Genomic DNA, 115,343 nt, shown 5'->3' on the forward strand with positions numbered 1-115,343 from the left:
TGTTTTTTGGTCAACCGGTGAACGTCGCCCGCTACGATCAGCAAAAATATGACATCTTCGAAAAGCTAATTGAAAAGCAGCTCTCCTTCTTCTGGCGTCCGGAAGAAGTTGACGTTTCCCGCGACCGTATCGACTACCAGGCGCTGCCGGAGCATGAAAAACACATCTTCATCAGCAACCTGAAGTATCAGACGCTGCTCGACTCCATCCAGGGCCGCAGCCCGAACGTCGCTCTGCTGCCGCTGATTTCAATTCCGGAACTGGAAACCTGGGTTGAAACCTGGGCGTTTTCAGAAACGATCCACTCGCGCTCCTACACCCACATCATCCGTAATATCGTCAACGATCCGGCGGTGGTGTTTGACGATATCGTCACCAACGAGCAGATTCAGAAACGTGCTGAAGGGATCTCCAGCTATTACGATGAATTGATCGAGCTAACCAGCTACTGGCATCTGCTGGGTGAAGGTACGCACAGCGTTAATGGTAAAACCATCACCGTTAATCTGCGCGAACTGAAAAAGAAACTCTATATCTGCCTGATGAGCGTTAACGCCCTGGAAGCCATCCGCTTCTACGTCAGCTTCGCCTGCTCATTCGCCTTCGCCGAGCGCAAGCTGATGGAAGGGAATGCCAAGATTATCCGCCTGATTGCCCGTGACGAAGCGCTGCACCTGACCGGCACCCAGCATATGCTCAACCTGCTGCGTTCTGGCGTCGATGACCCGGAAATGGCGGAAATCGCCGAAGAGTGCAAGCAGGAGTGCTATGACCTGTTTGTCCTGGCGGCCCAGCAGGAGAAAGAGTGGGCAGATTATCTGTTCCGCGACGGTTCGATGATCGGCCTGAATAAAGATATTCTGTGTCAGTACGTCGAATACATCACCAACATTCGCATGCAGGCGGTCGGTCTCGATCTGCCGTTCCAGACCCGCTCCAACCCGATCCCGTGGATCAACACCTGGCTGGTGTCCGATAACGTACAGGTTGCACCGCAGGAAGTAGAAGTCAGTTCTTATCTGGTCGGACAAATCGACGCAGAAGTCGATGCTGACGATCTGAGTAACTTCCAGCTCTGATGAAACGCATTTTTTTGAAGATTTCTGACACTCGCCTCGAGTGTCAGGATGAGCACCCTTCGCTGCTCGCAGCGCTGGAATCGCATAATATCGACGTGGAGTATCAGTGCCGCGAAGGTTACTGCGGTTCCTGCCGCACGCGGCTGGTTTCCGGTCAGGTTGACTGGCTAACCGAGCCGCTGGCGTTTATCCAGCCGGGAGAGATTTTGCCCTGCTGCTGCCGGGCGAAAGGGGATATTGAAATCGAGATGTAGTTTTATCAGGTGACACTACGCGTGTTCAACCATCCAAAACGACAGTTCAAAAGCCGGGTCAACCCGGCTTTTGAACGTTTATCTTATGGAAACCGCACGGCCTCACCCGACAAATAACCGTTGGTACTGATGCAGGCAATGACGATGTTCTCCGCGGCTACGACGTCGAAACTCAGCGTCGCACTGGCTATTATTAAACCTGCTTCATCTGTTGATGATGACGCCGCTCACCCAGCATCACGATAATCAGTAATACAACGGCCAGCACGCTGCCGCCAATCATCACCATAAAGCCGCCGTCCCAGCCGAAGAAATCGACGGTATAGCCGACAATGGCGCTCGCGGCCACTGAGCCGCCAAGATAACCGAACAGACCGGTGAAGCCAGCGGCGGTGCCAGCGGCTTTTTTCGGCGCCAGCTCCAGCGCATGCAGACCAATCAGCATCACCGGACCGTAGATCAGGAAGCCAATCACGATCATACAGGCCATATCCACACCCGGATTACCTGGCGGGTTCAGCCAGTAAACAACGGTGGCAATAGTGACCAGGGTCATAAAGAAGACGCCGGTCGCGCCGCGGTTGCCTTTAAACACTTTATCCGACATCCAGCCGCATAGCAGCGTACCCGGGATCCCCGCGTACTCATAGAGGAAATAGGCCCAGGACGATTTATCCAGCGCAAAGTGTTTAACCTCTTTCAGATAGGTCGGCGACCAGTCGAGGATGCCATAGCGCAGGAGATAAACAAACACGTTGGCGACGGCGATGTACCACAACAGCTTGTTCGGCAGAATGTACTGCATAAAGATCTGCTTCGCGGTCAACTCTTCTTCATGCTTCTCGCTATAGTCATCAGGGTAATCGTTTTTATACTCTTCGATCGACGGCAGGCCACAGGATTGCGGGGTATCGCGCATCATGGCGAAGGCGAAAATCGCCAGCAGGATCGCGCCGAATGCTGGCATATACAGCGCTGCGTGCCAGTCGTTAAACCACGCCATCCCCAGCAGGAACAGCAGCGGCGGGATCCCGCCGCCAACGTTATGCGCACAGTTCCATACCGAAACAATACTGCCGCGTTCTTTCTGCGACCACCAGTGCACCATTGTGCGTCCACACGGCGGCCAGCCCATCCCCTGGAACCAACCGCAGAGAAACAGCAGAACGAACATCACCATAATGCTGGAGGTAGCCCACGGCACAAAGCCCATCACCAACATCACTAATGCTGCAAGAATCAAACCTGCTGGTAAGAAAATACGCGGATTCGAGCGATCGGAGACCGACCCCATGATGAATTTCGAAAATCCGTAGGCAATGGAAATACCGGAAAGCGCGAAGCCAAGGTCGCCACGAGAAAAACCTTGTTCAATAAGATAAGGCATTGCCAACGCAAAGTTCTTACGAACCAAATAGTAAGCAGCATAACCAAAGAAGATGCCAATAAAGATCTGCCAGCGTAATCGACGATATAACGGATCGATCTCCTCCGTTGGCAAACGTGCCTTATGCGCTGCGGGTTTGAATACACTTAACATATCAGCCTCCGTGGCTATTGCTGTTCTTCTGACATCGATGCAAAAAATGTAATTTATTCACTAACTTCCGATGAGTCGCGATGGTAGGAAAAGCGTAAACCTAATACTGTGAAATATCGCACACTTTGTTACAGAAATATGACACCACTTTCCAACATGCGCACAAAGTCACATAAAATGTTCGAATTTCGCGCAAATATGCTCGAAATCAAACATCACACACTATTGATATGACTAAATGGAGTAAAACGAAAACAGAGGACAGGGAGATGGCCGATTGTCTTGAGTATGACGTCATTATTATTGGCGGCGGCGCAACGGGAGCCGGAATTGCGCGCGACTGCGCGCTGCGCGGACTGAAGGTGGCGCTGGTTGAGCGTTATGATATCGCCACCGGCGCAACCGGTCGCAACCATGGATTGCTGCATAGCGGCGCGCGCTATGCGGTCACCGATAGCGAATCAGCGCGGGAGTGCATCAGCGAAAACCGCATTTTACGCCGCATCGCCCGCCACTGCATTGAACCGACCAGCGGATTGTTTATCACCCTCCCCGAGGACGACCTGGCCTACCAGCAAACCTTTATTACCGCCTGTCAACAAGCGGGTATCGATGCCAATCCTCTGACGCCTTCCGAGGCGCTGCGCATTGAGCCTGCGGTCAACCCAACGCTGCTCGGCGCGGTGCAGGTTCCTGACGGCACCGTCGACCCGTTCCGCCTCACTGCCGCCAATATGCTGGATGCTCGCGAGCATGGCGCCTTGATTTATACCGGCTGCGAAGTGACAAGTCTGCTGCGCAATGGCGATACCGTCAGTGGCGTACAGCTCTACAACCACTCACAGCGTCAGACGCAGACTCTACGCGCCAGCGTGGTGGTTAACGCTGCCGGGATCTGGGGGCAGCGCATCGCCGAATATGCCGACCTGCGCGTCGCCATGTTCCCGGCTAAGGGCTCGCTGCTCATCCTCGACCATCGCATTAACCAACAGGTTATCAACCGCTGCCGTAAACCTGCCGATGCCGATATCCTGGTCCCCGGCGATACCATCTCGCTGATTGGTACCACCTCAACGCACATCGCTTACGATGAGATTGATGACAATCGGGTCACCGCCGCCGAAGTTGATATTCTGCTGCGCGAAGGCGAAAAGCTGGCCCCGGTACTGGGCCGCACTCGGGTACTGCGCGCCTACTCCGGCGTGCGCCCGCTGGTCGCCAGCGATGACGATCCGAGCGGACGTAGCGTCAGCCGCGGCATCGTTCTGCTCGACCACGCCGAGCGCGACGGTCTGAAAGGCTTTATTACCATTACCGGCGGCAAGCTGATGACCTATCGCCTGATGGCGGAATGGGCCACCGATGCCGTATGCCGCAAGCTCGGTAACGCCGTCGCCTGCACCACCGCCGACACGCCGCTGCCGGGCTCGCAAGAACCGACGGAAACCACCCTGCGCAAAATTATCTCTTTACCCGCGCCGCTACGCGGGTCGGCTATTTACCGCCACGGCGACCGCACCCCGGCATGGCTTGGCGATAGCCGTCAGCACCGCAGCCTGATCTGCGAATGCGAGGCGGTCACCGCCGGAGAAGTTCAGTACGCGGTAGAAAATCTGGCGGTAAATAACCTGCTCGATTTACGCCGCCGTACCCGGATTGGCATGGGAACCTGCCAAGGCGAGCTTTGCGCCTGCCGCGCCGCCGGACTGCTCCAGCGTTTCAACGTCACCACCTCCGCCCGCTCGCTAACGCAGCTGTCCGAATTTCTCAACGAACGCTGGAAAGGTGTGCAGCCCGTCGCCTGGGGCGATGCGCTACGCGAAAGCGAATTCACCCGCTGGGTCTATCTCGGCCTGTGCGGGCTAGAAAAGGAGCATCAGGATGAAGTTTGATTGCGCGATTATCGGCGGCGGACTCGCCGGACTCCTGTGCGGACTGATGCTCAACCAACGCGGCCTGCGCAGCGTGATTATCAGCCGCGGTCAGAGCGCCCTGCACTTCTCTTCCGCCTCGCTGGATTTACTCTCCACGCTACCGAACGGCGAAACCGTCACCGATGTCGCTCACGGTATCGGCCAGTTAACAAAGCAGCTTCCCGAACACCCTTATGCCAGGCTTGGCGTCGAACAGGTCATGGCGTACGCCGCGCAAACCCAGAGTCTGCTAGCTTCTTGCAATATCGCTATGCAGGGAGATGCCAGCCAGCCGCATCTGCGGGTCACACCGTTAGGCACGCTACGCGCGGCCTGGCTTTCACCGCAGGAGATCGCCACCGCGCCGCTGCCTGCCCGTCGGGTTGGCCTGGTCGGCATCAGCGGTTTTGCCGATTTTCAACCGCATCTGGCCGCCGCCTCCCTGAATCAGAACGGCATCAGCGCCACTGCGCAAGAGATTGATTTACCGCTGCTCGACGTCCTGCGCGATAACCCGTCCGAATTTCGCGCCGCCAATATTGCCCGCCTGCTGGATGATGAAACCCACTGGCCCGCGCTGCTGACGGCGCTTCGTCCGCTGGCGCAACAACACGACCTGCTAATCATGCCCGCCTGCTTCGGCCTCGCCGACGACCGGTTGTATCGCTGGCTCCAACAGCGTCTGCCCTGCCCGCTTCGCCTGCTGCCCACTCTGCCGCCGTCGGTGCCAGGCATGCGTCTGCACGCTCAGCTCCAGCGTCATTTTATCCGTAGCGGCGGCACCTGGCTTACCGGCGACGAAGCGGTCAATATCAGCCACCAGGACGGCCTTGTTAACGCAGTCTGGACGCGCAACCACGGCGATATCCCACTGCGCCCGCGCTTCACGGTGCTGGCCAGCGGCAGCTTTTTTAGCAATGGGCTGGTCGCCGAACGAAACGGCGTGCGCGAGCCGATTCTTGGCCTCGACCTTCAGCAGACGCTGCCGCGCGAAAGCTGGTATCAACGGGACTTTTTTGCCTCGCAACCGTGGCAGCGCTTCGGCCTGAAAACGGATGCCACCCTGCGCCCGCAGCTTCAGGGTGAGCCGCTGAAAAACCTGTTCGCCATTGGCTCTGTGCTCGGTGGTTTTGATGCTATCGAGCTGGGATGCGGCGGCGGCGTCTGTGCGGTGACGGCGCTACACGCCGCGAAGCTAATCAGCGAGCTTGCCGGAGGTGAATCATGAACGACACCCGATTCGAACACTGTATTAAATGCACCGTTTGCACCACAACCTGTCCGGTCAGTCGGGTCAATCCGCGCTATCCGGGGCCAAAACAGGCCGGTCCGGACGGCGAACGCCTGCGACTGAAAGACGGGGCGCTTTACGACGAAGCGTTAAAATATTGCATCAACTGCAAACGCTGCGAGGTGGCCTGCCCTTCAGATGTCAAAATCGGCGATATTATCCAGCGGGCACGCATCCAATACAGTCAGCAAAAGCCGACATTACGCGATGCGATCCTCAGTCATACCGATCTCATGGGGACACTCTCCACGCCGTTTGCTCCACTGGTCAACGCCGCCACCGGGCTGATGCCGGTACGCCGGATTCTGGATGCGGCGCTCAAAATTGACCATCGCCGCACGTTGCCCAAATATGGCTTTGGCACCTTCCGCCGCGCTTTTCGTCAACTGGCCGCCCAACAGGCGCAGTACAGCGAGCAGGTGGCGTTCTTTCACGGCTGCTATGTGAACTACAACCATCCTCAGCTCGGCAAAGATCTGGTTCATGTACTGAATGCGATGGGCATCGGCGTTCAATTGCTCAGCAAAGAGAAGTGCTGCGGGGTGCCGCTGATTGCCAACGGTTTTTTTGCTAAAGCGCGTAAACAGGCGCTGAGCAACGTCACCGCGATGCGGGAAAATAGCCTGCCGATTGTCGCCACGTCATCAACCTGCACCTTTACCCTGCGCGATGAATATCCGCACGTACTTGATATCGACAACCACGACATTCGCGATCGGGTCGAGCTGGCAACCCGCTGGATCTGGCGTCAACTGGATGCGGGTCGGCCTCTGAAGTTAAAACCGCTGCCGCTGAAGGTGGTTTACCACACGCCTTGTCATATGGAGAAAATGGGCTGGTCGCTGTATACCCTTGAGCTGCTGCGGCTAATCCCCGGATTGCAGCTTGAAGTGCTCGACTCCCAGTGCTGCGGGATCGCCGGAACCTACGGGTTTAAGTCGGAGAACTACGACTCATCGCAGGCGATTGGCGCACCGTTGTTTCGGCAAATTGAAGAGAGCGGCGCTGACCTGGTGGTAACCGATTGCGAAACCTGCAAGTGGCAAATTGAGATGTCCACCAGCAAACGCTGCGAACATCCCATCACCCTACTGGCGCAGGCGCTGGCCTGAGGTCAGCGCCTGCGGTGGGGAGACTAGTAGCTCCCCTTTCCCTCCGCCTGTTCATATACCGGTTTGAACATCGCCAGGCGCTTATCCAGTGCGCTGGTATAGAGGTTGGTATCGACGCCCACGGCAACAAAATTTGCCCCCCAGGCCAGCGCTTTGTGCGCCATCTCCGGGTCGACGGCCAGGAATCCGGCTGCTTTTCCGGCCTCGCGAATACGCCGGATGCTCTGCTCAATGATCCGCTGCACCTCCGGGTGACCGGCGTTATCCGGATACCCCAGCGAGGCCGATAAATCCGCCGGGCCGATAAACACGCCGTCAATGCCTTCCACTTCGAGGATCGCATCCAGATTATCGAGCGCCGTTTTGCTCTCCACCTGGATCAGCAAACACAGCTCATCGTTAGCCTGCGCCATATAATTTTCCACTCGCCCCCAGCGCGCTGCACGAGCGACTCCGGCCCCTACTCCGCGCGTACCCACCGGCGGATAGCGAGTTGCCGAAACAATATCTCGCGCCTGTTCGGCGGTATCGACCATCGGGATCAATAGCGTTCTGGCACCAATATCCAGTACCTGTTTAATCAGGCTACGATTGCCCTCTACCGGGCGAATCACCGGCTGGCTGGCGTAGGGGGCGACCGCCTGTAGCTGGTGGTAGAGATCCTGAATGGTATTTGGCGCATGTTCACCATCAATCAGCAGCCAGTCGTAACCCGAGGTGGCGGCGATCTCTGCCATATAGGAAGAGGTCGAGCTCAGCCACAGGCCAATTTGCGTTTCTCCCTTCAATAATCCCGCTTTAAATGGGTTCGATAAAATTGCGTTCATAGTTCTCCCTTAAATTAATGCTGTACGCTGCCAGCCTGCGGCACCGTGCGATTAACGCGCAGTGAAAAGATAATAACAACCCCAACAATCGCCACGCAGGCGAGCGTCAATAATCCGGCAGAATTGCTGGCAAAAATCGTTTCGGCCTGGACGCGAATAATCGGCGCCAGGAAACCACCAATCGCACCGAACAGGTTCACGAAGCCGATGCCTGCGGCCAACGCGGTGCCGGACAACAATTGCGTCGGCATGGTCCAGAAAACCGGCTGCACGGCAATCACGCCGACCGCCGCCACGCACAGCGCGATAATCGCCAGTACCGGTGACACCAGCCCGGAGACCGCAATACCGATCGCCGCCGCCAACAGGGTGAATGCCGCGATGTTACGGCGCTCTCCGGTGCGGTCGGAGTAACGCGGGATAAACCAGGTGCCAAACAATGCCGCAACCCACGGAATCGCCGTCACCACCGAGGCAAAGAATCCCACTTTGGTGCCCAGCAGAGCGGCAACCTGAGTCGGCAGAAAGAAAATCAGACCATACACCGCCACCTGAATCGTCAGGTAGATAATGGCGAGCTGCCAGACGCGTCCATTGCGCAGCGCATCGGACAGCCGCGACGTGACCTTTTTCTCCTCTTCGCTGGCAAGCTGGCTAATCAACGCCTGCTTTTCAGCGGCAGTCAGAAAACGTGCGCTTTGCGGCGTATCATCAAGCCAAAAGAAGGTAAAGAACCCGGCGCCAACCGCCAGCAGCCCTTCGATAACAAACATCCAGAACCAGCCGGGGTGCCCCATAAAACCGTGCATTTCCAGCAGCGCGCCGGAGAGCGGTGAGCCCAGCGTTAACGCCAACGGTGCGCCCATATAAAACAGCCCCATAATGCTGGCGCGGTTTTGCTGAGGGAACCATTGCGAAGTCAGATAGATCATGCCAGGGAAGAAGCCCGCCTCGGCGGCACCGAGTAAAGTGCGCACCAGCAGAAATTTAGTTTCCGTATCCGCCCAGGCCATCGCCGCAGACAGAACGCCCCACAGCAGCGTGGTGCAGCCGATCCACTTTTTCGTGCCGAATTTACGCATCAACAGGTTAGCGGGTACCCCAAAAAGGCGTACACCACAAAGAAAATCCCCGCTCCCAGCGCATAGGCTTCGTTGCTTAGCCCGGTATCCAACTGGTAGGTCTCTTTGGCAAAGCCAATATTCGAACGGTCAAGAAATGCGAGCACGTAAAGCGCCAGCATAAAGGGAATCAAACGGGCGCGGCTTTTCTTCACCACGCTCTCAAGCAAGGTGTTGCTCATCGTAATATCCTCAAAAATGGGCCGCACATCAGCGCTGTGCGGCACGGCGGGATCAGTGGCTATAAGGACGTTGCAGATTGCAGTCGCGGTTCAGCTCAACGCCAAAACCCGGTTTATCCAGCACGGATTTATGAATACGTCCATTTTCCGGTACTGGTTCACCCAGCAGAATCGGGTCAAACTGCGGGCGCATCGTTGAGCAATCCGGGCTGGTCATCAGGAATTCGCTGAACGGCGTGTTGGTAAAGGTGATGACCGCATGGTGCGAATAGACCGATGACCCGTGCGGGACCACCAGTTGACCGCGCGCTTTGGCAATGGCGGCAATTTCCACCAGCGTAGTCAGGCCGCCGCACCAGCCCACATCAGGCTGCATAATATCGATGCCGGTTTCCGACAGCGTGCGGAATGATTGCAGCGTGCCGTGGTGCTCGCCGCTGGTGACCATCATCCCGGCTGGCGCATTGCGTTTGAGTTCGCGATAGCCTTCGTACTGCTGCGGCGGCAGACACTCTTCAATCCACTTAAGGTTATGAGGTGCGCAGGCGTGAGCCAGCTTAGTGGCGTAGTTAACGTCCTGGCTCATCCAGCAATCCAACATCAGCCAGAAATCCGGACCGCATTTTTCGCGCATGTCAGCGACCATCGCGGCATCTTTGCGGATCCCCGCGTCACCATCGTGCGGACCCCAGTGAGTTGGCATTTTGCCGCCGATAAAGCCCATCTCTTTCGCCAGGTCCGGACGCGCGCCGGTCGCATAGAACTGAATTTCATCGCGCACCGCGCCACCCAGCAGTTTATACACCGGCAGGCCAACCACTTTGCCGAACAGATCCCACAGCGCCAGATCGATACAGGAGATGGTGTTCATCACCAGGCCGCCGGAACCGGAGTAGTACATGGTCGCGTTGAGCATCTGATCGTGGATCAGTTTGATATCGCTGACGCATTTGCCTTCGATAAAGCGATTCAGGTGCTTTTCAACGATAAAGCAGCCCATTTCACCTGCCGTCGATACAGCAAACCCGGTCTGCCCATTCTCCGCTTCGACCTCGACAATCAGCGTACCCAACACGTTGATGCCAAAAGACTGGCGGGACTGCTCATACTGTTTGTATTTGCTCATCGGGGTCGCGATGTGGTCATCAATCCAGTGGTTCGCTCCCTGGTCGTGATAATCGCCGCCGCCAGCGCCTTTCTCTGCGGTAGCACCGCCGATGAACCAGGCGCGGACGTGTTTAATTTTCGGTAAGGTCATGATGTTCTCCTTGTTATGAAGCTTGTTGTTCGAAGGGGCTCTTCCACCCCAACAGACGGGAAATATCTTTGGCGCAGGCAATCGCCTTACCGGCGAGGTAATCACGATTGTCTTCATTGATTTGCAGGCGCGTGCCGACCACCGAGATAGCGGCGGTCAGTTCGTTATTGGCGTTAAACACCGGCGCGGCCACGCAGCGCACGTCGGGATAGTCTTCGCCGTTATCAAAGCTCCAGCCCCGAGCGCGAATACGCCCCAGTTCATCGCGAAGCTGCTGAGCATCAGTGATAGTGGTTGGCGTGGCTCGTTCCCAGCGCAGTTCGCTGATAATTGACTCCTGAACTCGTTCGGGCTGCCAGGCCAGCAGGCATTTACCAATACCGGAACGATAAAGCGACAGGCTCTTACCTTCGTGCGAACGTACGCTGATGGTGGCCGGGGATTCGACCTTCAGAATGTAGTAGGCGTTACCGTTATCGATGATGCCCAGGTGACAGAGCAGACCGCACTGATCCATCAGCTGCGTCAGGCGCGAACGCGCCAGTTCGCGCAGGTCCATTTTGCTCAGCGCATGTCCGGCCAGCTCAACCAGCTTGGTCCACAGGCAGTAATTGTCCTGATTATCCATGCTAAGAAAGCGCTGTTTTCTCAGTTCACCTAACAGCAGATAGGCAGTGCTTTTCGGAATACTCAGTTCGTCAATAATGGTCGCCGCGCTACAGGGGCCGATACGGGCGATCAAATTGAGAATATCAATGGCGCGGGTCAGCGCCGGGACTTTGCTTGATTCCAACATACTGGACTCCAATCCTGAATACTGGAATCAGTGTTACGGTTGTCGGGGAAGTAAATTGTGAGCAACTTCAAATGACGGGGCGATTCCAGAAGGGTGGACATTCAGAGGTATAAAAATGGGAGATGACGCACAGAATATTTAAAACGAAGTACAGCAGGCTGGACGAATACCGCGCCGGGAAGGGATCCCGACGCGGTGACCTTATTAAACCGTGAGAGATTCGACGACGTTAATCCAGCCATGTTCACCGGCTATCGGCTCACCGTTCAACCAACGACGCAGCATATTCAGAGCCATCATCGCGCAGACTTCCTGACGCACCTGCACGCTGTGACGATTGGTGCTGAATTTCACCCGCAGCGCGTGAGTGCCTTCCGGCGTTGAGAGCGCAAAGTTCAGGTGATCGCTCTCCTGACCGCTGACCGCCAGCGCCAGACCGGCAAAGTGTTTCACCCGCCGCTCCGCCGCCCAGCGCGCCGCCTGCGCTAACGTCTCTTCCTGTGCCGGAATCACTTCGCTCGCCAACAGCGGCGCGTTAACGCGTGAAAGCTGTAGCGCCAGCAGGCCGCCGGTAAACTGCTCGCTTAGCGTCAAGCTCAGCTGGCGCTCTTGCAGGCGTCGGGCAATCTGCGCCGGTAGACCTTCAGTGCCTTCGAAGATCACGCTTTCACCGGCCACTTTCTGCACTTCCGGCCACAGCGCCAGCATCGCTTCGCGCTGCTCAGAAGGCCCGGTCAGCTTGAGTTCAATAATCGGCATTGAGGAGCGATAGCCCATCACCACGCCCGGTGGCAGCTGAAGATGGTCAAGGCTCTGCGCCAACTCGCTCTCCGAGCGACCAAAGGTGGTCAAACGCAGACACAGCGGCGGAGCCGGCAGCGGGAAACGTTCGCGCAAGCGCGGTAAGATTTCCTGCTCAACCATCACTTTGAATTCCGAAGGCACGCCGGGGGTGAAAAACATCAGGCAGCGATTGAGCTGCACGGCGAAACCGCAAGCGGTCCCGACCGGGTTGTTGATCATCTCGGCGCTTTGCGGAATTTCCGCCTGTTTACGGTTGCTGGCGGCCATTGGCCTTCCGCGCTCGGCAAAAAAGCGCGTCATCACATCCAGCCACTCTTCGTGCAAAATCAACCCTTCGCCTTTGGCCGTTGCCGCAGCCAGCGCGCTGAGATCGTCGCTGGTTGGCCCCAGGCCGCCGTTAACGATCAGCACGTCGGCGTGCTCGCTACGTTCGCGTAAAATCGCCACCAGAGCGTCAAGATCGTCGCCCACGGTATTGCGACGCTTTAAGGGTAATCCTTGATTAAAAAAGAAATCCGCCAGCCACGCGGCATTAGTATCGACGATTTGCCCATGCAGCACTTCGTCGCCGGTGGACAGCATTTCCACGTTTAGCATTGTGAACTCCAGCCTGATAAGTCGGAATACTATAGCGCAAAGCGGCTGGGAGAATGACTGAAAATCAGGCGCGGCAGAATACCACGCCTGGGAGAATCAGAAGCTGGCGTTGACGCCGACGTACGGGCCGTCCGCAACGGTGTTATCGCGGTTGCCTTCTTTACCTGCCAGGTTGAGGTAACGATAACCGGCTTCAATGCTCAGAGGACGCATAATGGTAAAGCGCGCGCCAGCATTGGCTTCCTGATAGCTGTCGATACCGCTGGAGAGTGAATCCGGGGAGTAATAATATTCGCCGAACAGGCGGAAACGGTCGCCGATTTTCCACTGCAGGCCGCCGCCTACCGCCGCCGCATAACCTTCATCACCGGCTTTTGGATTGGTGTAAACGCCTTTACCGCCAACGGTCGCCAGGAACGGACCTAAAGGAAGGTTCAGACCCAGGCCTAAGCCCGCCGCATCACCATCATCATCGTTGTGCAGCCAGTTACCGGATATCGCCAGCCCGGTGGATTCGGTACCAAAACCAACCCCAAGGTTGGTGTAGTGCTCACCAGCCTGCCCGCTGACGCTGATCGCATTTGCCGCCGTTGAGACGAACATCATGCCAGCGAGGGCCAAAAATATACTTTTTTTCATTTTTTACTCTATCCAGAAAACAAGAATTTAAAAGTCCCGAAAAACCGCGAAATTGTACTGCTGAATGCTAAGGAATCAATGCGCTAAAGCGACCTTTACCATTGTGATTGTAACCAGTTGCTACCGAATATTTGCCAACGGTCGCGGATATCAAATCGATAGCCAGAGCCAGATTGCCCGCATTGACTATTTATTCTACAAATAGCGCTCAGCTTATTTCGTCCCTTCAGGGAAATGAATAAGTTACATAAAACTTTGTCAGGAGATAAAGATGAGCAAGAAAGGATTAACGACCGGATCCGGCGCGCCGGTTGTCGATAATAATAATGTCGCCACCGCAGGCCCACGCGGCCCCATGCTGCTGCAGGATGTCTGGTTTCTTGAAAAACTGGCCCACTTTGACCGGGAAGTTATCCCGGAACGCCGTATGCACGCAAAAGGTTCCGGCGCCTACGGCAAACTGACCGTCACCCACGATATCACCCGCTATACGCGCGCAAAACTCTTCTCTGAAATCGGCAAAACCACCGACCTGTTTCTGCGCTTCTCGACCGTTGCCGGAGAGCGTGGCGCCGCTGACGCCGAGCGCGATATTCGCGGCTTTTCCATCAAGTTCTATACCGAAGAGGGTAACTGGGATCTGGTGGGCAACAACACGCCGATTTTCTACCTTCGCGACCCGCTAAAATTCCCGGACCTCAATCACGTCGTAAAGCGCGATCCGCGTACTAACCTGCGTAACCCAACATGGAAATGGGATTTTTTCTCCCTGCTACCGGAAACGCTGCATCAGTTAACGATTGATTTCAGCGACCGCGGCATCCCGCGTTCTTATCGTCATATGCACGGTTTTGGCAGCCACGCGTTCAGCTTTATCAATGCCGACAACGAGCGCTTTTGGGTGAAGTTCCACTTCAAATCCCAACAGGGGATCGCCAACCTGATGGATGATGAGGCCAAACGCCTGGTGGCAGAAGACCGCGAAAGCTCTCAGCGCGATCTCTATGAGTCAATTGAAAAAGGCGATTTTCCGAGCTGGACCTTCTACGTGCAGATAATGCCGGAAGCGGAGGCCAGTCAGGTCCCTTATAACCCATTTGACCTGACCAAAATCTGGCCGCATAGCGATTATCCGCTGATTGAAGTCGGGGTGCTGGAGCTAAACCGCAACCCGGACAACTACTTCGCGGAAGTTGAACAGGTAGCCATGAACCCGGCGAACGTGGTGCCCGGGGTCAGTTTCTCTCCGGACCGTATGCTGCAAGGACGACTGTTCTCCTATGGCGACACTCAACGTTATCGTTTAGGGGTTAATCATCATCAGATCCCGGTAAACGCTCCGCGCTGTCCGTTCCATAACTATCACCGCGACGGCGCGATGCGCGTAGATGGCAACAGCGGCAACGGTGCGACCTACGAGCCTAACAGCTTTGGCGTCTTTCAGGAGCAACCGGACTTTAGCGAGCCGCCGTTAAGCCTTGAAGGCGCGGCCGCTCACTGGGATCATCGGGAAGATGGCGACTATTTTAGCCAGCCGCGAAAGCTGTTTGAGCTATTAAGCGAAGATGAGCATCAGCGTATGTTTCAGCGGATAGCCGGTGATATGCGAGATATCCCCGAATTTATTCAGCAACGGCAGATTGGACTATTCAGCGAAGTCCATCCCGACTACGGCGCGGGCGTAGCGGCGGCATTGAAAGCTTTGCAACACGCCAAATAAACGCTTACGGCAGCCAATATAGCTGCCGTTTTCGCTGCAAAGAAGAATTTAGTGCTGGAGTTTATCAAGCTGGCGCAGTGACAAACCGGTCAGCTTTGCGACCTGAGACGGCTCCTGCCCATCCTCCAGCATCGCCCGGGCAATGCGTTCAGCCGCCTCCTGCTGCCCTTCACCCCGGCCTTCTTGCCGACCCTCCTGTCGACCTTCCTGCCAGCCCTTACGACGACCTTTTTCTATTCCCGCCTTCATTCCCTGAAGGACTCCCTGTTTGCGGCCACGCTCTTCCAGAAACTGAGCAATATTCATTAGCGTCTCCTTATGCGGCTTAAGCGGTACCTTTTGCGCTAATTTGCGTAAAAAGGCCACGGGATCGGCGGCGTTACCCGCCTGAATCATATAATTCAGCAACGTTTTAAACTGCCGACGGTTAGTGTATCCCAACGACAATATGCTGACCAGTTGCTCTGAAATTTCCATCATATCCCGCTGCCGGATATGTTTTTGTAGTAGCTCCAGCATGGCGACTCGTCGGTGCTGTATGAGCTGCTCATCCGGGATCGTCGTAATATCCACCAGTTGAAAATTCTGGCTATATAGCCTCTCAGCCACCTCTGGCTGCGAAAAACCGTCCAGCCAACGCATTGAGTGCGGACAGGGGCTGGTCTTGCCGTGATAAAAAAGCAGGGGAATGACCAATGGTAACTGGTGATACCCTTTATCCAGATGACGCTGCATCGCGGCAATGGCATAGCGCATCAGGCGAAACGCCATATGCCGGTCGGGTGAGCTTTGATGCTCAATCAGCACATAAATATATCCTTCGCCGGTCTGTGTTTTGAGCGAATAGAGAATATCCGAATGGCTGGCACGCAGATCTTCTTCGATAAAGCTACCGGATTCCAGTTGAAGCGTTCGCAGATCGCATAGCATCCGCAGATGCTCCGGCAAATGAATAAGTAAAAAATCGCGCGCCGTTGCCCGATGGGACAAAATATGTTTAAAAACCGCATCATGCGGTGAGTGGCTTCCTATCGGTTCCATGATGGCCTCTGATCAATAAACTTGCGGCCACCCTATCACCTCTCGCTTCCGCCGCGCGTTTTCGCTTGCTGTTTGCCGAGTCGACTCGCAAACTGGGCTATCTCAATGTTTCCCCACGTCATCATTAAGGAAAAACCATGCGTCAAAGGACTATCGTTTGCCCGCTCATTCAACATGAAGGCCACTACCTGCTGTGCAAAATGGCCGACGATCGCGGCGTGTTTCCCGGCCAGTGGGCGCTCTCCGGCGGCGGCGTGGAGCCTGGCGAACGTATCGAAGAGGCTCTGCGACGAGAGGTTCGCGAAGAGCTGGGCGAAAAACTACAGCTAACCCAGATTACACCATGGACCTTTAGCGACGATATCCGGGTTAAAACCTATGCTGATGGCCGCCAGGAAGAAATTTATATGATCTACCTGATTTTCGATTGCGTTAGCGCCAATCGCGAAGTGACGATCAACGAAGAGTTTCAGGATTACGCGTGGGTGAAACCGGAAGATCTTGCCCATTATGATCTGAACGTAGCGACCCGTAAGACGCTGAGTCTGAAAGGCTTACTCTGAACGAGCGATCAAAAAGCGCAGCCTGACCTTCAGCCCGCCCGACGTTTCGCTGCGCAGCAGTTGCGGATGGCTGCGGTGCAGGCGTGCAATATCGCTAACCAGCGCCAGCCCGAGCCCAGCGCCGGGATTATCACCAACGTTTTCCAGGCGATGAAACGGCATTAACGCCAGCAGAATCTGCGTATCATCGATCCCCGGGCCGCTATCCTCGACGTCCAGCAGCACCGCGTTCCCCTCTCGATGCAGGCTTAACGTCACGATCCCGCCCTGCGGCGTATAGCGAATTGCGTTATCCAGCAGATTCGCACACAGCTCGCTCAACAGCACGCAATCTCCGGCTATCATCACCGCCGATGGCTCGCCCTCATAACCAAGATCGATAGCTTTGCTCCGCGCCTGCACAAGCCGGGAAAAACAGCTGTTCTGAACAATCTCATGGAGATCAACCGGTGAAAAGGCATGCTCCCCCTGCTCTTTACGTTTGATAGTCGCCAGTTGCAGCAGGCGCTCAGTTAATAGAATCGTGCCGTCCAGGGTGCTGCTCATCGCCGCCAGGCTCTCTCGCCAAAGTTTAGGATCATCACTGGCCAGCGCCACCGAGGCCTGAGTTTTCAACACCGCCAGCGGGGTTTTAAGTTGATGAGAAGCGTCGGCGCTAAAACGTTCCTGGCGTGAAATCATCACCCGCAACCGATCGATATAGCGGTTAAAAGCAACGATTAACAGACGGGTTTCCGACCACGGCAGCAGCTCCGGTAGCGGCGTCAGCAGACCGGGTTCGCGGCGCACCATCAGCGCCGAAAGCTGGCGCATCGGTCGCAGCACGCGGCGCAGCAGCCAGCCGGTGAGCACCAGGGTTAACAACACCAACAGCCCTTGCGATATCCACGACGAGAACAGCAACTGTCCAGCCAACCATCGCCGCGACTCCAGCGTTTCGGCGATGTAGATTTCCGCCATTCCGGCAATACCACCTTCATTCACTGGCTGCAGCAGGCGCGCCACGCGGATGGCCTGACCGCGATATTCGGTATGATAGAACCACGCCAGCGCCGGATAGGGTTGAGTACGAGAAGTCGATGGCGGCATCGCCGGAAGGTCGTCATAACCGGAAATGGAGGTTGCGATGAGCGATCGTATTTTTGCCGGAGTATGGCTGCTGCTCTGCGTGGGTGGAATGTTTATCGCCTGGCAAATCCACAGCGAGTACGCCTATGAACCCGTCGGCCCCCGCCCTTTTCCGGTGGGTATCATCGGCCTGATGCTGCTGTGCTCTGTGCTGCTGCTCCTGCGTCGGCCCGATGTCATCACATGGCCGGGGTGTCTGGTTTTACAACGTTTACTGACGATGGTGGTGGCACTGGTGGTCTATGCGTGGAGCTTTGAGTGGCTGGGTTTTCCCTTGTCAACCGCGCTGCTGACCGCCGTTTTCGGCCTGCTGTTTGGCGCGACCCTATCCGCGGCTGGCGTTGCTGGCATCATCATGGGCATCGCGCTGTGGTACATCTTTGACGCCCTGCTTGATGTCACCCTGCCGCTCGGCATCTGGCTAATTTAACGGAGGAGTTTATGGATATCTGGATTTATCTGTCGCAAGGCTTCGCCGTCGCCATGACGCCGGGCAACCTGATGATTGCGCTGATCGGCTGCTTCGTTGGCACTATCGTCGGCCTGCTGCCGGGCCTGGGGCCAATTAACGGCGTGGCGATTTTACTGCCGCTGGCTTTTGCCCTGCACCTGCCTGCGGAGTCAGCGTTGATCCTGTTGGCGACGGTCTATATTGGTTGTGAATATGGCGGGCGCATTTCGTCGATTCTGCTCAATGTTCCCGGCGATGCCGCCGCCATTATGACCGCCATCGACGGCTACCCTATGGCGCAGCAGGGGCGCGGCGGCGTGGCGTTGTCCATCTCGGCGGTGAGCTCGTTTGTCGGTTCACTTATCGCGATTATCGGGATGATCTTATTTGCCCCACTGCTGGCCCAGTGGTCGCTGGCGTTCGGCCCGGCGGAGTATTTCGCGCTGATGATTTTCGCCATCGCCTGCCTCGGCAGCATGATGGCGCAGAATCCGCTGAAGTCGTTCCTCGCCGCGTTAATCGGTTTGGGGTTGGCGACGGTGGGCGTTGATGCCAACACTGGCGTCTATCGCTTCACCTTCGACAGCGTTCATCTTTCCGATGGCGTGCAGTTTATCGTGGTAGTGATTGGTCTCTTTTCGGTCTCAGAAATTTTGCTGATGCTGGAAAGCACCAGCGGCGGGCAGAAACTGGTACGGAAAACCGGGCGCATGCTGTTTAACGCCAAAGAAGCGGGCCAGTGCGTGGGCGCGACGCTGCGCTCATCGGTGGTCGGTTTCTTTGTTGGTATCCTGCCGGGCGCGGGAGCGACCATTGCCAGCGCCATCACCTATATGACTGAGAAAAAGCTCAGTGGTAACAGCGACTCCTTTGGTAAAGGCGATATTCGCGGAGTGGCGGCGCCGGAAGCGGCAAATAATGCCTCCGCCTGCGGGTCGTTTATTCCGATGCTCACTCTCGGCGTTCCTGGTTCCGGGACCACGGCGGTGATGATGGGCGCGCTGACCTTATACAACATCACCCCAGGACCGGCGATGTTTACCGAGCAACCGGACATTGTTTGGGGCCTGATCGCCGCGCTGTTGATCGCTAACGTGATGCTGCTGATCATGAACATTCCGCTAATCAGCCTCTTTACCCGCATGTTCACCATTCCACTATGGTTTCTGGTTCCGGCGATTGCCGCCGTATCTGCAGTTGGCGTTTACGCAGTACACAGCACCACTTTCGACCTACTGTTGATGGTTGGGCTGGGCGTACTCGGCTACATCTTGCGCAAAATGCACTTCCCGATGTCGCCGCTGATCTTAGGCTTCGTGCTGGGCGAGATGCTGGAGCAGAATCTGCGCCGCGCGTTGTCGATTAGCAACGGCAACATGGCGATTCTGTGGCAAAGCGGGGTGACTAAAACGCTCCTGCTGCTGGCGGTACTGGTCATCGTGGTTCCGCCGCTGGTGAAGTACTGGCGCAAGCGCCAGTTGATGACGAAAGGAGATCTCCCGGGAAGCTGACAGAATGCGCCTCCAGGTACGCCATTGCAGCATCCACTCTCTTCCCGGTGGCGCTGCGCTGACCGGGCTACGGGTCCGGTCTGTTAGCCTGGACAGATGCGCAGCATCGCCTCCGGAAAACAGCGTGTATCGCGGCTTCCGTTGTTCCCCCCGACCGCGCTGCTGGCCGGGGCTACGGGTTCACCGCGCTCAGCACTCTGGCGCGCGCATCGTCCCACTCGCGCCGTTCCTGCTCGCTGAGCAGGGCGGTCGCGCTACAGCTCATCGCGTCCCATCCGGGATACTCCTCGATCTGCGGCGGGTTATTCTGGCGCTGATTATCGTAAAAAGACCAGTGGCTGCCGCGAGACAGGTCTGAACTGACAAGATGCCCCTCTTTTAGCTGCAGATAGATCTGGTTATTGACCACCGTCATCGCCATCTCCTCCTGCGGGCGTTCATCCGCTAATCGCGGCAGGCGAATAGGGGTAAACATCCAGGTTTTACCGTGGTCGGCTGAAACGTTGAAACCATACAGGCGAAAATGGAACTGCCCGTCGGCCATTTTTTGCGGCAAGCCGGTTCTGGGCACCACGACATACTGCTGCACCGCGTGGACATAGCGAAACGATGCCGGTGCGACCTGCCCGTAAGGCACGCTGCCTGAACGCTCCGTCTCTGGGGTCGTCCATTCGTTTGGTGTTAGATCGCCAATCCGCGAGACAATATTCCGTTGCGTGTCCAGATACCACATCACCCCCGAACAATAGCGCGGTGCCTGCCCGTGTCGCCCCAGCTTACCCCTGTCGAGCACGATATAACGCCAGGCGTCAAAACGGTAAATCACCTGCGGCCAAATTTGCTGCCCGCGCCAGTGACGATCATCCTCGCGAATATGGCTGGAGAAAGGGTCGTCAACGCTCCAGACGTTGAAAGGCTGCGCCAACAAAAAGCAGAAAAAGGCGAGAATACGGAACCTGTTTTTCATTACCGTGCGTCCCTGTCGGTTAGTCACTCTCTGTATGCAGCGCCGGTTCTGGCTATAACCATGCTCCTTGTTCAGGGCTAAAAGCTGCGTCCCTTCCCGAAAGACAACTCAGGAGAACCGTGCCGCTAACGTTCAATATTGTATTTTCCCGGTATCCATCTGATAGTAACGTCTTTAAACTTCTGGCGATATATTATGACCACCACGGTTTCCGGCTCGTTAATCAAATTCGCGGCCCTGGCGCTTCTACTTATCCTTGTTTATACCGGCATCAGCGCGGGAGATAAGCTCACCTGGCTGATGGAAGTTACGCCAGTCATCATCCTCGTTCCTTTGCTGCTGGCGACGCACTCACGCTATCCGCTAACGCCGCTGCTCTACGTACTGATCTTCTTCCATGCCATTATTTTAATGGTTGGCGGAATGTACACCTACGCCAAAGTGCCCATCGGCTTTGATGTTCAGGCCTGGCTTGATTTGAGCCGCAATCCCTACGACAAGCTGGGACACTTTTTCCAGGGACTGGTCCCGGCGCTGGCGGCGCGGGAAATTTTGCTGCGCGGCGGCTACGTTCACGGACGCAAAATGCTCGCGTTCGTGGTTTGCTGTATTGCGCTGGCGATCAGCGCCGTCTATGAGCTGATTGAATGGTGGGCAGCGCTGGGTCTGGGACAAGGCGCGGATGAGTTTCTTGGCACTCAGGGCGATCCCTGGGATACCCAGTCGGATATGTTCTGCGCCCTGCTCGGCGCGCTGACCACCGTTTTCGTTCTGGGCCGCTGGCACACGAAGCAGCTACTGAGCATCCAGCAGTCCTGAACTACGGCATTACCTGCTGGTTAACCCACTCACGCAGCGCCCGGCGGGAAATTTTAATGCCGCCGGTTTTTAGCGTTTCGGGCAGTGGCAACCAGCGTACCGGCTGCTGGAAACGCGCCAGCTTATCGGCGCACCAGCTTGCTAAGGTTGCCGGGTCGCAATGTTCGCTGCACTCCACCACCGCCACCGGCCGCTGGCCAAATTCGGCATCATCCAGCGGTACAATAAAGACCTGCTGAATCTGCGGATGAGCGCCAATGACCCGTTCCACCTCTTCCGGTTGAATGCCCTCCCCGCCGCTGAAAAAGAGATTATCCATTCTTCCGAGAATGGTCAGATTGCCGTTATCAAGCCTGCCGCGATCGCGGGTAGCAAACCAGCCGTGTTCATTAACCAGTGGAACTATTTGCTCATCGCGCCAGTAGCCTTCAGCCATGCTGTCGGCCCGCAGCCAGACTTCACCGTCGACAATCCGCAGTTCGCGTCCCGGCAGCGGCTGCCCGACGTCCGCCAGGCCATCGGCCTCTTTGGCGCACACTGTGGAAGCAAACTCGGTCAGTCCGTAGCCACACCAGCAGCGGATACCGCGCGCTTTCGCCTGCTCGGTCAGCGCCACCGGGATCGCCGCGCCGCCCAGCAACACCGCTTTTAACGCTACGTCAGTATCGCCGTTGAGCAGACGCCAGAGCTGAGTCGGCACCAGCGAGGCATGAGTACAGCCCTGCAATGCCTGCTCCAGCGGCTGTTTGTCACGCACCGTCAGGACAGCACCCGCATGCAGCCAGCGCCAGAGAATGCCCTGGCCGGAAACGTGAAACAGCGGCAGCGACAGCAGCCAGTCATCTTCCGGCGCAAGCGGGATCATCGCCAGCACGCCTTCGGCGCTGGCGAGATGGGCGCGAAAAGTATGTACCGCCGCTTTCGGTAAACCTGTCGACCCCGAAGTCAGCGTCATTGAGGCCAGGCGATCTTCGCGCCAGATAACCGCGTGCTCGCCTGACGCAAATTGCAGGGCCAGTGGGTTGTACATCAGCGCAAGAGCGTCGCCGTTTAGCGCCAGCGCATGGCGCAGGCTTAGCGACGGTAGCAGTTCCGCTAACAAAGCGGATGGCAATTGCGGGTTCAGCGGCAGCACACGCGCGCCGCACTGTAATAGTGCCAGCCATGCCAGTAAGGCCTCCGGCTGATTGTAAGCACGAAGCAGCACGCCATCGCCTTCGCTGACGCCCTGGGCGTGAAATCCCGCCGCCAGAGCATCAATTTGCGCGCACAGTTCTCGCCAACTCAGGCGCTGCTCGTTCAGACGCAGCGCCTGCGCCTCTCCCCGCAGCTGACGCCAATGACGCCAGGGCCAGTCGCTAAATGTCACAGCAACGGCTCCAGTTCATCAACGGTCAGGCACGGCAGGTCGCTTTCCGGCCAGCGACGAACCAGCTGGCCGCGCATCAGGCTCAGCGTATCCAGACCGGGAATAGTGTGCGGCGTCAGCCAGGCGGCAATCCGCGCCAATTGCGTCAGGCCCAGGCTCGACTCAATGGATGAGCTGATAACCGCCGTCAGCCCCAGAGCATGAGCGGCTGCCACCTGCTGCTGCACTTTTTGCAGGCTGCCGGTCAACGTCGGTTTAATCACCACGGCCCGCAAACCCGGCTCGGCGGCAAACTCAAAATCCGCCTCGCGCAGGCTCTCATCCCAGGCAATTGCGATACCCGTTTCCTGGGCAAAAGCACGCGAGTCGTCGCGAGTTTTGCAGGGTTCTTCAAGGAAAGCGATACGCTCACGATATTGCGGATCGACGTATTTGGCGAACTGCTGGGCTTTCAGCGGCGTCCAGGCACGGTTGGCGTCAAGACGCAACGTCAAATCAGGGATCGCTTCCAGCAGCAGGTTCACTACCATGCCGTCGCGCACCGCCTCATACAGGCCAACTTTGACCTTCGCCACCTTCTCGCCAGGCATCAGCGAAAGCTTCGCAAACAGCTCGTCCGGGTCGCCGGAACACAGCGGCGCGGCGCGATAATCCGCCGCCTGCGGCAGCTCACCGCACAGTTCCGCCAGCGCGCAGCTCACGCCGAAAGCCGCTGAAGGCGGCACTGGCAGCGCAGCGTCTTCGCCATCACGCCAGGCTTGCGCCCAGGTAAGCAGCACCGCCTGCGCTTCGTCCAGCGTTTCCAGACTGAATCCCGGCAGGGGAGAAATCTCCCCCCAGCCTTCGCGCTCGCCGTCACGCAAGCGCAGGAGCAAGCCATCGCGGTTTTTTAACCGCCGTTCACGCAGCACCACCCCCGCGTCCATCGGTAGCTGCCAGCGGTAAACCTGCGCCTGTCGCATTATGGATTCCGTTTAAATTTGCTGAAGTCCGGCTGGCGCTTCTGGTTGAACGCGTTGCGCCCTTCCTGACCCTCTTCGGTCATATAGAACAGCATAGTGGCATTGCCCGCCAACTCCTGCAGCCCCGCCTGACCGTCGCAGTCAGCGTTCAGCGCCGCCTTCAGGCAGCGCAGCGCCATCGGGCTGTTTTGCAGCATTTCACGACACCAGCGCACGGTCTCTTTTTCCAGGTCCGCCAGCGGAACAACGGTGTTGACCAGGCCCATATCCAGCGCGGCTTTCGCGTCGTATTGACGGCACAGAAACCAGATTTCGCGAGCTTTTTTCTGCCCAACGATGCGCGCCATATAGGCCGCGCCCCAGCCGCCGTCGAAGGAACCGACTTTCGGGCCGGTTTGGCCGAAGATGGCGTTTTCCGCAGCAATGGTCAGGTCACACATCATATGCAGTACGTGCCCCCCGCCGATGGAGTAACCCGCGACCATCGCTACGACGGGTTTCGGGCAGGTGCGAATTTGACGCTGGAAATCGAGCACGTTGAGGTGGTGAACGCCGGAGTCATCCTGGTATCCGCCGTAGTCGCCGCGAACTTTCTGATCGCCACCGGCACAGAACGCCTTGTCGCCTTCGCCGGTCAGGACGATAACGCCGATATTGTCGTCATAGCGGGCATCCGCCAGCGCCTGAATCATCTCTTTGACGGTCAGCGGGCGAAAGGCGTTGCGGACCTGCGGGCGGTTAATGGTGATTTTAGCAATCCCATCCGCCGACTTTTGATAACGAATGTCGGTGTAGCCTTCGGAACAGTCCTGCCATTCAACCGGGGCGTAAAGCATTGCTTCATCAAGAGAGATCATAGAGTGTCCTTCAGTTAACTCGCTAAAAACTGCGCCAGACAAGCAACTACCGCGGCAGGGTTTTCCCGATGCGCGTTGTGTCCGGCATGATTAATTACGTGTGTGGTTGCGGATAGCTCATCCGCGATGGCGCGAAACTTGTCATCGCGTTCGCCGCAAAGGTAATGAAATGGGAAATCACGAGTGCGTAATGCCCCACGGAGATCGGGCTGTTGACCCAATGAGGTCGCCAGCAGCATCGCCGCTAAAATCGTACCGTTGTTACGGCTGCGCAGCGCAACCAGCGCCGCGCGCTGGGGCTCATCAAGGGAGACAAAGACCGGCTGCTGATACCAGTCGGCGAAAACCTGCGCCAATGGCTCACAGCGAAAGCGTTCAGCCCATGCTGCATCGCTACGTAGGCGCAGCAGACGCTGGTTGTCATCCTGCAAGCCCGGATGCCCGCCTTCGACGACCAGCCCGCAGAGACCTTTACGCGGCTGGCTGGCATAGGCCATCGCTACCCGTCCGCCAAGGGAGTAACCCACCAGCCAGTACTTTAGTATGTTGTAACTATTCAGCGTATTCTTAAGGAGCTGGCAGACATCGGCAAAGTCGCTCACTTCGATATCTGCCGAACCTCCGTGGCCCGGAAGGTCAAGATACAAACGCGGATACGCGCTGAACGCCTGGCCCACGGTACGCCACTCGTGGCTATCGCCGGAAAATCCGTGCAAAAAAACCAGCCACGGATATCCCGGCAGGCCCTGTTCAGCCACCGCGTGCAGCGTCATAGCTGGCTCACCTGCGCCAGCAGATGTTGTAAGGTTTGCGCACCGTCGGTTTCATTCACCACCAGTTCAATCAGAGTGGCGCCGGGAGTACACCAGGCGCCATCCAGCGCACTTTCGAGTTCACTCCACCCCGTGGGGCGATGATAAGGTAAGTTGAACATCGCCGCCGCATGGTCAAAATTGACGTTTTGCGGCATCAGATAGAACTGGCTTCGCTGGTCCTGCGGCGTTGGCAGCAGAGAAAAAATTTGCCCACCGTTGTTGTTGACGACAATCAGCACCAGCGGCGCAGATGCCTGACGCAGCAGCGCCAGCGAGTTAAGATCGTAGAGCGCCGACAGGTCACCGACGATAACCAGCGTCGGACGCGCGCTGGCACGCTGCACGCCAGCCGCCGTCGCCAGCAGGCCATCAATTCCGCTGGCCCCACGATTGCTATAAACCGGGTAGCCCGCCGGGAGCTGCGATAGCGCATCAATTAAGCGTACTACCAGGCTGTTGCCGACAAACAGCTGGCCCTGATCCGGCAAATAGCGACGGATTCTTTGCGCCAGTTGGGCCTCGCCGAAGGACTCGCTGTTGTCGACCGCCGCCTGCCATGCCTGGCGTGCCAGTTCAGGGATGGCGCTGGCCCACGGCTGGCGTTTTTCCGCCGGGTGTAGATCCAGCCAACGATCGATGGAACAGACGAGACGACGACCGCGATGCTGTGCCGGGTCAAGCCGCCCCGGCAGGTTATCCACCAGCCAGTACTCTTCTGGCTCACAGGTCGCCTGCCACTGCAAAACGCGTTTGCCGGTCAGGCTGCTGCCCAACTGGACAATGATTTGCGCCTGCGCCAGCTCGCTGACCGCTTTTGCGTTTCCGAGCCACAGGTCAGCGCACGGTAGCGGCTGTCCGGTTTGCGAGAGCACGTCGCCAATCAGCGGCCAGCCGAGCATTTTCGCCCATTCGGCCACTTTCTTGCCCTCTTCGGCGCTCATGCGCCCGGCAACGATCACGCCGCGTTTTTGTCGCCAGAAAAACCAGTCGCGCTGCTTATCACTTGAAAGATGCAGGGACTGGCGCAGCCACGGTTTGTCGCTCTGCCACCAGTCACCTAGCTGCTGCTGCCACTGGATGCCGGTATCGTCCATATCGCCGTACAGCGGTTCGGCAAACGGGCAGTTGATATGCACGCCGCCGGAATGCAGCGCGCCAAGCGCCTGATCGAGGGTCGAGACCAGCCAGCGAGCAGGAATATCCTGCGACGGTCGCGGCAGCGATATCGTCTGCGATGGATGCGAGGCAAACATACCCGGCTGGCGAATGGCCTGATTGGCACCGCAATCGATCAGCTCCGGTGGCCGGTCAGCGGTAAGCATAATGAGTTTCTCGCCGGTCAATCCGGCCTCTATCAGCGCTGGATAGAGGTTAGCCGTGGCGGTACCGGACGTAACAATTACCGCCACCGGCTGGCCGCTGGCTTTCGCCAGACCCAATGCCAGATGGCCGAGGCCGCGTTCGTCAAAATGAGTGTGATGAATAAAAGCGCGGTTTTCCGCCGCCGCCAGGGTTAAGGGCGTTGAGCGCGAGCCGGGCGCAATGCAGATATGCTGCACGCCGTGGCGCGTTAAAGCTTCAAGGATCACCGCCGCCCAGCGTCGGTTAAATGCGCTTACTGACATGAATTTGTCCGGTATCAAATATTGAGGCTAAGTATAGATAATACAAAGTGATCGAGCTTTGATATGCATCGTTTTATCCAGGTTTTGTCAGCAGTAACGAACGCAATCCTGCGGCTTTATTTTCAATTTCCAGCCACTCTTGTTCGGGGTCTGAACCGCTGACGATTCCTGCCCCGGCGTACAATCTAAGCGTATCGTGTTCTACTTTTGCCGAACGCAGAGAGACGCAGAATTCACTTTGCGCCAGCGACAGATAGCCAGCGGAACCGGCATACCAGTCGCGGGCAAAAGGTTCGTGGCGGGTGATAAAATCCAGCGCCGTCTGTCGTGGTAAACCGGCAACCGCCGCCGTGGGCTGGAGCCGGTGCAGGCAGCGGGCGTCATCAGGTTTATCCAGCTCGGCCCAAATACAGCGCCGCAAATGCTGCACTTTACGCAGACGCACGACCTGCGGCGGCAGCACGTCCAGCACGCGAGTCTCCCCCTGCATACGCTGACAGATATCTTCCACCACCAGCATATTTTCGCGCTGGTTTTTGTCATCGTTCATCAGCCAGTCTGCCAGCTTTTGTGCCTGACGATCGTTCTCATGGCTGGCAGCGGTCCCCGCCAGCGCCTCGGTCCGCAACAGCGCGCCGCGCCGGCGCCACAGCCGCTCCGGGGTAGCGCCGAAGAAGGACTGCTGCGAATTAAAAGCCATCAGGAAATGGAAGCAGTTGAGGTTAATACGACGGCTGGCGGCAACGATCGCACCCGCATTTAACGGGGCAGAAAAATGTAAATCAGTGGCGCGAGCCAGGACCACTTTGTCCATTTTCCCGCCAGCTATCGACTGTGTTGCTTGTTCAACCAGCGCCCGCCACTGCGGCCAGGCTGGAAAGTGCTGTTCACTTAACAGGGAGGGCATCGGTGCGGGTAGCGATTGTTCTGCCATTAAAAAATGGAGGAATTCACGCGCCGCATGGGCATCGTCATTAAGCGAAGTGTCGCTGCACAGCGTCAGCCGCAGGGTGGCTTTACCGCCCAGGCGACGCCACTCCAGCCTCGGCAGTATCAACATTCCCCGCTGCGGGTCAAACGCGTTAAGGCCGCAAATCCGCAGATCGTCGCGCCCCTGTTGCTGTAAAAAAGCATTCGCCTGAACTAAAGAAGGAAAGGTTTTTACCGCTCCCAGCGCGGCGAGTTCTTCATCACCGTTACGCTGCTGCCAGTAGAATTGCGGCCACACCGGCTGATGACTGCACCACAACAATGGGTCAAAAGCGTCATTCAGCGCAAAGGGGATATCGAAAATTCGCGTGCCGGGCGATGGCGGGAAATCGTCAGCCAGGCAGCCGAACAGGCTTTCCAGCGCGGTGGAAACAGACAGCACGCAAACCTCCACGGAGTAAAAACCCCATATTATACGGGGTACCACGCTGAAATAGCAGTACCCCCGATGAGGGAGCGGCTTTTAGTCCGCGTGTCCGACGTTAGTGGGTGGCAATTTCGCGCGCCATGCCTATGTGGTCGATACCATCCTCATCGTAAACCTCAGTAACCGGAACAAAACCGAAGCTCTCGTAGAATTTTTGCAGGTGCGCCTGGGCCCCGAGATAAATGGCCTTTTGCGGCCAGTTCTGGCGACAGCTGGCCAGCGCCTGCTCCATCAGCTGATAGCCTAGCTTTTCGCCACGCACCGTCGGGCTGACAATCACCCGACCAATCACTACCGGCTCAAACTCATCTTCACTCTTAAGAATGCGCGCGTAGGCCACCAGCTCCTCACCGCGCCAGCCTAGAATATGGCGATTCTCTCCGACCAGGTCGTCGCCATCGACGTCCAGATAGGCGCAGGTTTGTTCGACAACGAACACCGCACAGCGTAATTTCAGCAGGGCATAAAGCTGTGGGACGGTCAGTTCGGCGTGGTGAAGATCCTGCCATGTCATCATCTGCGGTTCCTTAATAAATTTTAACCCTAAATAATTCAAGTGGCATGAAGGCGGCCAGCGAGCGAATCCCCAGGAGCTTACATGAGTAAGTGACTGGGGTGAACGAGTGCAGCCAACACACATGCAACTTGAAGTATGACGGGTATACTCTGTTTTTTGACTCACGCCCTAAGGACACAGGACGATGGAATTACTCTTTTTGGGGACATCCGCTGGCGTGCCCACCCGTACGCGTAATATGACGTCGATAGTGCTGAATTTGCAACAGCCAACAATGGCTGAGATGTGGCTGTTCGACTGCGGGGAGGGAACACAGCATCAGTTTCTACATACCCCTTATCATCCTGGCAAACTGAATAAAATTTTCATCACTCATCTCCATGGCGACCATCTGTTCGGCCTTCCCGGTCTGCTGTGCAGCCGTTCGATGCAGGGCAATTCGCTGCCGCTGACGCTGTATGGGCCAAAAGGGCTTAAGGAGTTTGTAGAAACCGCGCTGCGCCTTAGCGGTTCCTGGACCGATTATCCGCTAACCATCGTCGAGATCGGGCCTGGTTTGGTGTTTGATGAACAGGGCTATCGGGTTAGTGCATATCCGTTAAATCATCCGGTCGAGTGTTATGGCTATCGAATCGAGCAGCACGATAAACCAGGTGCTCTTGATGCCGCCCGGCTTATCGCTGATGGCGTCCCCTCCGGCCCGTTGTTCCACCGTTTAAAGCAAGGATTAACGGTTGAGCTGGAAGATGGGCGGATAATTGACGGCAGCAGGTATCTTGGTCCGGCAACACCGGGAAAAACGTTGGCGATTTTCGGCGATACCGCCCCCTGCCCGGAGGCGCTGGAACTGGCACGCGGCGTGGATGTCATGGTCCATGAGGTCACACTGGAGCAGGCAATGGCGGAAAAAGCTAACAGCCGCGGGCATTCAGTCAGTCAACAGACGGCCGCGCTGGCGCGCGATGCGGGCGTCGGTACGCTTATCGCCACTCATTTTAGCTCACGCTATGATTTTGAGGGCTGTCAGCGCCTTCTTGCGGAATGTCAGGAGGTTTTTCCGTCAACGGTGTTAGCGGAAGATTTTCTGGCCTATACCGTGGACTAAAAGCGGGCGTAGCGCGGTGAATAACGGCCGCCGCGTTTACGCCCGTCAATTACTCTTCAACATAACCGTTATAACGCAGGATAGATTTTAAATTCCGATAGCCAAGGTAATCCTGAATAGAATCGTCATCAATGCCTTTCTTACCCAGTTCATAGCCACAGGCATGACGCAGCATCCGTGGGTGAACATTCTGCTTTAGCTTCGCCAGTTCACAGCATTCACGAATAATTTGATAGAAACGCTGGCGGGTCATCTTATTTCCCCTTGAGGAGAGAAAAAGAAGATCGCTATGGGCCGGGTAACATTCCCGAGCCAGCAGCCAGCGCTGCAACGAAATAACCTCTTTCGGCTGCAAAGGGTGATAGCCTGATACACCGTGGCGAGCTCGGCGAATATAGACCCGTTTTCCGGGTAAGTCGACATCACTCAATGTTAATGCCGTGATTTCATTAATTCGACAGCCGTGCAAAAAGCACATTTGGATCATGCAGCTATTTCTTTCCGGATGAGCGCAATATTGTGCGGCAAGAACCAGACGCTCAACATCTTTCACGCTCAGATATTCCATTTCTTCCTGCATACGTCATTCCTTTTCATCCATTTAACTCATAAAATTACTGATAGGTAAATGTCAGTTGCACGACAGATTCAAATTGACCAATAGTCGCCCCCCCCTGGGTTGAATATAAACGGGCAGCTAAGGGAAACTCACCTTTCCCGGTACTGCTGTTAATAGTAATGGTCATCTGGTCTTGATTCTTGTAGGTCGTAGTGTGACTGTCATTGGTTATTTGCAACGCAATATTCTGCGACGCATTGCTGGCCGCCATATTGGCAAAATGCGTGGCATCATCACCATCCACCACACCATCGAATTTTACCGTTGCTTTAGGGAAGGTGCGAACAAGTCCCTGATATGAGATCATGTTTGTCATCTGGAGCCATGGAACAGGGTTCATCATGAGTCATCAACTTACCTTCGCCGACAGTGAATTCAGCAGTAAGCGCCGTCAGACCAGAAAAGAGATTTTCTTGTCCCGTATGGAGCAGATTCTGCCATGGCAAAACATGGTGGAAGTCATCGAGCCGTTTTACCCCAAGGCTGGTAATGGCCGGCGACCTTATCCGCTGGAAACCATGCTACGCATTCACTGCATGCAGCATTGGTACAACCTGAGCGATGGCGCGATGGAAGATGCTCTGTACGAAATCGCCTCCATGCGTCGGTTTGCCCGGTTATCCCTGGATAGCGCCTTGCCTGACCGCACCACCATCATGAATTTCCGCCACCTGCTGGAGCAGCATCAACTGGCCCGCCAATTGTTCAAGACCATCAATCGCTGGCTGGCCGAAGCAGGCGTCATGATGACTCAAGGCACCTTGGTCGATGCCACCATCATTGAGGCACCCAGCTCGACCAAGAACAAAGAGCAGCAACGCGATCCGGAGATGCATCAGACCAAGAAAGGCAATCAGTGGCACTTTGGCATGAAGGCCCACATTGGTGTCGATGCCAAGAGTGGCCTGACCCACAGCCTAGTCACCACCGCGGCCAACGAGCATGACCTCAATCAGCTGGGTAATCTGCTGCATGGAGAGGAGCAATTTGTCTCAGCCGATGCCGGCTACCAAGGGGCGCCACAGCGCGAGGAGCTGGCCGAGGTGGATGTGGACTGGCTGATCGCCGAGCGCCCCGGCAAGGTAAGAACCTTGAAACAGCATCCACGCAAGAACAAAACGGCCATCAACATCGAATACATGAAAGCCAGCATCCGGGCCAAGGTGGAGCACCCATTTCGCATCATCAAGCGACAGTTCGGCTTCGTGAAAGCCAGATACAAGGGGTTGCTGAAAAACGATAACCAACTGGCGATGTTATTCACGCTGGCCAACCTGTTTCGGGCGGACCAAATGATACGTCAGTGGGAGAGATCTCACTAAAAACTGGGGATAACGCCTTAAATGGCGAAGAAACGGTCTAAATAGGCTGATTCAAGGCATTTACGGGAGAAAAAATCGGCTCAAACATGAAGAAATGAAATGACTGAGTCAGCCGAGAAGAATTTCCCCGCTTATTCGCACCTTCCTTAGTGGTCCCTGCCGGGCAATTTTCTATGTTTAAGTTAAACGTCTTCCATTCCGAAGTGTCTCCGGCCGATTGAAAGTCAATTCTGGAAAGTGTACCAAAATTCACTTCCTGATATTGAGTATCCGTCGTGACATCGCAGGGCAGATAGTAAATATTGCCTTTAACATTCAAAGGTATTCCACCATAAGATGAAAAAACAGGCAGCAATAATGCCAGCCATAGCGCCTTTTTCATTATTCACTCCTGTTATTCAATTTCTGCCTGAATGGTTGCAGTTGCAGTAAATCCGCCACCCGCAGGTAAATTACCGGTAGTATTAATTGGATAGATTTTCATAGCCGTATCTCCGGTCTGGGTCGAGTAATTTAAATTGACCGGTAGTAAGCCTGAAATCATCGGAATTTTCACACCGGTAATATTCTCGATCCGTACGGCGATGTCGCTATTGGTGGTCGCCAATGCAGTATTATCATTAATGTCCTTCGTTCCCTGGAATGAAAGTGATATTTTCACCCCGGCAGAAATATTGGTGCAGGCCACCGTCATATTCACGACATGCGGCGTAAATCCGGTTGGCATCTGGCTTGCCGTTTTAAAATTATTAGCGGCAATATCCCCAAAGTCGATGTTAATTGGCTGGCCAGTATTTATTTCGCAAGATTGCGGTACCGTGACCGAGCCGCTCATTGAGATCTGCGTTAATGGATTTGAACCATAGCTTCCAGAGACCCTTGTTCCGTAGACATTGAGGATAACCGTCGGAGGGATGGTTACCTGACCAACAAATGGCCGGGTAAAATAGAGCGAGATATATCCCAGCGAACCCGAATCAAAAATTGTACCGCCTGGGTTACAGGCAAAGCCCGGGGTATAGTTATTGCTTTTATTCTCGACAGGCGTTGGGAAATAGTCGTTCACGTTCCCAGCAATATATAACTCACTGGCAATTTCCAGGTATTTATTAAGCTGGTAATAATTTAAACCACCTCGACTTTGCGTCGCCGCCAGCCCTGGTACCGTGGCTTTAAAATATGTAGGTCCAGTGACAACACTGCCACAATCACATTTAGCATTATACGTTCCCCCGGTACTCCAATGGTACAGGCGAGGAAACGTCATCCCTGCCTGGTTTTGCGAGGGATTAGAAAAGGTTTCAATAAATGAGAAGGTGTTGCGAAATGGAGTTTTACCAGCCGCAGTCGTTTCACACCACCCGGTTGCCGCCATCGCCTGCGGCGATATCGCCAGCGCCATCAGGCCCGCTAATATACCCAATGAAAATCGTTTCATTATCTCTGCATCCTTTCGATTAACGGCATAGCCCCTGGGCTACAATAATGCCGGTGAGGGTTTTTCCTGACGGCAGTGCATACTGAATCCGGCAGCGATCTTGTGCACCCGATCCCCATTTCACATTAAGTGCCCCGTTAGACTCCAGCCCGCTCAGGTAGACCTGTCCGCCATCGCCAACGATAAATGCCTGCTCTGACGTCGCGACTCCGGGTACGCTGACCACGGCACCGAAAGGTACCGGCTGACCATTAGCCCGACGCACCGTCATCAGCACCCGGCTACCGACGCTGGTGTCATAACTTGCGCGAACCACCGCCCCGCGGGTTGGCACCACCGTCTGAGTGGTTAGCTCAAGATCGACATCGTCCGGCATGGTGCTGGTATCAAGGGTCAATATATTCTTACGATACGGCGAGGTATAAGGCACCACGGCATAGCCCCGCCAGTCGGTCCTGACACCGGTCTGGTTATTCACGCCAACGCCCGAGGCGCCTGGCGCTTTGACTAAAGCGAGGGTTTCACCAAAAGGCTGCCCCAGCGTCAGGCCATTTTCATGCGCCAGGACTCCGCCACGCAGGGCGTAGTTCAGACGATGGCTGTATTTATCATGGCTGTAGCCGCCGGTAAGCTCACCATAGGTCGCGCGCCAGTCCGCATTAACGCTGCCGCTCTCTCCTCTTCCCTGGCTGGTGTATCCTTCCTGTACGCTCCAGCTCAGGTTATTTCGCTCCAGAAGAGTACCGGAAAGGCCCAGATTATTGCTGGTTGAACCATTTTTGCTGCTGTTCAGGGAGTAGTTGGCATAAACCGGTTTCGGTAGCCATTCTCCCAGAGGCACGCTGATGCTCAGCGCGAACAGGTGATCTTCATCGTTGCGTTTTCCGGTATCCTGATCGGTGGTATTACGGTTGTAACTGTAGTTAATGCTATAGCTCACACCGTGCCAGCTATTGTTGTATCCCACGCCCACCGACTCCATGGTACGCCCGGTATTCCAGTAATCTTCGCGGATATAGCTTAGCGACATCGAGCCCATTTCGTCACCAAGGCTCTGGCTGAGCGTGACTTCTCCCCGGTTGCGCCGCCGTTCGATTGAAGGGGTATAATTATCGTCTCGATAGGTATCTAGCACTTCCTGCATATCCCAGTAACCGCTGGTCGCATAGCGATATCCCGCCAGGCTGACGTTTGTCCCTAGGCCCGGGAGATCTTTACTGTAACGGATACGCACCGACTGACCGCTCTCTTTGTCTTGATCCTGGCGATTCGACCAGGCCTGGGTGACGTCGGTCGATACGGCGCCAAGCTCGCCGAGGTTTTTCCCCAACCCCAGCGCCAGCGACTGATATTTGCTGCTAAATTGGCCGCCGCCGTAAAGGGTTACCCCCCACGGCAGGCCGTAAATAGCCGTCGCCTGAGTGAGCGGCGTTTCATCAATACTATTGTCGTAGGCCCGGTATACGCCGGAAGTCACACTATATTTGAGGCGGCCTTCGCGCTGCAGGACAGGCAGTGAAGCATAAGGAACAATCAGATTCTGCTCGCTGCCATCGGATTCTTTGATGGTGACCGATAAATCGCCCGAACCGCCGGTGGGATACATATCGGTAATTTCGAAAGCACCGGGAGAGACGTAGGTCTGGTAAATCTCATAGCCGTTCTGGCGGATGATAACCTGAGCATTGGTACGCGCAATCCCGCGCACTACCGGCGCATAGCCGCGCAGGCTTTCCGGCAGCATATCGTCATCAGAAGCCAGCATCGCCCCGCGGAAGGGAATGCCTTCAAAAACGTCGGCGTCGGTGCTGCTATCACCCAGCGTCATCACCCCTTGCAGGGCATTGATATTGCGCTGCGCATAGGTATAAACCGTATCCCAGCTGTTATTGGATTCCCCGCCGCTGCTGCTGCTGCGGTTCCAGGTCGTGTAGTTGCGCAAACGCCACGGTCCGATGTTGATACCGGGACGCAGGTTAACGTATTGATTATCGCTGTCCGGCATGTCGTTCTTGCGCGACCAGTTGTTTGCCCCGCTGAATGAGTAGTTCAGCAGAAGTGCGCTAATACCGTCATCCCACTGCTTCGGGTCAACCCAGCCCCGCGCCGCGCTGGAAACCGCCGCCTGCGGGAAGCTTAATAACAAACGCTGCTGACTAAAGCGAAAGTCTGCCTTTGCCTGGGGTATCACTTCCAGATCCGCGCAGTCCGCCGATTTACGGCCTAATTCAGGGAATTGCTTAACGCGCACGCCCCATTCAGCGAGTTCTTCAACTTTCAGGCAGGGCTGCAGTGAAGTTTCCCCCGGGATCCGGCTTTGTTGAAAAGCGACATCCCGGGTCTCCATAAAGATATTGTTGAGGTAAATATCGACCCGATAGGTCCCCGGCTGCTGCCCTCCAGCGTGTTCGTAAGCCGATAAATCCCTGACGCCCGTCTGCGGACCATCCATTTCCAATAATGCCGGGTTAAACACATCCCGCGCCAGTGCATCATCACACCACGGTATCAAGGCAACGGCCAGAGCTCCGGCTATCCGGTTAAGCCGCCATTTGTTATGATTATTTTTCATTCTCTCTGGAACTCCCTGGCCTGACAGCCTTTACAAATTAGCGTTATGCTGCGCGCCAATACCGCCGTAATCATTAATCAGTTTCCACTGCAAAGAGCCTGCACTGCCGCGTGGTAATTCGAAACGTGCCGTCGCGCCAGGCGCTACCCAGTTGGCTTCTTTGACTTCTGCACCACCAATTTTCACCTCGGCGAAATTCATATAAAACGCGGTGGGATTAGTGACCTGTAGCGTATTGCCGCTGCGCGTCCAGCGAAGCTGCTCCGTCACTGTTTCCGGCATTCCCGCAACGGATTTCGGCCGGTAAATTAATTTGATACGGGTTTTAATAGCGATCTGTAATGTGTTGGTGCCAGCTTTAGCCTGTGAGGATGGAATCGCTTTGATATTCATCCAGAACATACTTTCTTTGTTTTCCGGCAATCCACCGCTATAAATCACCCGCAGTCGGGTTTGCTGCTCGCCTTCCAGGCGAAACAAAGGCGGTGTCAACAGGAAGGGGGCGGTGCCGTTATCCGCTTCTATCCAGCTTTGAATAAGGTATGGGGTAGCGTCATTGTTGGTTACGCTCAGAGAGGACTCCTTTTTGCCGCCAGGATAAATCAGGCGAGTACCGCCGGTGACGACGCCCGCATGTGCCGCAGCGCCCACCAACAGCCATCCAGCCATCAGCACTTTCAGGTATCTTTTCATCTCCAGCTCCCTGGAAAAGCGAGCCGATTTCGGCTCGCTAGCACGGTCTAATAGACGGAGAATCAGTTGTAGCTGATAGTGAAGTTGGCGCTACCGTTAGCTTTACCAGCAACAACAGTCGCGTCGGTCTGGATATAACGCACGCGGAACGGCAGATCGATATTGCCGGTAGATGGGATGGTCAGGCTGGTAGAACGGGTGAACAGCGGCAGAGTACTGTTAGTGCTACCATCAACCAGCTGCAGAGCTACGCCTGTAGCGACATCAGTCTCAGTGGTCAACTTCAGCTTTTCATTGTCACCGTCAACGTTAGTACCGGAGAACAGTACCGATGCTTTGGTAACAGTATTCGGGCAGTTTTCCAGTTTAATATCGAAACCTTGCTCAGCCGCAGTAGAACCCGTACCGGTAAACGCCGTTTTAGCGATCTGTCCCATCTGGACTTCCAGTGGGTTAGACAGGTCGTTGACCACGTCGCAGCCAGCGTCAATGATGCTGCCAAGAAACTTCACCTGACCGTCATCTGCCAGCGCTGCACCAGAGAATGTCGCGCAAGCAGCAACAACAGCAACAAGTAATGTTTTTTTCATGATTAATCCTTTTCAATGCAGTCAATGCATTAACTTAAAAGCGCAATACCGTGCGCATCCTTTTATTTACGTTTGATAGTAATAACGCCGCAAAACATTGAGCCATGAAATGGATATAATATTTTGAAGTGGTCATTTTGTATCAATTTGACCACTTCAATTAATTGAAATATAAATTGCCAGGGAAGGCATTTTTGATTTTATATTTACCAGGATAAATCCTAATAAACATGATAAAAAACTAAGAGCTGGAGCGAGACACGAATCATACATATTGCAAATTCATTTCAATTAACAAATGGATGCATTATATGATTAATGTAAGGACATGAAAAATATAATAAAAAAAATTGTTAGACACAAATTGACATTGTTAATAACCATGGATAGCATAGGAGTCAGTTTGATACAAAATGACTATTTCATTTACCAAACCTCCCTAAATCTCGCATCATTACTTGCCGTGTAAATAACCGTATGCTGAATATTCCGATGACCGAGAAAATCCTGGATTAACCGCGTATCCACACCGTTATTCGCCAGTGCAAAGCCGCACGCATGGCGCAGCATATGCGGATGGGCGTTGATTTCCAGCTGCGCGTCCAGGCTGAGGTTCTTCATCATCTGATATATTCTCTGCCGCGATAAAGGCTGACCATTACGTGATAAGAAAAGCCAACCCGAATTATTTCCAGGGTAATTTTTACGCACACGCAACCATTCGTTGAGTACCTTCACCTCTTGCTTATAAATAGGATGCGTGGTCGAAAAACCATTTTTCAACCGCCGAATATAAATAACCCCACTTTGAATATCGATATCAGATAGCTTCCAGTGACGAATTTCACTCACCCGGCACCCATGATTAAAACACATCCACAATAAACAGACATCGCGCTCCGGGTTTGCTCCCCGCCTGGCCGCATCAACCAAACGCTGAACCTCCCCGACAGTCAAATGCTTACGCCTTGTTTTCATTCACTTTCTCTATCTACAAAACACAGTAGTGTGCGTAGTAATAATAGTACGGAAAATAAGAGTATGAGGGGAAACGTAAAGTGAGGTTAATATGACAAACCGCATGACAAATACGAATATTAAAGAAAATACCCATACATTTTTCACCGATAAAAAAAGGACCGCCGAAGCGATCCTTTTTCTCAGATAACTGCCAGATTACATCAACGGCATTGCCAGCTGCACGATGCTAATCAGCGGCTGCGGCCATACGCCAAGCACCAGCACCAGCAGCGCGGAGATCAGCACTACGATGCCCCCGGCGCTGTACTGCCAGTTAGACGGCGCATCGCGATTGAGTTTCTCTGGCGCGCTTAAATACAGGCTTACCGCAACGCGCAGGTAGTAATAGAGACCGATTGCCGAACCGACAACCACCGCCCCTACCAGCCACCACAGGTGCGCATGCACACCGACCGCCAGCACGTAGAACTTACCGATAAAGCCCAGCGTCATCGGAATACCGGCGAGAGACAGCATCATCACCGTCATCACCGCCGACAGAATCGGGCGATGCCAGAACAGGCCGCGATATGAATAGAGCGAATCCGCATCCGGCCCGCGATACGGGCTGGACATCAGGCTCACCACGCCAAACGCGCCGAGGCTGCTGAAGAGATAACCGGCCAGATAGACGCCTACCGCTTCCATCGACATCTCGCCGCTCTGCAGGGCAATCAGCGCCACCAGCAGATAGCCAAGATGGGAGATAGAAGAGTAGCCGAGCAGACGTTTGATATTGGTCTGGCTCAGCGCCATCAGGTTACCGAAGATAATCGACGCAAAGGCGATAAGGCCCAACACCACGCGTACCGCCTCGCTGTTGCCGACTGGCACATACAGGAACAGACGCATCACCACGCCAAAGATAGCAATCTTGCTGGCGGTCGCCAGGAAGGTTGATACCGGCGCAGGCGCGCCCTGGTAGACGTCCGGCGTCCACAGGTGAAACGGCACCAGCGACAGCTTGAAGCCCAGACCCACAATCATCAAGCCCACACCCGCCAGCAGCAGCGGTTCATGCAGCGTGCTGTCAGCCAGGTTCTTACCAAGGGCAAGGAAGGACAGGTTACCAGAGTTCGCATACACCAGCGCGATACCGAACAGCAGGAAAGAAGAGGCGACGGCAGACAGAATGGTGTATTTGATACTGGCTTCCAGCGAGCGTTTCTGACGGAAGGCGTAGCCAACCAGACCGAACAGCGGCAGAGAGATAAGCTCAATACCGAGGAACAACGCCGCCAGATGGTTAGCGCCCGCCAGCAGAATACCACCCAACGCGGCGATCAGCACCAGCAGGTAGAACTCTTCCTTATTGTCCTTATAACCCTCAAGCCACGGATAAGCAAAGGTACAGGTCGCCAGACTCGCCAGCAGCACCAGCCCGGTATAGAGCATGGAATAGCCGTCAACGCGAATCAGCGGCGTCACGTCCATCGCCCCGTTCTGCCCTACGAACCAAAGTGAGACTAGCGCGACGTTGAGGCCGAGAACCGATAGCGTGGCATTGAGGAAATGATTGCGTCGCCACGCAATGGAGAGCATCACAACCACCACCGTCAAGCCGACGATCAGCAGCGGTAGCAGTGCGATCAGTTGTTGTGGAGTTATTGTCATGGCGAATTACGGCCTTGTAGTAGAAACAGAATTAACAAACCACTGCTGAATATTACTCATCGCAGAGTGCGAGGTGTCCAGAATCGGCTGCGGGAAGAAGCCCAGCAGCACCAGCAGAACAACCAACAGCAGAACGATAGACAATTCACGCAGGGACATTCCCGGCAATTCTTTTGCGGCAATTTCGCTCTTTGCTTTACCAAAGTACGCACGATGCAGCATCGACAGCGAATAAACGGAAGCGAACACCAAACCAAAGGTGGAGATAACGGTAATTATCGGCACGGTTTTATAGCTGCCGAACAGAATCATAAATTCACCGACAAAGTTTCCGGTGCCCGGCATACCGAGCGTTGCTACGGCAAAGAACATCGACAGCGCCGGCAGCCACTTAATTTTGCTCCACAGACCGCCCATCTGGCGCATATCACGGGTATGCAGACGCTCGTACAGCTGGCCGCAAAGGATAAACAGACCGGCTGCGGACAGACCGTGCGCAATCATCTGAATCACTGCGCCCTGATAAGCCAGCTGGCTGCCGGTGTAGATAGCAATCAGCACAAAGCCCATATGGGAAACAGAAGTGTAAGCAATCAGGCGTTTGATATCGTACTGGCTGAAAGCCATCCACGCGCCGTAGAAAATGCCGATAACGCCCAGCCACATGGCAATAGGTGCAAATTCAGCAGAAGCGTTCGGGAACAGCGGCAGCGCAAAACGCAGCAGACCGTAGGCCGCGGTTTTCAACAAGATCCCGGCGAGGTCAACGGAACCCGCGGTCGGTGCCTGAGAGTGCGCGTCCGGTAACCAACCGTGCAGCGGAACCACCGGCATTTTCACCGCAAAAGCGATAAAGAAGCCCAGCATCAGCATGTATTCCACACCGTGCGACATCGGTGTCTTCAGCAGCTCTTCGTAATTGAAGGTCCATACGCCGGTGGCGTTGAAGTGAACAAACGCCAGCGCCAGAATGGCAATCAGCATCACCAGACCGCTCGCCTGGGTATAAATGAAGAACTTGGTTGCCGCCGTGATACGCGTTTTCCCGTCGGAAGCCTTATGGCCCCAGAGTGCTATCAGGAAATACATCGGCACCAGCATCATTTCCCAGAAGAAGAAGAACAGGAACAGGTCGATGGCGAGGAACACGCCGATAACGCCGCCCAGGATCCACATCAGGTTAAGATGGAAAAAGCCCTGATACTTCTCGATTTCGCGCCATGAACAGAGCACCGCCAGCACCCCGAGCAGCCCGGTCAGCACCACCATCAGCAACGACAAACCGTCGATCGCCAGATGAATGCTAATGCCGAAGCGCGGGATCCACGGCATCACGAATTCTGACTGCCACTGCGGAATACCGGTAGATTGCGTGAGAGAATAGCCGCCCTGCATCCACAACTGCAGGCCAAGCAGAAACGTCAATCCCATGGTGATCAGCGCGATCCAGCGCGGCACCTTCACGCCAAAGCGTTCAGTCTGCCAGCACAGGAAGCCGCCGATGAAGGGAATTAATATTAGCCAGGGTAATAACATGGCGATTTTTATTCCTTGTTAAAGTCCCGTTCAGGACCGATTTTCAACGAATTCGACTACATTCACGTTTGAGTGCGGTTTGTTGTGTCGGGTGGCGCTTCGCTTACCCGACCTACGGTCTCGTAGGCCCGGTAAGCGAAGCGCCACCGGGCAAAACCGCGCGCTCAAATCAACGCAATACCATCAGCAGCGCCAGCACCACGACAGCACCAATGCCCATCGAAGCCACATACCAACGCAGATACCCGTTCTCGCTCACCACCAGGCCTTTGCCTGCGAAGCGGGAAAGGATCGCCGGGATGTTCATCAGCGCATTCAGCGGATCGCTTTTCAGCAGCCACGCCACGCCGAGGAACGGCTTCACGAACACTTTGTCGTATAGCCAGTCAAAGCCCCAGGCGTTATACCACCAGGTACCGAGCAGACGGCCCGGCGCGCTGTTGGCAATCGCGGTCACAAGCCGGCGTTTACCCAGCCACAGCCATGCAGCAATCAGAATGCCTGCTATCGCCACAACGCCAGAGGTAATCTCCAGGGTCATGACGCGACCATGCTCAAGCTCAGTGGTTGACGGCAGTACACCATGCAGCGGTGGCACAATCAGCGCGCCAACGAAGGTGGACAGCACCATCAGCACAATCAGCGGCAGATGATGGGTAATCCCCTTCCCTGCATGCGCGTGAATTTGCTCTTTGCCGTGGAACACGATGAAAATCATACGGAAGGTATACAGGGAGGTCATAAACGCCCCGACCAGACCGGCAACCATCAGATTGAGATGACCGTTAGCCATTGCGCCAGCCAGAATCTCATCCTTACTGAAGAAGCCTGCGGTAATCAGCGGCAGTGCGGACAGCGCCGCGCCCCCCACCAGGAAGCAGACATACACCAGCGGAATAGACTTACGCAGGCCGCCCATCTTGAAGATGTTCTGTTCGTGATGGCAGGCCAGAATCACCGAGCCGGACGACAGGAACAGCAGCGCTTTAAAGAAGGCATGCGTCATCAGGTGGAAAATCGCCGCATCCCACGCCTGCACGCCGAGCGCGAGGAACATGTAGCCAATCTGGCTCATGGTGGAATAAGCGAGTACGCGTTTGATGTCGGTCTGCACCAGCGCGGCGAAACCCGCCAGCACCAGCGTCACCGCACCAACGATCCCCACCAGATGCAGCACTTCCGGGGTCATCAGGAACAGGCCATGCGTGCGAGCAATCAGGTAGACACCTGCAGTCACCATGGTCGCGGCGTGGATCAGCGCGGAGACAGGCGTCGGGCCCGCCATCGCGTCGGCAAGCCAGGTCTGCAACGGCAGCTGCGCGGATTTACCCACCGCGCCGCCCAGCAGCATCAGGGTTGCCCACGTCAGCATATTGTTGCCGGCTTCAAAATGCGCAGGCGCCAGTTCGACCATTTCGCGGAAGTTCAGGGTGCCCAGTTCGTTGTAAAGAATGAACAGCGCAAACGCGAGGAACACATCGCCGACGCGGGTTACCACAAACGCTTTCATCGCCGCAGCGCCGTTCTTCGGATCGGTATAGTAGAAACCGATCAGCAGATAGGAGCATAGGCCCACGCCTTCCCAGCCGAGGTACATCAGCAGCAGGTTATCAGCAAGAACCAGAACCACCATGCTGGCGATAAACAGGTTGGTATAGGCGAAGAAACGGGAGTAGCCCTCTTCACCGCGCATATACCAGGAGGCGAACATGTGGATCAGGAAGCCAACGCCAGTGACCACCGAAAGCATGGTCAGCGACAGGCCGTCCAGTACCAGGTTGAAACCGATATTGAAGTCGCCCACCGACATCCAGGTCCACAGCGGGACGCTGACCGCCTGCCTGCCGTTAGCAAAGAAGTCGACGCCAACAAACGCCGTCACCAGCGCAGCCAGGCCAACCGAGCCCATCCCGATGGTGGCGGACAGATTCTCCGACCAGCGCCCGCGAGAGAAGGCCAGCAGAACAAAGCCAATCAATGGCAAAAGAATGGTTAAGGCAAGCATGTTCATCCGCGCAACTCACTTACTGAATCGATGTTCAGGTTCTGGCGACGACGATGGAGCTGCAGCAGCAGCGCCAGGCCGATACTCGCTTCTGCGGCGGCGAGGGTAATGGCGAGGATATACATTATCTGACCATCAGCCTGGCCCCAATAGCTCCCGGCAACCACGAAAGCCAGCGCGGAGGCGTTGATCATGATCTCCAGGCTAATCAGCATAAACAGCAGATTACGACGGATAATCAGCCCCGTCAGGCCAAGGACAAACAGGACGGCGGCGAGGATCAGTCCATGTGTTAAGGGGATCATGCGTGTTCCTCCGTTTTTCTTTTGTCGCTGTCGTTCTGACGGTTGCTCAGCACTTCACCGGCTCGCTCTTCGCGACCGATATGGAAGGCAACAACCAGGCCCGCCAGCAGCAGCATGGAAGCCAGTTCCACCGCCAGTACGTACGGACCAAACAGCGCAATACCCACTTCTTTAGCGTTAATCGCCGTGCCATCGATGCCCTGGTCGTTAATACCGAGCATGGCGTAAACGATAACCACCAGTAGCACCGCGGAAAGGATGGCCGGGCCAATCCAGATCCCTGGCTTCAGCCATTGACGTTCCTGCTCGATTTCGCTGCCGCCCAGGTTGAGCATCATCACCACGAAGACGAACAGCACCATAATGGCCCCGGCGTAAACGATAATTTCCAGCGCACCGGCGAAGTAAGCGCCCAGCGAGAAGAACACCCCGGCAATCGCCAACAGCGAAATAATCAGGTACAGCAGCGCATGCACCGGATTGGTGTGGGTGATCACCCGCAGGGTGGCGAGGATGGCTATCAGGCCACAGATATAAAAAGCGAATTCCATTGCCCTCTCCTTACGGTAACAGGCTCTTGACGTCGATAGGCTTGGCTTCGTTCTCTGCTTCGCCCTTATCTTTGCCGTCGATTGCCATACCCGCCATCCGGTAGAAGTTATATTCCGGGTATTTGCCCGGACCGGAAATCAGCAGATCCTCTTTTTCGTACACCAGGTCCTGACGTTTGTATTCGCCCAGTTCAAAGTCCGGGGTCAACTGAATCGCCGTGGTCGGGCACGCTTCTTCGCACAGGCCACAGAAAATGCAGCGTGAGAAGTTGATGCGGAAAAACTCCGGGTACCAGCGACCGTCTTTGGTCTCCGCTTTTTGCAGAGAGATACAGCCCACCGGACACGCTACCGCACACAGGTTACAGGCAACGCAGCGCTCCTCACCGTCCGGATCGCGGGTCAGCACGATACGACCACGGTAGCGCGGCGGCAGATATACCGGCTCTTCCGGGTACATCTGAGTTTCACGTTTGGCAAAGGCGTGCATCCCGATCATGCAGATACTGCGGACCTGGGTGCCAAACCCTACCAATAATTCTTTTAAGGTCATGGTCTAAAGCCCCTTATGGCTGCTGCCAGAGAATGACAGCCGCCGTTACCAACAAGTTGACGAGCGTCAGCGGCAGGCACACTTTCCAGCCGAAGGACATTACCTGGTCATAACGCGGACGCGGTAAGGACGCACGAATCAAAATGAACATCATCATGAAGAACGCGGTTTTCAGCGCAAACCAGATGAATGGTGGTAAGAACGGACCTTGCCAGCCACCGAAGAACAGCGTCACGATCAGCGCTGATACGGTAACAATCCCGATATATTCGCCGACGAAGAACAGACCGAACTTCATGCCGGAATATTCAATGTGGTAACCATCTGCCAGTTCCTGTTCCGCTTCCGGTTGGTCAAACGGGTGACGGTGACACACCGCCACGCCCGCAATCGCAAAGGTCACAAAGCCAAAGAACTGCGGAATAACGTTCCACAGATGTTCCTGGTTATTGACGATGTCGGTCATATTGAATGAACCGGCCTGCGCCACCACGCCCATCAGGGAAAGCCCGAGGAACACTTCGTAGCTCAGGGTTTGCGCAGAAGCACGCATTGCACCCAGCAGCGAGTATTTGTTGTTGCTCGACCAACCGGCGAACAGCACCGCGTACACCGCGAGGCCTGCCATCATCAGGAAGAACAGGATCCCGATATTAAGATCGGCAACCACCCAGCTTGGGCTGACTGGCACAATGGCGAAGGCCAGCAGCAGCGAGGTGAAGGCGATAACCGGTGCCAGGGTAAAGATCATGCGGTCCGAGAATTTCGGTACCCAGTCCTCTTTAAAGAACATTTTGATCATGTCGGCAACGAGCTGTAGCGAGCCGCCCCAGCCCACGCGGTTAGGTCCATAGCGGTTCTGGAACAAGCCGAGCAGACGGCGTTCGCCAAAGCTCATGAACGCACCGCAGGTCACCACCACCAGCAGAATCACCACCGCCTTGAGGATGCCTAACAGAATGTCGATGAGATCGGGAGTTAACCAACTCATGCTTTCGCCTCCTGCAAAGTATCAATACGCGCGCCGGTCAGTACCGGTGCGATGCCCGGCATGCCCATCGGTAAGCCAACCTGCCCTGCCGTCAGCCCCGCCGAAATCACCAGCGGCAGACTAAGGGTCTGACCTTCAACGCTGAAGGAGACCATCGCGCCGTTATTTACGCCCAGCTTCGCGGCATCTGCCGGGTTAAGCTTGATGTACGGCTGCGGCATACGGCTCTGGAACACAGGAGAACGCTGAGACATTTCGTCGCTGCCGAACAGATGGTAGTAAGGCGCGATACGCCATTTCCCTTCTTCAGCTTCGAAGCTTGCCGGTACCACGGTAAAGTACTCCAGACCGCTGGCGGAGGCTTCAATCAGACGCACGCCTGGATCGCCATGGCGCAGTTTCCCGCCCACTTCATCCTGGAACTTGTTCCACGCCTGCGGGGAGTTCCAGCCCGGCGCCCAGGCGAACGGAATCTGCGAACGCGGAGCGGATGGCTGGTTGTTCCCTTCCATGGAGAAGGCGAACATGGTGTCTTTATCCTGCGGCTGACGCGGTTCATGCACGCTAATGTTAGCGCGCATCGCCGTACGGCCGCTGTAGCGATGCGGTTCACGGGCCAGCTTCTGGCCGCGAATACGGAAGGTCGCATCCGGTGCGGCGTCTTTGATACCAGCTAACTGCGGCAGTGCGGCAATCGCGGCGTCAATAACGTGATCCAGCTGCGTCCAGTCGACCTGACGGTTGTTGACGGTGCTGTGCAACGAGTGCAGCCAACGCCAGCTTTCCAGCATCACGGTTTTCGCATCGTAGTAGGCCGGATCGTAAACCTGGAAGAAGCGCTGGGCGCGACCTTCGTTATTCACCACCGTGCCATCGCTTTCCGCAAAGCTTGCCGCAGAGAGCACCAGATGCGCTTTATCCATAATCGCCGTACGCTGATGGTCAACCACCATTACCAGCGGCGCTTTCGCCAGCGCTGCATCAACGCGGGCGGCGGAAGCATGACGGTGCAGGTCGTTTTCCAGCACAATAACCGCGTCGGCAGCACCGCTTTCCAGTTCGCTCAGCGCCTCTTCAAGCGAGCCGCCGCCGATCATCCCGAGGCCAACGCTGTTCACCGCGCGCGCAACCATGGTCACGCCAACGTCAGCACCGCGTCCTTTCAAGGCTTTCGCGACGTTTGCCGCCGCCTGAATAACCTCAATGCTCCCGGCGTTGGTTCCGGAGACAATCAATGGTTTTTTCGCTCCGGCCAATGCCTGAACGATCACATCGACTTTACCTTTCAGATCACTGCTCAGCCCTTCCACCGCCGGGGCGCTGTCATCCAGCGCATGGGCAATAGCAAAGCCGAGGCGCGCCTGATCTTCTACCGGTGCGCGGTAGGTCCAGGCGGCGATATCATCAAGACGAGTGTCATCAATATTAGTGACGAACAGCGGATGCTTCGCGCGCTGGCCAATGTTAAGGATCGCGGCGATCTGCCAGTCGGCGACTTTCTGCGCCGCCGCCATTTCACGTGCTTTGCCTTTCACCGCCTGACGCACCGCCAGCGCAATACGCGCGCCGGTCTGGGTGATGTCCTCACCGAGGATCAGCACCGCATCGTAGGATTCAATTTCGCGCAGCGCCGGGGTATGAATACCGCCATCGCGCAGCACTTTCAGCATCATCTGCAGGCGTTCTTGTTCACCTTTAGCAATGCCGGTATAGAAGTTATCGGCGCCGACCAGATCGCGCAGCGCGAAGTTGCTTTCGATGCTGGCGCGCGGGGAGCCGATACCAATGACTTTCTTCGACTGGCGCAGAATATCCGCCGCGCCCTGCATCGCCTGTTCGGCGTTGAGGGTGATGAAGTCGTCGCCACGGCGCTGAACCGGCTGACGCGGACGGTCTTTCAGGTTCACATAGCCATAGCCGAAACGACCGCGGTCGCAGAGGAAGTAACGGTTAACGGTACCGTTGTAACGGTTTTCGATACGGCGTAGTTCACCGTAGCGCTCACCGGGGCTGATATTGCAGCCAATGGAACACTGCTGGCAGATGCTTGGCGCAAACTGCATGTCCCATTTACGGTTATAGCGCTCGGAGTGCGTTTTATCGGTAAACACGCCGGTCGGGCAGACTTCCACCAGGTTGCCGGAGAATTCACTCTCGAGCACGCCATCTTCCGGACGACCGAAGTAGACGTTGTCGTGAGCGCCATAAACGCCAAGATCGGTGCCGTCTGCATAATCTTTGTAGTAGCGAACGCAGCGGTAGCAGGCGATGCAGCGGTTCATTTCATGCGAGATGAACGGCCCCAGATCCTGATTACGGTGGGTACGCTTGGTGAAACGATAGCGACGGAAGCTATGACCGGTCATTACGGTCATATCCTGCAAGTGACAGTTCCCCCCCTCTTCGCAGACCGGACAGTCGTGCGGGTGGTTGGTCATCAGCCACTCAACTACGCTCTCGCGGAACTGCTTCGCTTCTGCGTCGTCGATAGAAATAAAAGTGCCGTCGGATGCCGGTGTCATACAGGACATCACCAGGCGGCCACTCGTGTCTTCCGCGTTTTGATATTGCTTCACCGCACACTGGCGGCAAGCACCAACGCTTCCCAGCGCCGGATGCCAGCAAAAATAGGGAATATCAAGACCCAGAGAGAGACAAGCCTCTAGTAGGTTGTCCGCTCCATCGACCTCGTATTCTTTGCCGTCTACATGAATCGTAGCCATAGTCAGCATGCTTCCAGTTGGCTCAGTCAGTGACCAAGCGTTAATCGAATTTCTTTTCCGCTTTATCCTTCAAGCTGCCTCGGCGTTGGCTTCCCTCGTTCACCCCAGTCACTTACTTTAGTAAGCTCAGGGGTTCTCTCGGTTGCCGCCTTGACGCATCTTGAATGCTTTAGCGTAAAACGTTTACCAGCGCGCTTTTAGCAAGTTCGGCTGAATCCCATTGATTGCATGGGTATTGCTGAACTGCTGCTTAATGCCAGCTTCGAATTCTTCGCGGAAATATTTAATCGCGCTCTGCAGCGGTTCAACCGCACCTGGCGCGTGGGCGCAGAAGGTTTTACCCGGCCCGAGGAATCGACACAGTTGCTCAAGTGTCTCGATATCCCCCGGCTGGCCTTCGCCGCGCTCAAGGGCGCGCAGAATTTTCACGCTCCACGGCAGGCCGTCGCGGCAAGGTGTACACCAGCCGCAGGACTCACGGGCGAAAAACTCTTCCAGGTTGCGCACCAGCGAGACCATGTTGATTTCATGGTCAACGGCCATCGCCAGCGAAGTGCCGAGACGACTCCCCGCTTTACCAATGCTTTCGAACTCCATCGGCAGGTCAAGATGCGCTTCTGTCAGGAAATCAGTTCCCGCGCCGCCCGGCTGCCAGGCTTTGAACTTCAGGCCATCGCGCATACCGCCCGCGTAATCTTCAAGGATCTCGCGCGCAGTGGTGCCGAACGGCAGCTCCCAGACGCCCGGATTTTTCACCCGACCGGAGAAGCCCATCAGCTTGGTTCCCGCATCTTTACTGGTGGAGATGTTCTGATACCACTCGACGCCGTTGGCCAGAATCGCCGGGACGTTGCACAGGGTTTCGACGTTGTTAACGCAGGTCGGTTTACCCCACACGCCGGAGCTCGCCGGGAACGGCGGCTTGGAGCGTGGGTTCGCGCGGCGGCCTTCGAGAGAGTTAATCAACGCGGTTTCTTCGCCGCAGATGTAGCGCCCTGCCCCGGTGTGAACAATCAGTTCGAAGTCAAAACCGCTACCAAGAATGTTTTTTCCCAGCAGACCTGCTTCGTTCGCTTCGGCAATCGCCCGGCGCAGATGCTGAGCCGCTTCAATATATTCGCCGCGCAGGAAGATGTAGCCGCGATACGCTTTCAACGCAAACGCGGAGATCAGCATGCCTTCTACCAACAGGTGCGGCAGCTGTTCCATCAACAGGCGGTCTTTATAGGTGCCCGGCTCCATTTCATCGGCATTACACAGCAGGTAACGGATGTTCATGGATTCGTCTTTCGGCATCAGGCTCCACTTCAGACCCGTGGAAAAGCCTGCGCCGCCGCGCCCTTTCAGGCCAGCGTCTTTTACCTGATTAACGATTTCATCCGGTGCCATCCCACAGAGCGCTTTACGCGCCCCGGCATAACCGTTTTTACTCTGGTATTCATCCAGCCAAACAGGCTGTTTGTCGTCACGCAGACGCCAGGTTAACGGATGGGTTTCGGCAGTACGAATAATGGTTTTCATTTATACCGCTCCAGGAGGTCAGGAATCGCTTCCGGCGTCAGATAACTGTGAGTATCCTCATCAATCATCATCGTCGGCCCCTTGTCGCAGTTGCCCAGGCAACAGGTCGGCAGCAGAGTGAAACGGCCATCAAAAGTGGTTTGACCCGGTTTGATGTCCAGCTTCTTCTCGATAGCCGACTGAATGCCCTGGAAACCAGTGATATGGCACACCACGCTGTCGCAGTAGCGAATCACGTGACGGCCTACTGGCTGGCGGAAAATCTGACTGTAGAACGTTGCCACGCCTTCTACGTCGCTGGCCGGGATCCCCAGCACATCGGCGATAGCGTAGATTGCGCCGTCCGGCACCCAGCCGCGCTGCTTCTGAACGATCTTCAGCGCTTCAATGGACGCCGCACGCGGGTCTTCGTAGTGGTGCTTTTCGTGCTCAATCGCCTCACGCTCTGCCGCACTCAGCTCAAAAGCCTCGGTTTGTGGTTGTTGATTCTCGTGCATAATTAGCGGTCCACGTCTGACATAACAAAATCGATACTACCCAGATAGACGATCAGGTCTGATACCAGGCTGCCGCGAATCGCCGCCGGGATCTGCTGCAGGTGCGCATAGCTCGGCGTACGGATACGGGTGCGGTAGCTCATGGTGCTGCCGTCGCTGGTCAGGTAGTAACTGTTAATACCCTTCGTCGCTTCAACCATCTGGAAGGATTCATTGGCCGGCATGACCGGGCCCCAGGAAACCTGCAGGAAGTGCGTAATCAGGGTTTCGATATGCTGCAGCGTGCGCTCTTTCGGCGGCGGCGTGGTCAGCGGGTGATCCGCTTTGAACGGGCCTTCCGGCATGTTATCGAGGCACTGCTGAAGAATGCGCAGGCTCTGGCGCAGCTCTTCCACTTTTAGCATCACGCGGGTGTAGCAGTCGGAAACACCGCCGCCGGTCGGGATTTCAAAGTCGAAGTTTTCATAGCCAGAATAGGGACGCCATTTACGAACGTCGAAACCAATACCGGTGGCACGCAGGCCAGCCCCGGTGGTGCCCCACTCCAGCGCCTCTTTCGCGCCATAAGCAGCCACCCCTTTTGAGCGGCCAATCAGGATGGTGTTGCGCAGCGCGGCTTTCTCGTAGGAGTCCAGACGCTTTGGCATCCACTCAAGGAATTCACGCAGCAGACGATCCCAACCGCGCGGCAGGTCGTGGGCGACGCCGCCGATGCGGAACCAGGCCGGGTGCATACGGAAGCCGGTAATCGCTTCCACCAGATCGTAGATTTTCTGACGGTCGGTAAAAGCGAAGAACACCGGAGTCATCGCGCCGACGTCCTGGATAAAGGTTGAGATATAGAGCAGGTGGCTGTTAATGCGGAACAGCTCGGAGAGCATCACGCGAATCACGTTGACGCGGTCCGGAACGGTGATACCAGCTAGTTTTTCCACTGCCAGCACGTACGGCATCTCGTTAACGCAGCCGCCGAGGTATTCGATACGGTCGGTGTACGGGATGTAGCTGTGCCAGGACTGGCGTTCGCCCATTTTCTCGGCACCACGATGGTGGTAACCGATATCCGGCACGCAGTCGACAATCTCTTCGCCATCCAACTGCAGAATAATACGGAATGCACCGTGGGCAGACGGGTGGTTCGGGCCGAGGTTGAGGAACATGAAGTCCTCGTTTTCGGTGCCGCGCTTCATGCCCCACTCTTCCGGTTTGAAGGTCAACGCTTCCATTTCCAGATCCTGCTTAGCTTTGGTCAGCTCAAACGGATCGAATTCAGTGGCGCGGGCCGGATAGTCTTTACGCAGCGGGTGGCCTTCCCAGGTCGGCGGCATCATGATGCGACGCAGATTCGGGTGACCATCGAAGGTGACGCCGAACATCTCCCAGGTTTCACGCTCATACCAGTTGGCATTGGGGTACAGTTTGGTAAAGGTCGGCAGGTGCAGATCGTTTTCCGACAGCGCAACCTTGAGCATGATGTCGCGATTACGATCGACTGAAATCAGGTGATAGAAAACGGAAAAATCCGCTGCGGGTAAACCGTCGCGGTGCGTGCGCAGACGTTCGTCCATGCCGTGCAGGTCAAACAGCATTACGTAAGGCTTTGGTAATCTCTTCAGGAAATCACCCACCTCAAGCAGCTGTTCGCGCTTCACCCAAACCACCGGAACGCCGGTGCGGGTTGGCTGAACGGTAAAGGCATCCGGCCCAAAACGGTTGCGCAGTTCGCCGATCACCGGGTCATCAAGGTGATCGCGGGTTTGCCAAGCTGGTGCGGCATCATGCGCAGTTAAATCGGTCATATTGTTCACCATTGCAAAAGGTCCGTGGTGACTGCCGGGCGAGGCTTCGCTGCTTTAGTAGATTGATTTGCGAAGTCTTTTTCCCGCCCGCAGGCGCAAGTTAAATCTCGTCCGGAGTCCGCAGATTGGTCACTGCAATACGTTCGCCGCGTTTACGCTCGCGTTCCGACTGCATGTTGGCGCGATACACGCCCTGATCGCCAACCACCCACGAGAGAGGACGGCGCTCTTTACCAATGGATTCCTGCAGCAGCATCAGCGCCTGCATATAAGCTTCCGGACGCGGCGGGCAGCCCGGGATGTAAACATCAACCGGAATGAACTTATCCACACCCTGTACGACAGAGTAAATATCGTACATACCGCCGGAGTTAGCGCATGCACCCATGGAGATAACCCACTTTGGCTCCAGCATCTGGTCATAAAGACGCTGAATAACCGGGGCCATTTTGGTGAAGCAGGTGCCCGCCACTACCATCAGGTCCGCCTGACGCGGGGAAGCACGCAGCACTTCGGCGCCAAAACGTGCAACATCGTGCACTGCGGTAAAGGACGTCACCATTTCCACATAGCAGCAAGAAAGGCCAAAGTTATAAGGCCAGATTGAGTTCTTACGGCCCCAGTTCACCATGTCATGCAACGCGTGTTCGAGCTTCCCCATATACACGCTTTTGTTGACTTCTTGCTCAAGGGGGTCAGTTACGATCTCCTGTTTTTGCAGGGGGTAACGGTCGTTCTCACCGTTAGGATCGATGCGGGTGAGCGTATAATCCATCTTATTGCCTCGCTTTTACTGCGTATGACGGTTAGTGGGACTGTCTGTTTCCGGGTTAACCAGCGTGCGACGGGAACGCGCAGGCGTCCAGTCCAGTGCGCCGATGCGAACGAGGTAAACCAGACCAGCCAGTAACACTAAAATGAAAATTGCGGCTTCCACAAAGCCGACCCAGCCGCTTTCGCGGATAGAAGTCGACCATGCGTAGAGATACAGGGCTTCCACGTCGAAGATAACGAAGAACATGGCAACCAGATAAAACTTCGCAGAAAGGCGTAAGCGAGCTGAACCAACGGAGTCGATCCCGGATTCAAATGGCGTGTTCTTGCTACGCGCGCGTGCGCGTCCGCCAAGGTACCAGCCGCCGACAAGCATCAGGCAGCACAGACCGATAGCGATGATGAGAAATATAGCGAATGCCCAATGATGAGCGATGACTTCAGTGGATGTTGACATACGCATTGCTTAACCAAAAAAGTGTAGCGCTAAAACCCTCTGCTCTTACTGGCAGATGAACGCCACAGCGTTTCACGGGGAGGAATAAAAAAAATAGCCGTGCAAAAAAGCGTCCCTGGTTGATGCGGAAGGCCAGTTGCGGTGGCTTTTTACTCCTTTCATTAACCTTTTGTCAACTTCAACAAAAGTTTTAACAACATTAATTTACATTGGATTTTTTTCATTAACATTAAATGCCCTTTGATGCGGAATAACCTTGCATACCATTCGGATTTAATGCTGTTGAATCGTGTCCGTTTCCATCGTAAATCAAAATTACCCGGCTATTTTGACAGGATTTAGCCACGATTCCTCCCCCTAAGGAGGGGTATTTTCTTGATCTGTGACACGCTTTTGTTAATTGAACCCCAAAAACAGCAACAAACCATCCGGTTTTTTAACATTAGCAGGAAGTATTGAAAGTGCCGAGAAAAGTACAGAAGTGGGATGAAGCGCAAAACTAACTCACTGATTTTAATAAAAACAAATCAATAATATATTCAATTCTTCAATAAAATTTGAAAAAAAAGAACCACAGTGCCCATTTCAGCTTTCTGTGGTTCTTTTTTACACTTACATTTTGTTACTAGTTTTTGTGACGTTTGTTAGCTTTTTGCCCTTCAGGAAACCAGGGAATTATCTCCCCCTTCAGGGGTATAAACATGCTCTGTCGACAACAGTTCGCGATCCGCACTTAAAGACTGGAAAATGGTGCGAGCTAACTCATTGGCCTTCTGTGGATCGCAGAGCAACACATAGTGTGTATCCGGCAAAACAGGTAAGCCATCGCTCCTGCCTGGCACCCGGAGCGCTGGGTTCATCATTTCAACGGGTTGTGCGGTCACGCCAAGCCCAGCCTTCACCGCAGCCTTAACGCCCGCCAGTGAGGATGCCGCATGGGCCAGATGCCAGGGCAACTGGGCCGTATTGAGTACCGAAATGATATCCTCCCGGAACGGACCCGGCGCATCCAGTAAAATAAGCGGTATAGATTCGCCTTGTGGAAGGTCATAATCTGCTGCGCAGTACCACAGCGTCGGCGAGCGACGTAACGTCAACGTCTCAAAGTTGTCCGTTTGACGGGTTGTCAGCGCGAGATCAATCACCCCATTCTTTAGCATCTCTACTACATCAACATGGCTGAGAACTTTGATTTCCAGCGTCAATTTAGGATAAAAGCTTCCGATTCGATTCAATAAGAACGGTAAAATTGTATCTGCCGTCTCATCGGATGCACCGATGGTTAGCGTTCCCTGTAGGCTGCCGAACATTAACGACATGCAGGCTTCGTCATTGAAGCGCAGAATTTTCCGCGCATACCCCAGTAGCTGAATACCCTGTTCCGTAAGTAATTTATTGCGCCCGTGGCGAGCAAAGAGTTCTTTTCCAACCAGCTGCTCCAGTCGTTGCATCTGCTGGCTTACCGCCGACTGTGTGCGACACACCGCCACGGCGGCAGCGGCAAACGTATTGAGATCGGCGACGGCAACAAAGGTTCTCAGTAAATCGAGGTCTAAATTTAGTATCGGGCGATTTTCATTTATCATAGTTGCTTCACTTACAGGCGACTGATTCTTGCCTTGTTGATGCTGTGTCCAGCTTCCGGCTATTCCTTAAGCCTCGTGTTATCCGCAATGGATGAACAACTGGAAGAACGTTATTGCATTTGAAAGCACTCGTCCGCAGCAAATGTGCGAAATTTTTGAGTAATATTTTGTTCGTAGGCCTAACCGCTTTTAATTAGGACATTCCCGCTTTATGTGATGTAACGCAAAAAAAATAGCTATCAACGACCATTAACCGCGCTCCACAAGCAAGTAAAGTTTGTTGCAGCAATCGGGAAGACAAACAAAAAAACCTGCAATAACAATGTATTAATAAAAACGCTGCCTGACATAGCGGCATATCACTATTAACGGCGATATTCTAACCGAAAACCGCAATATTTATAAGTGTTATTCAGTATTATCTCAGATAATTTTAAACATTTTTCAGCACTTTAATTAAATTCACAAATCTAAGAATATTCCTTTCAAAAAATAAGATTCATTAATTTATTAAATGTTTTCCATTAAAAAATGACTGCCACGTTTGTTACAAATTTCAGCGTATTGTGAGTTAAAGTTTATCAAAAATGGATAACGTGTTTTATGCGCAAAAAACCATCAACCGTCGCCCTCCTTAAGTACAAACCAGATAAAGCTTCATAAAAAATCATGCATGCACAACATAAAACCACGACATTAAGCATATTAGGTATATTGTATATACTGACTGACCATTTCACAGACAAATTGATTACACTAAAAAAACATTTATGGCAAAATCTTCTCCTGTTAACCCTTCAAAACAGCGGGGATGCGGAGTACATTATTCCGTGCTGACTTCCACGGCAGGGAGTGGCGATAACAGCTAAAAGGTCAAAGGTTCATGTCCCCCATCGAAAAATCCAGCAAGTTAGATAACGTCTGTTACGATATCCGAGGCCCGGTTCTGAAAGAGGCTAAACGCCTTGAAGAAGAAGGCAATAAAGTCCTGAAGCTGAACATCGGCAACCCGGCGCCGTTTGGCTTTGACGCACCTGATGAAATTCTCGTCGACGTCATCCGCAATCTCCCGACAGCTCAGGGCTACTGCGACTCTAAGGGCCTCTATTCCGCCCGCAAAGCCATTATGCAGCACTACCAGGCCCGCGGCATGCGCGATGTCACGGTCGAAGATATCTATATCGGTAACGGGGTTTCTGAGCTTATCGTGCAGGCCATGCAGGCGCTGCTTAATAGCGGCGATGAGATGCTGGTACCCGCGCCCGATTATCCTTTATGGACCGCCGCAGTGTCTCTTTCCAGCGGAAAAGCGGTGCACTACCTTTGTGATGAGTCTTCCGACTGGTTCCCGGACCTCGATGATATCCGCGCTAAAATCACTCCACGTACTCGCGGCATTGTGATTATCAACCCGAATAACCCAACGGGTGCAGTGTATTCAAAAGAGCTGCTGATGGAGATCGTTGAGATCGCCCGTCAGCATAATCTGATTATTTTCGCCGATGAGATCTACGACAAGATCCTCTACGATCACGCACAGCACCACTCTATCGCGCCGCTGGCGCCGGACCTGCTCACCATCACCTTTAACGGCCTGTCAAAAACATACCGCGTTGCAGGCTTCCGTCAGGGCTGGATGGTGCTTAACGGGCCGAAGAAGCACGCGAAGGGCTATATTGAAGGCCTGGAGATGCTGGCCTCTATGCGCCTGTGCGCCAACGTCCCGGCTCAGCACGCGATTCAAACGGCGCTTGGCGGATATCAGAGCATCAGCGAGTTTATCGTTCCCGGTGGGCGTTTATACGAACAGCGTAATCGCGCGTGGGAGCTCATTAACGAAATTCCTGGCGTATCCTGCACCAAGCCGAAAGGCGCGCTGTATATGTTCCCGAAAATCGACGCCAAACGCTTTAATATCCACGATGACCAGAAGATGGTGCTGGATTTCCTGCTACAGGAAAAAGTGCTATTGGTTCAGGGCACGGCATTCAACTGGCCGTGGCCGGATCACGTGCGTATTGTCACCCTCCCGCGTGAAGACGATCTGGAACTAGCGATTACCCGCTTTGGTCGTTTCCTTTCCGGTTACCATCAGCTCTGATATCGTCTGACCCGCCGCCGGAATTTGCATCCGGCGGCAATCCCTGCGCACAATGACCCTCGACGTTGTTACTGATTAAGGGTTCCTATGAGTCAGAGTCATTTCTTTGCCCACCTCTCCCGCCTGAAACTGATCGGCCGCTGGCCGCTGATGCGCAATGTACGCACCGAAAACGTCTCCGAACACAGTTTGCAGGTGGCGATGGTTGCCCATGCGCTGGCAGCCATTAAAAATCGTAAATTCGGCGGCCAGGTTAATGCCGAACGGATTGCATTGTTAGCGATGTACCATGATGCTTCGGAAGTCCTGACCGGCGATCTTCCTACTCCAGTGAAGTATTTCAACTCGCAGATTGCGCAAGAATACAAAGCCATCGAGAAAATCGCTCAGCAGAAGCTGATCGATATGGTTCCTGATGAATTACGCGATATTTTTGAGCCGCTGATTGACGAGCATCACTATAGCGATGAGGAGAAATCCCTCGTTAAACAGGCTGATGCGCTATGCGCCTATCTTAAGTGCCTGGAAGAACTGTCGGCGGGCAACAATGAGTTTCTGCTGGCCAAAGGTCGTCTTGAGAAAACGCTGGAATCACGCCGCAGCGAGGAGATGGACTATTTTATGCAGGTATTTGTGCCAAGCTTCCATCTTTCACTGGATGAAATTAGCCAGGACTCACCTTTATAAACAGGCTTATCCCCGGTCAGCAGATGCATGACCGGGGCGATTTCTCTGCGGAATCAGAACGGAAACAGCACCGGGATCAGTAGTACACACACCACCATAACCAACACGGTAAACGGTACACCAATCTTTACGAAATCGCTGAATGAATACTTACCCGGCCCAAGCACCAGCGTATTCACCGGCGACGATACAGGCGTCATAAACGCCGCTGAAGCCGCCATTGCCACCACCATGGCGAAGGGATAAGGCGATACTCCCATCGATTTGGCCGCTGCCAGCGCAATGGGCGCCATCAGCACCGCGGTGGCGGTGTTAGAAATAAACAGCCCGATTGTCGCGCACATTACAAACAAACAACCCAACATCAGATAGGGCCCTCTGCTTCCCGCCACATCCATTAACCCTTTAACCACCAGATCCACACCGCCGGTTTTTTGCAACGCCAGGGCAAAAGGCATCATCCCGACAATCAAAATAATACTCGGCCAGTGAATCGCTTTGTATGCGCTCTCGGCGTTAATACAACGGAATTTACCCATCAGCAAACAGGCGATAATCGCCGCTATCGGGTTGGGAATTTCGTCAGTCAGCATCAGCGCCACCATCAGCACCAGACAGAAAATGGCGTGTGGTGCCTGACTGTGCGCAGGTGAGGCGTCGTTGACTTCAATTGGCATATTCAGCACCACAAAGTCGCGGCCTCGCTTAGCCAGCAGGGCAATTTGCCGCCAGTTACCGACCACCAGCATGATATCGCCAAGTTGCAAAGACTCATCGGTCACCGCGCCATCAAGGGCTTTACCATCACGCTTTAAACCCACGATGTTTAGATCAAAACGAGTACGGAAAGCGATTTCGCGCACCGTTTTGCCTATCAGCTCGGAATCGGGGATCAGCGAGACCTCCGCCATGCCTACGTCCAGAGCCTGGTCGGAAAAATACTCGCCGCGCAGGATCATTGGCTCGAGCATTTGCTCGCCGCAGAACTGGCGTAAATCCACATCCGAGGCGGACATATCGATCAGCAGTACATCGCGAGCGCGAAATTCCGATACTCCATTTACGTTAACGATAACTCGCCGAAAACGTCTCCAGCGCTCAACCCCGATAACGTTCGCACCGTAGCGTTCGCGCAGTTTCAGATCATCCAGGCGCTGGCCAATCATTGGCGATCCGGGACGAATTGCCAGACGGCGCGCTCTCCCCGTCAGATGGTAATCTTTGATTAAATCGCGGAAAGTGCTTCTTTTACGGCCATCACGCGCTTGCTCGCTCTCTTCCCCTCTGAGTATGAAGCGCATCACCAGCATATAGAAAACACCCAATACCAGTACCACCAGGCCTATTGGCGTGACGCTAAAAAAGCTAAATCCCTGTAACCCTTCACGTAAAAGCTCGCTGTTGACCACCAGGTTGGGAGGCGTGGCGACCAGGGTCATCATCCCACTGATCAGTCCGGCGAAACTGAGCGGCATCATCAGGCGCGAGGGCGACGTATTCATGCGCATTGAAACGCTAAGCACCACAGGAATAAAAATAGCCACCACGCCCGTTGAGCTCATAAAAGCGCCCAATCCGGCAACGGTAAGCATGAGAAACACCAGCATTTTGGTTTCGCTGTTACCGGCAACCTTCACCAGCCAGGATCCCATTTTGGTAGCGACCCCGGTACGCACCAGACCATCGCCAATAATAAATAGCGCGGCGATAAGAATGACGTTGGGATCGCTAAAACCTGAGAAAGCTTCGCTGAGGGTCAGCGTATCGCTAAGAACAAAAGCAACAATGACTAACAGTGCGATAGCGTCCATGCGCACTTTTCCGGTGGCAAAGAGCACTACGGCTACGGCAAGAAGAGATAACACCCAAATCAATTCACCGTTCACAACTTATCCTTGTCAGAAGATGGAGTTGGAAGTTTGGCATAAAAAAGCCCCGCCAGTGCGGGGCTAAATCATGAGATTAGTCTTTAAGGCTAACATTCACATTGCCGTCGGCCAGACGCTCAACCTTCAGGTTTTCAAGCGTCGTTAACACAAAATCTGCTTCATCAAGCCGCGGCGCATCCGCAGGCACATTTACTGCGATAGTCCGGCAGCCAGCAGTCAGCCCGGAGAGCAGCCCGGCAGGGGCATCCTCCACGACAGCGCAATCTTTCGGCTCCAGACCCAACAGTTCAGCCCCCAGCAGATAAGCGTCCGGAGCGGGCTTTCCGTGTTTCACGCGCTCGGCGGTGACGAAAACATTGGTGTCAGGCAACCCCGCCGCACGGTGACGTGCATGGGCGACAGGTATCGAACCCGACGTTACGATCGCCCAGGGAATACCGGCCTGGTCGAGAGTATTAAGTAACGCAACCGCCCCAGGCAGCGCCGTTATGCCATCCGTATCCGTCGCCTCTACCGTTTCCAGCCGGGTGAACTCGGCCTGAATCTCTTCTTCGCTGCGGCCGGGTAGAAAATGACGCAACGAGGTTATCGCCTGTTTGCCATGAATGAAGTTCAATACTTCATCGTGCGGGATACCGAACCGATCCGCCCATTTGCACCACGAACGTTCCACTACCGGTAACGAATCGACCAATGTCCCGTCAAGATCAAACAGGAAACCTTTACACTGCACGGGAACCTCCATCAGGCATTGATAATTTGATTAATTTCGTTGCTGCTTAAATGATACTGACGCGGGCAAGAGTGCCAGGCGTTAAGCATACGCTGGTATTTTTCCCACATCGGGGTTTGCGAATTGAAGCCGTGAGTCCCGGCGTCGAAATGGCTGTAACGCCCTTCAATGTTAACGATAAAGCGAACATATCCCAGGTAGCGGGCTTCGGTCGCCACGTCAAAGCCAAGGAAAGTCACCCGACGCTCGTCGATTCCGCTGGAATCCTTCAGGTTAGTCCAGGAGACATGCAATGCGTGATACATCTCCATGATATCAATGACGGTACGGCAGGTTTCCTCTGTCAGCTGGCCAAATTCGCGGTCCAGCTCGCGCATCTGCAACCCATATCCACGCTCAATGATGGTCTGTAGACGACGGTAACGTTCAGCGTTGTCCGGGTCGAGCATCGTCATCATCTTGTACTGATTAGATAAAATCAGACGCTGCGCATTGGTCATTTCCATTTTTTGACTCCTGTAGCACTTTTTGGCGTGAAAAAAGAAGGCGCATGAATCATGCGCCTTCTTTTATATGCGTTTTCCTGATGCAATTACAAATCATCCAGGAAAGTTTTATCCAGTTGTTTGAAGGCGCGCTTAAGCGTGTCAGCTAAAGCCTGGTAATCGGGCTTGCCGTCAACCGGCGCCAGCGCCTGCCCCGCCTCCTGCAATTTACCGCGAACTTCATAAAACCAATTCAGCACCGATGGCGGCAGCGGCGTGACTGAACGTTTCCCCAGCCACCATAAACCTTGCATCGGCAGGCTTAGCGCAAACAGCGCCGTGGCGACAGCTGGACCTAATTGCCCACCAAGGGCGATTTGCCAGCACAGTGTGAAGATAGCGACTGGCGGCATAATGCGAATCGCATAGCGGGTGGCGCGAATAATGCGGTTTTCGATAAATACCGGAGCGAGACGTTTATCCAGAGGCCAGGTCTTTGCGTAGTGCTGCCCATGGCGAAACAAGCCAAAAAAGCTAACGGGGCGATTCTCGGGACTGGACATGGCTTTACCTCAACTTTACATATAAAACTTAAAAAATTCGTGCAAAACACCAACTGTGCATGACAACGTTCAAAAGATTTTGGCAATGGTTACGCAATCAGGTATTCTGTGCCGACCTGAAGGGCAGTTAGACCCTTTTACCAGATTAGTCAAATTATCGCATATTCTGCCATTAGCTGAAAATTAGGCAAAATGGCATAAAATCAAATGTACTTCTCCCATCATGCCCAAAAACGTTCAAGGCATGATGTTAATCATAAATGTCGATGTCATCCTGCGCTACGCTTTGTGACACACTGACGTTTTTTTAGCCACGTATCATAAAAGGTACTTCCATGTCGAGTAAGTTAGTACTGGTTCTGAACTGCGGTAGCTCCTCTCTGAAATTCGCTATCCTTGATGCCCTAAACGGTGACGAATACCTGTCCGGTTTAGCTGAATGTTTCCATCTTCCGGAAGCCCGTATCAAATGGAAAATGGACGGCAGCAAGCAAGAAGCCGAATTAGGCGCGGGCGCTGCTCACAGTGAAGCACTTAACTTTATCGTTAACACTATTCTGGCACAAAAACCAGAACTGTCCGCTCAGATAACCTCTATTGGCCATCGTATCGTTCACGGCGGCGAGAAATACACCAGCTCCGTAGTGATTGATGACTCCGTCATCCAGGGTATCAAAGATTCCGCATCTTTCGCTCCACTGCACAACCCAGCGCACCTGATCGGTATCGCAGAAGCACTGAAATCCTTCCCGCATCTGAAAGACAAGAACGTTGCCGTGTTTGACACCGCGTTCCATCAGACCATGCCGGAAGAGTCTTACCTTTATGCCCTGCCGTACAGCCTGTACAAAGAGCACGGCGTACGTCGCTACGGCGCGCACGGCACCAGCCACTTCTATGTGACTCAGGAAGCCGCTAAGGTTCTGAACAAACCGGTTGACGAACTGAACATCATCACCTGCCACCTGGGCAATGGTGGTTCCGTTTCTGCTATCCGCAACGGTAAATGCGTTGATACTTCTATGGGTCTGACCCCGCTGGAAGGTCTGGTCATGGGCACCCGTTCTGGTGACATCGATCCAGCAATCATTTTCCATCTGCACGATGCCCTTGGCATGAGCGTAGACGCTATCAACAAAATGCTGACCAAAGAGTCCGGTCTGCTCGGTCTGACCGAAGTGACCAGCGACTGCCGCTATGTTGAAGACAACTACAAAGAAAAAGCAGATGCTAAACGTGCAATGGACGTTTACTGCCATCGCCTGGCAAAATACATCGGTTCCTATACCGCGCTGATGGACGGTCGTCTGGACGCAGTTGTGTTTACCGGTGGTATCGGTGAGAACGCGGCTATGGTTCGCGAACTATCCCTGGGCAAACTGGGCGTTCTGGGCTTCGAAGTTGATCACGAACGCAACCTGGCTGCCCGCTTCGGCAAGTCTGGCTTCATCAACAAAGAAGGCACCCGCCCGGCTGTCGTCATTCCGACCAACGAAGAGCTGGTCATCGCGCAAGACGCCAACCGTCTGACCGCTTGATTCCACACCGCCAGCCTAGCTGGCGGTGCTGTTTTGTATCCCGCCCGATACTGGCGGTAACGAAAGAGGATATATCGTGTCCCGTACAATCATGTTGATCCCTACCGGAACCAGCGTAGGCCTGACCAGCGTCAGCCTCGGCGTTATCCGTGCTATGGAACGTAAAGGCGTTCGTCTGAGCGTCTTTAAACCTATCGCCCAGCCGCGTGCTGGTGGCGATGCACCAGACCAGACCACTACCATCATTCGCGCGAACTCCGACCTTCCGGCCGCAGAACCGTTAAAAATGAGCCACGTTGAGTCGCTGCTTTCCAGCAACCAGAAAGACGTGCTGATGGAAGAGATCATCGCCAACTACCATGCTAATGCTCAGGATGCTGAAGTCGTGCTGGTTGAAGGCCTGGTGCCGACCCGCAAGCATCAGTTTGCCCAGTCGCTGAACTACGAAATTGCCAAAACGCTGAACGCGGAAATCGTCTTCGTGATGTCTCAGGGCACCGATACTCCGGAACAGCTGAAAGAACGCATGGAACTGACTCGCAGCAGCTTCGGCGGCGCGAAAAACACCAGCATTACCGGCGTTATCGTCAACAAGCTGAACGCTCCGGTTGATGAGCAGGGTCGCACCCGCCCGGACCTGTCCGAAATTTTCGATGACTCTTCCAAAGCGAAAGTCGTGAAAATTGACCCGGCTCTGCTGCAAAACGGTAGCCCGCTACCGGTTCTTGGCGCAGTGCCATGGAGCTTCGATCTGATTGCCACTCGTGCAATTGATATGGCGCATCATCTGAACGCCACCATCATTAACGAAGGCGACATTAATACTCGCCGCGTGAAGTCTGTGACCTTCTGTGCACGTAGCATCCCGCATATGTTGGAACACTTCCGTGCCGGTTCTCTGCTGGTGACCTCTGCAGACCGTCCTGACGTGCTGGTTGCAGCCTGTCTGGCAGCGATGAACGGCGTAGAAATCGGCGCTATCCTGCTGACCGGGGCCTATGAAATGGACCCTCGTGTAAGCAAGCTGTGCGAACGTGCATTTGCGACCGGCCTGCCGGTATTCATGGTTAACACCAACACCTGGCAGACCTCTCTCAGCCTGCAGAGCTTTAACCTCGAAGTACCAGCTGACGATCACGCGCGCATCGAGAAAGTTCAGGAATACGTTGCTAACTACATCAACGCTGACTGGATTGAATCCCTGACCGCAACTTCCGAGCGCAGCCGTCGCCTCTCTCCGCCAGCCTTCCGCTATCAGCTCACCGAGCTGGCGCGTAAAGCCGGCAAACGCGTTGTTCTGCCGGAAGGTGACGAACCGCGTACCGTTAAAGCTGCCGCGATCTGTGCTGAACGCGGTATCGCCACCTGCGTGCTGCTGGGTAACCCGGATGAGATCATCCGCGTTGCGGCATCGCAGGGCGTTGAGCTGGGCGCAGGTGTTGAAATCGTTGATCCAGAAGTGGTTCGCGAAAGCTACGTTGCTCGTCTGGTCGAACTGCGTAAAAACAAAGGTATGACCGAAACCGTCGCCCGCGAACAGCTGGAAGATAACGTGGTTCTCGGTACCCTGATGCTGGAACAAGACGATGTTGACGGTCTGGTTTCCGGTGCGGTTCATACCACTGCGAACACCATCCGTCCGCCGCTGCAGTTGATCAAAACTGCACCGGGCAGCTCGCTGGTTTCTTCCGTGTTCTTCATGCTGCTGCCGGAACAGGTTTACGTTTACGGCGACTGCGCGATTAACCCGGACCCAACGGCAGAACAGCTGGCTGAAATCGCCATTCAGTCTGCAGACTCTGCAACTGCTTTCGGTATCGAACCGCGCGTTGCGATGCTCTCCTACTCCACCGGCACCTCTGGCGCAGGCAGCGATGTAGAGAAAGTACGCGAAGCGACTCGTCTGGCGCAGGAAAAACGTCCTGACCTGATGATCGACGGCCCGCTGCAGTACGACGCCGCGGTAATGGCTGATGTTGCGAAATCCAAAGCGCCGAACTCTCCGGTTGCGGGTCGCGCTACCGTGTTCATCTTCCCGGACCTGAACACCGGTAACACCACTTATAAAGCCGTACAGCGTTCTGCCGACCTGATCTCCATCGGACCAATGCTGCAGGGTATGCGTAAGCCAGTGAACGACCTGTCCCGTGGCGCGCTGGTAGACGATATCGTCTACACCATCGCTCTGACCGCAATTCAGTCGTCTCAGCAGCAAGCATAATCTGCCCCCGGCATGAAAAAAGGCGACCGTTTGGTCGCCTTTTTATTTACAGCAGCTCTCGCGCCGCCGAGACAATATCATGCGCCGTCAGGCCATACTCCTTCTGCAAAAAGTCCTGCGTTCCCACCTGACCATAGCGTTCTTTCACTCCCACGCGACGCATCGGTACCGGACAGGTTTCCACCAATACCTCCGCCACCGCCGATCCCAGGCCATTATGAATACTATGGTTTTCACAGGTGACAATACGCCCGGTTTTTTCAGCATAGTTTTTCACCAGCATGCGGTCGATAGGCTTCAAGGTAAACATATCAATCACTGCCGCGCTGACCCCTTCCTGTTCGAGCTGACGCGCCGCTTCCAGCGCTTCTACCACCATAATGCCGTTGGCGATCAGTGTGATATCTTCACCTTCGCGCAGCACGTTACCCTTGCCGATGGTAAACGTTGAGCCCGCCGCATACACGCTCGGCGCCTGTTTACGGATCGTGCGCACCCAGTAGAAACCGTCAAGATTGATAAGCTGGCGCAGAATATCGTCGAACATCACCGCATCAGTCACTTCCAGCACCACCGAGTGCGCCAGGCCGCGCACAATGCCCATATCCTCAAACGACATATGGGTTCCGCCATTATGGCAGGCGGTAATGCCCGCATCCGAGGCGATCACTTTGACGTTATTACGCTGATAATCCAGCGACATAAATAGCTGGTCAAAGCAGCGACGGCTGGCGAAGGCGGTAAAGGTATGAACAAATGGCTTGCGTGCGGTCAACGCCAGCCCGGCGGCGGTGCCAATCACGTTGGCTTCCATAATGCCGCAGTTGATCACATGCTGCGGATACTCCCGCGCCACGCCATCCATCGCCATTGAGCTCATCAAGTCCGCTTCCAGGGCAATAATCGGGCCGCCCGCTTCAATCTCTTGCGTGATGAATCTGGCGTACACCTTGCGCATCTCTACGCTATCTTTTTGTCCTGCGGGTGCAACCTTAATCATGTGCGGCCTCCAGTTGGCGAATCGTCTCGTTCAGCGCCTCTTTCATCTCATCCGTCAGACGCAGGTGATGGTTATTACTGAGCTGCTCAAGATACGGCACGCCCTGCCCTTTAATGCTATCAAGGATCACCACGCGCGGACGTGCATCTGCAGACGGTATCGGCTGAACCGCCGCCAGCAGTCCGGAAATGTCATCCCCTTTCACCGTGACAACATCAAAACCAAAGGCACGGAATTTATCTTCCAGATTGAAAGCACAAATAATGTCATCCAGCGAGCCGTCAAGCTGGAGCTTATTCCAGTCAACAAACACCGTCAGGTTATTCAGCCGATGGTGGGCGATAAACTGGAACGCTTCCCAGCACTGGCCTTCATTCAGCTCGCCGTCGCCGACGATGCAGAATACGCGATTCGCGCGCCCCGCCAGCTTATGCGACAACGCCATACCGCCAGCGATAGAAATCCCCTGCCCCAGCGATCCGGTTGTGGCATCGACGCCGCGCGTTTTCAGCCTATCCGGATGGCTGGGCAGGCGCGTACCGTTATGGTTGAGCGTGCTTAGCTCTTCCAATGGGAAATAGCCCTTGATGGCTAACGTACTGTATAACGCCGGGCCCGCATGACCTTTCGACAGTACAAAGTAATCGCGCTCCGACCAGTCCGGATCGGCGGGGTCGATTTTCATTACCGCGCCATATAACACCGCCAGCGTTTCCACCACCGACATACTGCCGCCATAGTGACCAAAACCCAGATTCGTCAGCGATTTTAAGGTGGAGACGCGAATGTCTCGCGCCAGTTGGGTCACTTCTTTCACATTCATGATTTGGCTCCGCTGTTCTCCTGCGCGCTACCGCCCGCAGATTTCTTTTTCGCAAAAATGTTGTAGGCCACCAGCAGTGCGAACAACGCCACGACAAGACCCGTAATCGCCATCGGTGACAGGTAGCGCGCCAGATTACCGAGCACAATCCCTACCGCGCCGAAGTCCGCATCAGAGAAGGTGGTGTTGGCAAAACCAATCGCCCCCAGCACCGGTAGCAGCAGCACAGGCAGGAAGGTGATCAGCAGACCGTTGGCAAAAGCACCGATCATTGCCCCACGACGACCACCGGTAGCATTGCCGAACACCCCGGCAGTCGCACCGGTAAAGAAGTGCGGCACCACGCCCGGCAAAATCAATACCCACTTAAACTGCCCGCAGAGGAATAACCCGACCAGACCACCGAGGAAGCTAAACAGGAAACCAATCAGCACGGCATTGGGGGCGTAGGGGTAAACAACCGGACAGTCCAGCGCAGGGCGCGCATTTGGCACCAGCTTTTCCGAGAAGCCGGTAAAAGCCGGTACAATCTCCGCCAGAATCAGACGAACCCCTTGCAGGATGATGAACACCCCGGCGGCGAAGGTAATCGCCATAATAATGGCGTACACCAGATAGTTCTGGCCGCCGCTGTAGGTGCTTTCAACATACTCACGCCCTGCACTCACCGCCATAATCAAATAGATAATCATCATGGTCAGCGAAATGGAGATGGAGCTGTCGCGCAGGAAGCTCAGGTTCTTCGGCAGATTCATCTCTTCGGTCGAGCGAGAGCCTTTGCCGCAGACGCTGCCAATCCAGCCTGAGAGCACATAGCCCAGCGTACCGAAGTGGCCGAAAGCGATATCATCGGTACCGGTAATCCGCTTCATATAGCGCTGCGCCAGCGCCGGGAAGAACGCCATCACCAGTCCGAGAATCAGCGAGCCGGTAAACACGAGTCCGACGCCTTCGAAGCCCGCCACGGTGAGGATCACGCCGATCATACAGGCCATATAGAAGGTGTGATGCCCGGTCAGGAAGATGTATTTCAGACGCGTAAAGCGCGCGACCAGAATATTTGCCACCATCCCAAATGCCATAATCAGCGCGGTTGAAGCACCATATTTTTCCAGAGCAATAGAAACAATCGCCTCGTTATTAGGAATAATCCCCTGAATATTAAAGGCATGCTCAAACATTCCCCCTAGCGGATTAAGAGAGCCGACTAATACCGTCGCACCACCACCCAGAACGATAAAACCCAGAATAGTTTTTATCGTTCCTTTCACGACATCGGAAAAAGATTTCTTTTGCGCTACCAGACCAATTAGCGCAATTAACCCGACCAGAACGGAGGGTACCTTAAGAATATCGACAACAAAATTCAGCGTTTCAAGGATAAACATATCCGCCTCGCTATAAAGAGTTATTGTTTGGCGAACCACGCGCGCAGCTGCGCTTCGAGTTCATTAATGTCGATGATGTTGGTGATCACCACCAGCTGGCTTTCCGGCACGCTGGCGCTGGCGGCAATATCTTTTGCCATCACAAATAAATCTGCCGCGCCCGGCGTTGCCGATGAGAGATCGGAGTGCTCCACTTCAGCTTCTATTTCAAGTTTTTTAAGCACTTTTTTAATATTCATCTCAACCATAAAACTACTGCCCAGGCCTGAACCACAAATTGCCATGATTTTCATTATTATCACCTTTTTTGGGTAGAGTTCGTCCGCATCACGCTAGCGCGTAATGGGTTATAAATCGGATTATCGAATTAACTCAGAATCGTGCAATTATTGTTTTTATCTCCTCCAGGGTTTTCGCCTGATGTAATTTTTCCATATCTTCATCACTGGAAAATAATTCCGCTAGCGCGGAGATCATTTCGATGTGGCTGTGCTTATCCGGTGCCGCAAGCATAATAATAATATCAACCGGGTCGAACTCTTCAGAACCAAATGACACGCCCTGTTCCAGCTTCAGTAGCGATAAACCTAAGCCTTTCGCCCCCTCTTCCGGCCGCGCATGCGGCATTGCCAACCCCGGAGCCAGCACATAGTACGGCCCCAGTTTATGGTGTTGCTCAACGATCGCCTTCACATACTCAGGAGCGATGACGCCGGATTCAAGCAACGACCCGGCGCAGAGATCCAGCGCCTGCGGCCAGGTTTCTACTTCCTGCTGGAGCGTAATGGTTGCATCAGAGATCCATGTTTTAAGCATCTTGTCCCTCGTTATCAGCAAAAGATGAGCAAACTTTATTCAAGCTACCAACAGTTAACTGCGAGAACGATCACAAAGATAGCGCTACCAACAGATAACATTCAGATTTGTGATAGCGCTATCAATTCATCATCATCATGTGAAAACGCAAAAAAAGTAGGCATTTAAGGCGTATACTGCCAAACACGTGAAGTGATGGATGATGATAAAAAGCGTCTGTTCAACAGGAATGTGTATGTCTCTAACCCGAAAACGGCGTAGTACCGGCAAAGTGACGATCGCCGATGTTGCTCAGCTTGCTGGTGTGGGCACGATGACCGTTTCCCGTGCTCTGCGCACGCCGGAGCAGGTTTCCGATAAACTGCGTGAAAAAATTGAAGCGGCAGTGCAGGAACTGGGATATATGCCCAACCTTGCCGCCAGCGCGCTGGCTTCAGCCTCTTCAAGAACAATAGCGATGGTGGTGCCAAATCTTGCTGAGTCGGGATGTTCAGCAATGTTTGCCGGACTTCAGCAAGTCTTACAGCCTGCGGGCTATCAAATCATGCTGGCGGAGTCACAGCACCGGTTGGAGCAGGAAGAGAAACTGCTGGAAACCCTGTTGGCTTCCAATATCGCCGCCGCCATCCTGCTTAGCGTTGAGCATAGCGATACTGTACGCCATTGGCTGAAGAACGCCTCAATTCCGGTGATGGAAATGGGTGCGATGCGCGCCGATCCCCTCGACATGAATATCGGTATTGATAACGTCGCAGCGATGTTCGAACTCACGGAAATGCTCATCCACCGCGGCTACCAGAATATTGGTCTACTGTGCGCCAACCAGGAGCAGTGGATTTTTCAGCAGCATTTGCAAGGCTGGTATAAAGCGATGCTGCGCCACCATATGTCGCCCAATCGGGTGATTAACGCCGCCCTGCCACCCAATTTTTCCACCGGCGCTTCACAACTGCCTGAGTTTTTACTGGCCTGGCCGGAGCTGGATGCGCTGGTTTGCGTTTCCGATGAACTGGCATGCGGCGCACTGTATGAATGCCAGCGTCGGCGTATTAAAGTTCCTGACGATTTAGCCGTCGTTGGTTTTGGAGATAGCGATGTCAGTCGGGTTTGCCAACCGCCGTTAACCACGATGGCGGTGCCGCACCACAAGATTGGCATTGAGGCAGGGCGTGCGCTACTGGAGCGCCTGAATGAGGGGAGCTGGAGCGACAGAAAGCCCATCACCTCCAGCTTATGCCTGCGGGATAGCTGTTAGGCGGTTACTCCGCCTCTTCCTGTTTTTCAGCTTTCGATGACTCATTATTAGCATTACGGGTCATCCATAGAGCCAGCGCTTTCAATGAATCCGGCGTGAACTCGTCGCAGCGTGCGGTGATCTCCACCGGCGTCAGCCAGCACACTTCACTCACTTCCTCTTCTTGCAGGGCGAAAGGTCCGTGCGATACGCAGCTAAACAGGCCACCCCAGACGCGGCAGTGTTTATCTTCGTAGTAGAACTGTCCGTGGTCGGCAAAGGGGACACCGGCGATGCCGAGTTCCTCTTCCGCTTCGCGGCGCGCGGACTCCAACATTTGCTCATCCGCCTGCACCACGCCACCCGCGGTGGCATCCAGCATTCCCGGATGGAAATCCTTAGTTTCGGTACGGCGCTGCACGAGGATTTTGCCCATCCCATCATGAACAACAATGTAGGTCGCCCGATGACGCAGACACTCCGCACGCATTTGTTCGCGGCTGGATTGTGCTATCACCTCATTGTTTTCATTAACAATATCGACCCATTCTGTGCTTGCCAAATCGTTCTGTTCCGCCATCAGGAAACCTTACTTTTTAAAGCGCTCTCGCGGCGCGTCTATACGGTTGTGGGGTAAATTACGGGTAAATTGCGACCTCTGCAATAACCTGATGATCATCGAGTGCTAAAACCTGCAATCGCCCCTCATCCAGAAGGCCGTAGCTGGGGGAAAATCCCCCTTTGGGAATGCTGACCGAGCCGGGATTGAAGAGAAAAATCTCACCGCGTTTCTCAGCAACCGGAATATGAGTATGACCATAAGCCAGCACATCGCCAGCGGCGAGCGGAGGTAAATTATCGGGGCTATACAGATGTCCGTGGGTCAGAAACAGGCGCAAGCGATCGCTTAAAACCTGCTGCCAGGGAGCGGTAATGGGGAAATGAAGCAGCATCTGGTCGACTTCGCTGTCGCAATTGCCGCGCACGGCAATCACCCGCTCCGCCACGCTATTCAGCTTATCCGCAACCTGAGCAGGGGCATAACCTTCGGGTAGCGCGTTACGCGGCCCGTGATTGAGCACATCACCAAGGATCACCAGCCACTGTGCCCCACTTTGCGCGAACAGTTCAAGTACGCGATCAGTTGCGGGCAGAGAGCCGTGGATATCCGATGCAAACATCAGCTTCATACTATTCCATCTCCACGCATTACGATGCGCCTATGATAACGGAACCGCTGAGGCTTATCAGCCCGCGCGTTTAGCCGACAGTGCGACGTAGCGCTGAACCGACGCCCGCTGCCACTGGAAGGTGGCGTACTCTACCAGCGCCGCTGGTACCTCATCGCCATTGAGTACCAGTCGATTGAGCATCAACGCGAGATCGGTATCGACAATGGACCACTCGCCAAACAGATTCTGGCCGCCCTGCGCCAGTAGCGCCCCGGCGGTTTCAAACAGTTTCGCGGCGCTTTTCTGCCCGGCTTCGCTGAGCGGCGGTTTCTTTGCTCCGGCAAACACTACGATCGTCGAACGCTCTTCGCGAATCGGCATCAAATCGCTGCGCAGCCAGGCCTGCACCTGACGTGCCCGCGCGCGCTTTTGCAGATCATGGGGATAGAGACGTTCCCACTCCGGCGGCGCAAAGCGTTCATCCAGATATTCGGTAATCGCCGATGATTCGCTCAGGGAGAAATCATCGACCTCCAGAAGCGGCACGCGACGGGTAGCAGAATAGCCTTTCCAGCTGCTTTGCAGATGCTCGCCGCTGTCGAGATTGACGGTTTTAAGGGTAAAAGGCAGGCTCTTTTCCTGCAGAGCAACATACACGGACATCACATACGGCGAGAAAAAATCAGAATCGGACCACAGGGTAATAGCAGGCTGGCTCATGGCATCCTCAATGGCTAATGTAATGGGGCGATAAGCCAACATATCTTGTCTTTCAAGGGATGTCACTGAGCGCCGCCATGAGGATTTTGCATACTTATACCGAATCGCGTCAGTTCACCTATACTCGAAAAAAGTGCGCGACCTGTGACGGCGGGAGACTTCATGATCGATCTTTACTATGCACCCACCCCCAATGGCCACAAAATTACGATCTTCCTCGAAGAAGCAGGGCTGGCCTGGCGCATGATGCGGGTCGATATTGGCAAAGGTGAACAGTTTCATCCACAATTTCTCGCCATCTCCCCGAACAACAAGATCCCGGCGATCGTCGACCACAATCCCGTAGACGGCGGCTCGCCGTTGAGCCTGTTTGAATCCGGCGAGATCCTGCTTTATCTGGCGGAAAAAACAGGCAAATTGCTTAGTGGGGAACTGCGCGAACGCCACGTTACGCTACAGTGGCTGTTCTGGCAGGTCGGCGGTTTAGGCCCGATGCTCGGGCAAAATCATCATTTTAACCATTTCGCCCCACAGGCTGTTCCCTACGCTATTGAGCGCTATCAGGTAGAAACGCAACGTTTGTATGGCGTATTGAACCGACGTCTTGAGCAGAGTCCCTGGCTGGGTGGAAACCACTACAGCATCGCCGACATCGCCTGCTGGCCATGGGTTAATGCCCATCAGCGTCAGCGCGTGGATCTTGCCAATTTCCCCGCGGTATGTAACTGGTTTGAGCGTATTCACCAGCGCCCTGCCACCGTTGAGGCATTACGAAAAATACAAGCGAATTAACCCCCTGCTCGCCCGGGATGCTTTGATGTATGATTGCGGAAATTACTATACGGAGGAAACCTGCAATGTCTCAACCAGACGCCATTATTCGAATTAAGAACCTGCGCCTGCGTACTTTTATTGGTATCAAAGAGGAAGAGATCGCCAACCGCCAGGATGTGGTGGTTAACGTCGCTATCCACTACCCGGCGGATCAATCACGTAACAGTGAAGATATTAACGATGCGCTGAACTACCGCACTATCACCAAGCGCATCATTAGCCATATCGAGAATAACCGTTTCTCTCTGCTGGAAAAATTAACTCAGGATGTGCTCGACATCGCACGCGAACATCACTGGGTCACATATGCTGAAGTAGAGATCGATAAACTGCATGCGCTGCGCTACGCCGATTCGGTATCCATGACCATGAGCTGGCGGCGGTAAACGCAGATAAGGGGGCTGTATGAAGATTCTGCTTACTGGTGGCACCGGTCTGATTGGCCGACATCTGATACCCCGGCTGCTGGAGCTTGGGCATAGCGTAACGGTTTCAACACGCAGCCCGGAAAAGGCCAAATCACGACTCGATTCTCGCGTCACCCTGTGGCGCGATTTCGAGGGTCAGACCAACCTTAACGGCTTTGATGCTGTGATTAATCTGGCGGGCGAACCCATCGCCGATAAACGCTGGACGGCAGAGCAGAAACAGCGCCTCTGCCACAGCCGCTGGGATATCACTCAAAAACTAGTCACGCTGATCAACGCCAGCGACGCTCCACCGTCAGCGCTGATTAGCGGTTCCGCAGCCGGTTACTACGGTGACCTTGGCGAAGTAGTGGTCACCGAAGAAGAGCCGCCGCATAACGAATTCACCCACAAACTTTGCGCCCGCTGGGAGCAGATCGCTTGCGAGGCGCAAAGCGAACATACCCGCGTCTGCCTGCTGCGCACCGGCGTGGTGCTGGCACCACGAGGCGGTATTCTGGCCAAAATGACCCCCGCATTTAAGCTCGGCCTCGGCGGCCCTATTGGCAGCGGTAGACAGTACCTGGCGTGGATTCATATCGACGATATGGTCAACGGTATTCTGTGGCTACTGGATAACGACCTGCGCGGCCCGTTTAATATGGTTTCCCCTTACCCGGTGCGTAACGAACAGTTTGCCCACGCGCTGGGTCACGCCCTGAACCGCCCGGCGATTTTCCGCGTTCCGGCGGCGGCTATTCGCCTGCTGATGGGCGAATCATCGGTGCTGGTACTCGGCGGCCAGCGCGCGCTGCCGAAGCGCCTGGAAGCCGCCGGATTTGGTTTTCGTTGGTATGACCTGGAAGAAGCCCTGGAGGATGTACTGGGATAGCTCAGGGCTATTATGCCGCCGGGAGACCTTGCCGGTCTCCCTGACTTAAATAAATCCCCAGCGCGCCATGGAACCCGCCTCGCAACAATCAAAACCCGCTCGCTCAATACCCGCTTAATTGTGAATCTGCTTCCAGTGATTATTTTTCCACTCTGTCATAACCTCCTGGTGTGCAATTTTGCATCATTACCCGTTGACATTCGTCAACATCGTATTCAAAATAACCAGGACATAGTGATGAAGGAACATCCAGATAAACATATCAGAGCAGCCATCGACTATGCGCTCACAAGGGGTTGGATTTTTATCGCTGGCGGTAAAAGTGCCCACTGTTTTGGACGGCTAATGTGCGGGACGGCCCGGCATCGGGAACATATGATGAGTATCTGGTCAACGCCGGCAGTCCCCATTAACCACGCCCGGCAGATTATTAGAATGGTTGACCGCTGTCAGGTGCCTTTATCAGCTCAGATTAACCACAAGAAGGACTAAATTATGGCGCTGTATAATTTTACCCTCACGCTTTCCGGCGTTACCGCGCATACCGTGGGTCTGGAAGATGCGCTGCATGCGGCGGGCTGCGCTGATGCCCTGGTCTGCTTTTACGGTACCGCAGTCTATCTGGATTTCGATCGCGAAAGCGACTCTCTTGAACAGGCTATCCTGTCAGCCATTGCAGATATCGAATCCGCGCCCTCCCTTAACGCCCGAGTTGAATCCGTTGATTCCGCACTGGTAGGTTTAAGCGATATTGCCGAACTCACCGGCCTGACGCGGCAGGCCATCGCCCTGCTGAAAGATGGCGCGAGAGGTTCAGGTCAGTTTCCTGGACCGGTGCAGCGCGTTAAGGGCAATTCCCCTTTGTGGCGCTGGAAAACCATTGTTGGTTGGCTGGTAACGGAAAACAGAATCCCCGAAGACTCGCCGCTGGTTGCCCACGCCGAGGTTCTGGATAACCTGAATCTGGCGCTGCAATTGCGAGCTACGCAGGAGAGCGAAACCGTCCTTCACTACCTTCAAGGGCTTGAAAAACACCGGGTTGATTCGTTAAGCATCGGATAACACCGTCATATAATTCAGTACGTTGTGGTGTTAAGGTGAATAGACTCTCCACCGCTATGGCCTGTTTTATGATAACGCTCACCACTCCGCGCTTACTTCTTTCTCCATTTAACTCATCCGACTGGCCCTTTTTCCTGCGTCTGTGGCAAGACCCGGAAGTGATGCGTTTTATGGGTGAGATCCTTGAAGAACCGGCTCTACGTACGCTGTTTGAGGCTCGCTGCGCAGATACTGGCGTCTTCGTGCTGCGCGATGCCAGCGGCACGGCGATGGGTGATATCGGCCTGCGGATCAGCAGTAAAAATCCGCATGAAGCAGACGTGGGTTATGCCCTCCTCCCCGAAGCACAGGGACAGGGGTACGCCCGCGAAGCGCTACAAACCATTTGCGATTACGGATTTAACCAACTCGGCGTTCAGGCGATTAATGCGTGGGTGTTGGGCACTAACGCGGGGTCTTCCCGCCTGCTGGAAAAGCAGGGATTTATCCGCATTCAGGTTCTCGAAAAAGTCTACCACCTGAACGGAGTGGATTACGATGACTGGATATATCGGCTGGAGCGTTAGAACCTATCCCATTAGGGCTATCTTATTTGCCAGTTTGGCCCTGGGCAGTGCTCAGACAAGACTCACAGAGTTTTGAACGCCCTTCAGGGCGGCCCGAAGGGGGAGCGGAGCGAATCATCCTCACGTACTACGTGTACGCTCCGGTTCTTGCGCGCTGTCCGTGTCCAAACTGCCTGCAACGATTACGCCTACTGGCATAGGCTCTTTGTCATCCCGGCGGAAAATATCCCGCCGGAACAAAACGGAAAACTACTTCAAGGAACCTTTAAGGAACTGCTGCAGGCGCTGGCTTTTCGGATTACCGAAGACTTCGTCAGGGTGCCCTTCTTCTTCAATTTTACCCTGATGGAGGAAGATCACGTGCGAGGAAACATGGCGGGCAAACCCCATCTCATGCGTCACCACAACCATGGTTTTCCCCTCTTCCGCCAGTTGCTGCATGATACGCAGCACTTCGCCCACCAGCTCCGGGTCAAGCGCCGACGTTGGTTCATCAAACAGCAACACATCAGGCTCCATTGCCAGCGCGCGGGCGATGGATACACGCTGCTGCTGACCACCGGATAAGTGGACCGGGTATTTAATCTGCTGGCGCTCATCAATACCCACTTTCGCCAGATATTTCACCGCCCGATCGCGCGCTTCCTGTTTGCTCAGCCCCAGAACCTGAATCGGCGCTTCCATGACGTTTTCCAGTACCGTCATATGGCTCCACAGGTTGAAGTGCTGAAACACCATGGTCAGGCGAGTGCGCAACAGGCGGAGTTGGTTTTTATCAGAGACCTTGAGCTGCCCGTCTTTATCACGAACCAGGCCAATATTCTGCCCGTTAACAACAATCGTGCCTTCGCTGGGCTTTTCAAGGAAGTTAATGCAGCGCAAAAAGGTACTTTTGCCGGAACCTGATGAACCGATGATGCTGATAACGTCCCCGGCTTTCGCCCGCAGCGAGACGCCTTTCAGCACCTCGTGTTCGCCGTAACGTTTATGGAGATCGATAACGTTTAATTTATTGTCGGACATGGCGTTCTCAGTGCGTTGAAGAAGGTTTGATATGCTGCAGCCAGCGCTTTTCCGCCCTGCGGAACAAGCTAATCAGCACATACGAGATAATGAGATACAGTACTGCGGCAATACCAAAAGCAGTAAACGGCTGGTAGGTCGCCGAGTTAATATCACGGGCGATTTTCAGCAGGTCCGGCACCGTCGCGGTAAAAGCCAGCGCGGTGGAGTGCAACATCAAAATCACTTCGTTGCTGTAAGCAGGCAGAGCAATACGCAGCGCGGAAGGCAAAATAATGCAGCGATACATTTTGACCGATGAAAAACCGTACGCTCGCGCCGCTTCAATCTCCCCGGCAGGAACCGAACGAATCGCCCCGGCAAAAATCTCCGTGGTATAGGCACAGGTATTTAGCGTCAGCGCCAGCACCGTACAGTTCAGGCCGCTACGGAAGAAAGCATTTAGCAGCTCGGTACCTTTGACAACTTCCAGCGTATACATCCCGGAATAGAACACCAGCAGTTGGACGTACAGCGGCGTACCGCGAAAAATGTAGGTAAACAGCCAGATGGGGAACTGGATATATTTATTGCTTGAGACGCGACCAATGGCGAGAAAAACCGCCAGAATGCCCCCCATCACCACTGACGAGATCAGCAGCCAGAGCGTAATCGCTACCCCGGTAAAGCGGTAGCCGTCAGTCCACAGCAGGGATTTCCAGTACTCCTGAATAATTTCAATCACAGGTCAGCCCTCTTCACGCCTACAGAATAACGGCGTTCAAGCATCAGCAGTACACCATTGGAAACCGTTGTAAATACGAGATAAATCAGGCCGCAGACGATGGCAAAGTAAAAGGGTTCCCAGGTGCTTTTGCCTGCCAACTGGGTTGCCTTGACCACATCTTCCAGTCCCAATAACGAGACCAGCGCTGTCGCTTTGAGTATCACCTGCCAGTTGTTGCCTATTCCAGGCAGCGCATAGCGCATCATCGCCGGGAACAGGATCCGGCGAAAAGTCTGCCCGCTGCTGAATCCGAAAGCGGTGGCCGCTTCGATATGCCCTTTCGGTACGGCCAGAAAAGCGCCGCGAAAGGTTTCGGTGAAATAGGCGCCATAGATAAATCCCAGCGTGATAATCCCCGCCACCATTGGGTCGATATCAAACTGCGCCAGACCAAGTGCATCGGTCACGCTATTGAGCGCTATCTGTAATCCATAGAAAATCAGCAGCATAAGCACCAGATCGGGCACACCGCGAATTAAAGTGGTATAGCCTTCAAAAATCAGCGCCAGCGGACGATTGCTGGAAAGCTTGGCTCCGGCTCCGGCCAGACCGATAAGCACCGCCAGAACAACGGAGCTTAATGCCAGCTCGAGGGTGACCAGCGCGCCCTGAAAAATAACCTGTGAAAACCCGTACAGCATGCTGTCTGCCCTGTCTGTCATCAACCATCGCGCGCCAAATTACGCGCGATGGGGTACGCGAAATGGTTAATCGCCGTACACGTTAAAATCAAAATATTTCTTCGCCAGCTTGTCGTAGGTGCCGTCTTTGCGCATCTCGGCAAAGGCTTTATTCAGCGCTTCACGCAGTTCGTTATCATCTTTACGCAGCCCCATGCCGGTGCCGACGCCAAACAGCTTCTCGTCTTTAATCGACGGACCGCCAAACTGATAATCTTTGCCAATAGGCTGTTTGAGGAAGCCTTCGCTGGCGGCAACTTCATCCTGGAACGCGGCATCAATACGTCCAGCAGTCAGGTCAGAATAGATATTGTCCTGGCCCTGATAGGAGACAATTTCAATTCCTTTCGGCGCCCAGTGTTCATTGCCGTAGGTTTCTTGCGTAGTTCCTTGCAGAACACCGACGCGTTTGCCTTTCAGCTTCGCGAGGTCAGGCGTAACATCGCTGCCTTTTTTCACCACCAGGCGAGAATCGGCGGCATAGAGTTTGTCGGTGAAAGCGATTTCCTGCTGACGTTTTTCGGTGATCGAAAGCGAGGACATAATGGCATCAATCTTCTTCGCTTTTAAAGATGGGATCAGCGCGTCCAGCGGGTTCTCAATGAAGGTACATTGCGTATTGATACGCTTACACAGCTCTTTTGCCAGATCGATGTCAAAACCAATCAATTCACCCTGTGCATTCTTCGATTCGAACGGGGCATAAGTAGGGTCGGTACCGATACGGACTTTTTGCGGAATTGCTGCGAATACCGTGGAAACGCTGGAAAGGGCCAGCGCTAAAGAAAGAGACAACGCCAGTTTTTTCATAACTATCCTCAACAGACTGTCATTCTAACGGGTTTATTAGAAATACTTACGGCAGTTATCGTGCCATTATTCGCCCCGGTAAGGCAAAACATTCTGCGCCGGAAAGCAAATTTTTTCGCATCAGAAACGCTTAACTATGCACTTTCTATCGCAATGCGGGCGCTTTACTGCACCAGATTGATCCACCAAAAGTATGATTGCACCAATAAGGGGCAGCAATAGATGTGCGTGGCCCGGAGCCCCGGGCCAACAGCGGTCTTAGTCGCCGTATACGTTAAAGTCGAAGTATTTTTTCGCCATTTTATCGTAGGTACCATCTTTACGAACTTCAGCCAGCGCTTTATCAAACGCGGCTTTCAGCTCGCTATCGTCCTTACGCAGGCCGATACCGGTACCATCACCAAAGAATTTTTTGTCTTTAACGGAAGGGCCAGCAAAAGCAAAATCTTTACCAGCAGGTTGTTTGAGGAAGCCTTCGCTGGCGGCCACTTCATCCTGTAATGCGGCGTCCAGACGGCCTGCAGCGAGGTCGGAGTAAATCAAATCCTGGTTCTGATAAGCAACAACATCTACGCCATGGCTGCGCCAGCGCTCATTACCGTAGCCTTCCTGAGTGGAGCCCTGTAATACGCCGACATGCTTGCCTTTGAGAGATTCCAGCGTTGGTTGAATCGGTGAACCCTTAGCGGCGATCAAACGGGAATCCGCCGCGTAGAGCTTGTCAGAGAAGGCTATCTCCTGCTGACGTTTTTCGGTAATCGACAAAGAAGAGATAATGGCGTCGATCTTCTTCGCCTTCAGCGAAGGGATCAGAGCGTCGAAATCGCTGCCTACCCAGGTACATTTCACGTTGATACGTGAACAAAGCTCATTGCCCAAATCGATGTCAAAGCCGACGAAATCCCCTTTCGCATCCTTCGATGAGAAAGGCGCGTAGGTGGCATCGGTGCCAATACGAATACTTTGCGGCAGCGCGGCGAATGCGCTGGAAGCGCTGCAAATTCCCATCATTAAAGAGAGAGCCAGGACCGTCTTCTTCATAGGTTACCCTTAAGTGTCGTGATGTTGTTATGCGATGCGTTGTCTTGTTATGAATACTGCCAACAGCTCTTGCACGTTTTATAGTGCACGTTTTATGCCATTTTCTCAGTGCGTGCTGGAAATGGCGTTAAATTTGTTAAATAAAGGTTGCATGTTTGTCTTAAAAGCGAAGATACCAGCAATAACGGATAAACCGCAGTGCCGGAGCGCAAAAAAACAAATTAAATGTTGAGGATTTGATCGAGGCGACAAAATTGCACTGCAGGAGCGCAATTGTGAATAAAGCGCACTATGTTAGTGCGAGCTATGCGCCCTGCCAGCGGGTAAAGAGGTCTTCAGGAAGGGTAATATCGAACTGATCAATAACGCGATTGACCGTTTGGTTAATCACATCATCGAGGGTTTGCGGACGATGATAGAACGCCGGCACCGGCGGCATAATCACCGCGCCCATTTCCGCCGCCTGAACCAGTAAACGCAAATGGCCCAGATGGAATGGCGTTTCCCGCACGCACAGCACCAGCGGGCGCCGCTCTTTAAGCACCACGTCCGCGGCTCTGGTCAACAGACCATCGGTATAGCTATGAACAATGCCGGAAAGGGTTTTCATTGAGCACGGCAGAATCACCATCCCGGCGGTTTTAAAAGAGCCGGAAGAGATGCTGGCGGCGATATCACGGGCATCGTGAACCACGTCAGCTAACGCCTGCACCTCGCGCAAAGAGAAGTCCGTCTCCAGCGCCAGCGTCTGGCGCGCGGCCTGACTCAAAATCAGGTGCGTTTCTACATCAGGAACATCACGTAAAATCTGGAGCAGCCGCACGCCGTAAATTGCGCCGCTGGCGCCAGAAATACCAATAATCAGTCGCTTCACGATATTTGCCCCTTCCGCTCAATGGCGCAGACTTTGCCGGATTATAGCTCCGGACGCAACCGCAACGAACTTTCGCGAACCACCAGCCGCACCGGCAACAACAGGTTTCTCTCACCTTCATCGCTCAGCAAAAGACGGAACGCATCGCGGCCAAGCTCGCGCTTATCAATGGCTACCGTGGTTAATGGCGGATATGCCCAGGCCGCGGCGTCGATATCATCAAAACCGACAATCGCCACCTCTTGCGGTACGTTGATGCCTTTGCGCGCGCAGACCCGCATGGCCACCAGCGCCGCCATATCGTTATAAGCAAAGATAGCATCCGGCGGCTGCGGCAACGCCAGCAGGCTCTCCATCCCCTCCACCAACGCCTGCTCAATTTCCTTAACTGGCGGTACCTCGACCTTATAATCAGCAGGCAGCGAAATTCCGGCGTCAAACAGCGCTTGTTGATAGCCTTCAACACGCTGGCGAATACTGTAATGGCGCTGCGAATGACCAAGAAAAGCAATACGTTTTCTTCCCTGCTCAAGCAGGTGGCGGGTGGCGACAAAACCGCCATGATAGTTATCCGGATTCACACAAGGAAAATCTGCCGCCCACAGATCGACAAGGGCAACAGGTAACGCGGTTTTACGCAGTTCAGCTAACACCTCAGCTTCCAGATAACCCGCACAAATCAGCGCATCAGGCTGGTGCAGATTAATCAACTCGCTTACCGAGTCTCCGGGGCCAATGGGCTGGAAGCTCATGGCAATTTCATTTTCTCGACAAGCATCAGCGACGCCGAGCATCACGGTCGAATAGAACGGCAGCGCGCTGGCGATATTGTGTTCCCGGTGCAGCAGAAAAAGCAGGCGCTTGATACGCCCGCTGCGCAAGCGGCTAAAATCATAGCCTTCTGCTTCCGCTATCGACAAAATCCGCTGGCGTGTCTCTTCACTTAGCCCCGGCTGCCCTTTCAACGCCCTGGAGACCGCGGCAATAGACACACCGCAGGCGGTCGCAATATCTTTAATTCTGGTTTTTTTTGCCATTCCGTTCGTTTTCACCTGTCATGCGGGATTTATGCTGATTGTCCTTTTATACCCTAAATAATTCGAGTTGCAGGAAGGCGGCGACGCAGTGAATCCCCGGGAACTTACTGAAGTAAGTGACTGGGGTGAGCGAGGAAAGCCAACGCACATGCAACTTGAAGTATGACGGGTATAGCGCCTGCTCTCCAGCTCAGCCTCATCGTGTACGTACTTTGCCATTTCCATCAACGCCCCTTGTATCTGCTCGGGCGAATGCATGAAGCAATCATTAAGGATATCACGCCGCGGATGAGTATTAACAACCTGAATATTTTTATTTTTTACTAAACTAAAATTCAGGTTTGTCATCCCATCGCACAAGTCATCAGGCTGACATCGCTCTGCCTGCTTATGCGTATCACAGTACTACAAATAAGGTTGATTCTTCTTACCGGGCGGCATCCTTTCAGGATGTCTCACAGACAAACCACATACTTTGCACTCTTTAAAACGTGATAAAGATCTACATTAAAAATTTATTTCTAGTAAAAATAAAGATCAAAATCACAGGACGAAACGTCAGGAATGTACGCATAACCATGATCAATTCTATGCTCTCCATCGTTTTAAATTTACTAAAAATAACCAGAGATACGTCGTAATGACTTGTTGAATCATCACCATTGCTAAGGCAAATAAGGATTGGTTATGGCTACTGCCGATAATCTGGATACCGATGTGCAGATAGTTGATGCGGGAGAAACGCTCTCAACCCGCGAAAAAATAGGCTATGGACTGGGAGATGCCGGTGGACACTGCATCTCGGATTTGATCAGCGGCTTCCTTCTTTTTTTCTACACCGACGTGTTTGGCCTGAGCCCGGCCATCGTCGGCGCGATGTTTTTTACCTTGAGAATTGTCGATGCGGTATCCGACCCGGTTATGGGCGTTATCGCCGACAGAACCCGCAGCCGCTGGGGTCGTTTTCGTCCGTGGCAGCTATGGACTGCCGTTCCGCTTGCGGTTATCGGGATCCTGACATTCACCGTGCCGGACATGAGCCCGAACATGAAAGTCGCCTGGGCCTTCGGTACCTACTTCCTGCTCTCAGTGGGCTATACCGCCAACAACGTCCCCTACTGCGCGCTGATTAACGCCATGACCAACCGTCACGATCAGGTGATGTCCTGCCAGTCATGGCGCTTTGTCTTAAGCGGTATCGCCGGCTTCCTGGTCTCTGTCGGACTACCGTGGATGGTTGAATTCTTTGGTCAGGGCAATCTGGCTAAAGGCTACCAGTATGGCGTGACCGTGCTGTGTGGGATTGGTGCAGTCATGTTTTTACTGTGCTTTTTCTGGGTCAAAGAGCGAGTTCCTCTATCGCTGGCCGGGAAATTCACTTTGCGCCAGCATCTGCAAGGGCTGCGCAAGAACGACCAATTACTCATGATGCTGGTGATGTCTTTCTTGTTGGTGAATATTCTGTGTATTCGCGGCGGCGGCTACATGTACTTCATCTCCTATGCGCTACAGGGCAGCACTGGCTTTATGTCGCTGTTTTTTGCCATCGTCACTCTGGCCGCGATTATCGGTGCAGTGATCGTCAATCCGCTTTCCCGCCGTGTCGATATGGTCAAGCTGTACTTCTATACCAACCTGGTGCTGGTTGTTTTCGGCCTGGCGATGTGGTTCCTGCCGACCGGACCGCAGCACCAGACGCTATGGCTGGTCTGTATCCTGATTAACAACATCGTGCTCGGCTTCACCCTACCGTTGCACTTCTCGATCATGGCGTTTGCCGATGATTACGGCGAATGGAAAAACGGCGTGCGCTCTTCCGGGATGAACTTCGCCTTCAACCTCTTTTTTATCAAACTCTCATGGGCCTCATCCGGCGGAATAATCAGTATTCTGCTGATTATGGTGGCCTACCAGCCGGGACTGGAAAACCAGACCGCCGCTTCTATTCAGGGCATCACCCTGCTGCAAAGCGTTGTACCGGCAATCTTCCATCTGGTGCTGGCCTTATGCCTGCTTAAGTGTCGTCTGAACGGCCCAATGATGAACCGCATTTCCACCGATCTTCACCAAAGACATTCCCAAATATCCTGAGGTAAACATGAAGCAGTCCGATGTAATTGAAGCCGACCTGAACCGAATTACCGTTACCGACCCTTTCCTGGGGGAGTACCAGCGTCTGATTCGCGATGTCGTCATTCCTTATCAGTGGGAAGCGCTCAATGACAACATTCCCGATGCGGAACCAAGCCACGCGTTGGCTAACTACCGCATCGCCGCAGGATTAGAGGATGGTCAGTTTTACGGTATGGTTTTTCAGGATAGCGATGTCACCAAATGGCTGGAAGCTGTCGCCTGGTCATTGAGCCAGAAGCCTGACGCAACCCTCGAACAAACCGCTGATGAAGTGATCGAGCTTCTGGCGAAAGCCCAGTGTGCAGACGGCTATCTGAATACCTGGTACACCGTTAAAGAACCGGGACAGCGCTGGACGAACCTCGCGGAATGCCACGAACTTTACTGTGCGGGGCACCTGTTTGAAGCGGCTGTCGCTTTTTACAATGCTACGGGGAAGCGCCGCCTGTTGGAAATCTCCTGCAGATTTGCCGATTACATTGATACCGTTTTCGGCCCAAAACCCGGCCAGCTTCGCGGCTATCCGGGGCATCCGGAAATTGAGCTGGCGCTGATGCGTCTGTATGAAGTCACCCAAGAGCCCCGCTATCAGACGCTGGCCTGCTTCTTCGTCGAAGAACGCGGTAAGCAGCCTTACTATTACGACATTGAGTTCGAAAAACGCGGCGGCACCCGACACTGGATCGGCTGGGGCGACGCCTGGCCAGGAATGATAAAAGACAAAACTTACACTCATGCGCACAAACCACTCTCCGAACAGAGCGAAGCGGTCGGCCACGCCGTTCGTTCCGTCTACCTGATGACCGGCCTGGCGCATATCGCCCGCATGACTCATGACGAAGAGAAACGCCAGACCTGCCTGCGAATCTGGAACAATATGGTCCAGCGACGGATGTATATTACCGGCGGCATTGGCTCGCAGGGGATCGGCGAAGCCTTTACCAGCGACTACGATCTGCCGAACGATACCGCTTACGGCGAAAGCTGCGCCTCTATCGGCCTGATGATGTTCGCCCGTCGAATGCTGGAAATGGAAGGCGATGCGCATTACGCCGATGTCATGGAGCGCGCATTCTACAACACGGTGCTCGGCGGAATGGCGCTGGACGGTAAGCACTTCTTTTACGTTAACCCGCTGGAAACGCATCCGAAGAGCATCCCGCATAACCATATTTACGACCATATTAAGCCAGTTCGTCAGCGCTGGTTCGGTTGCGCCTGCTGCCCGCCGAACATCGCGCGCACGCTGGTGGCTATTGGTCACTACCTTTTCACGCCGCGCCAGGATGCGCTGTTTATCAATTTCTATGCCGGAAACGAAGCACAGTTCACCATTAACGGTCGGCCACTGGCGCTAAAAATCAGCGGTAACTATCCGTGGGATGAAGAGGTCAACATCATCTTCACCCATTCACAGCCCGTCGCCCACACTCTGGCGCTGCGTCTGCCGGAATGGTGCGAAGCTCCGCAGGTACTGGTCAATGGCGAAACCGCGCAAGGGGAACGACTCAAAGGCTATCTGCATATCACTCGCCAGTGGCAACAGGGCGACGTCATTACCCTGCATCTGCCGATGACTATCCGTCGCGTCTATGCAAATCCGCTGGTGCGCCATAATGCGGGCAAAGTGGCGATTCAGCGCGGGCCGCTCGTGTATTGTCTGGAAGAGGCGGATAACGGCACAGAGCTGCATAATCTCTCGCTCCCGCGCGATAGTCAGTTTCATGAGATGGCAGGAACTGGCGTTTTGAAAGGAAAAGTCTTGATTACGGCGGAGGGGTTGCGCATGCAGACCGCGCCAGAGGACACGCCGCTGTACAGCTTCGACAGCCCACAGACAAACGTTAAAAAGCAAACTTTGACGTTTATTCCGTGGTTTAGCTGGGCCAACCGCGGCGAAGGCGAAATGCGGATTTGGGTCGACGAGGCTTAAAAGCAAAAAGCCCGCGATCTCACGATCGCGGGCTTTTCCAGGCGAAGAGATTACCCTTCGTTATGCATCTCTAAATTTTCCACTTCGTTTTGCAGCTGAACCGCTTTCGCATCGTCGTTACGCAGGGAATCGAGATAATCCAGATACTGCTGATCGACGTCTTTGGTAACGTAGATACCGTTGAAAACCGAGCATTCGAACTGCTGAATATCCGGGTTCTCCGCACGGACGGCGTCAATCAGATCGTCCAGATCCTGGAAAATCAAACCATCTGCACCGATGATCTGACGAATCTCGTCAACTTCACGCCCGTGAGCAATCAGCTCAGTCGCGGTTGGCATATCAATGCCATACACGTTCGGGAAGCGAATTTCCGGCGCCGCTGACGCCAGATACACTTTCTTCGCCCCAGCTTCGCGCGCCATCTCGATAATCTGTTCCGAAGTAGTGCCACGAACGATGGAGTCGTCGACCAGCAGCACGTTCTTATCGCGGAACTCAGCGCGGTTGGCGTTGAGTTTACGACGCACGGACTTACGACGCAGCTGCTGGCCCGGCATGATAAAGGTGCGACCAACGTAGCGGTTTTTCACGAAGCCCTGGCGATACGGCTTGTCGAGGATACGGGCAATTTCCAGCGCGATATCGCAGGAGGTTTCCGGAATCGGAATCACTACATCAATATCAAGATCTTCCCACTCGCGAGCAATTTTCTCCCCCAGCTTAGTCCCCATATTCACACGGGCGCTGTAGACGGAAATTTTGTCGATGAATGAATCCGGACGCGCGAAGTAAACGTATTCGAACAGGCACGGATTGCTGACCGGGTTCTCAGCGCACTGGCGAGTGAACAACTGGCCTTTTTCGGTGATATACACCGCTTCGCCAGGTGCAACGTCACGTAAGAACTCAAAGCCCAGAGTATCCAGAGCAACGCTTTCCGAGGCCACCATATACTCAGTGCGGCCATCGCCAATATCACGCTTGCCCAGCACCAGCGGACGGATGCCGTTCGGGTCGCGGAAGGCGACCATACCGTGGCCGATAATCATCGCCACGCAGGCATAAGCCCCGCGAATCTGGCGGTTAGTGGCGGCAATCGCCGCAAAAACGTTGTCTGCTTCCAGCGGATAATGGCGGAAATTATCCAGCTCGCTGGCAAAAATGTTGAGCAGGATTTCGGAGTCGGAGGTGGTGTTGATGTGGCGGCGTTTTTCTTCAAACAGCTTTTGACGCAGCTCGTGAGCATTCGTCAGATTGCCGTTGTGCGCCAACGTAATGCCATATGGAGAGTTGACGTAGAAAGGCTGAGCCTCGGAGGCGCTGGAGCTGCCAGCCGTCGGGTAACGAACGTGACCGATCCCCATATTGCCTTGCATACGCTGCATATGGCGAGCTTCAAACACATCGCTCACCAGTCCGTTCGCTTTACGCAAACGGAAACAGTTGTTCGCATCGATGGTGATGATGCCTGCGGCATCCTGGCCACGATGCTGAAGCACCGTTAACGCGTCATAAATCGACTGGTTTACCGGCATAACACCGGCGATACCGACAATACCGCACATACGTCTTTTCCTCGTTAAGCTACATCCCAACGCTTATGCTTTGGGCAAGAAACTTGACGAGCTCTGCAGATAGTCAAAGAACCATCTGATAACGAAACTGAACTGTGGGATAAGCTCAGACTTTTGCCAGTCATCGCTTTTCGCCATACTGGTAAAACTATCGAGAAAAAACAGAATCGCAGAGACGATTAGCACACCGCGCAGGGCGCCAAAACAGATCCCCAACACCCTGTCGGTACCCGACAGGCCGGTTTTCTCCACCAGCTGACCTATCACAAAGTTAACGATAGCGCCGACGATAAGCGTCGCGATAAACAGTATCGCGATAGCAATCCCATTTCGGACCAGTTCGTCTTCAAAGCCCGTGAACCAGACAGCCAGGTAAGTGTAGTAATGACTGGCAACAAAGAAAGCGCATCCCCAGGTTACCAGCGATAAAGCTTCACGAACAAAGCCGCGGATCAGGCTGACCAAAGAGGAAAAACCAATCACCGCAATTATGGCGTAATCAATCCAGACCATATACGTCCCACGATTTTACGCCCTGTCGTCCGGTTCGGGGCGCATTCTAACAGAAAAAGAAAACGTTTGCGTAGGGATTTCCATGCCCTACAGAAATAAAAATGGCGCTGAAAAAACATTCAACGCCATACTGCCTTTCGCCTCTTCAGGGCGCGTCCGACAGGGGTTTCCGTGCTCTGGCCCTGGCTTTCTTTATTAAAAAAGAGAAGGTTAGTTCGGGCTAAAGCCCATGACTACACCGCTAAGTCCGGACAGCTTGTTCAGCTCGCCAAGTTGCCCCTTCAGCTTATCTTTCGAAGCATCCGGACCGACCAGAATACGGGTGATTTTACCCTGCACCGGCGTCGAAGGCGACGTATAAACTTTGAAGCCAGCGGCGCGCAGCTTACCGACGATCTCGTTGACCTTATCGGCGTTCTTCAGCGCGCCTAACTGCACAACATAGGCTTTCCCGGTCGGGGCCGGAATTTCAGCCTGCTGTTGCGGTTTAGGCGCAGGTGTCTGCACCGCGACCTGCTGTGGTGGCTGAGGTTGCGGCTTCTCTACCGGCTTCGGTTGAGGTTTAGGCTGCGGCTGTGGTTTTGGCGCGACAACCGGCTCCTGCACCACATCAAAACTGTTATTGTTCACCGGGATCCGCGAAGGATCGAGCGACGGTGCCGCGGCATCCCCAGCTCTCACCTCTTCGGCGGCCCCTTCCGGAGGCTGAGAAGGCAGCGTCTGAGTCGCTGCTGGCAGCATATCTGGCTCATCGCGATCGCCTGGTTTTGGTACCAGTGGGATTGCGGCAAACTCATCCTGATAATGTTTTTTCTGACCATCAAGCAGCCCTGGCAGGATAATAACCCCCAGTGCCACCAGTACGATCGTCCCGACTAAACGGTTCTGAAACTTACTCGCCACCGATTCTCCCCGCCTCTATCTCTTCCATTACATGCGCCACCGTGTGGAATGAACCACACACCAGCACCGTATCCTGTGGTCTGGCATCTGCCATCGCAGCGTACCAGGCCTGCGCAACGCTGATATAGACTTTGCCTGCGCGTAAATGTTCCAGCAGTTGCTCTGCCGTCGCGCCGCGCGGCCCTTCCAACGGCGCGCAGTACCAATCGTCAACTTCCGCCTTCAGGTTTTCAAGCGTACCGGCGATGTCCTTATCATGCAGCATACCAATAACCGCCAGCACGCGCCCCGTTTTCGGTAAGGTTTTGAGACGCCCGGCGAGATACGCCGCCGCATGCGGATTATGAGCAACATCAAGGATGACTCGCGGGGTGTCGCTAATTATCTGAAAACGCCCCGGCAGCATCGCCTTTTGAATACCGTCGCGAATCGCCTGCTCGTCAACCTTGAGCTTGCTGGCACGCAGGGCAGCGAGCGCAGTTGCGGCATTCGGCATGGGTACCTGTGGCAGCGACAGGTCGGTGAGTGCGCCGTTTTCATCACTGAAAGACCAGCACTGCTCACCGGCCTCATACCGCCAGTCAACGTCGCGGCGCAGGAGTTGCGCGCCCTTTTCGCTCGCAACCTCGGCGATAGTCTGTGGCATATCGGGTTCACCGACGATAGCCGGTTTACCACCGCGAAAAATACCGGCCTTCTCGCGGCCAATGCTTTCGCGATCCGGTCCCAGCCAGTCCGTATGGTCAAGCGCAATACTGGTGACTACCGCCACGTCGGCATCAACAATATTAGTCGCATCCAGGCGACCGCCGAGACCCACTTCAAGGATAACGACATCCAGTTGCGCCTGCTGAAATAGCCACAGCGCGGACAGCGTACCGAACTCAAAATAGCTCAGAGAAATCTCGCCGCGCGCCGCTTCGATTTCAGCAAAGGAAGTGGTATGCGCAAGTTCCGACAGCTCTTCGCCCTGCACGCGCACCCGCTCGGTATAGCGCACCAGATGCGGCGAACTATAAACACCCACTTTGAAGCCCGCCGCCATCAGTACCGATTCCAGGGTACGGCAGGTCGTTCCTTTGCCGTTGGTTCCCGCCACCGTGAACACAAACGGCGCAGGTTTTAATACCGCCATTCGCGCAGCCACCTCGCTGACGCGCGCCAGCCCCAGGTCGATTGTTTTGCTGTGCAGATGTTCCAGATAAGAAAGCCACGTAGCCAGGGGCGACGCGGCCTGAGGAATTGGTTGTTTTTCCATGATGTCCGGCAAGAGTTAAGATAACTACGCGTATAAAAAAGGGCAGCACCGTCAGGCCTGCCCTCTGTATTATCAGGCCTCTGGTTCCTGATCCGGCTCCGGTGGCACCACCTCGCCTTCGTGAACGGGTTCCGGATTTGGCGCCGGAAGATTCATCAGCTTCGCCAGAATACTGGCCAGCTTCAGACGCATTTCCGGGCGACGTACGATCATATCGATCGCCCCTTTTTCAATCAGGAACTCACTGCGCTGGAATCCCGGCGGCAGCTTCTCACGAACAGTCTGTTCAATAACGCGGGGACCGGCAAAACCGATCAACGCTTTTGGCTCAGCGATGTTTAAATCGCCCAACATAGCAAAGCTCGCCGAGACGCCGCCCATGGTTGGGTCGGTCAGCACGGAGATATACGGCAAGCCACGCTCCTGCATTTTCGCCAGCGCAGCGGAGGTTTTCGCCATCTGCATCAGCGACATCAGCGCTTCTTGCATACGCGCGCCGCCGGATGCGGAGAAACAAATCAGCGGACAGTTATCTTCCAGTGCCTGTTCAACCGCACGGACAAAGCGCGCGCCGACGACGGAGCCCATTGAACCGCCCATAAAGGAGAATTCGAAAGCGGCGGCAACAACCGGCATTTCATGCAGGGTGCCTTTCATGACCACCAGCGCGTCTTTTTCGCCAGTTTCTTTCTGGGCTGATGCCAGACGGTCTTTATACTTTTTCGAATCGCGGAACTTCAGCACATCTTTTGGCTCGAGCTCGCTTCCCAGCTCCACGAGGGAACCTTCGTCCAGCAGGCTATGCAGGCGGTTACGCGCCGACATACGCATGTGGTGATCGCACTTAGGGCAAACCTCCAGGTTGCGCTCCAGCTCTGCGCGGTACAGTACCTGCCCGCAGCTGTCGCACTTGGTCCATACACCTTCAGGAATACTCGCCTTACGGGTGGGGGTTATATTGCTTTTAATTCGTTCAATCCAGCTCATTGATAACCTTTCTACCTGAACCTGGTCGATGCCAGTTTTGTCGCAAGGGGCGCATAATGCCATTTTTGCCCCTTACAGACCATGAATGTTGCACATTAAATCATAACATCCCGTAACATGGGATAAAAAAGTGGTCGAACCGCTCACACTTCACTCTTCGGACGGCGGCATACCGCCCGAAGATAACCGCAACGTTATTTCGCCTGTTTCGCCGCAGCACGCTTGTGGCGAATGATTTCAATCACCCCAGGCAGCACGGAAAGCACGATAATCGCCACGATCAGCAGCTTAAGATTTTCCTGCACGATCGGCAAATCGCCAAACAGATAACCCGCGTAGGTGAACAGCAGTACCCACAGCAGCGCGCCAACCACGTTATACATCGCAAAATGACGATAGGACATATGTCCCATTCCCGCCACAAACGGCGCAAAGGTTCTGACGATCGGGACAAAACGCGCAAGAATTATGGTCTTGCCGCCGTGGCGAGCGTAGAAACTATGGGTTTTATCCAGGTAGCTGCGGCGGAAAATTTTTGAATTGGGATTACTGAATAACTTTTCACCAAACAGCCGCCCGATGGTGTAGTTCAGCGCATCGCCGATAATCGCGGCAACCACCATCAGCGCCACCATCAAGTGCACATTGAGATCGTTGGTCGGCAGCGCCGACAATGCACCCGCAACAAACAACAGAGAGTCACCAGGCAGGAACGGCGTGACCACCAGGCCGGTTTCACAGAACAGAATCAAAAACAGAATCGCGTATACCCAGATGCCGTATTGCGCGACCAGCTCAGCCAGGTGCACATCAATGTGTAAAATAAAATCAATTAAAAAACGAATCAGATCCATAATTTGCGTTAGCCCTTAATAACCAGGTTAGTCCGCCAGAAACAGCGGGCCCATCGGCATTACCGGCAGGTCGTAATGGGCCGGATAATCCACCGACACCAGATACAATCCTTCCGCTTTTGCCGTTGCGGCGGCCAGAGTCCTGTCTTTTGCCGCCAGAAGTTCTGCAATCCAGCTCTCTGGCTGGTTACCGGCACCTACTTCCATCAGACTGCCTACAATATTCCTTACCATATGATGTACAAAGGCATTCGCTTTGATATCCACCACCACATATGCACCATAACGGGTGACGTTAATATGCATCACGTTACGCCACGGGGTGCGCGACTGGCACTGTACCGCACGAAACGAGGTGAAATCATTTTCCCCCAGCAGACACTGAGCCGCGCGCTGCATCCGCTCAGCATCCAGGGGATGGTAATAGTGAGTCACGCCGCGACCTAATACCGCCGGTCGCAGGCGATGATTATAGATGACGTAGCGATAGCGGCGCGCCGTGGCGCTGAACCGGGCATGAAAGTCCGGTGGAACTTGCTTCACCCAGCGTACTGCGATATCGCCAGGTAAATTCGCATTAACGCCCAGCGTCCACGCCACGTCTTTACGCAACGCACGGGTTTCAAAATGCACCACCTGACCGGTACCATGAACTCCGGCATCGGTACGACCGGCGCATAAAACGCTCACCGGTTCATTAGCAACCTGCGAAAGCGCCTTTTCCAGTTTTTCCTGCACGCTGCGAACTTCATTCTGCCGCTGCCAACCGTAGTATTTGCTACCGTCATACTCAATGCCCAGCGCAATTCTATAGACCGGCGGCTGCTCCATCTCAGACATTAGTACAAATACTCCTGGACCAGTTTCTCAGCGATTTTCACCGCCATCAGCGCGCCGCCAAAACGGACGTTATCGGCCACTGACCAGAACTGCACCTGCTCCGGCATACCATAATCATTATGCACGCAGCCGATGGAAAGGCGCGCGGTGCCGGAAGCGTCGCCGACCTGAGTTGGGAACTCACCCTCTTCGGACAGCTCGATATCTTCACCACGGACAAAGGCATCACGCGCTTCTTCCGCCGACAGCGGGCGCTGCGCTTCAAAGCCGACCATTTGTGCATGACCGTAGAATACCGGGGACTGCACCACGCTTGCGGAGATCATCAGGCCGTCATCTTGCAAAATCTTGCGGACTTCATCGACGATACGACGCTCTTCGCGCACGCTACCTTCACGATCGGGCAGCAGCGGCAGCATGTTGAACGCCAGCTGGCGGCCAAAGAAATCGTCCTCATCAACCGGAATGCCGTTAAGCAGTTTGGCGCTCTGCCCCGCCAGCGCATCGACGGCTTTTTTACCGTGAGCGGAAGCAGACAGCAGGTTGGTCACGCTAATACGCGACAGGCCACCCTGATCGATCAGCGGTTTTAACGCCGCAAGCAGCTGGCTGGTCAGGCTATTCGGTACCGCAATAACGTTGCGATTACGGTAATCCGCCAGTACGAACGGGTTCACATCCGGCACCACCAGCGGCACGTCCGGTTCAAGCGCAAACAGACCGCTTAAATCAATCACCAGACAACCTGCGTTAGTGGCGTCTTCGATATACGCGGCGCTCGCTTCTACACCGGCGGCAAAAAAGGCCAGCTGAGCCTGAGTCCAGTCGAATTCAGCAGCATCCTGAACGATAACCGACTTACCCGAAAAACGCAGATGCTCACCGGCGCTTTCATTACGCGCCAGCGCATAAATATCCCCCACCGGGAACTGACGATCGGCAAGGGTTTCGAACAGGGCTTCGCCTACGGCGCCCGTTGCGCCCAGTACGGCAATATTCCAGCCTTCAGACATGGTGGTGTACTCCAGAAAAAAGCGGCCCTGCCGGATTATCCAGCAGGAGCATTAAGAAGATATTAACGGATGGGATGATGCATGGCATTAAAGCCTAACTGACGCAACAGCGTCGCCGCCGGTTCGTCGCTGCACTGAACATACAACGAAGACCATTCACGGCGTTCCTGATAATTTTTGCGCAGCTTGTCGAACTCACCAGCAACCCCTGCGACTTTTCGCAGCGGCGCATCATCGCGGCGCACATCATACACCAAATGCGCCAGTCGTTTTAGCGTTGCCTGATCGAGCGGCCCATGTAAAGTGATGCGACCAAACTCAGGCGCGGGCAACAAAGTGTCGAGAGCCACCTGCTGCGGATGACCGATAAACGCGCTGTAAGCCTCAAAAACCTGCGTCGTACCGCGCGCTTTGCCTTCAAGGGTATAGCCCGCAATATGCGCGGTGCCAATATCAACCCGCTTAAGCAATTCGGTATTGAGATCGGGCTCAGGCTCCCAGACATCAAGCACCACGCTTAGCGCCTGATTGTCCTGCAAACGCCCGAGCAGCGCGGCGTTATCAACCACCGGCCCACGGCAGGCGTTAATTAAAATCGCCCCCGGCTTAAGGCGGCTAATCAGCGTCTCATCCGCCAGGTGCAGCGTTTTATACGGCCCTTCTTTATAGAGCGGCGTATGGAAAGTCAGAACATCAGCTTCCTGCACCAGTTCATCAAGAGTGCGGAAATCGCCTTCATCACCGCGATCGGCGCGCGGCGGATCGCAGAGCAGGGTTTTGATCCCCAGCGCCTCAAGGCGTTTTTGCAGACGCCCGCCGACGTTGCCTACCCCCACGATCCCAACCGTGCGATCGGTCAGCGCAAAACCATCACGTTCAGCCAGCATTAACAGCGCCGAAAACACATATTCGACTACAGCGATGGCATTGCAGCCTGGTGCTGCGGAAAAACCAATCCCCGCCTGCTGGAGCCACGCCTGATCGACATGATCGGTACCCGCAGTCGCGGTGCCGACAAATTTGATAGCCTTGCCAGAGAGCAGCGTTTCGTTAACTTTGGTGACCGAGCGAACCATCAGCGCATCGGCGTCATTCAGCGCTTCAGTCGGAACAGGACGACCAGCAACGGCCTTCACTTCCCCCAGGCGACTAAAAAGCTCACGCGCATAGGGCATATTTTCATCAACGAGGATTTTCACGATTCAGTACCTGTCTGAGAGCGAGAGTAAACCGGGGAAGTGTGCCATAATCTCGCCGCCAGGAACATCATCCCCCGGCCTTATGTAGAAGGATTAGTCATGACACAACCCGTTTCAGGTATGTCCGATCGCCCCCCGGGGACAGGCGAACCTCCGCTCACCACGCAGCAGCGTACCGTACTTGAGCGGCTGATTACGCGTCTGGTGGCGTTAACATCGCAGCAGAATGCCGAGGTGTGGGCCTGCGTCAAACACGATCTGAGCCTGAAAAACGACACGCCGCTGCTGGCGAGCCATTTTGAGGCCGCCGAGCACAGCCTGAGCGAGCGCTTAATCCTCGCACAACAAAATCATCACCGTCGGCAAATTCTGGCGCAGTTAACCGAGCTTTTGAATCAGGGAAATAATCGCCAGGCGGTCAGCGATTACATCCGCCAGCATGATGGACAGACGGCACTGCAGGCATTGACCCTCCCGCAGCTGGAAAATGTCCTGCAATTACTGCAAAGCGGTCAGTTGTCGATCCCTCAGCCACAGCAGCGTCCGCCAACGCGGCGTCCACTGCTGCCAGCAGAGCACAATACGCTGAATCAACAGGTGACAAAACTTGCCGCTGCCACCGGCGAATCCAGCAAGCTTATCTGGCAATCCATGCTGGAACTTAGCGGCGTGAAAACCGGTGAACTGATCCCGGCCACCCACTTTACCCCGCTCTCATATTGGCTCCATGCGCGGCAAACGCTTAGCTCGCAGGCAGCACCGACGCTCACATCGCTAAAAGCTGCGTTGAAACAACCGCTTGAGGCTCAGGAGTGGCAGAGAGTGATCAATTTTGCGCAAACCAACTGGCACGCGAATGCGCAAACGCCTCTGAGCGCTGCGCAGTTGCTAACGCTGCTCAATAAAATTTTTGTACTGCGGGTCGCCAGAGCCCAGGAGACGCTTGTCATCCCGCCGGTTCAGGCGACCCCCTCTTCGCTCAGGCTGGCGTGCAAAAAACCGTGGGTCATCACGCTGACGTTAATTGTGGTGTTTGGCTTGCTGTGGTTGATGATTTAGGAAAGAACAGAATCGACCCTCGCACACCGAGGGCCGAAGCGTGAATCTATTTACGCAATGAAATCAGAGTGACCACGATCCCCAGCACTGCGCATATCGCTGCGGCGAGGAAAACAGAAGAGTAGCCCAGAGACGTTGCCAATAGTCCAGTAAGCGGGCCAGTGACGCCGTAAGAGATATCCTGAAATGCGGCATAGCCGCCAAGCGCCGTTCCTCTCACCTGCGGCGGTACGCGTTTCACCACCTCCACACCCAAGGCCGGGAAGATAAGCGAACAGCCGCAGCCGGTCAGCGCCGCTCCCGCCAGGGCTACCCAGGCATTTGGCGCCTGCCAAAGCAGAGCCAGGCCTATTGCCTCAATCAATAGCGAGACAATAGCGACCTTCAAGCCGCCAAAACGATCCGGCATCCAGCCGAACAAAATACGCATCAATACGAAAGCGCCGCCGAATGCGGTCAGCGTAAAACCAGCCATTGCCCAGCCGTGGCTGGCGAAATACAAGGAGACGAACGTGCCAATCACCGCGAAGCCGACGCCCTGTAATCCAAGGCCGATACCGGGGCGCCAGATCATCCCTACAACGCTCCATAGCGACGGGCGCTCACCGCCGTGAGCAGGTATTTTACGTACCGTGCCATTAATCGCCCAGGCGACTAACGGCAGCGCCATGGTGACGCAGGCCAGCACCGCTACGCCATAATGACTGTAGATCAGCAGCCCCAGCGGAGCCCCGGCCGCCAGCGAGCCGTATATCGCCATACCGTTCCATGACATCACTTTTCCTGAACGCGCAGGGCCAACAAGCCCCATCCCCCAGCTCAGATTACCGGTAAGCAGTTGGCTTTCACCAAAGCCGAGGATCAAACGCCCAAGTACCAGCAGGCCAAACTTCGTCAGAACGGATACCGGCAGCAGCGCAGCGCATAGCCAGGCACCGCCTGCCAGCGCGCAGGCCAGCATGCCCTGAAGTACAGAGCGCTTTGCACCATACTGATCCGCCAGGCGACCGGCATAGCCGCGTGTTAACACGGTAGCAAGGAACTGGATACCGACGGCGACACCAACCATGGTGTTACCAAAACCCAGTTCCTGATGAACGAACAGCGGGATCACCGGCAGCGGCAGACCAACTGTCATGTAGGTAAGAAAAACGGCGAAAGTAATCCGAAACAGCGATCCATTCGCTGAAGAGGTGTTTTTTGTTTCAGTCACTGCGGACATGCTTTACTCCAGTTCGCAGAGTAAGGCGAGGTGATAACCACGCCCTCTCCACCTGATTATCAGGGTTAAGGCGCGTTGGATGACGTTAAACGCTTACGCATTATTGGGGAGAATAATGTTTTCGCCCGCAGTGTGCCTGCTCACGCCGGGCCCTGTCAAGAATACAAAAAGGGAGCCGTCAGGCTCCCCTTTTAAAAGCTCGCACGTTATGCGCTGTATTTGCGCATCACCAGCGTGGCGTTAGTCCCGCCAAAGCCGAAGCTGTTGGACATAACCGTCGTCAGCTCACGTTCTGTCGTCTCGGTCACGATGTTCAGACCCGCAGCCTGCTCGTCCATCTCTTCAATATTGATGCTCGGCGCAATAAAGCCATGCTCCAGCATCAGCAGAGAGTAGATAGCTTCCTGCACGCCAGCCGCGCCCAGGGAGTGGCCGGTCATCGCTTTAGTGGCAGAAATAGCCGGGCTGTTATCACCGAAGACTTCGCGGATCGCGCCCAGTTCCTTCACATCGCCAACCGGCGTCGAGGTACCATGGGAGTTCAGGTAGTCAATCGGGGTATCAACGCCGTGCATCGCCATCTTCATGCAGCGCACTGCGCCTTCACCAGATGGAGCAACCATGTCTGCGCCGTCGGACGTTGCGCCGTAACCGACGATTTCTGCATAGATGTGTGCACCGCGTGCCAGAGCGTGTTCCAGCTCCTCAACCACAACCATGCCGCCGCCGCCAGCAATAACAAAACCGTCACGATGGGCATCATAGGTACGGGATGCTTTTTCTGGCGTTTCGTTGTATTTGGTGGACAGTGCGCCCATCGCGTCGAACTCACAGGACATTTCCCAGCACAGCTCTTCGCCGCCGCCAGCAAACACAATGTCTTGTTTACCCAACTGAATTTGTTCAACAGCGTTACCGATGCAGTGCGAAGAAGTCGCACATGCGGAGCTGATGGAGTAGTTTACACCGTGAATTTTGAACGGCGTGGCGAGGCAAGCGGACACCGCAGATGCCATCGCTTTGGTTACCACATAAGGCCCTACGGCTTTCAGACCACGCGGGCTACGCATTGCATCAGCGCCAAAAACCTGAGAACGAGAAGAACCGCCAGAACCGGCAATCAGGCCCACGCGTGGGTTGTTCTGATAAACCTCTTCTTTCAGGCCAGCATCTTCAATCGCCTGCTGCATGGAGAGATAGGAATAGATAGAGGCATCGTTCATGAAACGAACCACTTTACGGTCAATCAAACCGGTTGTGTCCAGTTTGACATTACCCCATACGTGGCTACGCATTCCCGAATCTTTAAACTCTTCAGAGAAAGTGATCCCGGAGCGTCCTTCACGCAGAGATGCCAGGACTTCCTGCTGGTTGTTACCGATGCTGGAAACGATGCCCAAGCCAGTAATCACTGCACGTTTCATTCAATACCTCTGTAAGTCGCACTATTTTAAGTTTCGAGTCGCACAATAGCGTACACTTGTACGCCGAACAAGTCCGATCAGCCAAATTGTGTATAAATTTGCGCCCTCAGGCACACATCGTTAAGATCGTTCTACGCCTTGTGATTCGAGTAACTTACGTGAAACAAAACGCCATACAACCCGCCAACCTGGAATTCAATGCTGAGGGTACACCTGTTTCCCGAGATTTCGACGATGTCTACTTTTCCAATGATAATGGCCTGGAAGAGACTCGCTACGTTTTCCTCGGCGGTAATCAGCTTAACGAACGTTTCCCCATTCATCCGCGCCCATTATTTATCGTTGCTGAAAGTGGGTTCGGCACCGGGCTAAACTTTCTCACGCTATGGCAGGCGTTTGACGTTTTTCACCGCGATAATCCAGAAGCTACCCTGCAAAGATTACATTTCATCAGTTTCGAAAAATTTCCGCTGAAGGCCGACGATCTTTCTCTGGCGCACCAGCACTGGCCGGAGCTTACGCCATGGGCTGAACAGCTACAGGCGCAGTGGCCGCAACCGTTAGCAGGCTGCCATCGTCTGCTACTGGATGACGGACGTGTAACGCTGGATTTGTGGTTTGGCGATATCAATGAACTCACTAACGAGCTTGATGATTCGCTTAATCAGCAGGTGGATGCCTGGTTTCTCGATGGCTTTGCGCCTGCAAAAAACCCGGATATGTGGACGCCAGAACTCTTTTCAGCGATGGCCCGACTGGCAAGACCCGGCGGAACCCTGGCTACCTTCACCTCAGCCGGTTTTGTTCGTCGCGGGCTGCAAGAAGCTGGTTTCAGCATGCAGAAACGCAAAGGTTTTGGCCGCAAACGCGAAATGCTTATCGGCGAAATGAAGCAAACGCTCGACTTCGCCTCGCGCACTCCGTGGTTTGCCCGTAGCGGAACGGAGCAGCGCGATGTGGCGATTATCGGCGGCGGCATCGCCAGTGCCCTGCTCTCTCTGGCGCTGCTGCGTCGTGGCTGGCAGGTGACGTTATATTGCGCCGACAGCGCCCCCGCAGAAGGCGCATCCGGCAATCGTCAGGGGGCTCTTTACCCTCTATTGAGTCAACACGATCCGGCCCTCGCCCGCTTTTTCCCGGCGGCATTTACCTTTGCACGTCGCCTCTACGACACTCTTCCAGTGCAGTTTGACCACGATTGGTGCGGCGTTACGCAGCTAGCCTGGGATGAAAAAAGCGCGCAGAAAATCGCCCAGATGCTTGAACTCAATCTGCCGCCGGAAATCGCCGTTGCCGTTAACGCCCAAACCGTTGCACAAACCTGCGGCGTCGACACCGACTGCGGGGGAATAACCTACCCTGCCGGCGGCTGGCTCTGTCCACAGCAGCTAACTGCCGAACTGTTCGCCCTCGCGGCTACTCGCGGGTTACATGTTCACTACGATTATCCTGTTGAGACTATCAGCGCTGATAATGACGGCTGGCAATTAAATCAGCGGCAGTACCATGAGGTCGCGGTACTGGCTAATGGTTTTCAGGTCACTGACTTCAGTCAGACCATACACCTTCCCATGTATCCAGTTGCTGGTCAGGTCAGCCATATTCCCACCACGCCAGGGCTATCACAGCTACACCAGGTGCTGTGTTATGACGGTTATTTGACCCCGCAAAACCCAGACAATCAACAGCACTGCATTGGTGCCAGCTATCATCGTGGGCAAACGGATACCGCGTTTAGCGCTGTAGATCAGCAGCAAAATCGCCAACGCCTGATTAACTGCTTGCCGCAGATTAAGTGGGTGCAGGAGGTGGATGTCAGCGCCAATAAAGCGCGCAGCGGCGTGCGCTGTGCAACACGCGATCATTTGCCGATGGCAGGCAATGTGCCCGACTATGATCGCACATTAAGCGAATACGCCTCGCTGGCCGAACGCCAGGAACGGGCCATCGAGGCCCCAATTTATCGCAATCTGTATTTGCTTGGCGCGCTCGGTTCGCGCGGATTATGCTCCGCTCCGCTGATGGCCGAAATTCTGGCGGCACAAATGAGCAATGAGCCGTTACCGATGGACAGAGAAACTCTGGCAGCGCTGAATCCGAATCGTTTGTGGGTAAGAAAGTTACTGAAAGGGAAGGCGGTGAAATAGTCGAAGAAACTGGCCCGATAGTGTGAAAACCGGGCCACTAATCAGGCAAAAACGTTATTTCTGCAGCGCCTGCTGATACAAATTATCCCACATGCCCTGCACCAGAATCTGATCGGGTGGCGACAGCTCGCCAGCGCTGATCGCTTTCGTCAGGCTCTGGGTAACCTTATCATTCACCGCTTGCGCAGTATGCTCGTCCTCACCTTCCAGCTCAGCCACCGCCAGCGTCAGATGGCCGCGCAGATAACCGCCGGCAAATAGTTCATCATCACTGGCGTGGTCTACCATACCGTCAATCAACGCCAGAATGCGTGATTCAAACTCCGCGATCATCTTCTTTCCTCATATTATGTAAAGTGTGGCCTTAGTGCAGGTCTTCCGGCCACGGGAATTGCTCAGCCGTCAAAGGCGGCGTTTGATAATATTCTTGTAATGCTTTGATAAAACGCGCCGGACGCTCGGGGATCCCCTGCTCCAGATAGACCATCACCTGAGCATGTACTCGGCGTTGAAAAACGATACGGTCAGGTTCGAAATCGCCTTCCAGGTTGTCGCAACTGACGTTAAACGGATAGCCCGCCGCCACGCAAAACAGCCAGTCAAACGCCTGCGGTTTCACCTCGACGTCTTCAAATTTAGACTGGGTCATCGCATCACGGCCATCAGGGCAGTACCAGTAACCGAAGTCAACCTGCTCGCGACGCGCTTTACCAGCGATGCACCAGTGCGAAATCTCATGTAATCCGCTGGCGTAAAAGCCGTGGGCAAAAACGATGCGGTTATACGGCGCATCGCCATCAGCCGGAAGATAGATCGGCTCGTCATCGCCTTTAATCAGACGGGTATTAAAATCGTCGGCAAAGCAGCCGTCGAAGATTTCAATCAGCTGTTCGTAATTATGCGTACTGTTCATTAGTTCATCCCCAACCAGTGGAGGATCTCCTGTCCATGGCTGTCATAAAGAAGTTTTGCACTCATCACCGCCGACACCACAACAATCATCGGTCGAATTAGTGATTGTCCTTTGCTCAGCACCAGCCGCGAACCGGCGCGGGCACCAATAAATTGTCCTACCATCATTACGAAGCCGGTGGCCCAGATAACTTTACCGCCAATGATAAATAGCAGCAGGCCGCCGACGTTGGAGGTAGCATTAAGCACTTTGGCATGGGCGGTTGATTTAGCGAGATTGAACCCGGCCAGAGTCACAAAAGCCAGCGCATAAAAAGAACCTGCACCCGGGCCAAAAAAGCCATCATAAAAACCCACGCAGCCGCCAGCCACCAGAGCAAACGGCAGACCGTAAAGACGACGCTGACGGTCCTCTTCGCCGAGCTTTGGCATCAACAGAAAATAGAGGCCAATGCCGATAATCAGTATTGGCAGAATCTGCTTGAGAATATCGGACTGGACGTGCTGCACCAGCAGCGCGCCGCCAGTTGAACCAACAAACGTCATCAGAATATTCAGCTTCTGATCGGCGAGATTCACCACCTTGCGGCGGATGAAATAGAGGGATGCGGAAAGCGAGCCGCCGCAAGCCTGCAGTTTGTTGGTCGCCAGCGCCTGCGCAGGGGGGAGACCAGCAGCCATCAATGCCGGTACGGTTAGCAACCCACCGCCACCCGCCAGGGAATCAATAAATCCCGCCAGAATGGCCACGAAAAACAGCACAACCAGTACCGTCGGTGACACCATAAACAGATCGATAAAACTATCCATTAAAGAACATGCTCATCCAGTAGCGCCTGGCAGGAAGGCGGCAATGGAGGCGGCGTCTTCTTCGCAGGAGAGGTTGATCCTGGTTTCGGTGGTTCAAACCAGCTTTGTAATTCCGCGCCGCAACCATCGCCTGCCGGAGGTGGAGCCTGATCTTCACACTCAAGACTCCCCACAGGACAGCGCAGGCGCACATGCATATGCGCTCGATGTTGGAACCATGGTCGAACTTTACGCAACCAGTCGCGATCGTTACCCGCATCCAGGCACAACTGCTGCTTGATCGCCGGGTTAACGAAAATGCGCGTGACTTCGCTATCTTCCGCCGCCATCTTAATCAGATGACTGATTTGCGGACTCCACAGTGACGGCACTACGCGTTTGCCGTCACGCGCAACCAGATCCAGAGCCTGTGGCTTCATGAGCTGCGCTGAACTCCAGCGCGCCTGCGGGAGCTGGAGAAAAATATCCACATCCAGCCCGGACTGATGACTAGCGTGGCCGCCGTTGAATCGACCACCAGCCGGCATACCCATGTCACCAATCAGCACCGTCCCCATTCCTTTGTTGTGCGCCTGATTGCTCAGGCGCTGAATAAACTGAACGAGATCCGGATGGCCGAAATAGCGACGCTGATCGGTGCGCATCACCTGATAGCCGGTGGCGCTCAACGGCAGCGGCTGCGCACCAACGATACAGCCATTAGCAAACGCGCCGATGGATTGCGCACTGCCGCTAATGGGTTGCGATATTTTCTGCCACGGCGTTGCCGCCAGGCTGGTACTGCCGGCAAGAAGTGCCAGCAGTGCGATAACGGTTTTTTTCATCTATTACCAGCGTGGGATTGATGTCGTCACGTCGCCGTTCTGCGCGCGCTGACGCATAAAGTGGTCCATTAATATGATCGCCAGCATCGCTTCGGCGATCGGAACCGCACGAATGCCGACGCAAGGATCGTGACGCCCTTTGGTGATCATCTCGACTTCTTCGCCAAAGCGGTTAATCGTGTGTCCCGGAACGGTAATGCTGGAGGTTGGCTTAAGGGCGATATTCGCCACAATTTGCTGACCGCTGCTGATACCGCCCAGCACGCCGCCGGCATGATTGCTCTGGAAACCCGCTTTGGTAATCTCATCGCGGTTTTCGCTACCGCGAAGTTTCACCACTTCAAAACCATCGCCAATTTCCACACCTTTTACCGCGTTGATGCTCATCAGCGCGTGCGCAATATCCGCATCCAGACGGTCAAATACCGGCTCACCCAGTCCCGGAGGCACGCCATCCGCTACCACGGTCACTTTGGCCCCGATGGAGTCGCCCTCTTTTTTCAGGCCACGCATCAGTTCATCAAGCGCCTCGATTTTATCCGGGTCCGGACAGAAGAACGGGTTTTGCTCAACCTGATCCCAGTCTTTTATCGCTAGTGGAATATCGCCCATCTGGGTCAAACAGCCGCGAATGACAATACCGAATTTAGCGGCGAGAAATTTTTTGGCAATCGCCCCGGCAGCCACGCGCATCGCGGTTTCACGCGCGGAAGAACGACCGCCGCCGCGATAGTCGCGCAGGCCGTATTTCTGCTCGTAGGTGTAATCCGCGTGTCCCGGACGGAACACATCTTTGATAGCGCCGTAGTCCTGGGAACGTTGATCGGTGTTCTCAATCAGCAAACCAATGCTGGTACCAGTGGTCACACCTTCAAAGACGCCGGAAAGAATTTTCACCTGATCCGGTTCACGACGCTGGGTGGTATAACGCGACGTTCCCGGCCGACGACGATCGAGGTCGTGCTGCAGGTCAGCTTCGGTCAGCGGAATACCTGGCGGCACGCCATCAACGATGCAGCCCAGCGCCAGGCCGTGCGACTCACCGAAGGTAGTAACGCGAAAGAGTTGTCCAATTGTGTTTCCTGCCATCACGGCTCCGTTATTGTCGTTATGTTTGCGTGTTTATTGTTTTAGTCTTTATAGATGCTGAAATGCGCGCGGGCGTCAACCAGTTGCGATTTGGTCAGCATAAAGACGCCATCACCGCCGTTGTCAAACTCCAGCCAGGTAAATGGAACGTCAGGATACTGTTCCATCAGATGTACCATGCTGTTGCCGACTTCACAAATCAGGATACCGTCATCGTTAAGATAATCTGGCGCGCAGGCCAGAATACGGCGGGTCAGCTTCAGACCATCGCTACCTGAAGCCAGTCCCAGAACCGGCTCATGGCGATATTCGCCCGGCAGGTCGGACATATCCTCTTCATCCACATAAGGTGGATTAGTCACGATCAGATCGTATTGCACCTTCAACAGATCGCGGAACAGATCGGAGCGAATCGGCGTTACGTTGTGAATTAAATCGTGATCTTCGATGTTTTGCTCGGTAACAGCCAGCGCATCCGGGGAGATATCTACCGCGTCAACTTCCGCTTCCGGGAAGGCATAAGCACAGGCGATAGCGATGCAGCCGCTACCGGTGCACATATCGAGGATGTGCTGCGGTTGATGGTCAATCAGGCCAGCAAACTGATTATTGATAAGCTCGCCAATCGGTGAACGTGGCACCAGCACGCGCTCATCAACGTAAAACTCATGGCCGCAGAACCAGGCTTTATTGGTCAAATAAGCCACCGGAATACGCTCATTAATGCGGCGAATCACGCGCTCAACGATGCGATGTTTTTCACTGGAAGTCAGGCGCGCGGTGCGCATATCTTCCGGAATATCCAGCGGCAAATACAGCGATGGCATCACCAGTTGCACCGCTTCATCCCACGGGTTATCAGTACCGTGTCCGTACCAGATATTTGCAGCGCTAAAGCGGCTTACCGCCCAACGCAACATGTCCTGAATGGTATGAAGCTCATTAACAGCCTCATCAACAAAAATTTTATCCACGCTATCCTCCAGGACACGCTCTGCTATAAATTCGGCGGCTAGTTTGCCACGAAGACGGGGATAAATCAGCATTCTTACGTCAGGCTAAGGGGGAAATATACGTTTTCCTTGCCTGGATGTATGACGAGTCGGGTAAACTAGCGACAAAGAAAAAATGAGACCAGGTAATGAAAAAGAAAACATCGCTAAGTGAGGAGGATCAGGCATTGTTCCGGCAACTGATGACCGGCACGCGTCAGATTAAACAGGACACTATCGTTCACCGCCCGCTGCGCAAAAAAATCTCTGAGGTGCCGCCAAAACGGTTACTTCAGGAACAGGCAGACAACAGCCACTTCTTTTCCGATGAATTTCAGCCGCTGCTAAATACCGAAGGCTCGGTTAAGTATGTCCGTTCGGACGTCAGCCATTTTGAGCTAAAAAAATTGCGGCGAGGTGACTATTCGCCAGAACTGTTCCTTGATCTGCACGGCTTAACCCAACAGCAGGCTAAACAGGAACTGGGCGCGTTGATTGCCGCCTGTCGTCGCGAGCATGTGTTCTGCGCCTGCGTAATGCACGGGCATGGGAAACACATTCTTAAGCAGCAAACGCCGCTATGGCTGGCGCAACATCCGCAGATCATGGCATTTCATCAGGCACCAAAAGAGTACGGCGGTGACGCCGCACTGCTGGTACTGATTGAAGTTGAAGAGTGGCAACCACCGGAGCTTCCGTAGTTCGTCAGCCCCGGAGGAGATTAAATCGCTTTCGCCATCTTCAAATTGCAGGGGCTCATTTGCCAGGTGAATTCACCTTTGCCTTCAGCATCAAGCGTGACGCAGGCAATAGCAGATGTGGTGAACATCGGGGGAGTTTCCCCCGGGCACAGCTCTGAGACGAGGTACCCCACTAAAGGCAGATGCGACACGACCAATGCCGTCGCCACACCTTCATTTGCCAGCGCCTGAAGATAAGCGCTGACCAGACCAACATCGCCGCACGGCGTGAGTTCCGGCATCACGTCGACATCTTTCGGCAGATTCATGCACTCCCCAACAATCTCCAGCGTCTGTTCAGCACGCAGGTAGGGACTCACAAGAACCCGCTCAATATCCACTTTTTGACCTTTCAGCCAGGTTGCCATCTGACGAGACTCATCACAACCGCAGACGGTTAGTGGACGAACCGAGTCACTGGCTGCATCGAGGGCAGCGTCGCCGTGACGCATAATAAAAACTTGCATATTGCACCGCTTTTGTTAACCAGAAGCACCGTAGTCTTACCGACGTAAACAATACGCAGGTGACCCGGTGGCCGGGCATTGTGCCTGATCCATTCAACGAATGAAACGCTGTTTTTTACCTCAATGGCGTAAGTATAGTCAACCATTGCTTACAAAACAGCCAATGGTCAGCATCATTCATTGCCGGATTTACCTTCTTTGACCACAACTTAGGTCGTCCGTTCATCAGTGGGCCAAAAGGTCGCCCCCTGCTCAGCCATGTGTAATAAAGTGTCACATGGTGTAAAACGCGGGCCATACTGTGCGGCCAGGCGCTGCAAAATTGCCGCGACTTCCCCCGCACCCAGCTTGTCTATATAGCGGAACGGGCCACCAAGAAACGGCGGGAAACCAATACCAAACACGGCACCGATGTCACCATCGCGCGCACTGCGGATAATTTGCTCATCGAAGCAGCGTGCTGCCTCATTAAGCATCATCATCACACACCGTTCCGCCACCTGCTGCGCGGACAATTGCTCCCGCGCAGAAGAAACGCCCAGTAAAGAGTAAATCGCAGCGTCGGGCCGTTTTTTGCTTTTACGCCCTTTCGCCTCATAAAGATAGAAACCCCGATTATTTTTTCTACCTTTGCGATCGTCATTCAGAATCGCGTTGATGATGTTTGCAGGCGGGCTAAAACGTTCTCCCCATGCAGCCTCCAGCACCGGGATAATTTTGGTCCCGGTATCGATACCGACTTCATCAAGTAGCTGAATAGGTCCAACCGGAAAACCGAATTTTACCAATGAGTTATCGATATGTTCTATCGGTTCTCCTTCTATCAACAGGCGCATCGCTTCATTAATGTATGGGGCCAGAATACGGTTAACATAAAAGCCCGCTTTGTCAGCCACCACAATGGGTGTTTTCCCCTGCTGCTTCGCCAGTTTTACCACCGTCGCGATAGTTTGCTGACTTGTACTCGCATGCGGAATAACCTCTACCAGCGGCATTTTCTCTACCGGACTGAAGAAGTGCAGGCCGATAAACTGCTGCGGCCTGCTTGCTTGTGCCGCGATCTCACCGATCGGTAATGATGAGGTATTAGAAGCAAAGATCGTCTCAGCGCTACAGTGCTGCTCAACCTCGTTGACCATTTTTTGCTTGAGAGCAAGGTCTTCAAACACCGCTTCGATAACCACATCACGATGCGCGAATCCCTGGTAATCCGTAGAACCCGAGATCAACGCCAGCTGACGATCGCGCTCGCTAGCCCGTAGATAGCGGCGGCGAACCTGTTTGTCGAGCAGATCCCAGCTGTACTTCATGGCGTGGTTGATCCCGCGCGGTTGGATATCCTTAATGCGTACCGGCAATCCTCCTTTACAGGCGGTGACGTAAGCAATTCCCCCTCCCATCAGCCCGCCGCCAAGAATACCTACACTCCGCAACGCGCCGGGTTCAGCATCCGCACCGCGATCTTTCTTAAGGTCGGTACTGGCGAAGAAAATGGCTCGCAACGCTTGCGATTGCGGCGTCATCGCTAGCTCACCAAAGGCTCGCGCTTCTTCGGCATAACCACTACTGCAACCCTGCGCCAGCCCGGTTTCAATCACCTGTAGAATACGTTTGGTCGCTGGATAATTACCCTGCGTTTTTTGATGTGTCTTTTTCGCCACCAGGCGAAATAGCAGACTACGACCTAATGGTCCGGCGAGGATGCGATCGCGTACCGGAACAGTGCGGCTTACCGAGCGTCCTTTCAACGCCAACTCTACTGCGGTTTGCAACAAAATGGCCTGCGGCACCACTTCATCAACCAGTCCCACTTTCAGGGCTTGACGCGGGCGAAGCTGCTTGCCGGTCAGGATCATATCCAGCGCGCTGCTGACGCCGATTAATCTTGGTAAACGCTGGGTACCACCGGAACCTGGCAGCAGGCCCAATTGAACTTCAGGCAAACCAAGTCGGGTTTTATCATCATCGCTGCACACCCGCCCGTGACAAGCCAGCGCCAGCTCAAGGCCGCCACCCAGACATGCGCCGTGGATAGCAGCAATAACCGGAATCGACAACCCGTGGATCTCCGCCATAATCTGCTGCCCTTGACGGGCCAATGTTTCAGCCTCGAGGGCAGAAACGCAGCGGGCAATCATGTTGATATCGGCCCCGGCAATAAAATTATCTGGCTTTGCCGAAATGAACACCGCACCGCGCAGGTCTTTGTTGTCGCGAAGCTGACGGATGATTGCCCGTACTTCGCTGGCAAACTCGGCTTTCAAGGTATTCATTTTTTCGCCAGGAGCATCAATCGTAATCACGGCAATATTGTCCGGGCGAATCTCAAGCGTAAACGCCGACAGGGTGTCCATTATTCGGCCTCCAGAATCATAGCTGCACCTAAACCACCCGCAGCGCAGGCAGTGACCAGACCAAACCCGCCTCCACGACGCCGCAGTTCGTGTAACGTTTGGGTGATCATTCTCGCGCCCGTGGCGGCAAAAGGATGACCATAGGCTATGGATCCGCCGAGCACATTGAACTTGCTCTCATCAACCTCTCCTGTTGCCTGTGAACGCCCAAGCACTACACGAGCAAAGCGGTCGCTCGCCAGACATTGCAAATTAGCCAGCGTCTGCGCGGCAAAGGCTTCGTGCATGTCAATCAGGGTTAAATCAGCCAGCATAAGTCCTGCTCTTTCCAGCGCCAGCGGCGTCGACCATGCCGGTCCCAGCAGCATATCCTGCTGGACAGCAATGGCGCTGAAAGCGTAGCTGCGTAGATAGCCCAGTGGGACAAGCCCCAGCTCTTTAGCCCGGGATTCTGTCATCATAATCACCGCAGCTGCGCCATCGGTTAACGGCGTACTGTTAGCGGCGGTCACGGTCCCGTGTTTGCGATCAAAGGCCGGGCGTAACTTTTGGTAATCAGCAAGCGTTGAATTTTTACGAATATTATTATCCTGAACCAGCGGTTCACGGAAAGGCGGGGTATATGCCGTCATCACTTCTGCTGATAGTTTGCCCTCTTCCCAGGCCTTCGCAGCAAGCTGGTGCGAGCGAAGCGCTAGCTGATCCTGCTGTTCACGGGTAATACCCCACGTTTTCGCCATCTGTTCGGCGGTATCCCCCATCCGCAGGCCGGTGGAATATTCGGCGACCGCTGGCGGCACAGGAAGAAGATCGCGAAAGCGTAGGCGGGAAAAGAGCTTGAGGCGCTGACTCAGGGTACGTGCTTTATTCACGTCAACCAGGACGCGGGCGAGTTTTTTGCTAACACCGATGGGCAACACGGACGAGGAGTCAGCCCCACCCGCGATGCCCGCCCGGATAGTTCCTGCCATCAGGCTTTCTGCGACGTTGGCCACCGCCTGAAAACTGGTCGCACAGGCGCGACTGACGCTGTATGCATCGGTATGTACGCTCATGCCGGTTCCCAGAACAATTTCCCGAGCGATATTTGGCGCTTCCGGCATCTGCACAACCTGGCCAAATACCAGCTGCTCGATTATTTCCACAGGGATATCGCTGCGGGCCAGCATTTCGCCAACCACCAGCTTACCGAGATCAACGGCAGGAATGCCGTGAAACGCCGTCGCCTGTCGGGCAAACGGAGTACGTAAACCGCTGATGATAGCAATGCGATCGCCCTGGCGGGTGACTAGCGGTAATGCCTGACTCATAACACTCCCCTGTTAACCGGTAAAACAAAGTGGTCTGACCTGATAACAGTTTTAACCAATATTTTACATTAAGCCAATCGGGGAACAGAAAAAGTGGGAGCCAAAACACATTGGATAGAAAAGATAACGCCCCTGCGGAAAGGGGCGTTTGGGGAAAGACTAACGCAAGCCGAGCTGGAAAATCAGGGTTTCAGCTTCACAGCAGAATACGAAGTCGATATCCAGCTGTACGCCACCATCGACATCAGTAAAGGTCGGGTTGATTTTGCACGGCTCGGATTCAACGTTACGCACTCTTTCGCTCAATGCGGCGAGCGTTTGCTCTGCTTCGGCACGGTTAGCGAACACGCGGCTGTAAGAGGCGGTGCAATCGGAGTTGTCCATTATGGTGCCAACATCCATACAGCAGCAAACCGGGGTTTCATCAGCACTGCATTTACTCATCGTAGATTTCCTCTGTATATGCACTCAAGGTGCCAGATAAATAATCTGTTTATTTTACGCCCGGCGAATAACCGCCTCCAGCCGTTAATGGTGGCAAATGAGATAAGTGAGCGAAATCACACTTAAAAATGATCCAAAACAAAAATCCCCCATTTCGAACATGAGGTACAACAGCAAATTTGCCAGCTGGATCGCGTTTTTCGTATCACAATTGAAAAAACTTATAAACAAACTTGCAACATATCATCTGGTCAGACCTATACTCAGCGCACTGGTCTGATTTCTCTGTCGTAAAGCAGACCCTACACTTCGCGCTTCTGTTACGGCATGTAACATTGTTTAAATAAAAATAACTCGATGAGGTTATGGGCATGAGCCAGAAAACCCGCTTTACCCAATCTGCCCTTGCAGTGGCTGTAGCAATTGTTTCAACACAGGCCTGGTCAGCAGGCTTTCAGTTAAATGAATTCTCTTCATCCGGCCTTGGTCGCGCCTATTCCGGTGAAGGTGCTATTGCTGATGATGCAGGAAACGCCAGCCGTAACCCGGCGTTAATTATGATGTTTGATCGTCCGGCTTTCTCTGGCGGCGCTATTTTTGTCGATCCTGATGTCAACGTGAGCGGTAGTTCAGTTATCGGTAACGATGCCAGCCAGGACAATATTGCACCAACCGCATGGGTGCCCAACCTGCACTTTGTCGCGCCGATTAATGAGCAGTTCGGTTGGGGTGCCTCCCTCACTTCTAACTATGGTTTAGCCACAGAGTTCAACAACGATTTTGCTGCAGGCTCAATGGGCGGTACTACTGACCTTGAAACCTTAAACCTCAATTTGAGCGGTGCATATCGTCTTAACGATCACTGGAGTTTTGGCCTGGGCTTCGACGCCGTATATGCCCGAGCCAAGCTGGAGCGCTATGCAGGTGATTTACCGGAAATTATTGGTGCGCGGCTACCCGGCATGGTGCAGGAAGGCAAACTCTCCCCGGCGCAGGCAGCCGCGATTGGTCAGCAGGCTGGCGGTATCAGTCGTGATACTCAAATCGCTCGCCTGAAGGGGGATGAATGGGGCTTCGGCTGGAATGCCGGTATTTTATATGAAGTCGATAAAAACAACCGCTACGGCTTTACCTATCGCTCTGAAATCAAAATTGATTTTGACGGTGATTATAAGAGCAGCTTGCCGTCATCACTTAATCCTATCAATTCAGCACTGGGTCTCGGCCTGCCGTACGGCACCGGTGGTTCCACTATTGGCGGTTCGCTGACGTTGAACCTGCCAGAAATGTGGGAAATCTCAGGTTATAACCGCGTGGCGCCGAAATGGGCCGTTCACTACAGCCTGGCTTATACCAGTTGGAGCCAGTTCCAGGAGCTGAAGGCCACCAAAACCAGCGGCGGCGAAACGCTGTTCTATAAAGACGAAGGTTTTAAAGATTCCTATCGTATTGCTCTGGGTACCACCTATTACCATGATGATAACTGGACCTTCCGTACCGGTATCGCCTTTGATGATAGCCCTGTCCCGGCTTCCAATCGTTCTATCTCTATCCCGGATCAGGATCGCCTGTGGCTTAGCGCCGGTACGACTTACGCCTTTAATAAAGATGCCTCAGTCGATGTCGGTGTTTCTTACATGCACGGTCAGCACGTCGAATTTAAAGAAGGCCCATATACCTTCAAGTCCGAAGGCAAAGCCTGGCTGTACGGCGCAAACTTCAACTACCGCTTCTGATTATCTGAAGGGACAAAAAAGGGTGAACATCATGTTCACCCTTTTTATTTCCAGAAATAGATTACTGTGAATCGATATCCTTAAGATCGCCCTCAATCGCCTGCGCGTTCGGGTTCTCATTCGGAGTGAGTTTACCGCCGTTGGCGATAAAGTCATGACGCTGGAAATAGGCTTCACGCATTAAGATGTACGGATCAGAAGACTGACGGAGCAGACCGTCGGAATCCAGCAGCTGTGCACGAGTCTCAACCCCTTCAACCATCCATTTACCGATAGACATCGGCCATGTCAGCCAGGAGAGGACCGGATAGAGTCCGTCCGCCATATCACCGCCTTCGTCACGAATCGTAAAGCTGCCATAGAAAGGCAATTGCACATACGGGCCATAGCCAACGCCATAGTGACCAAGGGTGCTGCCGAAGCGACTCGCTTCAACACGCTGCAGTTTCGGGTTCGCCATTCCAGCCACATCAACCAGACCGCCCATCCCGAGGAGGGTGTTCAGGAAGAAACGCGTAAAGTGCACCATCCCTTTATAGGGATCGCCTTTCAAGAAGGAGTTCACCATAATCGCCGGTTCTTCAAGGTTGCTGGTAAAGTTACTCAACCCATTGCGCGCAGGCTGCGGAACATAATCACGCCACGCTACTGCAACAGGACGAAGAACATAAGGATCAACGACATTGAAGTTGAAGTTGAACATCGTGCGGTTAAAACCTTCAAGCGGATCTGAACGCCCCTGCGGTTGATCGCCAGAACTAGAACTGGCACATCCGACCAGCAATGTGGCGCCAAGCGCAAGCGCCGACAGGCGAAAATTCATAGGTGTCTCCCTGTTAATTTTAGCTATCGCTGGGGGTTATCCGAGGACAGCTGCCTCCATTAAGATATCGCCCATAAGCATGTGCCTGCTTTCAGCATAGCCTTCTTTGGCATAATTGTTGCTCCACGATTCTATACATATTTTGCAATGTCCGTATTGCTAATCTTGTCATTGTGAAGAATTTAGGAGGTTATCCAGACACGGATAGCTGAAACATCTCTACGCTTATAATTAAGGTCAATAGCAGGGGAAAATTCATGAATCCGCAAACTCACCATGAAAGTGAAGAGATCGAAGTAGAAAGTGATGAAAAACAACAAGGTGAGAAAATTGAGATTGATGAAGAGAGATTGCCTTCACAAGCGATGGCGACCCATGAAGAGATTCGTCAGGAAGGGGAGAAAGAACTTGAGCGCGATGCCATGGCGCTGCTGTGGTCAGCCATTGCCGCAGGCCTTTCGATGGGAGCATCGCTGGTAGCGAAGGGCATATTTCATGTACATCTTGGCGAAATCCCCGGCGGTTTTTTGCTCGAAAACCTGGGCTACACTTTTGGTTTTGTTATTGTCATCCTCGCGCGCCAACAGCTATTTACCGAAAACACCGTTACCGCTGTATTGCCCATAATGCATAAGCCCACGCTGAGCAATGTTGGCCTTCTGTTGCGTCTTTGGGGGGTCGTGCTGATAGGTAATTTAATTGGCACCGCGATTGCCGCATGGGCATTTGACATCATGCCGGTTTTTGATAAACCCACGCTTGAGGCCTTCCAGAGCATCAGTTTAAAAGTAATGAGCAACACACCCACGGAGATGTTCGCTAATGCGATTATTTCCGGCTGGCTGGTCGCTACCATGGTGTGGATGTTTCCTGCGGCAGGCTCTGCAAAGATTGTGGTCATTATCCTGATGACCTGGCTCATTGCACTCGCGGATACGACTCATATTGTCGTCGGCAGCGTCGAAATCTTCT

At 54.3% G+C, this 115,343-nt stretch carries 108 protein-coding genes and 2 pseudogenes (2 of these 110 running past the window's edge); 30 read left to right on the forward strand and 80 right to left on the reverse strand.

Going from position 1 to position 115,343, the window contains the following annotated elements; translation table 11 throughout:
* A protein-coding gene (gene nrdB / locus HV127_RS27265) for a class Ia ribonucleoside-diphosphate reductase subunit beta (RefSeq protein ID WP_110272321.1) crosses the window boundary here: on the forward strand, positions 1–1,079 show its 3' portion. Its footprint begins 52 nt before the window's first position; 1,079 of the gene's 1,131 nt are visible here — the last part of the coding sequence; its start codon lies beyond the left edge, outside the window; the stop codon is at positions 1,077–1,079.
* Complete coding sequence (gene yfaE / locus HV127_RS27270; protein ID WP_002913017.1) at positions 1,079–1,333, forward strand: class I ribonucleotide reductase maintenance protein YfaE; 255 nt, start codon at positions 1,079–1,081, stop codon at positions 1,331–1,333. Before nrdB ends, yfaE begins: the two co-directional genes overlap by 1 nt.
* A 193-nt stretch (positions 1,334–1,526) precedes the next feature.
* Here yfaE and glpT read toward each other — a convergent pair whose 3' ends face one another.
* On the reverse strand, positions 1,527–2,873 hold the full coding sequence (glpT, locus tag HV127_RS27275) for a glycerol-3-phosphate transporter (protein WP_182240047.1): 1,347 nt from the start codon (positions 2,871–2,873) through the stop codon (positions 1,527–1,529).
* Positions 2,874–3,142: 269 nt separating this feature from the next.
* Between glpT and glpA the strand changes: the two genes are divergently transcribed.
* Genes glpA through glpC form a run of 3 tightly spaced genes read left to right on the forward strand, consistent with a single transcriptional unit; the run spans position 3,143 to position 7,189 of the window.
* Positions 3,143–4,765 (forward strand): anaerobic glycerol-3-phosphate dehydrogenase subunit A, encoded by a 1,623-nt coding sequence (gene glpA, locus HV127_RS27280; RefSeq protein WP_182240048.1) that lies wholly within the window; start codon positions 3,143–3,145, stop codon positions 4,763–4,765.
* A complete protein-coding gene (gene glpB, locus HV127_RS27285) occupies positions 4,755–6,014 on the forward strand; it encodes a glycerol-3-phosphate dehydrogenase subunit GlpB (protein ID WP_182240049.1) in 1,260 nt (419 codons plus the stop codon). Before glpA ends, glpB begins: the two co-directional genes overlap by 11 nt.
* A complete protein-coding gene (gene glpC / locus HV127_RS27290; RefSeq protein ID WP_110272317.1) occupies positions 6,011–7,189 on the forward strand; it encodes an anaerobic glycerol-3-phosphate dehydrogenase subunit GlpC in 1,179 nt (392 codons plus the stop codon). Before glpB ends, glpC begins: the two co-directional genes overlap by 4 nt.
* Positions 7,190–7,212: 23 nt before the next feature.
* Here glpC and yfaU read toward each other — a convergent pair whose 3' ends face one another.
* The 6 genes and pseudogenes from yfaU to HV127_RS27320 all read right to left on the reverse strand — a co-directional run bounded on the left by yfaU (position 7,213) and on the right by HV127_RS27320 (position 13,413).
* A complete protein-coding gene (gene yfaU / locus HV127_RS27295) occupies positions 7,213–8,016 on the reverse strand; it encodes a 2-keto-3-deoxy-L-rhamnonate aldolase (RefSeq protein WP_182240051.1) in 804 nt (267 codons plus the stop codon).
* A gap of 14 nt (positions 8,017–8,030) precedes the next feature.
* Positions 8,031–9,319, reverse strand: a pseudogene (locus HV127_RS27300) (MFS transporter).
* A gap of 52 nt (positions 9,320–9,371) precedes the next feature.
* A complete protein-coding gene (rhmD, locus tag HV127_RS27305; protein ID WP_110272314.1) occupies positions 9,372–10,577 on the reverse strand; it encodes an L-rhamnonate dehydratase in 1,206 nt (401 codons plus the stop codon).
* A gap of 13 nt (positions 10,578–10,590) precedes the next feature.
* Positions 10,591–11,373: an IclR family transcriptional regulator gene (locus tag HV127_RS27310; protein WP_182240054.1), complete on the reverse strand. Its 783-nt coding sequence runs from the start codon at positions 11,371–11,373 to the stop codon at positions 10,591–10,593.
* A gap of 204 nt (positions 11,374–11,577) precedes the next feature.
* On the reverse strand, positions 11,578–12,774 hold the full coding sequence (locus HV127_RS27315; RefSeq protein WP_182240057.1) for a nicotinamide mononucleotide deamidase-related protein YfaY: 1,197 nt from the start codon (positions 12,772–12,774) through the stop codon (positions 11,578–11,580).
* A gap of 96 nt (positions 12,775–12,870) precedes the next feature.
* Positions 12,871–13,413 (reverse strand): YfaZ family outer membrane protein, encoded by a 543-nt coding sequence (locus HV127_RS27320; RefSeq protein ID WP_181485507.1) that lies wholly within the window; start codon positions 13,411–13,413, stop codon positions 12,871–12,873.
* A gap of 271 nt (positions 13,414–13,684) precedes the next feature.
* Between HV127_RS27320 and HV127_RS27325 the strand changes: the two genes are divergently transcribed.
* The gene (locus HV127_RS27325; protein WP_182240059.1) at positions 13,685–15,133 is read left to right on the forward strand and encodes a catalase; all 1,449 of its coding nucleotides are present in this window, start codon (positions 13,685–13,687) and stop codon (positions 15,131–15,133) included.
* A 48-nt stretch (positions 15,134–15,181) separates the two neighbouring features.
* Here the strand turns inward: HV127_RS27325 and HV127_RS27330 are convergent, their stop codons facing one another.
* The gene (locus HV127_RS27330; protein ID WP_182240061.1) at positions 15,182–16,174 is read right to left on the reverse strand and encodes an Rpn family recombination-promoting nuclease/putative transposase; all 993 of its coding nucleotides are present in this window, start codon (positions 16,172–16,174) and stop codon (positions 15,182–15,184) included.
* 137 nt (positions 16,175–16,311) lie between these two features.
* On the opposite strand from HV127_RS27330, the gene nudI reads away from it, so the two are divergent.
* Positions 16,312–16,737, forward strand: coding sequence for a nucleoside triphosphatase NudI (nudI, locus tag HV127_RS27335; RefSeq protein ID WP_182240063.1), 426 nt, complete (start codon positions 16,312–16,314; stop codon positions 16,735–16,737).
* Here the strand turns inward: nudI and HV127_RS27340 are convergent.
* Positions 16,729–17,853 (reverse strand): annotated as a pseudogene (locus tag HV127_RS27340) (ATP-binding protein); the annotation flags it as partial. The gene nudI and the pseudogene HV127_RS27340 sit on opposite strands and share 9 nt — an antisense overlap.
* Before the next feature lie 10 nt (positions 17,854–17,863).
* Here HV127_RS27340 and HV127_RS27345 point away from each other — a divergent pair.
* Positions 17,864–18,295: a tripartite tricarboxylate transporter TctB family protein gene (locus HV127_RS27345; RefSeq protein WP_182240065.1), complete on the forward strand. Its 432-nt coding sequence runs from the start codon at positions 17,864–17,866 to the stop codon at positions 18,293–18,295.
* Positions 18,296–18,306: 11 nt separating this feature from the next.
* Complete coding sequence (locus HV127_RS27350) at positions 18,307–19,827, forward strand: tripartite tricarboxylate transporter permease (protein WP_182240067.1); 1,521 nt, start codon at positions 18,307–18,309, stop codon at positions 19,825–19,827.
* Positions 19,828–19,999: 172 nt separating this feature from the next.
* Here HV127_RS27350 and HV127_RS27355 read toward each other — a convergent pair whose 3' ends face one another.
* Positions 20,000–20,794 carry a hypothetical protein gene (locus HV127_RS27355; RefSeq protein WP_182240069.1) on the reverse strand — a complete coding sequence of 265 codons (795 nt, stop codon included), beginning with the start codon at positions 20,792–20,794 and terminating at the stop codon, positions 20,000–20,002.
* 195 nt (positions 20,795–20,989) lie between these two features.
* On the opposite strand from HV127_RS27355, the gene HV127_RS27360 reads away from it, so the two are divergent.
* Entirely contained in the window at positions 20,990–21,613 is a 624-nt protein-coding gene (locus HV127_RS27360; protein ID WP_182240072.1) for a DUF2238 domain-containing protein, read from the forward strand.
* A 1-nt stretch (position 21,614) separates the two neighbouring features.
* Here HV127_RS27360 and menE read toward each other — a convergent pair whose 3' ends face one another.
* The 7 genes from menE to HV127_RS27395 form a co-directional block, all read right to left on the reverse strand.
* Positions 21,615–22,982, reverse strand: coding sequence for an o-succinylbenzoate--CoA ligase (gene menE, locus HV127_RS27365; RefSeq protein ID WP_182240074.1), 1,368 nt, complete (start codon positions 22,980–22,982; stop codon positions 21,615–21,617).
* A complete protein-coding gene (gene menC, locus HV127_RS27370) occupies positions 22,979–23,944 on the reverse strand; it encodes an o-succinylbenzoate synthase (RefSeq protein WP_182240076.1) in 966 nt (321 codons plus the stop codon). The genes menE and menC overlap by 4 nt, the downstream gene beginning before the upstream one ends.
* Positions 23,944–24,801 (reverse strand): 1,4-dihydroxy-2-naphthoyl-CoA synthase, encoded by an 858-nt coding sequence (menB, locus tag HV127_RS27375; RefSeq protein WP_181485494.1) that lies wholly within the window; start codon positions 24,799–24,801, stop codon positions 23,944–23,946. Before menB ends, menC begins: the two co-directional genes overlap by 1 nt.
* A gap of 14 nt (positions 24,802–24,815) precedes the next feature.
* Positions 24,816–25,574, reverse strand: a complete 759-nt coding sequence (menH, locus tag HV127_RS27380) for a 2-succinyl-6-hydroxy-2,4-cyclohexadiene-1-carboxylate synthase (protein WP_182240078.1) — start codon at positions 25,572–25,574, stop codon at positions 24,816–24,818.
* Positions 25,571–27,241 carry a 2-succinyl-5-enolpyruvyl-6-hydroxy-3-cyclohexene-1-carboxylic-acid synthase gene (gene menD, locus HV127_RS27385; protein ID WP_182240080.1) on the reverse strand — a complete coding sequence of 557 codons (1,671 nt, stop codon included), beginning with the start codon at positions 27,239–27,241 and terminating at the stop codon, positions 25,571–25,573. The genes menH and menD overlap by 4 nt, the downstream gene beginning before the upstream one ends.
* Positions 27,242–27,314: 73 nt before the next feature.
* On the reverse strand, positions 27,315–28,613 hold the full coding sequence (gene menF / locus HV127_RS27390) for an isochorismate synthase MenF (RefSeq protein WP_228727509.1): 1,299 nt from the start codon (positions 28,611–28,613) through the stop codon (positions 27,315–27,317).
* Positions 28,614–28,713: 100 nt separating this feature from the next.
* Positions 28,714–29,175: a GNAT family N-acetyltransferase gene (locus HV127_RS27395; RefSeq protein WP_181485491.1), complete on the reverse strand. Its 462-nt coding sequence runs from the start codon at positions 29,173–29,175 to the stop codon at positions 28,714–28,716.
* Positions 29,176–29,359: 184 nt separating this feature from the next.
* Between HV127_RS27395 and rnz the strand changes: the two genes are divergently transcribed.
* The gene (gene rnz, locus HV127_RS27400; RefSeq protein WP_182240082.1) at positions 29,360–30,280 is read left to right on the forward strand and encodes a ribonuclease Z; all 921 of its coding nucleotides are present in this window, start codon (positions 29,360–29,362) and stop codon (positions 30,278–30,280) included.
* Positions 30,281–30,329: 49 nt separating this feature from the next.
* Here rnz and HV127_RS27405 read toward each other — a convergent pair whose 3' ends face one another.
* The gene (locus tag HV127_RS27405) at positions 30,330–30,860 is read right to left on the reverse strand and encodes a tyrosine-type recombinase/integrase (protein WP_182240084.1); all 531 of its coding nucleotides are present in this window, start codon (positions 30,858–30,860) and stop codon (positions 30,330–30,332) included.
* Positions 30,861–30,894: 34 nt separating this feature from the next.
* Complete coding sequence (locus tag HV127_RS27410) at positions 30,895–31,242, reverse strand: hypothetical protein (RefSeq protein WP_228727510.1); 348 nt, start codon at positions 31,240–31,242, stop codon at positions 30,895–30,897.
* Here HV127_RS27410 and HV127_RS27415 point away from each other — a divergent pair.
* On the forward strand, positions 31,241–32,221 hold the full coding sequence (locus HV127_RS27415) for an IS5-like element IS5 family transposase (protein ID WP_042934497.1): 981 nt from the start codon (positions 31,241–31,243) through the stop codon (positions 32,219–32,221). The genes HV127_RS27410 and HV127_RS27415 overlap by 2 nt on opposite strands.
* 37 nt (positions 32,222–32,258) lie before the next feature.
* Here the strand turns inward: HV127_RS27415 and HV127_RS27420 are convergent, their stop codons facing one another.
* The 20 genes from HV127_RS27420 to HV127_RS27515 all read right to left on the reverse strand — a co-directional run bounded on the left by HV127_RS27420 (position 32,259) and on the right by HV127_RS27515 (position 55,446).
* On the reverse strand, positions 32,259–32,603 hold the full coding sequence (locus tag HV127_RS27420) for a fimbrial protein (protein WP_228727511.1): 345 nt from the start codon (positions 32,601–32,603) through the stop codon (positions 32,259–32,261).
* A gap of 12 nt (positions 32,604–32,615) precedes the next feature.
* Positions 32,616–33,659 (reverse strand): fimbrial protein, encoded by a 1,044-nt coding sequence (locus HV127_RS27425; RefSeq protein WP_182240086.1) that lies wholly within the window; start codon positions 33,657–33,659, stop codon positions 32,616–32,618.
* Positions 33,660–33,678: 19 nt separating this feature from the next.
* Positions 33,679–36,231 (reverse strand): fimbria/pilus outer membrane usher protein, encoded by a 2,553-nt coding sequence (locus HV127_RS27430; RefSeq protein WP_182240088.1) that lies wholly within the window; start codon positions 36,229–36,231, stop codon positions 33,679–33,681.
* Between the two features lie 30 nt (positions 36,232–36,261).
* On the reverse strand, positions 36,262–36,924 hold the full coding sequence (locus tag HV127_RS27435) for a molecular chaperone (RefSeq protein WP_182240090.1): 663 nt from the start codon (positions 36,922–36,924) through the stop codon (positions 36,262–36,264).
* Between the two features lie 62 nt (positions 36,925–36,986).
* Complete coding sequence (locus tag HV127_RS27440; RefSeq protein WP_182240092.1) at positions 36,987–37,514, reverse strand: fimbrial protein; 528 nt, start codon at positions 37,512–37,514, stop codon at positions 36,987–36,989.
* Positions 37,515–37,940: 426 nt separating this feature from the next.
* Positions 37,941–38,492 carry a tyrosine-type DNA invertase gene (locus tag HV127_RS27445; protein ID WP_182240094.1) on the reverse strand — a complete coding sequence of 184 codons (552 nt, stop codon included), beginning with the start codon at positions 38,490–38,492 and terminating at the stop codon, positions 37,941–37,943.
* A 198-nt stretch (positions 38,493–38,690) separates the two neighbouring features.
* Complete coding sequence (gene nuoN, locus HV127_RS27450; RefSeq protein WP_112212994.1) at positions 38,691–40,148, reverse strand: NADH-quinone oxidoreductase subunit NuoN; 1,458 nt, start codon at positions 40,146–40,148, stop codon at positions 38,691–38,693.
* A gap of 6 nt (positions 40,149–40,154) precedes the next feature.
* A complete protein-coding gene (gene nuoM, locus HV127_RS27455) occupies positions 40,155–41,684 on the reverse strand; it encodes an NADH-quinone oxidoreductase subunit M (RefSeq protein WP_182240096.1) in 1,530 nt (509 codons plus the stop codon).
* Between the two features lie 169 nt (positions 41,685–41,853).
* On the reverse strand, positions 41,854–43,695 hold the full coding sequence (nuoL, locus tag HV127_RS27460) for an NADH-quinone oxidoreductase subunit L (protein ID WP_182240098.1): 1,842 nt from the start codon (positions 43,693–43,695) through the stop codon (positions 41,854–41,856).
* Positions 43,692–43,994 (reverse strand): NADH-quinone oxidoreductase subunit NuoK, encoded by a 303-nt coding sequence (gene nuoK, locus HV127_RS27465; protein WP_110272284.1) that lies wholly within the window; start codon positions 43,992–43,994, stop codon positions 43,692–43,694. The genes nuoL and nuoK overlap by 4 nt, the downstream gene beginning before the upstream one ends.
* Positions 43,991–44,545, reverse strand: coding sequence for an NADH-quinone oxidoreductase subunit J (gene nuoJ, locus HV127_RS27470; protein WP_182240101.1), 555 nt, complete (start codon positions 44,543–44,545; stop codon positions 43,991–43,993). The genes nuoK and nuoJ overlap by 4 nt, the downstream gene beginning before the upstream one ends.
* Positions 44,546–44,555: 10 nt before the next feature.
* Positions 44,556–45,098 (reverse strand): NADH-quinone oxidoreductase subunit NuoI, encoded by a 543-nt coding sequence (gene nuoI, locus HV127_RS27475; RefSeq protein WP_015365590.1) that lies wholly within the window; start codon positions 45,096–45,098, stop codon positions 44,556–44,558.
* A gap of 13 nt (positions 45,099–45,111) precedes the next feature.
* A complete protein-coding gene (gene nuoH, locus HV127_RS27480) occupies positions 45,112–46,089 on the reverse strand; it encodes an NADH-quinone oxidoreductase subunit NuoH (protein ID WP_110272281.1) in 978 nt (325 codons plus the stop codon).
* Complete coding sequence (nuoG, locus tag HV127_RS27485) at positions 46,086–48,812, reverse strand: NADH-quinone oxidoreductase subunit NuoG (RefSeq protein WP_182240103.1); 2,727 nt, start codon at positions 48,810–48,812, stop codon at positions 46,086–46,088. The genes nuoH and nuoG overlap by 4 nt, the downstream gene beginning before the upstream one ends.
* A gap of 183 nt (positions 48,813–48,995) precedes the next feature.
* A complete protein-coding gene (gene nuoF, locus HV127_RS27490; RefSeq protein ID WP_182240105.1) occupies positions 48,996–50,333 on the reverse strand; it encodes an NADH-quinone oxidoreductase subunit NuoF in 1,338 nt (445 codons plus the stop codon).
* Complete coding sequence (nuoE, locus tag HV127_RS27495) at positions 50,330–50,830, reverse strand: NADH-quinone oxidoreductase subunit NuoE (protein ID WP_004104075.1); 501 nt, start codon at positions 50,828–50,830, stop codon at positions 50,330–50,332. Before nuoE ends, nuoF begins: the two co-directional genes overlap by 4 nt.
* A 2-nt stretch (positions 50,831–50,832) precedes the next feature.
* A complete protein-coding gene (nuoC, locus tag HV127_RS27500; RefSeq protein ID WP_182240107.1) occupies positions 50,833–52,641 on the reverse strand; it encodes an NADH-quinone oxidoreductase subunit C/D in 1,809 nt (602 codons plus the stop codon).
* An 88-nt stretch (positions 52,642–52,729) separates the two neighbouring features.
* Entirely contained in the window at positions 52,730–53,404 is a 675-nt protein-coding gene (gene nuoB / locus HV127_RS27505) for an NADH-quinone oxidoreductase subunit NuoB (protein ID WP_002913178.1), read from the reverse strand.
* A 15-nt stretch (positions 53,405–53,419) separates the two neighbouring features.
* Positions 53,420–53,866, reverse strand: a complete 447-nt coding sequence (gene nuoA / locus HV127_RS27510; protein WP_004123140.1) for an NADH-quinone oxidoreductase subunit NuoA — start codon at positions 53,864–53,866, stop codon at positions 53,420–53,422.
* A gap of 653 nt (positions 53,867–54,519) precedes the next feature.
* Positions 54,520–55,446 carry a LysR family transcriptional regulator gene (locus HV127_RS27515; RefSeq protein ID WP_182240109.1) on the reverse strand — a complete coding sequence of 309 codons (927 nt, stop codon included), beginning with the start codon at positions 55,444–55,446 and terminating at the stop codon, positions 54,520–54,522.
* 883 nt (positions 55,447–56,329) lie between these two features.
* Here HV127_RS27515 and alaA point away from each other — a divergent pair.
* Both alaA and yfbR read left to right on the forward strand, forming a co-directional pair.
* Positions 56,330–57,547, forward strand: a complete 1,218-nt coding sequence (gene alaA, locus HV127_RS27520; RefSeq protein ID WP_110272277.1) for an alanine transaminase AlaA — start codon at positions 56,330–56,332, stop codon at positions 57,545–57,547.
* A gap of 87 nt (positions 57,548–57,634) precedes the next feature.
* Positions 57,635–58,234 (forward strand): 5'-deoxynucleotidase, encoded by a 600-nt coding sequence (gene yfbR, locus HV127_RS27525; protein ID WP_182240111.1) that lies wholly within the window; start codon positions 57,635–57,637, stop codon positions 58,232–58,234.
* Positions 58,235–58,287: 53 nt separating this feature from the next.
* Here the strand turns inward: yfbR and HV127_RS27530 are convergent, their stop codons facing one another.
* The 4 genes from HV127_RS27530 to yfbV all read right to left on the reverse strand — a co-directional run bounded on the left by HV127_RS27530 (position 58,288) and on the right by yfbV (position 61,904).
* The gene (locus HV127_RS27530; protein ID WP_182240113.1) at positions 58,288–60,120 is read right to left on the reverse strand and encodes an SLC13 family permease; all 1,833 of its coding nucleotides are present in this window, start codon (positions 60,118–60,120) and stop codon (positions 58,288–58,290) included.
* Between the two features lie 76 nt (positions 60,121–60,196).
* Positions 60,197–60,856 (reverse strand): sugar phosphatase, encoded by a 660-nt coding sequence (locus HV127_RS27535; protein ID WP_182240115.1) that lies wholly within the window; start codon positions 60,854–60,856, stop codon positions 60,197–60,199.
* A gap of 11 nt (positions 60,857–60,867) precedes the next feature.
* Positions 60,868–61,362, reverse strand: a complete 495-nt coding sequence (locus tag HV127_RS27540) for a YfbU family protein (protein WP_112212982.1) — start codon at positions 61,360–61,362, stop codon at positions 60,868–60,870.
* 86 nt (positions 61,363–61,448) lie between these two features.
* Positions 61,449–61,904: a terminus macrodomain insulation protein YfbV gene (gene yfbV, locus HV127_RS27545; protein WP_110272272.1), complete on the reverse strand. Its 456-nt coding sequence runs from the start codon at positions 61,902–61,904 to the stop codon at positions 61,449–61,451.
* A 335-nt stretch (positions 61,905–62,239) separates the two neighbouring features.
* On the opposite strand from yfbV, the gene ackA reads away from it, so the two are divergent.
* Together ackA and pta are read left to right on the forward strand one after the other, a co-directional pair.
* Positions 62,240–63,442 (forward strand): acetate kinase, encoded by a 1,203-nt coding sequence (gene ackA, locus HV127_RS27550; RefSeq protein WP_182240117.1) that lies wholly within the window; start codon positions 62,240–62,242, stop codon positions 63,440–63,442.
* A 76-nt stretch (positions 63,443–63,518) separates the two neighbouring features.
* The gene (gene pta / locus HV127_RS27555; RefSeq protein WP_182240119.1) at positions 63,519–65,663 is read left to right on the forward strand and encodes a phosphate acetyltransferase; all 2,145 of its coding nucleotides are present in this window, start codon (positions 63,519–63,521) and stop codon (positions 65,661–65,663) included.
* Between the two features lie 46 nt (positions 65,664–65,709).
* Here pta and HV127_RS27560 read toward each other — a convergent pair whose 3' ends face one another.
* The 5 genes from HV127_RS27560 to HV127_RS27580 all read right to left on the reverse strand — a co-directional run bounded on the left by HV127_RS27560 (position 65,710) and on the right by HV127_RS27580 (position 69,690).
* Positions 65,710–66,663 (reverse strand): transketolase family protein, encoded by a 954-nt coding sequence (locus tag HV127_RS27560; RefSeq protein WP_182240121.1) that lies wholly within the window; start codon positions 66,661–66,663, stop codon positions 65,710–65,712.
* Positions 66,656–67,486 (reverse strand): transketolase, encoded by an 831-nt coding sequence (locus HV127_RS27565; RefSeq protein WP_182240123.1) that lies wholly within the window; start codon positions 67,484–67,486, stop codon positions 66,656–66,658. Before HV127_RS27565 ends, HV127_RS27560 begins: the two co-directional genes overlap by 8 nt.
* Positions 67,483–68,874, reverse strand: a complete 1,392-nt coding sequence (locus HV127_RS27570) for a PTS ascorbate transporter subunit IIC (RefSeq protein ID WP_181485469.1) — start codon at positions 68,872–68,874, stop codon at positions 67,483–67,485. The genes HV127_RS27565 and HV127_RS27570 overlap by 4 nt, the downstream gene beginning before the upstream one ends.
* Positions 68,875–68,894: 20 nt before the next feature.
* Positions 68,895–69,167 carry a PTS sugar transporter subunit IIB gene (locus tag HV127_RS27575; protein ID WP_041146575.1) on the reverse strand — a complete coding sequence of 91 codons (273 nt, stop codon included), beginning with the start codon at positions 69,165–69,167 and terminating at the stop codon, positions 68,895–68,897.
* A gap of 79 nt (positions 69,168–69,246) precedes the next feature.
* Positions 69,247–69,690 carry a PTS sugar transporter subunit IIA gene (locus tag HV127_RS27580; RefSeq protein WP_182240125.1) on the reverse strand — a complete coding sequence of 148 codons (444 nt, stop codon included), beginning with the start codon at positions 69,688–69,690 and terminating at the stop codon, positions 69,247–69,249.
* Positions 69,691–69,925: 235 nt separating this feature from the next.
* Between HV127_RS27580 and HV127_RS27585 the strand changes: the two genes are divergently transcribed.
* The gene (locus HV127_RS27585; protein ID WP_112212975.1) at positions 69,926–70,945 is read left to right on the forward strand and encodes a LacI family DNA-binding transcriptional regulator; all 1,020 of its coding nucleotides are present in this window, start codon (positions 69,926–69,928) and stop codon (positions 70,943–70,945) included.
* Between the two features lie 4 nt (positions 70,946–70,949).
* Here the strand turns inward: HV127_RS27585 and yfcD are convergent, their stop codons facing one another.
* Genes yfcD through yfcF form a run of 3 tightly spaced genes read right to left on the reverse strand, consistent with a single transcriptional unit; the run spans position 70,950 to position 72,816 of the window.
* The gene (yfcD, locus tag HV127_RS27590; protein WP_110272263.1) at positions 70,950–71,504 is read right to left on the reverse strand and encodes an NUDIX hydrolase YfcD; all 555 of its coding nucleotides are present in this window, start codon (positions 71,502–71,504) and stop codon (positions 70,950–70,952) included.
* 58 nt (positions 71,505–71,562) lie between these two features.
* The gene (gene yfcE / locus HV127_RS27595; protein WP_181485466.1) at positions 71,563–72,114 is read right to left on the reverse strand and encodes a phosphodiesterase; all 552 of its coding nucleotides are present in this window, start codon (positions 72,112–72,114) and stop codon (positions 71,563–71,565) included.
* Positions 72,115–72,171: 57 nt separating this feature from the next.
* Complete coding sequence (gene yfcF / locus HV127_RS27600) at positions 72,172–72,816, reverse strand: glutathione transferase (RefSeq protein WP_182240127.1); 645 nt, start codon at positions 72,814–72,816, stop codon at positions 72,172–72,174.
* 162 nt (positions 72,817–72,978) lie between these two features.
* Here yfcF and yfcG point away from each other — a divergent pair, with 162 nt between their 5' ends.
* The 6 genes from yfcG (at position 72,979) to HV127_RS27630 (ending at position 76,577) form a co-directional block, all read left to right on the forward strand.
* Positions 72,979–73,608 carry a GSH-dependent disulfide bond oxidoreductase gene (gene yfcG, locus HV127_RS27605; protein ID WP_182240129.1) on the forward strand — a complete coding sequence of 210 codons (630 nt, stop codon included), beginning with the start codon at positions 72,979–72,981 and terminating at the stop codon, positions 73,606–73,608.
* Positions 73,609–73,673: 65 nt separating this feature from the next.
* Positions 73,674–74,036 carry a dihydroneopterin triphosphate 2'-epimerase gene (folX, locus tag HV127_RS27610; RefSeq protein WP_181485463.1) on the forward strand — a complete coding sequence of 121 codons (363 nt, stop codon included), beginning with the start codon at positions 73,674–73,676 and terminating at the stop codon, positions 74,034–74,036.
* A 19-nt stretch (positions 74,037–74,055) separates the two neighbouring features.
* Positions 74,056–74,949, forward strand: a complete 894-nt coding sequence (locus HV127_RS27615) for a TIGR01777 family oxidoreductase (protein ID WP_182240131.1) — start codon at positions 74,056–74,058, stop codon at positions 74,947–74,949.
* Between the two features lie 237 nt (positions 74,950–75,186).
* A complete protein-coding gene (locus tag HV127_RS32120) occupies positions 75,187–75,441 on the forward strand; it encodes a hypothetical protein (protein ID WP_182240871.1) in 255 nt (84 codons plus the stop codon).
* A gap of 3 nt (positions 75,442–75,444) precedes the next feature.
* Positions 75,445–76,011, forward strand: coding sequence for a DNA-binding protein (locus tag HV127_RS27625; protein ID WP_182240133.1), 567 nt, complete (start codon positions 75,445–75,447; stop codon positions 76,009–76,011).
* 68 nt (positions 76,012–76,079) lie between these two features.
* Positions 76,080–76,577 (forward strand): GNAT family N-acetyltransferase, encoded by a 498-nt coding sequence (locus HV127_RS27630; protein WP_182240873.1) that lies wholly within the window; start codon positions 76,080–76,082, stop codon positions 76,575–76,577.
* Positions 76,578–76,826: 249 nt separating this feature from the next.
* On the opposite strand, the gene hisP is transcribed toward HV127_RS27630, so the two are convergent.
* The 7 genes from hisP to HV127_RS27665 all read right to left on the reverse strand — a co-directional run bounded on the left by hisP (position 76,827) and on the right by HV127_RS27665 (position 82,808).
* Entirely contained in the window at positions 76,827–77,600 is a 774-nt protein-coding gene (gene hisP, locus HV127_RS27635; protein WP_004852881.1) for a histidine ABC transporter ATP-binding protein HisP, read from the reverse strand.
* A gap of 7 nt (positions 77,601–77,607) precedes the next feature.
* Positions 77,608–78,324, reverse strand: coding sequence for a histidine ABC transporter permease HisM (hisM, locus tag HV127_RS27640; RefSeq protein WP_112212967.1), 717 nt, complete (start codon positions 78,322–78,324; stop codon positions 77,608–77,610).
* Positions 78,321–79,007, reverse strand: coding sequence for a histidine ABC transporter permease HisQ (locus tag HV127_RS27645; RefSeq protein ID WP_112212966.1), 687 nt, complete (start codon positions 79,005–79,007; stop codon positions 78,321–78,323). The genes hisM and HV127_RS27645 overlap by 4 nt, the downstream gene beginning before the upstream one ends.
* 66 nt (positions 79,008–79,073) lie before the next feature.
* On the reverse strand, positions 79,074–79,856 hold the full coding sequence (gene hisJ, locus HV127_RS27650) for a histidine ABC transporter substrate-binding protein HisJ (RefSeq protein ID WP_110272254.1): 783 nt from the start codon (positions 79,854–79,856) through the stop codon (positions 79,074–79,076).
* Positions 79,857–80,114: 258 nt separating this feature from the next.
* Positions 80,115–80,897: a lysine/arginine/ornithine ABC transporter substrate-binding protein ArgT gene (argT, locus tag HV127_RS27655; protein ID WP_110272253.1), complete on the reverse strand. Its 783-nt coding sequence runs from the start codon at positions 80,895–80,897 to the stop codon at positions 80,115–80,117.
* Positions 80,898–81,201: 304 nt separating this feature from the next.
* Positions 81,202–81,771, reverse strand: coding sequence for a UbiX family flavin prenyltransferase (locus tag HV127_RS27660; protein ID WP_182240135.1), 570 nt, complete (start codon positions 81,769–81,771; stop codon positions 81,202–81,204).
* A gap of 41 nt (positions 81,772–81,812) precedes the next feature.
* Positions 81,813–82,808: a LacI family DNA-binding transcriptional regulator gene (locus HV127_RS27665; RefSeq protein ID WP_112212963.1), complete on the reverse strand. Its 996-nt coding sequence runs from the start codon at positions 82,806–82,808 to the stop codon at positions 81,813–81,815.
* A gap of 687 nt (positions 82,809–83,495) precedes the next feature.
* Between HV127_RS27665 and HV127_RS27670 the strand changes: the two genes are divergently transcribed.
* Positions 83,496–84,899, forward strand: coding sequence for an MFS transporter (locus HV127_RS27670; protein ID WP_142514642.1), 1,404 nt, complete (start codon positions 83,496–83,498; stop codon positions 84,897–84,899).
* A 7-nt stretch (positions 84,900–84,906) separates the two neighbouring features.
* Complete coding sequence (locus HV127_RS27675) at positions 84,907–86,874, forward strand: beta-L-arabinofuranosidase domain-containing protein (RefSeq protein ID WP_182240137.1); 1,968 nt, start codon at positions 84,907–84,909, stop codon at positions 86,872–86,874.
* A gap of 50 nt (positions 86,875–86,924) precedes the next feature.
* Here HV127_RS27675 and purF read toward each other — a convergent pair whose 3' ends face one another.
* The 9 genes from purF to pdxB all read right to left on the reverse strand — a co-directional run bounded on the left by purF (position 86,925) and on the right by pdxB (position 96,018).
* Positions 86,925–88,442 (reverse strand): amidophosphoribosyltransferase, encoded by a 1,518-nt coding sequence (gene purF / locus HV127_RS27680; RefSeq protein WP_182240139.1) that lies wholly within the window; start codon positions 88,440–88,442, stop codon positions 86,925–86,927.
* 33 nt (positions 88,443–88,475) lie between these two features.
* Positions 88,476–88,964, reverse strand: coding sequence for a colicin V production protein (cvpA, locus tag HV127_RS27685; protein ID WP_110272250.1), 489 nt, complete (start codon positions 88,962–88,964; stop codon positions 88,476–88,478).
* Positions 88,965–89,174: 210 nt separating this feature from the next.
* Complete coding sequence (gene dedD / locus HV127_RS27690) at positions 89,175–89,867, reverse strand: cell division protein DedD (protein WP_110272249.1); 693 nt, start codon at positions 89,865–89,867, stop codon at positions 89,175–89,177.
* Positions 89,857–91,125, reverse strand: coding sequence for a bifunctional tetrahydrofolate synthase/dihydrofolate synthase (gene folC, locus HV127_RS27695; RefSeq protein WP_182240141.1), 1,269 nt, complete (start codon positions 91,123–91,125; stop codon positions 89,857–89,859). The genes dedD and folC overlap by 11 nt, the downstream gene beginning before the upstream one ends.
* Before the next feature lie 72 nt (positions 91,126–91,197).
* The gene (gene accD / locus HV127_RS27700; RefSeq protein WP_110272247.1) at positions 91,198–92,112 is read right to left on the reverse strand and encodes an acetyl-CoA carboxylase, carboxyltransferase subunit beta; all 915 of its coding nucleotides are present in this window, start codon (positions 92,110–92,112) and stop codon (positions 91,198–91,200) included.
* Positions 92,113–92,306: 194 nt separating this feature from the next.
* Complete coding sequence (locus tag HV127_RS27705) at positions 92,307–92,966, reverse strand: DedA family protein (RefSeq protein ID WP_182240143.1); 660 nt, start codon at positions 92,964–92,966, stop codon at positions 92,307–92,309.
* A gap of 27 nt (positions 92,967–92,993) precedes the next feature.
* Positions 92,994–93,806 (reverse strand): tRNA pseudouridine(38-40) synthase TruA, encoded by an 813-nt coding sequence (gene truA, locus HV127_RS27710; RefSeq protein ID WP_182240146.1) that lies wholly within the window; start codon positions 93,804–93,806, stop codon positions 92,994–92,996.
* Positions 93,806–94,819 (reverse strand): aspartate-semialdehyde dehydrogenase, encoded by a 1,014-nt coding sequence (locus HV127_RS27715; RefSeq protein WP_182240148.1) that lies wholly within the window; start codon positions 94,817–94,819, stop codon positions 93,806–93,808. The genes truA and HV127_RS27715 overlap by 1 nt, the downstream gene beginning before the upstream one ends.
* Before the next feature lie 62 nt (positions 94,820–94,881).
* Complete coding sequence (pdxB, locus tag HV127_RS27720; protein ID WP_182240159.1) at positions 94,882–96,018, reverse strand: 4-phosphoerythronate dehydrogenase PdxB; 1,137 nt, start codon at positions 96,016–96,018, stop codon at positions 94,882–94,884.
* Between the two features lie 99 nt (positions 96,019–96,117).
* Between pdxB and flk the strand changes: the two genes are divergently transcribed.
* Positions 96,118–97,077, forward strand: coding sequence for a flagella biosynthesis regulator Flk (gene flk / locus HV127_RS27725; protein WP_182240161.1), 960 nt, complete (start codon positions 96,118–96,120; stop codon positions 97,075–97,077).
* Positions 97,078–97,123: 46 nt separating this feature from the next.
* On the opposite strand, the gene HV127_RS27730 is transcribed toward flk, so the two are convergent.
* Together HV127_RS27730 and fabB are read right to left on the reverse strand one after the other, a co-directional pair.
* Entirely contained in the window at positions 97,124–98,299 is a 1,176-nt protein-coding gene (locus HV127_RS27730) for an MFS transporter (protein ID WP_182240163.1), read from the reverse strand.
* A gap of 206 nt (positions 98,300–98,505) precedes the next feature.
* Positions 98,506–99,723, reverse strand: coding sequence for a beta-ketoacyl-ACP synthase I (fabB, locus tag HV127_RS27735; RefSeq protein WP_110272240.1), 1,218 nt, complete (start codon positions 99,721–99,723; stop codon positions 98,506–98,508).
* A 158-nt stretch (positions 99,724–99,881) separates the two neighbouring features.
* Between fabB and mnmC the strand changes: the two genes are divergently transcribed.
* Positions 99,882–101,870 (forward strand): bifunctional tRNA (5-methylaminomethyl-2-thiouridine)(34)-methyltransferase MnmD/FAD-dependent 5-carboxymethylaminomethyl-2-thiouridine(34) oxidoreductase MnmC, encoded by a 1,989-nt coding sequence (gene mnmC, locus HV127_RS27740; protein ID WP_182240165.1) that lies wholly within the window; start codon positions 99,882–99,884, stop codon positions 101,868–101,870.
* A 54-nt stretch (positions 101,871–101,924) separates the two neighbouring features.
* On the opposite strand, the gene HV127_RS27745 is transcribed toward mnmC, so the two are convergent.
* From HV127_RS27745 to prmB, 6 genes are read right to left on the reverse strand one after another with little or no spacing between them, the layout of a single operon-like run.
* Positions 101,925–102,203 carry a YfcL family protein gene (locus tag HV127_RS27745; RefSeq protein WP_110272239.1) on the reverse strand — a complete coding sequence of 93 codons (279 nt, stop codon included), beginning with the start codon at positions 102,201–102,203 and terminating at the stop codon, positions 101,925–101,927.
* A gap of 31 nt (positions 102,204–102,234) precedes the next feature.
* Positions 102,235–102,783, reverse strand: a complete 549-nt coding sequence (locus HV127_RS27750) for an elongation factor P hydroxylase (RefSeq protein WP_182240167.1) — start codon at positions 102,781–102,783, stop codon at positions 102,235–102,237.
* On the reverse strand, positions 102,783–103,592 hold the full coding sequence (locus tag HV127_RS27755) for a sulfite exporter TauE/SafE family protein (protein WP_182240169.1): 810 nt from the start codon (positions 103,590–103,592) through the stop codon (positions 102,783–102,785). The genes HV127_RS27750 and HV127_RS27755 overlap by 1 nt, the downstream gene beginning before the upstream one ends.
* On the reverse strand, positions 103,592–104,416 hold the full coding sequence (gene mepA, locus HV127_RS27760) for a penicillin-insensitive murein endopeptidase (RefSeq protein ID WP_182240171.1): 825 nt from the start codon (positions 104,414–104,416) through the stop codon (positions 103,592–103,594). The genes HV127_RS27755 and mepA overlap by 1 nt, the downstream gene beginning before the upstream one ends.
* 3 nt (positions 104,417–104,419) lie before the next feature.
* Positions 104,420–105,505, reverse strand: a complete 1,086-nt coding sequence (aroC, locus tag HV127_RS27765; protein WP_182240173.1) for a chorismate synthase — start codon at positions 105,503–105,505, stop codon at positions 104,420–104,422.
* A 41-nt stretch (positions 105,506–105,546) separates the two neighbouring features.
* Complete coding sequence (gene prmB / locus HV127_RS27770) at positions 105,547–106,479, reverse strand: 50S ribosomal protein L3 N(5)-glutamine methyltransferase (RefSeq protein WP_182240175.1); 933 nt, start codon at positions 106,477–106,479, stop codon at positions 105,547–105,549.
* Between the two features lie 167 nt (positions 106,480–106,646).
* Here prmB and smrB point away from each other — a divergent pair, with 167 nt between their 5' ends.
* Positions 106,647–107,198 (forward strand): endonuclease SmrB, encoded by a 552-nt coding sequence (gene smrB / locus HV127_RS27775; protein WP_112212942.1) that lies wholly within the window; start codon positions 106,647–106,649, stop codon positions 107,196–107,198.
* 20 nt (positions 107,199–107,218) lie between these two features.
* Here smrB and sixA read toward each other — a convergent pair whose 3' ends face one another.
* From sixA to HV127_RS27795, 4 genes are all read right to left on the reverse strand, one after another.
* On the reverse strand, positions 107,219–107,704 hold the full coding sequence (sixA, locus tag HV127_RS27780) for a phosphohistidine phosphatase SixA (protein ID WP_110272233.1): 486 nt from the start codon (positions 107,702–107,704) through the stop codon (positions 107,219–107,221).
* Positions 107,705–107,913: 209 nt separating this feature from the next.
* Positions 107,914–110,058 (reverse strand): fatty acid oxidation complex subunit alpha FadJ, encoded by a 2,145-nt coding sequence (gene fadJ / locus HV127_RS27785; RefSeq protein ID WP_182240177.1) that lies wholly within the window; start codon positions 110,056–110,058, stop codon positions 107,914–107,916.
* Complete coding sequence (fadI, locus tag HV127_RS27790; RefSeq protein ID WP_182240179.1) at positions 110,058–111,368, reverse strand: acetyl-CoA C-acyltransferase FadI; 1,311 nt, start codon at positions 111,366–111,368, stop codon at positions 110,058–110,060. Before fadI ends, fadJ begins: the two co-directional genes overlap by 1 nt.
* Before the next feature lie 159 nt (positions 111,369–111,527).
* Positions 111,528–111,812 (reverse strand): YfcZ/YiiS family protein, encoded by a 285-nt coding sequence (locus HV127_RS27795; RefSeq protein ID WP_182240181.1) that lies wholly within the window; start codon positions 111,810–111,812, stop codon positions 111,528–111,530.
* A gap of 371 nt (positions 111,813–112,183) precedes the next feature.
* On the opposite strand from HV127_RS27795, the gene fadL reads away from it, so the two are divergent.
* Positions 112,184–113,548, forward strand: coding sequence for a long-chain fatty acid transporter FadL (gene fadL, locus HV127_RS27800; RefSeq protein WP_182240183.1), 1,365 nt, complete (start codon positions 112,184–112,186; stop codon positions 113,546–113,548).
* Positions 113,549–113,609: 61 nt separating this feature from the next.
* On the opposite strand, the gene mlaA is transcribed toward fadL, so the two are convergent.
* Complete coding sequence (gene mlaA, locus HV127_RS27805) at positions 113,610–114,371, reverse strand: phospholipid-binding lipoprotein MlaA (RefSeq protein ID WP_110272228.1); 762 nt, start codon at positions 114,369–114,371, stop codon at positions 113,610–113,612.
* Positions 114,372–114,628: 257 nt separating this feature from the next.
* On the opposite strand from mlaA, the gene HV127_RS27810 reads away from it, so the two are divergent.
* On the forward strand, positions 114,629–115,343 hold the 5' portion of the coding sequence (locus HV127_RS27810) for a formate/nitrite transporter family protein (RefSeq protein ID WP_182240185.1). The gene runs 179 nt beyond the window's last position; only the first 715 of its 894 coding nucleotides appear in the window; the start codon lies at positions 114,629–114,631; its stop codon lies off the right edge, out of view.

The organism is Klebsiella sp. RHBSTW-00215 (genome assembly GCF_014103785.1).
Classification (GTDB): Bacteria; Pseudomonadota; Gammaproteobacteria; order Enterobacterales; family Enterobacteriaceae; genus Klebsiella.

What these genes read in the sequence shown, in the direction of transcription:
- HV127_RS27750 (WP_182240167.1), bottom strand. Translation starts at nt 102,783, where the DNA reads ATGAACAGTACGCATAATTACGAACAGCTGATTGAAATCTTCGACGGC.
- HV127_RS27345 (WP_182240065.1), top strand. Translation starts at nt 17,864, where the DNA reads ATGAGCGATCGTATTTTTGCCGGAGTATGGCTGCTGCTCTGCGTGGGT.
- yfcE (WP_181485466.1), bottom strand. Translation starts at nt 72,114, where the DNA reads ATGAAGCTGATGTTTGCATCGGATATCCACGGCTCTCTGCCCGCAACT.
- glpA (WP_182240048.1), top strand. Translation starts at nt 3,143, where the DNA reads ATGGCCGATTGTCTTGAGTATGACGTCATTATTATTGGCGGCGGCGCA.
- HV127_RS27540 (WP_112212982.1), bottom strand. Translation starts at nt 61,362, where the DNA reads ATGGAAATGACCAATGCGCAGCGTCTGATTTTATCTAATCAGTACAAG.
- aroC (WP_182240173.1), bottom strand. Translation starts at nt 105,505, where the DNA reads ATGGCAGGAAACACAATTGGACAACTCTTTCGCGTTACTACCTTCGGT.
- glpC (WP_110272317.1), top strand. Translation starts at nt 6,011, where the DNA reads ATGAACGACACCCGATTCGAACACTGTATTAAATGCACCGTTTGCACC.
- alaA (WP_110272277.1), top strand. Translation starts at nt 56,330, where the DNA reads ATGTCCCCCATCGAAAAATCCAGCAAGTTAGATAACGTCTGTTACGAT.
- HV127_RS27570 (WP_181485469.1), bottom strand. Translation starts at nt 68,874, where the DNA reads ATGTTTATCCTTGAAACGCTGAATTTTGTTGTCGATATTCTTAAGGTA.
- HV127_RS27420 (WP_228727511.1), bottom strand. Translation starts at nt 32,603, where the DNA reads ATGAAAAAGGCGCTATGGCTGGCATTATTGCTGCCTGTTTTTTCATCT.
- nuoA (WP_004123140.1), bottom strand. Translation starts at nt 53,866, where the DNA reads ATGCGTATGTCAACATCCACTGAAGTCATCGCTCATCATTGGGCATTC.
- nuoM (WP_182240096.1), bottom strand. Translation starts at nt 41,684, where the DNA reads ATGTTATTACCCTGGCTAATATTAATTCCCTTCATCGGCGGCTTCCTG.
- HV127_RS27730 (WP_182240163.1), bottom strand. Translation starts at nt 98,299, where the DNA reads ATGTCCGCAGTGACTGAAACAAAAAACACCTCTTCAGCGAATGGATCG.
- smrB (WP_112212942.1), top strand. Translation starts at nt 106,647, where the DNA reads ATGAAAAAGAAAACATCGCTAAGTGAGGAGGATCAGGCATTGTTCCGG.
- HV127_RS27645 (WP_112212966.1), bottom strand. Translation starts at nt 79,007, where the DNA reads ATGCTGTACGGGTTTTCACAGGTTATTTTTCAGGGCGCGCTGGTCACC.
- fadL (WP_182240183.1), top strand. Translation starts at nt 112,184, where the DNA reads ATGAGCCAGAAAACCCGCTTTACCCAATCTGCCCTTGCAGTGGCTGTA.
- nuoJ (WP_182240101.1), bottom strand. Translation starts at nt 44,545, where the DNA reads ATGGAATTCGCTTTTTATATCTGTGGCCTGATAGCCATCCTCGCCACC.
- nuoC (WP_182240107.1), bottom strand. Translation starts at nt 52,641, where the DNA reads ATGGTGAACAATATGACCGATTTAACTGCGCATGATGCCGCACCAGCT.
- nuoB (WP_002913178.1), bottom strand. Translation starts at nt 53,404, where the DNA reads ATGGATTATACGCTCACCCGCATCGATCCTAACGGTGAGAACGACCGT.
- fabB (WP_110272240.1), bottom strand. Translation starts at nt 99,723, where the DNA reads ATGAAACGTGCAGTGATTACTGGCTTGGGCATCGTTTCCAGCATCGGT.
- yfcG (WP_182240129.1), top strand. Translation starts at nt 72,979, where the DNA reads ATGATCGATCTTTACTATGCACCCACCCCCAATGGCCACAAAATTACG.
- HV127_RS27355 (WP_182240069.1), bottom strand. Translation starts at nt 20,794, where the DNA reads ATGAAAAACAGGTTCCGTATTCTCGCCTTTTTCTGCTTTTTGTTGGCG.
- folX (WP_181485463.1), top strand. Translation starts at nt 73,674, where the DNA reads ATGTCTCAACCAGACGCCATTATTCGAATTAAGAACCTGCGCCTGCGT.
- HV127_RS27405 (WP_182240084.1), bottom strand. Translation starts at nt 30,860, where the DNA reads ATGCAGGAAGAAATGGAATATCTGAGCGTGAAAGATGTTGAGCGTCTG.
- HV127_RS27560 (WP_182240121.1), bottom strand. Translation starts at nt 66,663, where the DNA reads ATGATTAAGGTTGCACCCGCAGGACAAAAAGATAGCGTAGAGATGCGC.
- HV127_RS27630 (WP_182240873.1), top strand. Translation starts at nt 76,080, where the DNA reads ATGATAACGCTCACCACTCCGCGCTTACTTCTTTCTCCATTTAACTCA.
- HV127_RS27310 (WP_182240054.1), bottom strand. Translation starts at nt 11,373, where the DNA reads ATGTTGGAATCAAGCAAAGTCCCGGCGCTGACCCGCGCCATTGATATT.
- HV127_RS27330 (WP_182240061.1), bottom strand. Translation starts at nt 16,174, where the DNA reads ATGGAACCGATAGGAAGCCACTCACCGCATGATGCGGTTTTTAAACAT.
- HV127_RS27675 (WP_182240137.1), top strand. Translation starts at nt 84,907, where the DNA reads ATGAAGCAGTCCGATGTAATTGAAGCCGACCTGAACCGAATTACCGTT.
- HV127_RS27565 (WP_182240123.1), bottom strand. Translation starts at nt 67,486, where the DNA reads ATGAATGTGAAAGAAGTGACCCAACTGGCGCGAGACATTCGCGTCTCC.
- mlaA (WP_110272228.1), bottom strand. Translation starts at nt 114,371, where the DNA reads ATGAATTTTCGCCTGTCGGCGCTTGCGCTTGGCGCCACATTGCTGGTC.
- nuoL (WP_182240098.1), bottom strand. Translation starts at nt 43,695, where the DNA reads ATGAACATGCTTGCCTTAACCATTCTTTTGCCATTGATTGGCTTTGTT.
- menD (WP_182240080.1), bottom strand. Translation starts at nt 27,241, where the DNA reads ATGTCAGTAAGCGCATTTAACCGACGCTGGGCGGCGGTGATCCTTGAA.
- HV127_RS27395 (WP_181485491.1), bottom strand. Translation starts at nt 29,175, where the DNA reads ATGATGACATGGCAGGATCTTCACCACGCCGAACTGACCGTCCCACAG.
- HV127_RS27515 (WP_182240109.1), bottom strand. Translation starts at nt 55,446, where the DNA reads ATGATAAATGAAAATCGCCCGATACTAAATTTAGACCTCGATTTACTG.
- nudI (WP_182240063.1), top strand. Translation starts at nt 16,312, where the DNA reads ATGCGTCAAAGGACTATCGTTTGCCCGCTCATTCAACATGAAGGCCAC.
- HV127_RS27360 (WP_182240072.1), top strand. Translation starts at nt 20,990, where the DNA reads ATGACCACCACGGTTTCCGGCTCGTTAATCAAATTCGCGGCCCTGGCG.
- hisP (WP_004852881.1), bottom strand. Translation starts at nt 77,600, where the DNA reads ATGTCCGACAATAAATTAAACGTTATCGATCTCCATAAACGTTACGGC.
- menC (WP_182240076.1), bottom strand. Translation starts at nt 23,944, where the DNA reads ATGCGACAGGCGCAGGTTTACCGCTGGCAGCTACCGATGGACGCGGGG.
- purF (WP_182240139.1), bottom strand. Translation starts at nt 88,442, where the DNA reads ATGTGCGGTATTGTCGGTATCGCCGGTGTTATGCCGGTAAACCAGTCG.
- nuoN (WP_112212994.1), bottom strand. Translation starts at nt 40,148, where the DNA reads ATGACAATAACTCCACAACAACTGATCGCACTGCTACCGCTGCTGATC.
- HV127_RS27440 (WP_182240092.1), bottom strand. Translation starts at nt 37,514, where the DNA reads ATGAAAAAAACATTACTTGTTGCTGTTGTTGCTGCTTGCGCGACATTC.
- nuoK (WP_110272284.1), bottom strand. Translation starts at nt 43,994, where the DNA reads ATGATCCCCTTAACACATGGACTGATCCTCGCCGCCGTCCTGTTTGTC.
- cvpA (WP_110272250.1), bottom strand. Translation starts at nt 88,964, where the DNA reads ATGGTCTGGATTGATTACGCCATAATTGCGGTGATTGGTTTTTCCTCT.
- sixA (WP_110272233.1), bottom strand. Translation starts at nt 107,704, where the DNA reads ATGCAAGTTTTTATTATGCGTCACGGCGACGCTGCCCTCGATGCAGCC.
- yfbV (WP_110272272.1), bottom strand. Translation starts at nt 61,904, where the DNA reads ATGTCCAGTCCCGAGAATCGCCCCGTTAGCTTTTTTGGCTTGTTTCGC.
- HV127_RS27665 (WP_112212963.1), bottom strand. Translation starts at nt 82,808, where the DNA reads ATGGCAAAAAAAACCAGAATTAAAGATATTGCGACCGCCTGCGGTGTG.
- HV127_RS27745 (WP_110272239.1), bottom strand. Translation starts at nt 102,203, where the DNA reads ATGATCGCGGAGTTTGAATCACGCATTCTGGCGTTGATTGACGGTATG.
- yfcF (WP_182240127.1), bottom strand. Translation starts at nt 72,816, where the DNA reads ATGAGCCAGCCTGCTATTACCCTGTGGTCCGATTCTGATTTTTTCTCG.
- HV127_RS27325 (WP_182240059.1), top strand. Translation starts at nt 13,685, where the DNA reads ATGAGCAAGAAAGGATTAACGACCGGATCCGGCGCGCCGGTTGTCGAT.
- HV127_RS27670 (WP_142514642.1), top strand. Translation starts at nt 83,496, where the DNA reads ATGGCTACTGCCGATAATCTGGATACCGATGTGCAGATAGTTGATGCG.
- HV127_RS27430 (WP_182240088.1), bottom strand. Translation starts at nt 36,231, where the DNA reads ATGAAAAATAATCATAACAAATGGCGGCTTAACCGGATAGCCGGAGCT.
- rhmD (WP_110272314.1), bottom strand. Translation starts at nt 10,577, where the DNA reads ATGACCTTACCGAAAATTAAACACGTCCGCGCCTGGTTCATCGGCGGT.
- yfaE (WP_002913017.1), top strand. Translation starts at nt 1,079, where the DNA reads ATGAAACGCATTTTTTTGAAGATTTCTGACACTCGCCTCGAGTGTCAG.
- nuoE (WP_004104075.1), bottom strand. Translation starts at nt 50,830, where the DNA reads ATGCACGAGAATCAACAACCACAAACCGAGGCTTTTGAGCTGAGTGCG.
- HV127_RS27795 (WP_182240181.1), bottom strand. Translation starts at nt 111,812, where the DNA reads ATGAGTAAATGCAGTGCTGATGAAACCCCGGTTTGCTGCTGTATGGAT.
- nuoH (WP_110272281.1), bottom strand. Translation starts at nt 46,089, where the DNA reads ATGAGTTGGTTAACTCCCGATCTCATCGACATTCTGTTAGGCATCCTC.
- HV127_RS32120 (WP_182240871.1), top strand. Translation starts at nt 75,187, where the DNA reads ATGAAGGAACATCCAGATAAACATATCAGAGCAGCCATCGACTATGCG.
- argT (WP_110272253.1), bottom strand. Translation starts at nt 80,897, where the DNA reads ATGAAGAAGACGGTCCTGGCTCTCTCTTTAATGATGGGAATTTGCAGC.
- HV127_RS27580 (WP_182240125.1), bottom strand. Translation starts at nt 69,690, where the DNA reads ATGCTTAAAACATGGATCTCTGATGCAACCATTACGCTCCAGCAGGAA.
- HV127_RS27435 (WP_182240090.1), bottom strand. Translation starts at nt 36,924, where the DNA reads ATGAAAAGATACCTGAAAGTGCTGATGGCTGGATGGCTGTTGGTGGGC.
- menB (WP_181485494.1), bottom strand. Translation starts at nt 24,801, where the DNA reads ATGATCTCTCTTGATGAAGCAATGCTTTACGCCCCGGTTGAATGGCAG.
- fadI (WP_182240179.1), bottom strand. Translation starts at nt 111,368, where the DNA reads ATGAGTCAGGCATTACCGCTAGTCACCCGCCAGGGCGATCGCATTGCT.
- HV127_RS27585 (WP_112212975.1), top strand. Translation starts at nt 69,926, where the DNA reads ATGTCTCTAACCCGAAAACGGCGTAGTACCGGCAAAGTGACGATCGCC.
- yfaU (WP_182240051.1), bottom strand. Translation starts at nt 8,016, where the DNA reads ATGAACGCAATTTTATCGAACCCATTTAAAGCGGGATTATTGAAGGGA.
- glpB (WP_182240049.1), top strand. Translation starts at nt 4,755, where the DNA reads ATGAAGTTTGATTGCGCGATTATCGGCGGCGGACTCGCCGGACTCCTG.
- nuoF (WP_182240105.1), bottom strand. Translation starts at nt 50,333, where the DNA reads ATGAAAACCATTATTCGTACTGCCGAAACCCATCCGTTAACCTGGCGT.
- yfcD (WP_110272263.1), bottom strand. Translation starts at nt 71,504, where the DNA reads ATGGCGGAACAGAACGATTTGGCAAGCACAGAATGGGTCGATATTGTT.
- folC (WP_182240141.1), bottom strand. Translation starts at nt 91,125, where the DNA reads ATGGAAAAACAACCAATTCCTCAGGCCGCGTCGCCCCTGGCTACGTGG.
- fadJ (WP_182240177.1), bottom strand. Translation starts at nt 110,058, where the DNA reads ATGGACACCCTGTCGGCGTTTACGCTTGAGATTCGCCCGGACAATATT.
- HV127_RS27415 (WP_042934497.1), top strand. Translation starts at nt 31,241, where the DNA reads ATGAGTCATCAACTTACCTTCGCCGACAGTGAATTCAGCAGTAAGCGC.
- mepA (WP_182240171.1), bottom strand. Translation starts at nt 104,416, where the DNA reads ATGAAAAAAACCGTTATCGCACTGCTGGCACTTCTTGCCGGCAGTACC.
- nuoI (WP_015365590.1), bottom strand. Translation starts at nt 45,098, where the DNA reads ATGACCTTAAAAGAATTATTGGTAGGGTTTGGCACCCAGGTCCGCAGT.
- HV127_RS27625 (WP_182240133.1), top strand. Translation starts at nt 75,445, where the DNA reads ATGGCGCTGTATAATTTTACCCTCACGCTTTCCGGCGTTACCGCGCAT.
- HV127_RS27410 (WP_228727510.1), bottom strand. Translation starts at nt 31,242, where the DNA reads ATGATGAACCCTGTTCCATGGCTCCAGATGACAAACATGATCTCATAT.
- yfbR (WP_182240111.1), top strand. Translation starts at nt 57,635, where the DNA reads ATGAGTCAGAGTCATTTCTTTGCCCACCTCTCCCGCCTGAAACTGATC.
- HV127_RS27715 (WP_182240148.1), bottom strand. Translation starts at nt 94,819, where the DNA reads ATGTCTGAAGGCTGGAATATTGCCGTACTGGGCGCAACGGGCGCCGTA.
- flk (WP_182240161.1), top strand. Translation starts at nt 96,118, where the DNA reads ATGACACAACCCGTTTCAGGTATGTCCGATCGCCCCCCGGGGACAGGC.
- HV127_RS27575 (WP_041146575.1), bottom strand. Translation starts at nt 69,167, where the DNA reads ATGAAAATCATGGCAATTTGTGGTTCAGGCCTGGGCAGTAGTTTTATG.
- HV127_RS27425 (WP_182240086.1), bottom strand. Translation starts at nt 33,659, where the DNA reads ATGAAACGATTTTCATTGGGTATATTAGCGGGCCTGATGGCGCTGGCG.
- truA (WP_182240146.1), bottom strand. Translation starts at nt 93,806, where the DNA reads ATGTCTGAGATGGAGCAGCCGCCGGTCTATAGAATTGCGCTGGGCATT.
- glpT (WP_182240047.1), bottom strand. Translation starts at nt 2,873, where the DNA reads ATGTTAAGTGTATTCAAACCCGCAGCGCATAAGGCACGTTTGCCAACG.
- HV127_RS27315 (WP_182240057.1), bottom strand. Translation starts at nt 12,774, where the DNA reads ATGCTAAACGTGGAAATGCTGTCCACCGGCGACGAAGTGCTGCATGGG.
- menH (WP_182240078.1), bottom strand. Translation starts at nt 25,574, where the DNA reads ATGACGCTGCACGCGGTGGCTGAACAGGGCCTGCCGGGATATCCGTGG.
- HV127_RS27705 (WP_182240143.1), bottom strand. Translation starts at nt 92,966, where the DNA reads ATGGATCTGATTCGTTTTTTAATTGATTTTATTTTACACATTGATGTG.
- HV127_RS27615 (WP_182240131.1), top strand. Translation starts at nt 74,056, where the DNA reads ATGAAGATTCTGCTTACTGGTGGCACCGGTCTGATTGGCCGACATCTG.
- accD (WP_110272247.1), bottom strand. Translation starts at nt 92,112, where the DNA reads ATGAGCTGGATTGAACGAATTAAAAGCAATATAACCCCCACCCGTAAG.
- HV127_RS27320 (WP_181485507.1), bottom strand. Translation starts at nt 13,413, where the DNA reads ATGAAAAAAAGTATATTTTTGGCCCTCGCTGGCATGATGTTCGTCTCA.
- nuoG (WP_182240103.1), bottom strand. Translation starts at nt 48,812, where the DNA reads ATGGCTACGATTCATGTAGACGGCAAAGAATACGAGGTCGATGGAGCG.
- hisJ (WP_110272254.1), bottom strand. Translation starts at nt 79,856, where the DNA reads ATGAAAAAACTGGCGTTGTCTCTTTCTTTAGCGCTGGCCCTTTCCAGC.
- HV127_RS27445 (WP_182240094.1), bottom strand. Translation starts at nt 38,492, where the DNA reads ATGAAAACAAGGCGTAAGCATTTGACTGTCGGGGAGGTTCAGCGTTTG.
- ackA (WP_182240117.1), top strand. Translation starts at nt 62,240, where the DNA reads ATGTCGAGTAAGTTAGTACTGGTTCTGAACTGCGGTAGCTCCTCTCTG.
- HV127_RS27350 (WP_182240067.1), top strand. Translation starts at nt 18,307, where the DNA reads ATGGATATCTGGATTTATCTGTCGCAAGGCTTCGCCGTCGCCATGACG.
- HV127_RS27755 (WP_182240169.1), bottom strand. Translation starts at nt 103,592, where the DNA reads ATGGATAGTTTTATCGATCTGTTTATGGTGTCACCGACGGTACTGGTT.
- rnz (WP_182240082.1), top strand. Translation starts at nt 29,360, where the DNA reads ATGGAATTACTCTTTTTGGGGACATCCGCTGGCGTGCCCACCCGTACG.